This window comes from Sphingomonas sp. URJC2, assembly GCF_059803575.1.
This window is the reverse complement of the sequence record NZ_JAPFGX010000004.1, coordinates 1-110,891: the sequence shown is the minus strand read 5'-3', so window position 1 is coordinate 110,891 and position 110,891 is coordinate 1. Positions and strand designations below refer to the sequence as shown.

General features: G+C 68.6%; 109 protein-coding genes, 1 tRNA gene, 1 other RNA gene and 1 pseudogene (1 of these 112 running past the window's edge). 78 read left to right on the top strand and 34 right to left on the bottom strand.

Annotated features, from left to right (window positions below; all coding sequences use genetic code 11):
- The 6 genes from OPU66_RS03430 to OPU66_RS03405 all read left to right on the top strand — a co-directional run.
- Positions 1–504 carry the 3' portion of a dihydrolipoamide acetyltransferase family protein gene (locus OPU66_RS03430; protein ID WP_498552205.1) on the top strand. Its footprint begins 798 nt before the window's first position, so 504 of the gene's 1,302 nt are visible here — the last part of the coding sequence; its start codon lies beyond the left edge, outside the window; the stop codon is at positions 502–504.
- Between the two features lie 144 nt (positions 505–648).
- The gene (locus OPU66_RS03425) at positions 649–1,899 is read left to right on the top strand and encodes a putative DNA modification/repair radical SAM protein (RefSeq protein ID WP_498552204.1); all 1,251 of its coding nucleotides are present in this window, start codon (positions 649–651) and stop codon (positions 1,897–1,899) included.
- Between the two features lie 199 nt (positions 1,900–2,098).
- Positions 2,099–2,752, top strand: coding sequence for an OmpW/AlkL family protein (locus tag OPU66_RS03420; protein ID WP_160592511.1), 654 nt, complete (start codon positions 2,099–2,101; stop codon positions 2,750–2,752).
- Between the two features lie 139 nt (positions 2,753–2,891).
- The gene (locus OPU66_RS03415) at positions 2,892–4,361 is read left to right on the top strand and encodes a UdgX family uracil-DNA binding protein (RefSeq protein ID WP_498552203.1); all 1,470 of its coding nucleotides are present in this window, start codon (positions 2,892–2,894) and stop codon (positions 4,359–4,361) included.
- Positions 4,358–4,630 carry a DUF3297 family protein gene (locus tag OPU66_RS03410; RefSeq protein ID WP_498552202.1) on the top strand — a complete coding sequence of 91 codons (273 nt, stop codon included), beginning with the start codon at positions 4,358–4,360 and terminating at the stop codon, positions 4,628–4,630. The genes OPU66_RS03415 and OPU66_RS03410 overlap by 4 nt, the downstream gene beginning before the upstream one ends.
- Before the next feature lie 214 nt (positions 4,631–4,844).
- On the top strand, positions 4,845–5,801 hold the full coding sequence (locus tag OPU66_RS03405; RefSeq protein WP_498552201.1) for a DUF808 domain-containing protein: 957 nt from the start codon (positions 4,845–4,847) through the stop codon (positions 5,799–5,801).
- Between the two features lie 115 nt (positions 5,802–5,916).
- Here the strand turns inward: OPU66_RS03405 and OPU66_RS03400 are convergent, their stop codons facing one another.
- Positions 5,917–8,367: a zinc-dependent metalloprotease gene (locus OPU66_RS03400; protein ID WP_498552200.1), complete on the bottom strand. Its 2,451-nt coding sequence runs from the start codon at positions 8,365–8,367 to the stop codon at positions 5,917–5,919.
- Between the two features lie 196 nt (positions 8,368–8,563).
- On the opposite strand from OPU66_RS03400, the gene OPU66_RS03395 reads away from it, so the two are divergent.
- Positions 8,564–9,121 (top strand): hypothetical protein, encoded by a 558-nt coding sequence (locus tag OPU66_RS03395; protein WP_498552199.1) that lies wholly within the window; start codon positions 8,564–8,566, stop codon positions 9,119–9,121.
- A 73-nt stretch (positions 9,122–9,194) separates the two neighbouring features.
- Here the strand turns inward: OPU66_RS03395 and OPU66_RS03390 are convergent.
- Together OPU66_RS03390 and OPU66_RS03385 are read right to left on the bottom strand one after the other, a co-directional pair.
- Positions 9,195–9,281, bottom strand: a tRNA-Leu gene (locus OPU66_RS03390).
- Positions 9,282–9,422: 141 nt separating this feature from the next.
- A complete protein-coding gene (locus OPU66_RS03385) occupies positions 9,423–10,175 on the bottom strand; it encodes a zinc-ribbon domain-containing protein (RefSeq protein WP_498552198.1) in 753 nt (250 codons plus the stop codon).
- Between the two features lie 155 nt (positions 10,176–10,330).
- Between OPU66_RS03385 and ftsE the strand changes: the two genes are divergently transcribed.
- From ftsE to OPU66_RS03365, 4 genes are read left to right on the top strand one after another with little or no spacing between them, the layout of a single operon-like run.
- On the top strand, positions 10,331–11,035 hold the full coding sequence (gene ftsE, locus OPU66_RS03380) for a cell division ATP-binding protein FtsE (protein WP_498552197.1): 705 nt from the start codon (positions 10,331–10,333) through the stop codon (positions 11,033–11,035).
- The gene (locus tag OPU66_RS03375; RefSeq protein WP_498552196.1) at positions 11,032–11,928 is read left to right on the top strand and encodes a cell division protein FtsX; all 897 of its coding nucleotides are present in this window, start codon (positions 11,032–11,034) and stop codon (positions 11,926–11,928) included. Before ftsE ends, OPU66_RS03375 begins: the two co-directional genes overlap by 4 nt.
- 16 nt (positions 11,929–11,944) lie before the next feature.
- Positions 11,945–12,472: a YdcF family protein gene (locus tag OPU66_RS03370; RefSeq protein ID WP_498552195.1), complete on the top strand. Its 528-nt coding sequence runs from the start codon at positions 11,945–11,947 to the stop codon at positions 12,470–12,472.
- Between the two features lie 3 nt (positions 12,473–12,475).
- Positions 12,476–13,195, top strand: a complete 720-nt coding sequence (locus tag OPU66_RS03365; RefSeq protein ID WP_498552194.1) for a lysophospholipid acyltransferase family protein — start codon at positions 12,476–12,478, stop codon at positions 13,193–13,195.
- Here the strand turns inward: OPU66_RS03365 and OPU66_RS03360 are convergent.
- Positions 13,152–13,751 (bottom strand): TetR/AcrR family transcriptional regulator, encoded by a 600-nt coding sequence (locus OPU66_RS03360; RefSeq protein ID WP_498552193.1) that lies wholly within the window; start codon positions 13,749–13,751, stop codon positions 13,152–13,154. The genes OPU66_RS03365 and OPU66_RS03360 overlap by 44 nt on opposite strands.
- 104 nt (positions 13,752–13,855) lie before the next feature.
- On the opposite strand from OPU66_RS03360, the gene OPU66_RS03355 reads away from it, so the two are divergent.
- Entirely contained in the window at positions 13,856–14,278 is a 423-nt protein-coding gene (locus tag OPU66_RS03355; protein WP_498552192.1) for a hypothetical protein, read from the top strand.
- A gap of 109 nt (positions 14,279–14,387) precedes the next feature.
- Here the strand turns inward: OPU66_RS03355 and OPU66_RS03350 are convergent, their stop codons facing one another.
- The gene (locus OPU66_RS03350; RefSeq protein ID WP_498552191.1) at positions 14,388–15,296 is read right to left on the bottom strand and encodes a prephenate/arogenate dehydrogenase family protein; all 909 of its coding nucleotides are present in this window, start codon (positions 15,294–15,296) and stop codon (positions 14,388–14,390) included.
- Positions 15,296–16,408, bottom strand: coding sequence for a histidinol-phosphate transaminase (gene hisC, locus OPU66_RS03345; RefSeq protein WP_498552190.1), 1,113 nt, complete (start codon positions 16,406–16,408; stop codon positions 15,296–15,298). The genes OPU66_RS03350 and hisC overlap by 1 nt, the downstream gene beginning before the upstream one ends.
- A 115-nt stretch (positions 16,409–16,523) precedes the next feature.
- Here hisC and rpe point away from each other — a divergent pair, with 115 nt between their 5' ends.
- The 3 genes from rpe to katG all read left to right on the top strand — a co-directional run bounded on the left by rpe (position 16,524) and on the right by katG (position 21,284).
- Positions 16,524–17,186, top strand: coding sequence for a ribulose-phosphate 3-epimerase (gene rpe, locus OPU66_RS03340; protein WP_498552189.1), 663 nt, complete (start codon positions 16,524–16,526; stop codon positions 17,184–17,186).
- Positions 17,183–18,910: a heparinase II/III family protein gene (locus OPU66_RS03335; protein ID WP_498552188.1), complete on the top strand. Its 1,728-nt coding sequence runs from the start codon at positions 17,183–17,185 to the stop codon at positions 18,908–18,910. The genes rpe and OPU66_RS03335 overlap by 4 nt, the downstream gene beginning before the upstream one ends.
- A 136-nt stretch (positions 18,911–19,046) precedes the next feature.
- Positions 19,047–21,284 (top strand): catalase/peroxidase HPI, encoded by a 2,238-nt coding sequence (katG, locus tag OPU66_RS03330; RefSeq protein ID WP_498552187.1) that lies wholly within the window; start codon positions 19,047–19,049, stop codon positions 21,282–21,284.
- Between the two features lie 81 nt (positions 21,285–21,365).
- Here katG and OPU66_RS03325 read toward each other — a convergent pair whose 3' ends face one another.
- Positions 21,366–21,854, bottom strand: a complete 489-nt coding sequence (locus OPU66_RS03325) for a dihydrofolate reductase (protein WP_498552186.1) — start codon at positions 21,852–21,854, stop codon at positions 21,366–21,368.
- Positions 21,854–22,750 (bottom strand): thymidylate synthase, encoded by an 897-nt coding sequence (gene thyA, locus OPU66_RS03320; protein WP_498552185.1) that lies wholly within the window; start codon positions 22,748–22,750, stop codon positions 21,854–21,856. The genes OPU66_RS03325 and thyA overlap by 1 nt, the downstream gene beginning before the upstream one ends.
- Positions 22,751–22,953: 203 nt before the next feature.
- Between thyA and OPU66_RS03315 the strand changes: the two genes are divergently transcribed.
- The 7 genes from OPU66_RS03315 (at position 22,954) to OPU66_RS03285 (ending at position 29,145) form a co-directional block, all read left to right on the top strand.
- On the top strand, positions 22,954–23,610 hold the full coding sequence (locus tag OPU66_RS03315) for an energy transducer TonB (protein ID WP_498552184.1): 657 nt from the start codon (positions 22,954–22,956) through the stop codon (positions 23,608–23,610).
- Positions 23,611–23,708: 98 nt separating this feature from the next.
- Positions 23,709–24,059 (top strand): hypothetical protein, encoded by a 351-nt coding sequence (locus OPU66_RS03310; protein ID WP_498552183.1) that lies wholly within the window; start codon positions 23,709–23,711, stop codon positions 24,057–24,059.
- A 32-nt stretch (positions 24,060–24,091) separates the two neighbouring features.
- Positions 24,092–25,048, top strand: a complete 957-nt coding sequence (ribD, locus tag OPU66_RS03305) for a bifunctional diaminohydroxyphosphoribosylaminopyrimidine deaminase/5-amino-6-(5-phosphoribosylamino)uracil reductase RibD (RefSeq protein WP_498552182.1) — start codon at positions 24,092–24,094, stop codon at positions 25,046–25,048.
- A 1-nt stretch (position 25,049) separates the two neighbouring features.
- Positions 25,050–25,682, top strand: coding sequence for a riboflavin synthase (locus OPU66_RS03300; protein ID WP_498552181.1), 633 nt, complete (start codon positions 25,050–25,052; stop codon positions 25,680–25,682).
- Between the two features lie 192 nt (positions 25,683–25,874).
- Positions 25,875–27,176 (top strand): 3,4-dihydroxy-2-butanone-4-phosphate synthase, encoded by a 1,302-nt coding sequence (gene ribB / locus OPU66_RS03295; RefSeq protein WP_498552180.1) that lies wholly within the window; start codon positions 25,875–25,877, stop codon positions 27,174–27,176.
- A 43-nt stretch (positions 27,177–27,219) separates the two neighbouring features.
- Positions 27,220–27,639 (top strand): 6,7-dimethyl-8-ribityllumazine synthase, encoded by a 420-nt coding sequence (gene ribH / locus OPU66_RS03290; protein WP_498552179.1) that lies wholly within the window; start codon positions 27,220–27,222, stop codon positions 27,637–27,639.
- A gap of 132 nt (positions 27,640–27,771) precedes the next feature.
- On the top strand, positions 27,772–29,145 hold the full coding sequence (locus OPU66_RS03285) for a cytochrome P450 (protein ID WP_498552178.1): 1,374 nt from the start codon (positions 27,772–27,774) through the stop codon (positions 29,143–29,145).
- A gap of 48 nt (positions 29,146–29,193) precedes the next feature.
- Here the strand turns inward: OPU66_RS03285 and OPU66_RS03280 are convergent, their stop codons facing one another.
- Positions 29,194–30,282 (bottom strand): alkene reductase, encoded by a 1,089-nt coding sequence (locus tag OPU66_RS03280; RefSeq protein ID WP_498552177.1) that lies wholly within the window; start codon positions 30,280–30,282, stop codon positions 29,194–29,196.
- A 54-nt stretch (positions 30,283–30,336) separates the two neighbouring features.
- Here OPU66_RS03280 and OPU66_RS03275 point away from each other — a divergent pair, with 54 nt between their 5' ends.
- The 5 genes from OPU66_RS03275 (at position 30,337) to ssb (ending at position 34,840) form a co-directional block, all read left to right on the top strand.
- Positions 30,337–31,272, top strand: a complete 936-nt coding sequence (locus OPU66_RS03275; protein WP_498552176.1) for a DMT family transporter — start codon at positions 30,337–30,339, stop codon at positions 31,270–31,272.
- 38 nt (positions 31,273–31,310) lie between these two features.
- On the top strand, positions 31,311–32,003 hold the full coding sequence (locus OPU66_RS03270; protein WP_498552175.1) for a COQ9 family protein: 693 nt from the start codon (positions 31,311–31,313) through the stop codon (positions 32,001–32,003).
- A 65-nt stretch (positions 32,004–32,068) separates the two neighbouring features.
- Positions 32,069–32,311, top strand: coding sequence for a FeoA family protein (locus OPU66_RS03265; protein ID WP_498552174.1), 243 nt, complete (start codon positions 32,069–32,071; stop codon positions 32,309–32,311).
- Positions 32,308–34,164 (top strand): ferrous iron transporter B, encoded by a 1,857-nt coding sequence (feoB, locus tag OPU66_RS03260; RefSeq protein ID WP_498552173.1) that lies wholly within the window; start codon positions 32,308–32,310, stop codon positions 34,162–34,164. Before OPU66_RS03265 ends, feoB begins: the two co-directional genes overlap by 4 nt.
- A gap of 124 nt (positions 34,165–34,288) precedes the next feature.
- Positions 34,289–34,840 carry a single-stranded DNA-binding protein gene (gene ssb / locus OPU66_RS03255; protein ID WP_498552172.1) on the top strand — a complete coding sequence of 184 codons (552 nt, stop codon included), beginning with the start codon at positions 34,289–34,291 and terminating at the stop codon, positions 34,838–34,840.
- A gap of 49 nt (positions 34,841–34,889) precedes the next feature.
- Here ssb and OPU66_RS03250 read toward each other — a convergent pair whose 3' ends face one another.
- Together OPU66_RS03250 and OPU66_RS03245 are read right to left on the bottom strand one after the other, a co-directional pair.
- Positions 34,890–36,182: a sensor histidine kinase gene (locus OPU66_RS03250; RefSeq protein WP_498552171.1), complete on the bottom strand. Its 1,293-nt coding sequence runs from the start codon at positions 36,180–36,182 to the stop codon at positions 34,890–34,892.
- A 41-nt stretch (positions 36,183–36,223) separates the two neighbouring features.
- The gene (locus OPU66_RS03245; protein ID WP_498552170.1) at positions 36,224–36,880 is read right to left on the bottom strand and encodes a response regulator transcription factor; all 657 of its coding nucleotides are present in this window, start codon (positions 36,878–36,880) and stop codon (positions 36,224–36,226) included.
- 110 nt (positions 36,881–36,990) lie between these two features.
- Here OPU66_RS03245 and OPU66_RS03240 point away from each other — a divergent pair, with 110 nt between their 5' ends.
- The 3 genes from OPU66_RS03240 to OPU66_RS03230 are packed head-to-tail and all read left to right on the top strand — an operon-like array spanning position 36,991 to position 42,328.
- A complete protein-coding gene (locus tag OPU66_RS03240) occupies positions 36,991–38,022 on the top strand; it encodes an efflux RND transporter periplasmic adaptor subunit (protein ID WP_498552169.1) in 1,032 nt (343 codons plus the stop codon).
- Entirely contained in the window at positions 38,022–41,087 is a 3,066-nt protein-coding gene (locus tag OPU66_RS03235) for an efflux RND transporter permease subunit (protein ID WP_498552168.1), read from the top strand. The genes OPU66_RS03240 and OPU66_RS03235 overlap by 1 nt, the downstream gene beginning before the upstream one ends.
- 44 nt (positions 41,088–41,131) lie before the next feature.
- Positions 41,132–42,328, top strand: a complete 1,197-nt coding sequence (locus OPU66_RS03230; protein WP_498552167.1) for a TolC family protein — start codon at positions 41,132–41,134, stop codon at positions 42,326–42,328.
- Positions 42,329–42,466: 138 nt separating this feature from the next.
- Here OPU66_RS03230 and OPU66_RS03225 read toward each other — a convergent pair whose 3' ends face one another.
- Complete coding sequence (locus OPU66_RS03225) at positions 42,467–43,423, bottom strand: PEPxxWA-CTERM sorting domain-containing protein (protein WP_498552166.1); 957 nt, start codon at positions 43,421–43,423, stop codon at positions 42,467–42,469.
- A 363-nt stretch (positions 43,424–43,786) separates the two neighbouring features.
- Here OPU66_RS03225 and OPU66_RS03220 point away from each other — a divergent pair, with 363 nt between their 5' ends.
- Positions 43,787–47,098 (top strand): TonB-dependent receptor domain-containing protein, encoded by a 3,312-nt coding sequence (locus tag OPU66_RS03220; RefSeq protein WP_498552165.1) that lies wholly within the window; start codon positions 43,787–43,789, stop codon positions 47,096–47,098.
- Between the two features lie 120 nt (positions 47,099–47,218).
- Here OPU66_RS03220 and OPU66_RS03215 read toward each other — a convergent pair whose 3' ends face one another.
- Positions 47,219–47,386, bottom strand: a complete 168-nt coding sequence (locus tag OPU66_RS03215) for a hypothetical protein (protein ID WP_498552164.1) — start codon at positions 47,384–47,386, stop codon at positions 47,219–47,221.
- Between the two features lie 42 nt (positions 47,387–47,428).
- Positions 47,429–47,968 carry a PRC-barrel domain-containing protein gene (locus OPU66_RS03210; RefSeq protein ID WP_498552163.1) on the bottom strand — a complete coding sequence of 180 codons (540 nt, stop codon included), beginning with the start codon at positions 47,966–47,968 and terminating at the stop codon, positions 47,429–47,431.
- A gap of 257 nt (positions 47,969–48,225) precedes the next feature.
- On the opposite strand from OPU66_RS03210, the gene OPU66_RS03205 reads away from it, so the two are divergent.
- Both OPU66_RS03205 and folE read left to right on the top strand, forming a co-directional pair.
- Positions 48,226–50,850: a TonB-dependent receptor gene (locus tag OPU66_RS03205; protein WP_498552162.1), complete on the top strand. Its 2,625-nt coding sequence runs from the start codon at positions 48,226–48,228 to the stop codon at positions 50,848–50,850.
- A 113-nt stretch (positions 50,851–50,963) separates the two neighbouring features.
- Complete coding sequence (folE, locus tag OPU66_RS03200; RefSeq protein ID WP_498552161.1) at positions 50,964–51,575, top strand: GTP cyclohydrolase I FolE; 612 nt, start codon at positions 50,964–50,966, stop codon at positions 51,573–51,575.
- A 192-nt stretch (positions 51,576–51,767) separates the two neighbouring features.
- Here the strand turns inward: folE and rplI are convergent, their stop codons facing one another.
- From rplI to rpsF, 3 genes are read right to left on the bottom strand one after another with little or no spacing between them, the layout of a single operon-like run.
- Positions 51,768–52,364 (bottom strand): 50S ribosomal protein L9, encoded by a 597-nt coding sequence (rplI, locus tag OPU66_RS03195; RefSeq protein WP_498552160.1) that lies wholly within the window; start codon positions 52,362–52,364, stop codon positions 51,768–51,770.
- A gap of 12 nt (positions 52,365–52,376) precedes the next feature.
- Entirely contained in the window at positions 52,377–52,601 is a 225-nt protein-coding gene (gene rpsR / locus OPU66_RS03190) for a 30S ribosomal protein S18 (RefSeq protein WP_046347832.1), read from the bottom strand.
- 14 nt (positions 52,602–52,615) lie between these two features.
- Positions 52,616–52,981 (bottom strand): 30S ribosomal protein S6, encoded by a 366-nt coding sequence (gene rpsF, locus OPU66_RS03185; protein WP_160592538.1) that lies wholly within the window; start codon positions 52,979–52,981, stop codon positions 52,616–52,618.
- A 237-nt stretch (positions 52,982–53,218) separates the two neighbouring features.
- Here rpsF and fabD point away from each other — a divergent pair, with 237 nt between their 5' ends.
- Both fabD and OPU66_RS03175 read left to right on the top strand, forming a co-directional pair.
- Positions 53,219–54,151, top strand: a complete 933-nt coding sequence (gene fabD / locus OPU66_RS03180; protein WP_498552225.1) for an ACP S-malonyltransferase — start codon at positions 53,219–53,221, stop codon at positions 54,149–54,151.
- 76 nt (positions 54,152–54,227) lie between these two features.
- Positions 54,228–54,857: pseudogene (locus OPU66_RS03175) on the top strand (SDR family NAD(P)-dependent oxidoreductase); the annotation flags it as partial.
- 81 nt (positions 54,858–54,938) lie between these two features.
- Here OPU66_RS03175 and ssrS read toward each other — a convergent pair.
- The 3 genes from ssrS to OPU66_RS03160 all read right to left on the bottom strand — a co-directional run bounded on the left by ssrS (position 54,939) and on the right by OPU66_RS03160 (position 55,800).
- Positions 54,939–55,095: non-coding RNA, 6S RNA (gene ssrS, locus OPU66_RS03170), on the bottom strand.
- Between the two features lie 54 nt (positions 55,096–55,149).
- Positions 55,150–55,509 (bottom strand): cell division protein ZapA, encoded by a 360-nt coding sequence (locus OPU66_RS03165; protein WP_498552159.1) that lies wholly within the window; start codon positions 55,507–55,509, stop codon positions 55,150–55,152.
- A 33-nt stretch (positions 55,510–55,542) separates the two neighbouring features.
- Positions 55,543–55,800: a hypothetical protein gene (locus OPU66_RS03160; protein WP_498552158.1), complete on the bottom strand. Its 258-nt coding sequence runs from the start codon at positions 55,798–55,800 to the stop codon at positions 55,543–55,545.
- A 152-nt stretch (positions 55,801–55,952) separates the two neighbouring features.
- Between OPU66_RS03160 and tkt the strand changes: the two genes are divergently transcribed.
- The 5 genes from tkt to OPU66_RS03135 all read left to right on the top strand — a co-directional run bounded on the left by tkt (position 55,953) and on the right by OPU66_RS03135 (position 61,755).
- The gene (gene tkt, locus OPU66_RS03155) at positions 55,953–57,917 is read left to right on the top strand and encodes a transketolase (protein WP_498552157.1); all 1,965 of its coding nucleotides are present in this window, start codon (positions 55,953–55,955) and stop codon (positions 57,915–57,917) included.
- 13 nt (positions 57,918–57,930) lie between these two features.
- A complete protein-coding gene (gene gap / locus OPU66_RS03150; RefSeq protein ID WP_498552156.1) occupies positions 57,931–58,935 on the top strand; it encodes a type I glyceraldehyde-3-phosphate dehydrogenase in 1,005 nt (334 codons plus the stop codon).
- A gap of 24 nt (positions 58,936–58,959) precedes the next feature.
- The gene (locus tag OPU66_RS03145) at positions 58,960–59,469 is read left to right on the top strand and encodes an MOSC domain-containing protein (protein ID WP_498552155.1); all 510 of its coding nucleotides are present in this window, start codon (positions 58,960–58,962) and stop codon (positions 59,467–59,469) included.
- A gap of 2 nt (positions 59,470–59,471) precedes the next feature.
- Complete coding sequence (locus tag OPU66_RS03140) at positions 59,472–60,665, top strand: phosphoglycerate kinase (RefSeq protein ID WP_498552154.1); 1,194 nt, start codon at positions 59,472–59,474, stop codon at positions 60,663–60,665.
- 67 nt (positions 60,666–60,732) lie between these two features.
- Positions 60,733–61,755 carry a protochlorophyllide reductase gene (locus OPU66_RS03135; RefSeq protein ID WP_498552153.1) on the top strand — a complete coding sequence of 341 codons (1,023 nt, stop codon included), beginning with the start codon at positions 60,733–60,735 and terminating at the stop codon, positions 61,753–61,755.
- On the opposite strand, the gene OPU66_RS03130 is transcribed toward OPU66_RS03135, so the two are convergent.
- Positions 61,745–62,998, bottom strand: coding sequence for a Coenzyme F420 hydrogenase/dehydrogenase, beta subunit C-terminal domain (locus OPU66_RS03130; RefSeq protein WP_498552152.1), 1,254 nt, complete (start codon positions 62,996–62,998; stop codon positions 61,745–61,747). The two genes, OPU66_RS03135 and OPU66_RS03130, sit on opposite strands and share 11 nt — an antisense overlap.
- A gap of 191 nt (positions 62,999–63,189) precedes the next feature.
- Here OPU66_RS03130 and OPU66_RS03125 point away from each other — a divergent pair, with 191 nt between their 5' ends.
- The 4 genes from OPU66_RS03125 to OPU66_RS03110 all read left to right on the top strand — a co-directional run bounded on the left by OPU66_RS03125 (position 63,190) and on the right by OPU66_RS03110 (position 66,478).
- On the top strand, positions 63,190–64,098 hold the full coding sequence (locus OPU66_RS03125; RefSeq protein WP_498552224.1) for a class I fructose-bisphosphate aldolase: 909 nt from the start codon (positions 63,190–63,192) through the stop codon (positions 64,096–64,098).
- A 102-nt stretch (positions 64,099–64,200) separates the two neighbouring features.
- Positions 64,201–64,884 (top strand): thiamine phosphate synthase, encoded by a 684-nt coding sequence (thiE, locus tag OPU66_RS03120; RefSeq protein ID WP_498552151.1) that lies wholly within the window; start codon positions 64,201–64,203, stop codon positions 64,882–64,884.
- Between the two features lie 167 nt (positions 64,885–65,051).
- Positions 65,052–65,615 carry an elongation factor P gene (gene efp, locus OPU66_RS03115; protein WP_498552150.1) on the top strand — a complete coding sequence of 188 codons (564 nt, stop codon included), beginning with the start codon at positions 65,052–65,054 and terminating at the stop codon, positions 65,613–65,615.
- A gap of 62 nt (positions 65,616–65,677) precedes the next feature.
- On the top strand, positions 65,678–66,478 hold the full coding sequence (locus OPU66_RS03110) for an inositol monophosphatase family protein (RefSeq protein ID WP_498552149.1): 801 nt from the start codon (positions 65,678–65,680) through the stop codon (positions 66,476–66,478).
- 21 nt (positions 66,479–66,499) lie between these two features.
- Here the strand turns inward: OPU66_RS03110 and OPU66_RS03105 are convergent, their stop codons facing one another.
- Together OPU66_RS03105 and OPU66_RS03100 are read right to left on the bottom strand one after the other, a co-directional pair.
- A complete protein-coding gene (locus tag OPU66_RS03105; RefSeq protein ID WP_498552148.1) occupies positions 66,500–66,982 on the bottom strand; it encodes an META domain-containing protein in 483 nt (160 codons plus the stop codon).
- Between the two features lie 52 nt (positions 66,983–67,034).
- Complete coding sequence (locus OPU66_RS03100) at positions 67,035–67,526, bottom strand: YbjN domain-containing protein (RefSeq protein ID WP_498552147.1); 492 nt, start codon at positions 67,524–67,526, stop codon at positions 67,035–67,037.
- A gap of 203 nt (positions 67,527–67,729) precedes the next feature.
- Between OPU66_RS03100 and ndhC the strand changes: the two genes are divergently transcribed.
- The 20 genes from ndhC (at position 67,730) to OPU66_RS03000 (ending at position 86,661) form a co-directional block, all read left to right on the top strand.
- A complete protein-coding gene (ndhC, locus tag OPU66_RS03095) occupies positions 67,730–68,107 on the top strand; it encodes an NADH-quinone oxidoreductase subunit A (RefSeq protein WP_498552146.1) in 378 nt (125 codons plus the stop codon).
- Positions 68,098–68,649 carry a NuoB/complex I 20 kDa subunit family protein gene (locus tag OPU66_RS03090; protein ID WP_160592553.1) on the top strand — a complete coding sequence of 184 codons (552 nt, stop codon included), beginning with the start codon at positions 68,098–68,100 and terminating at the stop codon, positions 68,647–68,649. Before ndhC ends, OPU66_RS03090 begins: the two co-directional genes overlap by 10 nt.
- A 2-nt stretch (positions 68,650–68,651) precedes the next feature.
- The gene (locus tag OPU66_RS03085) at positions 68,652–69,407 is read left to right on the top strand and encodes an NADH-quinone oxidoreductase subunit C (RefSeq protein WP_498552223.1); all 756 of its coding nucleotides are present in this window, start codon (positions 68,652–68,654) and stop codon (positions 69,405–69,407) included.
- Positions 69,400–70,632: an NADH-quinone oxidoreductase subunit D gene (locus tag OPU66_RS03080; protein WP_498552145.1), complete on the top strand. Its 1,233-nt coding sequence runs from the start codon at positions 69,400–69,402 to the stop codon at positions 70,630–70,632. The genes OPU66_RS03085 and OPU66_RS03080 overlap by 8 nt, the downstream gene beginning before the upstream one ends.
- Positions 70,632–71,303 carry a complex I 24 kDa subunit family protein gene (locus OPU66_RS03075; protein WP_498552144.1) on the top strand — a complete coding sequence of 224 codons (672 nt, stop codon included), beginning with the start codon at positions 70,632–70,634 and terminating at the stop codon, positions 71,301–71,303. Before OPU66_RS03080 ends, OPU66_RS03075 begins: the two co-directional genes overlap by 1 nt.
- Complete coding sequence (locus tag OPU66_RS03070; protein ID WP_498552143.1) at positions 71,300–71,470, top strand: hypothetical protein; 171 nt, start codon at positions 71,300–71,302, stop codon at positions 71,468–71,470. Before OPU66_RS03075 ends, OPU66_RS03070 begins: the two co-directional genes overlap by 4 nt.
- On the top strand, positions 71,467–72,765 hold the full coding sequence (nuoF, locus tag OPU66_RS03065; RefSeq protein WP_498552142.1) for an NADH-quinone oxidoreductase subunit NuoF: 1,299 nt from the start codon (positions 71,467–71,469) through the stop codon (positions 72,763–72,765). The genes OPU66_RS03070 and nuoF overlap by 4 nt, the downstream gene beginning before the upstream one ends.
- Positions 72,766–72,773: 8 nt before the next feature.
- Positions 72,774–73,454, top strand: a complete 681-nt coding sequence (locus OPU66_RS03060) for a hypothetical protein (RefSeq protein WP_498552141.1) — start codon at positions 72,774–72,776, stop codon at positions 73,452–73,454.
- Positions 73,455–73,463: 9 nt separating this feature from the next.
- A complete protein-coding gene (nuoG, locus tag OPU66_RS03055) occupies positions 73,464–75,467 on the top strand; it encodes an NADH-quinone oxidoreductase subunit NuoG (RefSeq protein WP_498552140.1) in 2,004 nt (667 codons plus the stop codon).
- Positions 75,464–76,510: an NADH-quinone oxidoreductase subunit NuoH gene (nuoH, locus tag OPU66_RS03050; RefSeq protein ID WP_498552139.1), complete on the top strand. Its 1,047-nt coding sequence runs from the start codon at positions 75,464–75,466 to the stop codon at positions 76,508–76,510. The genes nuoG and nuoH overlap by 4 nt, the downstream gene beginning before the upstream one ends.
- Complete coding sequence (gene nuoI, locus OPU66_RS03045; protein ID WP_160592560.1) at positions 76,507–76,992, top strand: NADH-quinone oxidoreductase subunit NuoI; 486 nt, start codon at positions 76,507–76,509, stop codon at positions 76,990–76,992. The genes nuoH and nuoI overlap by 4 nt, the downstream gene beginning before the upstream one ends.
- A 123-nt stretch (positions 76,993–77,115) precedes the next feature.
- Positions 77,116–77,727, top strand: a complete 612-nt coding sequence (locus OPU66_RS03040) for an NADH-quinone oxidoreductase subunit J (RefSeq protein WP_498552138.1) — start codon at positions 77,116–77,118, stop codon at positions 77,725–77,727.
- Entirely contained in the window at positions 77,724–78,029 is a 306-nt protein-coding gene (gene nuoK, locus OPU66_RS03035) for an NADH-quinone oxidoreductase subunit NuoK (protein ID WP_160592562.1), read from the top strand. The genes OPU66_RS03040 and nuoK overlap by 4 nt, the downstream gene beginning before the upstream one ends.
- Complete coding sequence (nuoL, locus tag OPU66_RS03030) at positions 78,026–80,080, top strand: NADH-quinone oxidoreductase subunit L (protein WP_498552137.1); 2,055 nt, start codon at positions 78,026–78,028, stop codon at positions 80,078–80,080. The genes nuoK and nuoL overlap by 4 nt, the downstream gene beginning before the upstream one ends.
- 7 nt (positions 80,081–80,087) lie before the next feature.
- Positions 80,088–81,653 (top strand): NADH-quinone oxidoreductase subunit M, encoded by a 1,566-nt coding sequence (locus OPU66_RS03025; RefSeq protein WP_498552136.1) that lies wholly within the window; start codon positions 80,088–80,090, stop codon positions 81,651–81,653.
- Positions 81,653–83,092 (top strand): NADH-quinone oxidoreductase subunit NuoN, encoded by a 1,440-nt coding sequence (gene nuoN / locus OPU66_RS03020; RefSeq protein WP_498552135.1) that lies wholly within the window; start codon positions 81,653–81,655, stop codon positions 83,090–83,092. The genes OPU66_RS03025 and nuoN overlap by 1 nt, the downstream gene beginning before the upstream one ends.
- Complete coding sequence (locus OPU66_RS03015; protein WP_498552222.1) at positions 83,092–83,790, top strand: biotin--[acetyl-CoA-carboxylase] ligase; 699 nt, start codon at positions 83,092–83,094, stop codon at positions 83,788–83,790. The genes nuoN and OPU66_RS03015 overlap by 1 nt, the downstream gene beginning before the upstream one ends.
- Before the next feature lie 20 nt (positions 83,791–83,810).
- The gene (locus tag OPU66_RS03010; RefSeq protein ID WP_498552134.1) at positions 83,811–84,590 is read left to right on the top strand and encodes a type III pantothenate kinase; all 780 of its coding nucleotides are present in this window, start codon (positions 83,811–83,813) and stop codon (positions 84,588–84,590) included.
- 45 nt (positions 84,591–84,635) lie between these two features.
- Positions 84,636–86,276, top strand: coding sequence for a ribonuclease J (locus tag OPU66_RS03005; protein WP_498552133.1), 1,641 nt, complete (start codon positions 84,636–84,638; stop codon positions 86,274–86,276).
- A 112-nt stretch (positions 86,277–86,388) separates the two neighbouring features.
- Positions 86,389–86,661, top strand: coding sequence for a DUF1467 family protein (locus OPU66_RS03000; protein WP_498552132.1), 273 nt, complete (start codon positions 86,389–86,391; stop codon positions 86,659–86,661).
- Positions 86,662–86,678: 17 nt separating this feature from the next.
- Here the strand turns inward: OPU66_RS03000 and OPU66_RS02995 are convergent, their stop codons facing one another.
- Positions 86,679–88,982: a coiled-coil domain-containing protein gene (locus tag OPU66_RS02995; RefSeq protein ID WP_498552131.1), complete on the bottom strand. Its 2,304-nt coding sequence runs from the start codon at positions 88,980–88,982 to the stop codon at positions 86,679–86,681.
- A gap of 129 nt (positions 88,983–89,111) precedes the next feature.
- Between OPU66_RS02995 and OPU66_RS02990 the strand changes: the two genes are divergently transcribed.
- Both OPU66_RS02990 and OPU66_RS02985 read left to right on the top strand, forming a co-directional pair.
- Positions 89,112–89,414: an Hpt domain-containing protein gene (locus tag OPU66_RS02990; RefSeq protein ID WP_498552130.1), complete on the top strand. Its 303-nt coding sequence runs from the start codon at positions 89,112–89,114 to the stop codon at positions 89,412–89,414.
- A 70-nt stretch (positions 89,415–89,484) separates the two neighbouring features.
- Positions 89,485–90,705 carry a hypothetical protein gene (locus OPU66_RS02985; protein WP_498552129.1) on the top strand — a complete coding sequence of 407 codons (1,221 nt, stop codon included), beginning with the start codon at positions 89,485–89,487 and terminating at the stop codon, positions 90,703–90,705.
- Between the two features lie 50 nt (positions 90,706–90,755).
- On the opposite strand, the gene OPU66_RS02980 is transcribed toward OPU66_RS02985, so the two are convergent.
- Positions 90,756–91,958 (bottom strand): acetyl-CoA C-acyltransferase, encoded by a 1,203-nt coding sequence (locus OPU66_RS02980; RefSeq protein ID WP_498552128.1) that lies wholly within the window; start codon positions 91,956–91,958, stop codon positions 90,756–90,758.
- A 155-nt stretch (positions 91,959–92,113) separates the two neighbouring features.
- Between OPU66_RS02980 and OPU66_RS02975 the strand changes: the two genes are divergently transcribed.
- On the top strand, positions 92,114–92,866 hold the full coding sequence (locus OPU66_RS02975; RefSeq protein WP_498552127.1) for a prepilin peptidase: 753 nt from the start codon (positions 92,114–92,116) through the stop codon (positions 92,864–92,866).
- A 114-nt stretch (positions 92,867–92,980) separates the two neighbouring features.
- Here OPU66_RS02975 and eda read toward each other — a convergent pair whose 3' ends face one another.
- Positions 92,981–93,595, bottom strand: coding sequence for a bifunctional 4-hydroxy-2-oxoglutarate aldolase/2-dehydro-3-deoxy-phosphogluconate aldolase (gene eda / locus OPU66_RS02970; protein WP_498552126.1), 615 nt, complete (start codon positions 93,593–93,595; stop codon positions 92,981–92,983).
- Positions 93,596–93,707: 112 nt separating this feature from the next.
- On the opposite strand from eda, the gene trmD reads away from it, so the two are divergent.
- The 3 genes from trmD to OPU66_RS02955 all read left to right on the top strand — a co-directional run bounded on the left by trmD (position 93,708) and on the right by OPU66_RS02955 (position 96,402).
- Positions 93,708–94,445 carry a tRNA (guanosine(37)-N1)-methyltransferase TrmD gene (gene trmD, locus OPU66_RS02965; RefSeq protein ID WP_498552125.1) on the top strand — a complete coding sequence of 246 codons (738 nt, stop codon included), beginning with the start codon at positions 93,708–93,710 and terminating at the stop codon, positions 94,443–94,445.
- Positions 94,446–94,449: 4 nt separating this feature from the next.
- Entirely contained in the window at positions 94,450–94,839 is a 390-nt protein-coding gene (gene rplS / locus OPU66_RS02960; protein ID WP_498552124.1) for a 50S ribosomal protein L19, read from the top strand.
- 147 nt (positions 94,840–94,986) lie between these two features.
- On the top strand, positions 94,987–96,402 hold the full coding sequence (locus tag OPU66_RS02955; RefSeq protein WP_498552123.1) for an AMP-binding protein: 1,416 nt from the start codon (positions 94,987–94,989) through the stop codon (positions 96,400–96,402).
- Between the two features lie 5 nt (positions 96,403–96,407).
- Here OPU66_RS02955 and OPU66_RS02950 read toward each other — a convergent pair whose 3' ends face one another.
- The 3 genes from OPU66_RS02950 to ychF all read right to left on the bottom strand — a co-directional run bounded on the left by OPU66_RS02950 (position 96,408) and on the right by ychF (position 99,329).
- Positions 96,408–96,857: a MaoC family dehydratase gene (locus tag OPU66_RS02950; protein ID WP_498552122.1), complete on the bottom strand. Its 450-nt coding sequence runs from the start codon at positions 96,855–96,857 to the stop codon at positions 96,408–96,410.
- Positions 96,858–96,949: 92 nt separating this feature from the next.
- Positions 96,950–98,236, bottom strand: a complete 1,287-nt coding sequence (locus OPU66_RS02945) for an alkaline phosphatase family protein (RefSeq protein ID WP_498552121.1) — start codon at positions 98,234–98,236, stop codon at positions 96,950–96,952.
- Complete coding sequence (gene ychF / locus OPU66_RS02940; protein WP_498552120.1) at positions 98,229–99,329, bottom strand: redox-regulated ATPase YchF; 1,101 nt, start codon at positions 99,327–99,329, stop codon at positions 98,229–98,231. The genes OPU66_RS02945 and ychF overlap by 8 nt, the downstream gene beginning before the upstream one ends.
- A gap of 495 nt (positions 99,330–99,824) precedes the next feature.
- On the opposite strand from ychF, the gene OPU66_RS02935 reads away from it, so the two are divergent.
- Entirely contained in the window at positions 99,825–100,550 is a 726-nt protein-coding gene (locus OPU66_RS02935; RefSeq protein ID WP_498552119.1) for a hypothetical protein, read from the top strand.
- 104 nt (positions 100,551–100,654) lie between these two features.
- Here the strand turns inward: OPU66_RS02935 and OPU66_RS02930 are convergent, their stop codons facing one another.
- The 5 genes from OPU66_RS02930 to OPU66_RS02910 all read right to left on the bottom strand — a co-directional run bounded on the left by OPU66_RS02930 (position 100,655) and on the right by OPU66_RS02910 (position 104,300).
- Positions 100,655–101,257 (bottom strand): TIGR02466 family protein, encoded by a 603-nt coding sequence (locus OPU66_RS02930; RefSeq protein ID WP_498552118.1) that lies wholly within the window; start codon positions 101,255–101,257, stop codon positions 100,655–100,657.
- A gap of 5 nt (positions 101,258–101,262) precedes the next feature.
- Entirely contained in the window at positions 101,263–101,832 is a 570-nt protein-coding gene (pth, locus tag OPU66_RS02925) for an aminoacyl-tRNA hydrolase (RefSeq protein ID WP_498552117.1), read from the bottom strand.
- A 130-nt stretch (positions 101,833–101,962) separates the two neighbouring features.
- A complete protein-coding gene (locus OPU66_RS02920; RefSeq protein ID WP_498552116.1) occupies positions 101,963–102,568 on the bottom strand; it encodes a 50S ribosomal protein L25/general stress protein Ctc in 606 nt (201 codons plus the stop codon).
- 115 nt (positions 102,569–102,683) lie between these two features.
- Positions 102,684–103,553: a TraB/GumN family protein gene (locus OPU66_RS02915; protein WP_498552115.1), complete on the bottom strand. Its 870-nt coding sequence runs from the start codon at positions 103,551–103,553 to the stop codon at positions 102,684–102,686.
- A gap of 69 nt (positions 103,554–103,622) precedes the next feature.
- Positions 103,623–104,300: a peptidylprolyl isomerase gene (locus OPU66_RS02910; protein WP_498552114.1), complete on the bottom strand. Its 678-nt coding sequence runs from the start codon at positions 104,298–104,300 to the stop codon at positions 103,623–103,625.
- 305 nt (positions 104,301–104,605) lie between these two features.
- Between OPU66_RS02910 and OPU66_RS02905 the strand changes: the two genes are divergently transcribed.
- The 7 genes from OPU66_RS02905 to OPU66_RS02875 form a co-directional block, all read left to right on the top strand.
- Positions 104,606–105,754, top strand: a complete 1,149-nt coding sequence (locus OPU66_RS02905; RefSeq protein ID WP_498552113.1) for a phage portal protein — start codon at positions 104,606–104,608, stop codon at positions 105,752–105,754.
- 56 nt (positions 105,755–105,810) lie between these two features.
- On the top strand, positions 105,811–106,134 hold the full coding sequence (locus tag OPU66_RS02900) for a DUF6127 family protein (protein WP_498552112.1): 324 nt from the start codon (positions 105,811–105,813) through the stop codon (positions 106,132–106,134).
- Positions 106,116–106,478, top strand: coding sequence for an HK97 family phage prohead protease (locus OPU66_RS02895; protein ID WP_498552111.1), 363 nt, complete (start codon positions 106,116–106,118; stop codon positions 106,476–106,478). The genes OPU66_RS02900 and OPU66_RS02895 overlap by 19 nt, the downstream gene beginning before the upstream one ends.
- Before the next feature lie 59 nt (positions 106,479–106,537).
- Positions 106,538–107,575, top strand: a complete 1,038-nt coding sequence (locus tag OPU66_RS02890) for a phage major capsid protein (RefSeq protein ID WP_498552221.1) — start codon at positions 106,538–106,540, stop codon at positions 107,573–107,575.
- A gap of 89 nt (positions 107,576–107,664) precedes the next feature.
- On the top strand, positions 107,665–107,931 hold the full coding sequence (locus OPU66_RS02885) for a spike base protein, RCAP_Rcc01079 family (RefSeq protein WP_498552110.1): 267 nt from the start codon (positions 107,665–107,667) through the stop codon (positions 107,929–107,931).
- Positions 107,931–110,213 (top strand): hypothetical protein, encoded by a 2,283-nt coding sequence (locus OPU66_RS02880; RefSeq protein ID WP_498552109.1) that lies wholly within the window; start codon positions 107,931–107,933, stop codon positions 110,211–110,213. Before OPU66_RS02885 ends, OPU66_RS02880 begins: the two co-directional genes overlap by 1 nt.
- Before the next feature lie 68 nt (positions 110,214–110,281).
- The coding region (locus OPU66_RS02875) for a head-tail connector protein (protein WP_498552108.1) at positions 110,282–110,891 on the top strand (610 nt) is incomplete at its 3' end.

Below are 110,891 nucleotides of genomic sequence, written 5' to 3'. Positions count from 1 at the left end.
ACTCTGCCCGATTTCCCGATGCTCAACGCCCGTTATGACGATGAGGCGGGGATCGTCACCCGCTCCGGTGCCGTGCATCTGGGCATGGCGACGCAGACCGATGCCGGGCTGATGGTGCCGGTGATCCGCGACGCGCAGGACAGGAATGTCTGGCAGCTGGCGCGCGAGATCGCCCGGCTGGCCGATGCCGCGCGCACCGGCAAGGCGACCTCGGCCGAACTGTCGGGATCGACCATCACCATCACCTCGCTCGGCCCGCTGGGCGGGATCGCCACCACGCCGGTCATCAACCGGCCCGAAGTCGCGATCATCGGCCCGAACAAGATCGTCGAGCGGCCGGTGTTCCGCCCCAATGGCCGGGGCGGGGAAGACATTGTCCGCGCCAAGCTGATGAACCTGTCGATCAGCTGCGACCACCGCGTCGTCGATGGCTGGGACGCGGCCAGCTATGTCCAGGCGCTCAAGAAGCTGATCGAGACGCCGGTGCTGCTGTTCGCCGATTAAAGCATTTTCGAGCCGGGTGGGATCGCCCGGCTTTGAAAATGCGCGGCCTGCCAGTCTTCCTGTCCGCCGCCCGGCACCCCCAACGGGGCGGGCGGCGGGCGGGGTGCTTGCAGAGCTGGGCGCGTGAACATATAAAGAACATCGATGGCTCAGCTCGATGTTCGCCAAAAGCTCGAAATCCTCGCCGATGCGGCCAAATATGATGCGTCCTGCGCGTCATCGGGCAGCGCCAGGCGCAACAGCCTGAAGGCCGGGCCGCGCGGCACCAGGGGGCTGGGTTCGACCGAGGGGATGGGCATCTGCCATGCCTATGCGCCCGACGGACGCTGCATCTCGCTGCTCAAGATCCTGCTGACCAACAGCTGCATCTTCGACTGCCATTATTGCATCAACCGCAAAAGCTCGAACGTGCGGCGCGCGCGCTTCACCGCGCGCGAGGTGGTCGATCTCACCATCTCCTTCTATAAGCGCAATTATATCGAGGGGCTGTTCCTGTCCTCGGGCATCATCGCGTCGAGCGACTATACGATGGAACAGCTGGTCGAGGTCGCGCGCAGCCTGCGCGAGGACCATGATTTTCGCGGCTATATCCATCTGAAGACCATCCCCGACGCCGATCCCGAATTGGTCCGGCAGGCGGGGCTTTATGCCGACCGGCTGTCGATCAATGTCGAACTGCCGACCGAAGGCGGGCTGAAGCGGCTCGCGCCCGAAAAATCCGCCACCCGGATCGAAGGCGCGATGGCCGATGTCGCCGGCCATATCGCCGAGGCCCGCGACGCGCGCCGCTTCCGCCATGCGCCGCGCATGGCCCCGGGCGGCCAGTCGACCCAGATGATCATCGGCGCCGACAGCGCGACCGACGGCGATGTCATCCGCCGCGCCTCGGGCCTGTATCGCCGCCACGGGCTGCGCCGCGTCTATTATTCGGCGTTCAGCCCGATTCCCCATGCCAGCGCGGTGCTGCCGCTGCGCCGCCCGCCGCTGATGCGCGAGCACCGGCTCTACCAGTCCGACTGGCTGATGCGCTTTTACGGCTTTGCGCCCGACGAGATGGTCGACGCCGCCGACGCCGCCGGGATGCTGCCGCTCGACATCGATCCCAAGCTGGCCTGGGCGCTCAAGCACCGCGCCAGCTTTCCGGTCGATGTCAACCGCGCCCCGCGCGAGCTGCTGCTGCGCGTGCCGGGGCTGGGGTTGAAGGCGGTGGGGGCCATTCTCTCCGCGCGGCGCTGGCGGCGGCTGCGGCTCGACGACATTGCCCGACTGACCGTGTCGGTGGCGCGGGTGCGGCCCTTTCTGGTGACCGATGACTGGCGGCCGACAGCGCTCACTGACCGCACCGATCTGCGTCAGTTAATCACCAGCAAAAACAGTCAGTTGGAACTTTTTTAAGCTGGAGCGGCTTCCGATCCGATTGCACCGGATCGGAAGCCGCTCCAGCCCTTTGATTTGCGGCATTTTCCGGGTCGCCGGGTGGTTCAACCCGGCTTGAAAATGCCTTAGGGATATTCCCTAGGGTTTGACGCCCGTCAAAGAGGCGTCGCGGCCGCATCGCCATGTCCGCTTTCGTTCAAGACGAAGGGGCAAGACGATGATCCGCACTTTGACGTTCGCACTGCTCGCCGCCGCGGCCGCCCAGCCGGCCATGGCCGAGGCCGGGGATTTCCAGGTCCGGCTGCGCGGCATTCTGGTCGCGCCCAACGAGAAATCGGGCGATGTCCTGCCGGCGTTTCCGGGCGAGAAAGTGAGCGTCGACAACAGCTTCATGCCCGAAATCGATTTTACCTATTTCGTGTCCGACCATGTCTCGCTCGAACTGATCGCGGCGACGACCAAGCACACCGCATCGGGCCGCACCGGCACCACCGGGTCGATCGGCGCGCTCGCCTCGACCTGGGTGCTGCCGCCGACGCTGACCGTGCAATATCGCCCGATCGCCAAGGGCAAGGTGCGCCCCTATGTCGGCGCGGGCGTCAACTACACGCTGTTCTATTCCGAAGATGCGAGCGCGGGGCTCGAACGCGCGGTCGGCGCGACGCGGGTGAACCTGAAATCCAGCCTTGGCTGGGCGGCGCAGGCCGGGGTCGATATCGACCTCAACGACAAGATCTTCCTCAATCTCGACGTCAAATATATCGACATCGACACCACCGCGCGGCTGGCGACGACCGCCATCGGCACGCAGCGGGTGCGGCTGAACCTTGATCCGTTCGTGTTCGGCGCGGGGCTGGGCTTCCGCTTCTGAACGGCCGCATGCCGGCATGACCGGGCCACCCGGCCGCAACGCAGGCCGGGTGGCTTTTGCCGGCCGCGCGCAATGCCTATCTCCGCCCCCGACGCCCGCCGCACCGGCGGGAAGTGGGCCGGGAGGTTAGGCGGGCACGATGCGGCACATCAGGCTGGCACGCGCGGATGATGCGGACGGGTGGCGCGATGCCGCGCGGGCGCTGATCGCCGCATCGGTGCCGCCGGAGAGCGTCAGCTGGTCGGTGGGGGACGAGGGCGGCGACCTGTTCGCGGCGCTTGCCCCGGCGGCCGAGGCTGTGCCCGCCGATCCCCAGCCCGCCGATTCCCAGCCCGGCTTTACCGTGCCGCGCGCATTTCTGGAGCTGATGCGGCTCGCCATCGCGCACCGTGATCCTGCGCGGTTTGCGCTGCTTTACACCCTGCTCTGGCGGCTGCGCACCACCCCCCGGCTGATCGAGGACCGCGCCGATCCGCTGGTGCGGCGGCTGGACGAGATGGTCCGTGCCGTCCGGCGCGACATGCACAAGATGCGCGCCTTTGTCCGCTTCCGCGAGGTGGCGGACGGGGAGGGGAGCCGCTTTGTCGCCTGGTTCGAGCCGGATCACCATATCGTCCGGCTGAATGCCGGGTTTTTCGTGCGCCGGTTCGCGGCGATGCGCTGGTCGATTCTGACGCCCGAATGCGCGATCCACTGGGATGGCGACACGCTGACCGAGGGGCCGGGGGCCAGCCCCGCCGATGCGCCCGGCGGCGATCCGGTCGAGGCGATGTGGCACGGCTATTATGCCGCGATCTTCAACCCCGCGCGGGTCAAGATCGGCGCGATGCTCAAGGAAATGCCGCGCAAATACTGGAAAAACCTGCCCGAAACCGCGCTGATCCCGCAGCTGATCGCCGGCGCGCAGGCCCGCGAGGCGCAGATGATCGCAGCGGCCGGCCCGGCGGCCGCGCCCGACCGGGGCAAACCCGCTGACCGGAACCGGGCCTGGGCGCTGCTCAAGGCCGAAGCGGCGGGCTGCACGCGCTGCCCGCTTCATGCCGGGGCCGGCGGCACGGTGTTCGGCGAAGGGCCGGTCGATGCGCGGCTGATGCTGGTCGGCGAACAGCCGGGCGACCGCGAGGACATGGCCGGCCGGCCCTTTGTCGGCCCCGCCGGCCAGCTGCTCGACCGTGCGCTTGGCGATGCCGGGATCGACCGGGGGCGGCTCTACCTCACCAATGCGGTCAAGCATTTCAAGCATGTGCGGCGGGGGCCGCGCCGCATCCATGACACGCCCGGTGCCTCGGAAATCACCGCCTGCGCGTGGTGGATCGAACAGGAAAGGCTGCTGATCCGCCCGCCTGTGCTGCTCGCGCTCGGCGCGACGGCGGCGCGGGCGCTGCTCGGCCCCGGCGGCACCATCGCCGCCCTTCGCGGGCGCGCGCACCCGCTGGCGGACGGGGCCGAGGCGTGGGTGACCGTGCATCCCAGCTATTTGCTGCGCCTGCCCGATGCGGAGAAGGCGCAGGTCGAATATCGCCGCTTCGTCGACGATCTCGCCCAAGGCTGGGCGCGGGCCGAGGCTCTTGCCGGGGGCGGGGGCGGCGCGCTACAGGCGCGGCCATGACCGATACCCCTCCTGATCGCCTGTCCTCCGACCCGCGCAGCCCCTTTTACGCGCCCGATCTGCTCGCGCGCGGCATCGGCATCCGCTTCAAGGGTGTCGAGCGCACCGATGTCGAGGAATATTGCGTCTCCGAAGGCTGGGTGCGCGTCGGGCTGGGCAAGAAGATGGACCGGCATGGCCGGCCGCTGACCATCAAGCTGACCGGCCCGGTCGAGCCGTGGTTCCAGTCCCCCGCCGAAGGCGCGGACACGCCCGCCGATAACGGCTGAGATCCGCAGGGCTGAGGTCCGCGTCGTCTGGGCGCGCGGCGTTTTGTTGTGCGCCTCTCGGCGCGGTCGCGGCACCGGCCCTCACCCCCACCCGGCCTTCCCCCACGGCAGGTTACGCCATGGGAGGCCGGCTGGGGGAGCAGGCCGGTGCCGATCTTCCCAAGCCCAAATACCCGGCCTTCCGCCGCCGCGCGCCATGCGCTAAGCCGCGGCCATGGCTACGGGTCTTGTTGCACTTCTCGACGATATCGCCGGCATCACCAAGCTGGCGGCGGCATCCCTTGACGATGTGAGTGCGGCGGCCGGCAAGGCCGGGGCCAAGGCGGCGGGCGTCGTCGTCGACGATACGGCGGTCACGCCGCGCTATGTGACCGGCTTCACCCCCGACCGCGAACTGCCGATCATCGCCAAAATCGCGCGCGGGTCGCTGTTCAACAAGCTGGTTATCCTGCTGCCCGCGGCGATGGCGCTGAGCGCGCTTGCCCCGTTTGCGATCACCCCGCTGCTGATGCTGGGCGGCGCGTTTCTCTGCTTCGAAGGCGCAGAAAAGCTGATCGAGGTCATCCGCCCGCATGGCGCGGGCGAGGAGGAACTGCACCTCGCGCTCGAAAGCGCCGAGCTTGAGCGGCAGAAGGTCGCCGGCGCGGTGCGCACCGATTTCATCCTGTCGGCCGAGATCATGGCCATCGCCCTTGCCGAAGTGGCCGAGCAGAGCCTGGTGATGCAGGCCGTCACCCTGGCGCTGGTCGCGGTGGCGATCACGGTTGCCGTTTATGGCGCGGTCGGCCTGATCGTGAAGATGGACGATATCGGCCTGCATCTGGCGCGCCGGTCATCGGCGCTGGTGCGCGGCATCGGGCGCGGGCTGGTGCGCGGGATGCCGATCCTGATGCAGGCGCTGTCGGGCATCGGCATCGCCGCGATGATCTGGGTCGGCGGCGGCATCGTTGTCCACGGCCTGCACGAACTGCATCTGGTCGAGGCGATCCCGCATCTGGTCGATCAGGCGGGCGAACTGGGCGCGGGGCTGCTCGGCTTTGCGCCGGGCTTTGGCCGCTGGCTAGGCGGGGCCGTCGCCTCGGGCGTGTTCGGCGTCGCGCTGGGCGCGCTGATCGCCGGCGCGATCCATCTTCTGCCGCGTCGCAAGGGCAAGGACGCGCAGCCGGCCTAGAGCATTTTCAAGCCGGGTTGACCCACCCGGCGGCTCGGAAAATGCGGTAAATCAGAGGTCCAGACCAGCCGCCCGCCGCATTGCGACGGGCGGCTTGCTTGGTCTCCGCTTTCCGTCAGCCCTCGCCATCGCCGATCGGCATGCCGGGAGGCACGGCGGGGACCGCGGTTTCGCGGGCAATCGCCGCTGCCCGTGCCTCGCGGTCGCGCAGCAGCCGCGCCATCGCCAGCGCCCAGGCGCGGTCGTCGCGGTCGGCGATGCGGGCGCTTGCCTGCGCCGCCGCCCAGTCATCGAGCGCCTGATCGATCCGCAGCGCGGCCTCGCTGCCCGTCCCGGCATCCTGCGCGGCGCGGGCCAGCGCCATCAGGATGCGCGTGCCGACCGTGCGGCGCACGGCCGCCAGACGTGGCGCTGCGGGCGGACGCACGGCCAGCCCGATCAGCCGTTCGGCCAGCTCGCCAATGCCGGGAATGCTCGCATCGCGGCGATGCTGGTCGGCCAGCCGCGCCAGCCGGTCCGGGGCGAGCAATGCGCCAAGCGTCACCTGTGCTGCGACATCGGCGGCGACCAGCGGGTCGAACACCGTGCCGCCGGGCGTGCGCATCACCTCGATCTCGAACTGGCGGTCGCCATCGCCCGACCAGCCGGCCGACAGCGCCGGGATCAGCGCCTCGGGCACGTCGAGCGCCGCCGGGTCGAGCGTGGCGAGCAGCGCGGTGAGCGCCTTGTGCTGCGCCGCCCCGGCAACCGCGCGGCCCTGGCCGGCGGCGTCCGCGCCGACCGCATAGCTGCTCTCGACCCCGCCCAGCAGCTTGGCCGCCGCCTCGACCTGATAGCGGTGCAGCAGCCAGACGGGCACGAATTTGCGGCGCAGATTGGCGGCCGGCTCATCGGGCGCGAGCGCCGCCGGGCCGAAGCGCGCGACGCCGGCGGCGCGCACCGTCATCATCCGCTCAAGCTCGGCGACCGGATCGCTGCCATCGTCCCACAGGCTGCCCCAGGGCTGGGCCGCCCCGGCCGCGCGCGCATTTTCATCGGCGACGAAGCGCAGCCCGCGTGCCGTGGCGGCAGCGACCTTCTGCCGCGCGGCGGCCTCTGCGTCTCCCGACGGCGGATCGCCATACAGCCAGTCGATCGCATGCATGTCCCATGCGCCAAGGCCGGTGCCATAGGCATCCGACAGGTCGGGGGCGCCGTCCTTGAGCGTGATGCGCGGGGCCGGATAATCCATCACCGACGCCCGGTTCTGGGTGCTGCCGGCAAAATTGTGCAGCAGGCCGAGCGCATGGCCGACCTCGTGCGCGGCCAGCTGGCGGATGCGCGCCAGCGCGACCTGCGCCGGATCATTGGGCCCGCCGCGCCCGGTCGCCGCCGCGCCGACCAGCGCTTCATAGATCAGGATATCCTGCCGCACGCGCAGCGAGCCGAGCAGCACAGAGCCTTTCAGGATCTCGCCCGTCACCGGATCGGTGACCGCAAAGCCATAGGACCAGCCGCGCGTCGCCCGGTTGACCCAGTTGACGACGTTGTAACGGATGTCGAGCGGATCGACCCCCTCGGGCAGGATCTCGACCCGATAGGCATCGATCAGCCCGGCGGCCTCGAACGCGGCTTTCCACCATGACGCGCCTTCGCGCAGCGCGGTGCGGATCGGCTCCGGCGCGGCGCGGTCGATATAGAAGATGATCGGCTTTTTCACGCGCGAGCGCGGCGCATCCGGATCGACCCGCTCCAGCCGGAAGCGGTTGGCGAGGTTGCGGACGATCTGCCCGCCCAAAGGTGCGGCATAATCGAGATACTGGCTGGAAAAGCTGCCGCCGCGCGGATCGAAGCTGCGCGGGCGATAGCCGGGCTCGGGCAGCGCGATCAGGCTGTGGCGCACGGCAAGGCTGATCTGGCGCGGATCGGGCGCGATGTTGCGAACCTCGGCCCCCGGCGTGTCGGACACGAAGGTCTGCCGCGCCTCGAGTTCGATATTGCGCGGAAAGACGCGCACCGCGCCCGGATCGGCGGCGCTGAGTTCGGGGGCGAGCTTCCACCCTTTCTCGCCGGCCGCGCGCAGCTGATCGGCGATGCCCTTGCTGTCGCGCACGAGGAAGGGGGCGATGTCGACCAGCGTTTCGCCATTGCTGCCGGCCACCGCATCGCCCAGCCACAGCGTCGAGGTGGCGAAGGCATCGCGCGCCGCCGCCTGTTCGGCCGCCGGCGCACCTTCGGCACGGAAGCGGGGATTTTCCAGCTCGAACGCGATTTTGCGGCCGATGCGCCGGATGACGAGCAACTGCGCCGGGCCGGGCTGGGCGCGGTCAAGGCCCACCGGTGCCGACCCCAGCCCGGTGCGCAGTGCGGTGACATAAAGCAGCCGCGCCATCACCCCGTCTGCGCCCGGTGCGGGCAGCGCGAGCAGGATGCGCCCGCCCGCCCGGTCGACATGGACGGGGAGCAGCCCGTCCATCCGCTCGGTGCCCTGCAGCACCGCCGGCGCAGCAGGCGCGGCCCCGGCCGGCACGGCGGCGAGCAGCAGCGGCAGGGCGGTCAGCGCGGCACGCGCCGTCTTGCGGATCATCTGGTCAGTCCCCCCGATCTGGTTTGGGGGCGAGGCTAAAGGCCTGACCGGCGCGTGGAAAGGCGCAATCGGGGACCGGCGGGTTATCATTTTCCGTTGTCGGCGGACGATTGCCGATCCGCTGGTGTGTGACCTCGACGGGTTGACCGTGCGCCCATTACGACTTATAAGCCTTACAAGAATTAAGGAGGCTTTGATGGCAGCGATAGTTCAACTCAAGCGCTTGGCAAATGCGCTCGTCTCTGTGTCGACGCGGTTCGAGCACGCTTGGCTTGACGATGCAGAAGGGCTGGTCGTGGGAGTTTTTCCAACTCCAGAAATGCGGTTCGATTTTGCGATCGAGGCGCTTGTGCCCGTGCGGCCGGGCTCCGTGCCTGAAAAGCGCATCATCTCGCTGCTCGGCCAGGCGAAGCGAGTTGTAAGAAAGTATGAAATCGAAACTGGAGAGGCGATTTATACGGTTGGAAGTGCTACCCAAATGCTTATCGAGGGATTGAATATCATCGAGGAGAAATTCCCTGGTACCCTCGAAAAACTATCGGACGATAAGAAGCGGACCAAGCGGCCTGTCGCGCGCAATCGCGAAGATCTTTATGATGTTCCGCATCCGCATAATCACTCGGCCGAGCTGAAATCCGGGTACTTCGTCGCGACCAATAACAAGGATCACGAGGCCCGCGGATTCTTGCGCTCGGCCGCGGAAATCGCGGGCCTGGAGTGGGACAAGACCTTCATCGTCAGGCAGGTGAGCTGACGGCTCGCAGACGCCGGTGCAGCCCTGTGTGCACCGCGCCGCTCATTAAAGGCGTCAGCAGTTCCTTGGGTAATGGTGCGGTCGAGAAGACTCGAACTTCCACGGCCTTTCGGCCACAACGACCTCAACGTTGCGCGTCTACCAGTTCCGCCACGACCGCACACTTTACGTCAGCCGGGATGCCCCGGGTTACGTCCGCCGGGGAGGTCCCGGCGCTGGTAGGTGGCGGCCTCTAGCAGAGGGTTTTGCGCCGCGCAACACGCATATGGCGGCAAAATGCGGGGCGAGCGTTCGGGGCGGTTCAGCCCCGGCTGCCGGCAAAGCTGAGCTTCAGCTCGCGCACGCCGGCCGGCACATCATATTCGGCGGCGTCGAAGCGGATCACCGCCCCGGGCGCGAGCGTGCGGGCGGGCGGGGTGATGACCCAGCGATAGACGATCCGGCCCTGACCGTCCTGTAGCTCGGCCTTGATGTCGGGCACGGTCTGGGGCGCACGGGTCGGGTTGGTGATCCGCCCGGACAGAGCGAACAATTCATTGCCGCTGGCCAGCGTCCGCCGTTCCGGCCGGCCTTCCAGATCGATCAGCAGCGCGACCTCCCCGTCGCCCGCGCCCAGCCCCAGGCGCTGGCGCACCATGTCGAGCCCCAGATACTGGATCGCGGCAACGCCGAGCAGCAGGATCAGCCCGGCGGCAATCGCCGCGATCGTCCAGCGCCGGGCCGGGTTGCGGCGCGGGCGGGCAAGGACGGTGTCGTCGATCGGGCCATAATCCGGCTCGATCACCGGCCCCGGCGGCTGATCGGCCACGGCATCGTCAATGAAGCGCGGCGGCGCGGCCTGATCCGCCACTTCGGGTGCGACCGGGGCATCGGCGATGTCGGCGGGCGGTGCGGCCGGGGGCAGGGCATCGGCGGGTGCCGCCTCGTCCAACTCCGGCGGATCCTGGAACCAGCTGTGCCGGCAAGCGGCGCAGCGGACCGACCGGCCGGCCGGGCCGATCGCGCTTTCTGGCACGACATAGCGCGTCCGGCAGTTCGGGCATTGCAGGATCATCTTGGTTAACGGCCCCTTTCAGCCTTCCTTCTAGACCTGCTCTTCCGGCGCAGGCAAGCACGGCGCTTTACGCGCGCCGCCGGGCCATGCGATGGGGGCCGGATCGAACGGGCCGGCGGCGATGCCGGCCGGGGATTGCGACGGGGGAGCGCGCGGTGGCGAGCATCGTGCAGTTTGAAAATGTCGGCCTGCGCTATGGCACGGGCGCCGAAACCCTGTCGGACCTGAGCTTCAGCCTTGCCCCGGGCGCATTTTATTTCCTGACCGGGCCGTCGGGGGCGGGCAAGACCACGCTGTTGCGGCTGCTTTATCTGGCGCAGCGGCCGAGCCGGGGGCTGATCCGGCTGTTCGGCGAGGATATCGTGACGCTGCCGCGCGACGGGCTGCCGCCGCTGCGCCGCCGCATCGGCGTGGTGTTTCAGGATTTCCGGCTGGTCCCGCATCTGTCGGCGTTCGACAATATCGCGCTGCCGCTGCGCGTCGCCGGCGCGGCGGAGCGCGACATCATCGCCCCGGTCAGCGAAATGCTCGACTGGGTCGGGCTGGCCGACCGCGCCCGCGCCCGGCCCGCGACCCTGTCGGGGGGCGAGCAGCAGCGCGTGGCCATTGCCCGCGCGGTCATCGCCCGCCCGGACATGCTGGTCGCCGACGAACCGACCGGCAATGTCGATGCCGACATGGCCAACCGGCTGATGCATCTGTTCGAGGCGCTGAACCGGCTGGGCACGACGGTCGTGGTGGCAACGCATGACGTGCAATTGCTGTCGCGCGTGCCCGCCGCGCAGATCATGCGGCTCGAACGCGGGACGCTCAACGACCCGACCGGCGCACTGCGCTTTCCGCCGCGGGCCAGCGCATGATCGACCGGCTGAGCGCACGCATCGCCTCGCCCGACCGGCTGCTGCTGCCCGAGGGGCGGGCATCGGGGCCGATGCCCTGGGTGATCGCGATCATGGCGTTTCTGACCGTGCTGGCGGTCGCCGCCGGCATCGCGCTTGCCGCGGCCTCGGCGCGGCTGGCCGAACAGATGTCGGGGCGCGCGACCGTGCAGGTTGTCGAGGCCGATGGCAGCGCCCGCGCCGATCAGTCGGCCCGCGCGCTGGCGCTGCTGCGTCAGCGGCCCGAGGTGTTGCGCGCCGCCCCGGTGGGTGCTGAGGAGATGACCGCGCTGCTCGAACCCTGGCTGGGCAAGGCCGGGCTGGCCGCCGACCTGCCGGTGCCGGCGCTGATCGATATCGATCTGCGCCCGGGGGCGACCGACATCGCCGCGCTCGAACGCGCGGTCCGGGCGGTCGCCCCGGCGGCGCGGATCGACGGCCATGCCCGCTGGCTGGGGCCGGTGCTGCGGCTGACCGGCGCACTGGGCGGGCTGGTGGCGCTGGTCGTGATGCTGACCGGGATCGCGACCGCCGCCTGTGTCGTGCTGGCGGCGCGGGCGGCGCTCAACACCCACCGCGCGACCATCGATGTGCTGCATCTGCTGGGCGCGACCGATGCCCAGATCGCGCGCCTGTTCCAGCGCCGCATCGCGCTCGATGCGCTGTTCGGCGGCGGGCTGGGCCTTGGCTCGGGCCTTGTCGTGCTGGTGCTGATCGGCGGGCGGATCGGTGCGCTCGGCTCCGATCTGGTCGGCGGGGCGGGGATGCCCGGCTGGGGCTGGCTGGCGCTGCTTGCGGTGCCGCTGGCGGCGGCGCTGGTCGCCACGGTGGCCGCGCGGCTGACGGTGATGCGCGCGCTGGCGCGGATTTTGTGACACGATCGGCCGCGCCATGATCCGACGACTGCTCGCGACCCTGATGATCGTCTGGCTGACCGGCTTTGTCTGGTTCGTTGTCATGCTGCCGCGCCCGGCCGATGACAGCCGCACCGATGCGGTGATCGTGCTGACCGGCGGGGCCGGACGGATCGAACGCGGGCTGGCGGTGCTGACCGCCGGGCAGGCGCGGCGGATGCTGATTTCGGGCGTCGACCCGCTGGTCCGTCCGCGCGAACTGGCCGGGCGCTACGGCGTGCCGGCGCGGCTGTTCGCCTGCTGCATCGATCTGGGCGATGCGGTCGACACCCGCTCGAACGGGGAGGAGGCGGCCGACTGGATCCGCGCCCGGCGCTATCGCTCGGTGCGGCTGGTGACGACCGACTGGCACATGCGCCGCGCGGGGTTCGAACTGGAACGCCAGCTGCCCCCGGGCACGACGGTGCTGCGCGATGCGGTGCGCAGCGACCCCGATCTGGGGATGCTGTTGACCGAATATCACAAATATCTGCTGCGGCGCGGGGCCGCGCTGTTCGGGATCTGAACCATGGCCGTGCTGCGCACGATCCTTTTCATGCTCATTTTCTATCCGGCGAGCGCGTTCATCGTGCTGATGTCGCCCATTGCCTCGGCGCTGGGGCGGCCGGCGCAGATCCGCTGGACCTATGTGTGGATCCATATCCACAACTGGGCGACGCGCGTGGTGCTCGGCATCCGCTACCGGGTGGAAGGGCAGGTGCCGCCCGGCCCGGTGCTGGTCGCGATGAAGCATGAAGCGATGTACGAAACGCTCCAGGCCTTTCTGTTTCTCGACCGGCCCTGCCCGGTGTTCAAGCGCGAGCTGACGCGCATTCCGCTCTGGGGCCGAGTGACGCGCGTCTATGGCTCGGTGGTGGTCGACCGCGATGGCGGCGCCCGCGCGCTGCGGACGCTGCTGGCCGAGGCGCGCACGCTGATCGCCGAGGGGCGGCCGATCCTGATTTTCCCCGAAGGCACGCGCGTGCCGCATGGCAGCCGCCCGCCGGTCAAGCCCGGGATTTCGGGGCTTTACCGGATGCTCGGCCTGCCGGTCGTGCCGGTTGCGGTCGATAGCGGGCGGCTGTGGCCGCGCGGCCGCTTTGCCCGCCATGCCGGCCTCGTCACGTTCCGCGTCGGCGAGATGATCCCGCCCGGCCTGCCGCGCGAGGAGATGGAAGCGCGGCTGGTGGCGGCGATCAACGCGCTCAATCCGTCGCCCGGGGCGGGGGCGGGGGTGAGCGCGGGCTGATAGCGGCCCCCGGATCCGGTTCGGCGGCGCGCGCGATCGCCGCTTCGGCAAGTGCGGGGCGGCCGAGCGAATCGAGCAGCATCGCCCCTTCGATCACCGCCAGCAGGTGATGCGCGGCCGGCGTGCGTGCGCCCGCCGGCAGGTCGAGCCGGTCATCGATCCAGCCGGCAAACAGATCGGCGATTGCGCCGGCGATCCGCCGCTGCGGCTCGGTGCCGCGCGCGGCGCCCGCCGCCAGATCGAGCCACAAATGCATGAACGGCCTCAGCGCCGGGTCGGCCATCCCCGCCCACACCGCGCGCAGCAGCGCCGCCCAGCCGAGCCGCGTGCCCGGCGGCAGCGCGGCGGCAAGGATCGCGGTCAGCCGCCGCGCGATGCGGTCGAGCGTCAGCGCCAGCAGCTCGTCCTTGTCGGTGAAATAATAGAGCAGCATCCGGTCGCTCGTCCCCGCCGCGCGGGCAAGCGGCCTCAGGCTCGCCCCGGCCATGCCATAAGCGAGCAGATGATCGGCCATCGCCTCGATGGCGGCCTCGCGCCGCGCGTCCTTCACGTCCATCGCATCTTGTCCACCGCGCCGGCCATAGCGCAGAATTGCTGTAGCGGTCGCTACATATTCTGCTATGTAGCAGTCGCTACATATTGGCGCAGGGAGATTGTCCGATGACCGGGTTCTGGAAGAAATGGCTGGCGGTCTGGTGTGCGGCGGTGGTGATGTTCGGCGTCGTGCTCGCCTCGGGCGCGCATCCGGCGACCGATGCGCCCGTCGATCTGCTCTATGAGCTGCTCAATCCCGCCCAGCCGGCCGCGTTCACCCCGGCGCTGCGCTTTGCAACCGGGCTGATGGGCGCGCTCACCATCGGCTGGGGGCTGACCATGGCGGCGACCATCGGTGCGGCGCTGCGCGCCGGGCCGGACGGGGCGGGCACATGGCGGCGGCTGACCGGCGCGATCCTGATCTGGTTCGTCGTCGATTCGGGGCTGTCGATCCTGACCGGCTTTGGTCTCAACGCCGTGTCGAACGCGGTGTTGACGGCCGGCTATCTGCTGCCGGTCTGGCGGTCAGGGGTGCTGGCGGGGCGTTGATCGCCGTTGTCTTGGAAGAACGCGTTTTCAGGGCGGCTTCCGCCACACGGGCGGCACCAGGCTGTTTTGCGTGGTCGCGGCACCGGCCCTGCGGCGAAAGCCGCACAAGCTAATCGTGCGCGCGGCCGAAATCGGGGCGGGCGTCGTCCTGCCCCTGTTCGATGATGCCGCGCCGGATCGCGCGGGTGCGGGTGAACAGGTCGAACAGCATGTCGCCATCGCCCCAGCGGATCGCGCGCTGGAGCGCCGACAGATCCTCGCTGAACCGCTGGAGCATGTCGAGCACCGCCTCGCGGTTGGCGAGGAACACGTCGCGCCACATGGTCGGGTCGGACGCGGCGATGCGGGTGAAATCGCGAAAGCCGCCGGCCGAATATTTGATCACTTCGGACCGGGTGACGGTTTCAAGGTCGGATGCGGTGCCGACGATCGTATAGGCGATCAAATGCGGCAGATGCGACGTGACGGCGAGCACCAGATCATGATGTTCGGGCGTCATCTGATCGACCTCGGCACCCAGCCTTTCCCAGAATGCCTGCAGCCGGGCAGCGGCGACGGGATCGCCGCCTTCGACCGGGGTCAGGATGCACCAGCGGCCATGAAACAGGCTGGCAAAGCCCGCCTCCGGCCCGCTGTTCTCGGTGCCCGCGACGGGGTGGGCGGGGACGATCTGCCGAGCCGGGATCACCGCCCCCAGCGCCGCGGCGACGCTGGCCTTGGACGAGCCGACATCGGATACGATGGCATCGGCCGGCAGGTCGGGCGCGATCAGTTCGGCCACCGCGCCGATTGCGCCCACCGGCACGCACAGGATAACCAGATCGGCATCGGTGACGGCGGCCCCGGCATGATCGGCAATGTCGTCGCACAGGTTGAGCGCACGCGCCGTCTCGCGCACCGCCGGGTCGGCGTCATGCCCGGCCAGCTGCACGCCGGGCATGTGCTGGCGCACCGCCCGGGCGATGGACGAACCGATCAGGCCCAGCCCGATGATCGAGACGCGGCTGAACGGCAGCATCAGGCCCGTTCGGCCAGCGCCCTGAGCGCGGCGGCCACGCCCTGCATTTCATCGGCCGTGCCGATCGAGATGCGCAGGCCGTTGCCCAGCCCCTGGCCAGGCAGCCAGCGGGTGATGTAGCCGGCATCCATCAGCCCGCGATACGCCTGTTCGGCGGTGAGCGCGCCTTCGAACATCACCAGCACGAAGTTGGCGCGCGACGGAATGGCGCGCAGCCCCTTGTTGCCCAGCGCCGCGATCTCGCCTTCGAACCAGCTCCGCCATTTGGCATTGTGATCGCGGCTGGTGGCGACGAACGCATCGTCGGCCAGTGCCGCCACCGCCGCGCGCTGACCGCCGATGGTCATGTTGAACGGCAGGCGGATGCGGTGCATCGCCTCGATCAGCGGCGCCGCGCCATAGCCCCAGCCCAGCCGTTCCGCCGCCAGCCCGTGGATCTTGGAAAAGGTGCGCGTGATCAGCACGTTGGGCGCGGTCTGCGCCAGTTCCATGCCGCCATCGTCTTCGCCCGCGCCCAGATATTCGGCATAGGCATGGTCGAGCACCAGCAGCACGTGCGGCGGCAGCCCGGCATGCAGCCGTTCGATTTCGGCGCGCGGGGTGTAGGTGCCGGTCGGGTTGTTGGGGTTGGCGATATAGACGATGCGGGTGCGCGGGGTCACCGCCGCCAGGATCGCATCGACATCGGTCGCATAATCGCGGTCGGGCGCGATCACCGGCGTCGCGCCGACGCGCCGCGCTGCAATCTCGTACACCGCAAAGCCGTAGCGGACGAAAATCACCTCGTCTCCCGGCCCGGCAAATGCGCCGGCGGCCAGATGCAGCACCTCGTCCGAGCCATTGCCATAGATGACCCGCGCCGGATCAAGGCCGTATTTGGCGGCAATCGCCTCGCGCACCATCGCCGCGCCCGCATCGGGATAGCGTTCCAGGCTGTCGGCCGCCGACTGATAGGCCGTGCGTGCCGCCGCGCTGGTGCCGAGCGGGTTTTCGTTCGACGACAATTTGGCGACCTTGCGGCCGTCATCGGTGGTGGCGCGCCCGGGGACATAGGGCGCGATCTGCATGATCCAGTCCTTGGCGACCGGGGCCTGTGACGTTGCGTGATCCATGGCGCGGCCCCTTAGGCCGTTGGCGGCAGGCCCGCAATGGCGCGCGGCGCTATCCACAACTCTCTTCCGCACGGGCGTTGCACGCGCGCGAGGCACATCCTAGAGAAACCGCCCGATGACACATCCTGTCCGCATTGCGCCGTCGATCCTGTCCGCCGATTTCGCCCGTCTGGGCGAAGAGGTGCGGGCCATTGATTCGGCGGGCGCGGACTGGATCCATGTCGATGTGATGGACGGCCATTTCGTGCCCAACATCACCATCGGCCCGGCGGTGGTGAAGGCGCTCAGGCCGCACACGGCCAAGCCGTTCGACGTGCATCTGATGATTTCGCCGGTCGATCCCTATCTGGAGGCGTTTGCCGAGGCCGGGGCCGATATCATCACCGTCCATCCCGAGGCCGGGCCGCATCTGCACCGCACGATCCAGCGCATCAAGGCGCTGGGGCGCAAGGCGGGGGTATCGCTCAATCCCGCGACGCCCGCCAAGATGCTCGACTATGTGCTCGAAGAGGTCGATCTGGTGCTGGTGATGAGCGTCAATCCCGGCTTTGGCGGGCAGAGCTTCATCGACAGCCAGCTGCGCAAGATCGAGGCGATCCGCAAGCAGATCGACCGCATCGGCAAGCCCATCCATCTCGAGGTCGATGGCGGCATCGACCGCGACACCGCGCCGCGCGCCATCGCCGCCGGGGCCGATGTGCTGGTGGCGGGAACCGCGACCTTCCGCGGCGGGCCGGATGCCTATGCCGCCAATATCGAGGCGCTGCGCGGCGGATGACCGAGCATCCGCGCCTCGCCGCCGCCGACGGGATCGAGGAAGGCAAACGCCTTATCCGCCTCGACGATGATCGCGGCGCGTCGCTGGCGCAGCGTCTGGCCAACCGGCTGCACCTGCTCACCTGGCGCACCCCGCTGCACAAGATGCGGCTCAAGGGGCGTTTCCCGCTCAAGCTGCTGGCGGTGCCCGAAGATCCGATCTTCGGCGATGTCGTCGCCGGCCGGGCGCTGCTCGCCGGGCGGATCAGCTGGCGCGGCGAGACGCTGGCGCTCGCCGATCTGGATTTCGCCACCCTTTCGGTGTCGCCGGGGCTGTATGACTATCTGCACGGCTTTCAGTGGCTGCGCGACCTGTCGAGCGTCGCCACCCGTGCCGAGGGCGCGCCGGTGGCCGAAGCGATCATGCGCAAATGGCTGGCCGCGCATGGCGAGACGATCGGCGGGCCGGCCTGGGCCTGCCCGCTCTGGGGGCGGCGGATCCTGTTCTGGACCGCGCATGCGCCGCTCATCCTGTCGAGCAACGACCTGATCTACCGCTCGGCGGTGCTCAACGGGCTGGCGCGCGGCGCCCGCCATCTCGACCGCGCGGCCGACCGCGTGCCCGAGGGGGTGGAGCGGGTCGCGGCCTGGGCCGGGATCGTCGCCGCCGGCCTGTTGCTGCCGGGCGGCGAGCCGCGCCGCATCTTTGGTGAAGCCGGGCTGACACGCGCGCTGTCGACCGCCTTTTTCGAGGATGGCGGCACCATCTGCCGCTCGCCCGCCGGGCTGATGGACGGGATCGCGATCCTCAGCCTGTTGCGCGCCGTTTACGATGTGCGCCGCGAACCGGTGCTGCCGGCGGTGGAAACGGTGCTGGCGCGCGCGGTGCCGGCGCTGCTGGGCGTCATGCACGGCGATGGTGCGCTGGCCAGCTGGCAGGGCGGGCTGCCGCTGGGCGAGGACCGGATCGCGCCGCTGATCGCGGCCTCGGGCGTGCGCGCCCGGCCGCTGCGGCAGGCGCGCGACTGGGGCTATCAGCGGCTGGCCGGCGGGGCGACCGTCGTCACCATCGACGCCGCGCCGCCGCCGGTCACGCGGCTGGCGGCGGGCTGTGCGTCGACGCTGGCGTTCGAACTGTCCGACGGCGCGCACCGGATCATCGTCGGCTGCGGCGGCGCGCGCCATGCCGGGGCGACGCTGCCGCCCGCGCTGGCCGAGGCGCTGCGCACCAGTGCCGCGCATTCGACGCTGATCGTCAACGACGCCAACTCGACCGCCATCCATGCCGATGGCAGCCTGGGGCGCGGCGTCGGCGCGGTCGAGATCGACCGGCAGGAGCTGGAGGGCGGCAGCCGGATCGAGGCCAGCCATGACGGTTATGCCCGGCGCTATGGCTTTGTGCACCAGCGGGTGCTGGCGCTGAGCGTCGACGGGCGCGAGCTGCGCGGCGAGGACATGCTGGTTCCCGCGCCCCGCCGCCGCAGCCGCCCGGCGCCATTTGCGGCGCGGTTCCATCTTGCCCCGGGCATCGAGGTGACGCTGACCGCCGACGGGCAGGGCGCGCTGCTGCGCCCCGATGGCGGGCCGCTGTGGCAGTTCCGCGCCAAGGGCGGGCTGTTGTCGGTCGAGGACAGCCTGTGGGTCGATGCCGATGCCCGCCCGCGCGCCAGCCAGCAGCTGGTCGTGACCGGCGAGGCCCCGGCGGGCGGAGCGAGCATCAGCTGGCTGCTGCGCCGCGCCGGCTGATCTGCCGCCCGCCGCTTTCAGCTGCGGCGTTTTCGATCATCCTGACCGAGATTTTGATTTTCCCCGGCCGCCGCGCAGCCGTTACGGTTCCAGCCCATCGACAAGACCCAAAACAACCAAGGCTGGAGGATTATCCATGCGCACAACCAAGACCATGCTGATCGCCTTGCTGGCGACGGCGTTCACCCCGGTCGCGGCGATGGCCGAGACCGCCACCGCCCAGGCCGCCAAGCCCCAGACCGGGCAGCCTATGACCAACAAGGACTGGTGGCCCGAGCGGCTCGACCTGCGGCCGCTGCGCCAGCACGGCATTGAGTCCAACCCGCTGGGCGCGCAGTTCAGCTATGCCGAGGCGTTCCAGAAGCTCGATCTGAAGGCGGTCAAGGCCGACATCGAAGCGCTGATGACCAAGTCGCAGGATTGGTGGCCGGCCGATTACGGCCATTACGGTCCCTTCTTCATCCGCATGGCGTGGCACAGCGCCGGCACCTATCGCATCGCCGACGGGCGCGGCGGCGCGGCCGGCGGGCAGCAGCGGTTCGAGCCGCTCAACAGCTGGCCCGACAACGTCAATCTCGATCGTGCGCGCCGCCTGCTGTGGCCGATCAAGAAGAAATATGGCGCCAGCCTGTCCTGGGCCGATCTGATGGTGCTGACCGGCAATGTCGCGCTGGAATCGATGGGCTTCAAGACCTTCGGTTTCGCAGGCGGCCGGCAGGACGATTTCGAGGCCGATGAGGTGTTCTGGGGGCCGGAGCGCAAGTTCCTTGCGTCCGACCGCTATCATGGCGACCGGCAGCTCGCCAATCCGCTGGCGGCCGTCCAGATGGGCCTGATCTACGTCAATCCGGAAGGCCCGAACGGCAATCCGGACCCGCTCGCCGCCGCCCGCGACATCCGCGAGACGTTCGGCCGCATGGCGATGAACGACGAGGAAACGGTGGCGCTGATCGCCGGCGGCCACACGTTCGGCAAGGCGCATGGCGCGCACAAGCCCGAAGCGTGCGTGGGCGTCGATCCGGCGGGTGCGGGTGTCGAGCAGCAGGGTCTGGGCTGGGTCAACAAGTGCGGCACTGGCAAGGGCGCCGACACGGTGACCAGCGGCCTTGAAGGCGCGTGGTCGGTCAACCCGATTGCGTGGACGACCCAGTATCTGGACAATCTCTATGCGTTCAACTGGGTGCAGACGCGCAGCCCGGCGGGTGCGATCCAGTGGGTGCCGAGCGACAAGGACGCCGCCAATCTGGTGCCGGACGCCCATGATCCGAACAAGCGCCACGCGCCGATCATGTTCACGACCGACCTCGCGCTCAAGATGGACCCGGCCTATCGCAAGATCACCGAGCGGTTCCGCCGCAATCCGGATGCGTTCGCCGATGCCTTTGCGCGTGCGTGGTTCAAGCTGACCCACCGCGACATGGGCCCGCGCGCCCGCTATCTGGGGGCCGATGCGCCGAAGGAAGACCTGATCTGGCAGGATCCGGTGCCGGCGGTGAATCATCCGCTCGTCACCCCGGCCGATGTCACCGCGCTCAAGGGCCAGCTTCAGGCCTCGGGCCTGAGCACCGGCGAGCTGGTGCGCACCGCCTGGGCGGCGGCGGGCAGCTTCCGCGGCACCGATCTGCGCGGCGGCACCAATGGCGGCCGCGTGCGGCTGGCCCCGCAAAAGGACTGGGCGGTCAACAATCCGGCCGAACTGGCGCGGGTGCTGCCGGTCTATGAGCGGATCGCCACCGGCTTCAACACCGGCCGCAAGGACGGGCGCAAGATCTCGCTGGCCGATCTGATCGTGCTGGGCGGTGCCGTGGGCGTCGAACAGGCGGCGAAGGCGGCGGGCGTGACGGTCGAGGTGCCGTTCACCCCGGGCCGGATGGATGCGGCGCAGGCGCAGACCGACGTCAACTCCTTTGCCGTGCTCGAGCCCAAGGCCGACGGGTTCCGCAACTATTTCGGCGCAGGCAACCGCCTGTCCCCGGCCGAAATGCTGGTCGAGCGGGCCAATCTGCTGACCCTGACGGTGCCCGAAATGACGGTGCTTGTCGGCGGGATGCGGGTGCTGGGCGGCAACAGCGGCGGTGTGGCGCACGGCGTGTTCACCGACACGCCGGGCCGGCTCGACAATGCGTTCTTCGTCAACCTGCTCGACATGGGGACGAAGTGGGCGAAGTCGGCCACCGCCGAGGGGCTGTATGAAGGCACCGATCGCGCGACCGGCAAGGTCAAGTGGACGGCGACCCCGGTCGACCTGGTGTTCGGTTCCAACTCCGAACTGCGGGCGGTGTCCGAAATCTATGCCGCCGATGACGGGCGCGAAAAGTTCGTGCGCGATTTCGTCAAGGCATGGACGAAGGTGATGGATCTGGGCCGCATCTGACCGGCCCGGCCATAAGCCGAATGCGTGGCGGCGCTTCTCCGGGGAGAAGCGCCGCCATCTTTTTTTCGGGGCAATGCCGCGTCAGCGGATCAGGGTGACGAAGCTGTAGCCGTCATGATCGGTGCGCGCGGCCTCGCGCCAGCCGGCGAGCGCGGGCAGAAACGTGTCGCCATCGGGGCTGCCGCGCACCTCGGTCAGCTCGATCCGGTCCGCCCGGTCGAGGAACAGCCGGTAGATTTCCGCGCCGCCGATCACCGAGACGACGGGCACGTCGCCGGCCAGCGCGAGCGCGGCATCGACGCTCGTGGCCACTTCGGCGCCGCTCGCCGTCCATGCGCCGCGCGTCAGCACGATGTGCCGCCGCCCGGGCAGCAGGCCGGGCAGGCTTTCAAAGGTCCGCCGACCCATCACCATCGGCGTGCCCAGGGTCAGCGCCTTGAACCGCCTGAGATCGGCCGGGATGTGCCAGGGCAGGGTGCCGTCGCGGCCGATCACGCCATTGTCGGCGCGCGCGACGACCAGCACGATCTGCGGGGCGGCAGCGCCGGGGGTGGCGGGGGGCATGGTCATCAGACCGCGACCGGCGCAGCGATTGGCGGGTGGGGATCATAGCCGGTGACGACCACATCCTCGAACCGATAGTCGAAGATCGTCTCCGGCCGGCGCGCCAGATCGAGCCGGGGGAAGGGGCGCGGCGCGCGCGCCAGCTGTTCTTCGACCAGATGGCCGTGGTTCAGATAGACATGCACGTCGCCGCCCATCCACACGATCTCGCCGGGCGCAAGGTCGCAGATCTGCGCCAGCATCCGCAGCAGCAGCGCGGCTTCGAAGATGTTGAACGCAAAGCCCAGCCCCAGATCGCAGGAGCGCTGGTAGAGAATGCCCGACAGCCGCCCGTCCGCGACCTGATATTGATAGGTCATGTGGCAGGGCGGCAGCGCCATCCGGTCGAGATCGGCGACATTCCAGCCGGTGAAGATGTGCCGCCGCGACGCCGGATTGCGGCGCAGCCCGTCGACCAGCGCCGCGATCTGGTTGATCGTGCCGCCCTCGCCGTCCGGCCATGCGACCCATTGCCGGCCATAGACCGGGCCGAGATCGCCCCAGCGGGCGGCAAAATCGGCATCGGCAAGGATGCGCGCCTCGAACGCGTCGCGGTCGATCGCCTCGCCGGTCTCGCGCCGGTAACGGTCGAGCGGCCAGTCGGTCCAGATGCGCACGCCCTGCGCGACCAGCGGGCGGATATTGGTGTCGCCGGTCAGGAACCATAGCAGCTCGCGCACCGCGGTTTTCCAATAGACGCGCTTGGTGGTCAGGATCGGCACCGTCCCGTCCGACAGGTCGAAGCGCAACGTCGCGCCGAACAGCGCGCGTGTGCCCACGCCCGTGCGGTCGATCCGTTCATCCCCTTCGCGCCAGACGCGGCGCATCAGGTCGAGATAGGCAGTTTCGGCTTGGTTGGTCATTGCGCGTCAGCTTTGCGCGACCCGGCCGGTCAGCGCAACCGCGGCCCTGCCGTCCCGCCCGCCAGATCGCCGGCATGGCGCGCCGCCGGGTGCATCGCGTTGCAGATTCGGAACCGATATTGCCCTTGTGCCGTAACGGCAGGCATGATGGTATGTCATTACATCACCCAGTGATGGGGATGGACATGGAAGGAGACGGTGCCATGCCGGCTGAAGGTTTCCTGTCACGGCGCGAACGCCATCCCATTGCCCTGACGGTCGCGGTCGCGCTCAATCTGGGCGGCGCCACCGCGCTGATGCTGGCGCGGGGCGCGGTGCCGGTGCCCGGGATCGAGGCGATTCCGACGATCCTGATCCGGCCCGCGCCGCCGCCCGCGCCGCCACGCACCGAGCCGCCCCCGCTGCCGCGGCAGGTGGCGACACGCCCGGCCCCCCGCCCGACCACGACCGATCTGGTCACCCCACCGCCCGCCGGCGCGCAATCGGGGGCCGGCGAAACGCTGCCCGACACGGTCCAGCCGGGCGATGGCACGGGCGGCGATCCGCCCTCCCGGCCGGTGCCGGAGCCGGTGTTCAGCGAGGCGACCGTTGATCCCCGCTATGCCGCGCAGTTGCAGCCGCCCTATCCGCCGCAGCTCGAACGGCTGTCGGTCGAGGGGCGGGTGGTGATCGAGGTGCGGATCGGCACCGATGGCCGGGTGACGGCGGCGCGCATCCTGTTTGCCGATGACGATGATTTCGCCCGCGTGACCGAGCAGCAGGCGCTCGCCCGCTGGCGCTTCCGCCCGGCACTGCGCGACGGCGTGCCGGTCGATAGCGTGAAGCGGCTCACCGTCCGCTTCCAGTTGCGTCGCAGCTGACCGGCAGGGCCGGCGCGTCTCCCCGCGCGCCGGCCCGACCCGTCATCCGATCAGGCCCGGTCTGGTGAAGTGCCGGCAAAGGCCCTAGATTGCGGCCGATGTCGCGCCTCCGCCTCTTCAACGTCGTTCATGCGATCCGCGATCTGCGCGCCTTTCTGGCGACGCGCGGGCGGCATGAGCTGGTGTTCGCCTTTCTGGCGATCGTCACCACCGTGTCGATCATCGTCGTGTTCATGCTCGATTCGCGTTCGCTCGAAAAACCCTATGAGCGGCGCATCCAATATGTCGAAAGCTGGCCCGCCGACCGCAGCGATGCCGAGATCGTCGCCGCGCAAAAGGCCGATGCCGCCAACCGCGCCAAGCGCGAGGCGGCCGAACAGCGCGCCAAGGCGGAACGGCGCGCCGCGTTCAAGCGGCTGGACGACGCGCTCGAGCGGCTGGGCCTTTGACCATGGCCAATGGCGCGGCGGACGCGCGGTGGATGGACGCCGCGCTGGCGCTCGCCGCGCGGGGGCAGGGGCGGACCTGGCCCAACCCCAATGTCGGCTGCGTGATCGTCGGGCAGGGCCGCGTCGTCGGGCGCGGCTGGACGCGGCCCGGCGGCCGCCCCCATGCCGAGGCGGTGGCGCTGATGCAGGCGGGGGAGGCGGCGCGCGGCGCGACCGCCTATGTCACGCTGGAACCCTGCGCGCATGACAGCGCGCGCGGCCCGGCCTGTGCCGATCTGCTGATCGCCGCCGGGGTGGCGCGGGTGGTGAGCGCGCTCACCGATCCCGATCCGCGCACCGCCGGGCGCGGGCATGACCGGCTGCGCGCCGCGGGGATCGCGGTCGCTGTTGGGGCCGGCGCGGGCGGGGCCGAACGCGCGATTGCGGGCTGGCTGACCCGCCAGCGCCATGGCCGGCCGCGCGTGACGCTGAAGCTCGGGCTGTCGCTTGACGGGTGCATCGCGCTGGCAAGCGGGGAGAGCCGCTGGATCACCGGGCCGGCGGCGCGCGCCCATGCCCATGTCGAACGCAGCCGGCACGAGGCGATTCTGGTCGGGCGCGGCACCTGGGATGCGGACCGGCCGCGCCTTGATGTCCGGCTGCCGGGGCTGGAGGCATTTGCCCCGGCGCGGGTGGTGCTGTCGGCGCGCGGCGACATTGCCGGGCTGGGACCGGACGACCGGGTGATCGCCGCGCCCGGCGCGATTGCCGATCTGCCCTGCGACAATCTGCTGGTCGAAGGCGGGGCGGGGACGGCGGCGGCGTTTCTGGCCGCAGATCTGGTCGACCGGCTGGTCATCTACCGCGCGCCGCTGCTGATCGGCGGCGGGCGCGGCGCGGTCGGCGCGTTCGGGCTGGCCGATCTTGCCGCCGCGCATGGCCGCTGGGCCTTGCAAGACAGCCGGATGCTTGGCACCGACCGGCTCGACATTTACGAACGGCGGCGCTGACATGTTTACGGGCATCATCACCGATATCGGCACGATCATCGCGGCAGGGCGGGAGGGCGATCTGCGCCTGCGCATCGCCTGTGGCTATGACATGCACGGGGTCGATCTGGGCGCGTCCATCGCCTGTTCGGGCGTGTGCCTGACGGTGATCGACAAGGCCCCCGCGCAGGGCGACACGCCGGGCTGGTTCGCGGTCGACGTCTCGGCCGAAAGCGTCGCGCGCACCGCGCCCGGCATGTGGGCCGAAGGCGCGCGACTGAACCTGGAACGCGCGATGCGGCTGGGCGACGAGCTGGGCGGGCATATCGTCACCGGCCATGTCGACGGCATCGGCACGATCGCGGGCGTCGCGCCGAGCGGCGGATCGCATGTCGTGACCGTGGCCGCGCCGGCGGCGCTCGCCCCCTATATCGCGCCCAAAGGGTCGATCACGGTCGATGGCGTCTCGCTGACCGTGAACGGCGTTGCCGACCAGCCCGATGGCGATGTGCAGTTCACGCTCAACATCATCCCCCACACATGGGACGTGACGACGCTGGGCACGCTGACGCCGGGCAAGGCGGTCAATCTGGAGATCGACGTGCTCGCGCGCTATCTCAGCCGGATGGAAGCGGTGCTCGCCCGGCGGGGGTAAGGGCTTTTTCTGCCGCGGCACCGGGGGTTGTTTGTTTGGGTGCGGGCCGGTGCCTCCCCCGCGCCGAGAGGCGCGCAGCAAACAACTCCCGCGACCACGGCGTGACGCGCAACAGACACACCTCCCCCAATCACATCGCAATGTGACTCCCGCCATTGCCGTGTCACACTGCAATGTGATACCGCGCCCGACATGACCAACGCGACCATCGACAGGATTCGGACCGAAATCGCCGCGCGCGGCCTTTCGCGGGCGGCGCTTGCCCGGGCGGCGGGGCTGCACGCCAATACGCTGCGCGGGATGGACGAGCCGGACTGGAACCCGACCGCCGAGACGCTGCGCAAGCTCGACGCCTATCTGACCGCGAGCAATGCGCGCCCCGCGCTGGTGCCCATCGAGGAGATCATCGACGAGGCGCGCAACGGCCGTATGTTCATCCTGGTCGATGACGAGGACCGGGAGAATGAGGGCGATCTGATCATCCCCGCCCAGATGGCGACCCCGGATGCGATCAACTTCATGGCCAAGCATGGGCGCGGGCTGATCTGCCTCGCGCTTGCCAAGGCGCGGGTCGACCAGCTCGGCCTCGACCTGATGAGCCGCAACAACGGCACCCGCCACGAAACCGCCTTCACCGTGTCGATCGAGGCGCGCGACGGTGTGACCACCGGCATTTCGGCGGCGGACCGGGCGCGCACCATCGCGGTCGCCATCGATGCCTCCAAGGGTGCCGAGCACATCGTCACCCCCGGCCATGTGTTCCCGCTGGTCGCGCGCGAGGGCGGGGTGCTGGTGCGTGCCGGCCATACCGAGGCGGCGGTCGATGTCGCGCGGCTGGCCGGGCTCAACCCGTCGGGCGTGATCTGCGAGATCATGAAGGATGACGGCACGATGGCGCGGATGGACGATCTTGTCGCCTTCGCGCAGGAACATGGGCTGAAGATCGGCACGATCCGCGACCTGATCGCCTATCGCCGCCGCCACGACCATCTGGTCGAAAAGCGCGCGGAAATGCGCTTCCACAGCCGCTGGGGTGGCGACTGGAAGGCGATGACCTTTTTCAACAAGGCGACCGGCGACGAGCTGATCGCGCTGCAAAAGGGCCGCATCGATCCCGAGACGCCGACGCTGGTGCGGATGCACACAATGTCGATGTTCGTCGATGTGTTCGGCGAGGAGTCGGAACGCGCCGGCCTGCTCAGCGAATCGATGAAGCTGATCGGCGAGGCGGGCGCGGGGGTGATCGTCGTCATCAACAAGCCGATGAAGGATCTGGTCACCCGCTTCATGCGGCTGCGCGCCGAGGGCAAGGGCGCGGGCGACCGCGAGGTCGAGGAGCTGCGCGATTACGGGCTGGGCGCGCAGATCCTGGCCGAGCTGGGCGTGCACGACATGGTGCTGCTCACCAACACCCATCACACGCTGGTCGGGCTTGACGGCTATGGCCTGTCGATTGTCGGTGAAAAGCCGATCCCCGGCACCGGTGGCGAATGATCCGGCTGCCCCCACCGCCTGATTGCAGAAGGAAAAGATTTGAATGGCGAAGTTCCTGATCGTCGAGGCGCGTTTCTACGACCATCTGAACGACCTGCTGCTCGAGGGCGCGCGCGCCGCCATCGAGGCCGCCGGCCACGCCCATGAAACGGTGACGGTGCCCGGCGCGCTTGAAGTGCCGGGGGCGATCGCGCTTGCCGCCGAGAGCGGCCGGTATGACGGCTATGTCGCGCTGGGCGTCGTCATTCGCGGCGAAACCTATCATTTCGAAATCGTGTCCAACGAAAGCGCGCGCGGCATCATGGCGCTGACGCTCGACGGGCTGGCGATCGGCAACGGCATCCTGACCGTCGAGAACGAAGCGCAGGCGCTGACCCGCGCGCGGCGGACCGAGAAGGACAAGGGCGGCGAGGCGGCCAAGGCTGCGCTGGCGATGCTCGCGCTGCGCGACCGGCTGGGCTGAACGACCGGCTGGCCTGAACCGCCGACTGGGCTGAACGGCGGGGTTGCACGGCCGAACACCGGGGTGACGTAAACGGTTGCGATTCGCAACCGGACATCTCTATAACCGCGTGCAAAAGCACAGGAGAGAGAGATGGCGCTGGCCCATACGTTCAAGGCCAATCCGCACTGGTTGCCGCGCAACCCCCGGGAGGCGCTGCGCGCCATTCCCGGCGAGGATGGCTGGCCGCTGTTCGGCAACACGCTCAAGCTGCTGAAAGATCCGCGCGCGTTCGGCAACCGGATGGTCGCCACCTATGGCCGCGTCTATCGCAACAACGCCTTTGGCGGGCCGACGGTGACCTTGGTGGGGGCCGAGGCGAACGAGCTGGTGCTGTTCGACCGCGAACGCATCTTCTCGTCCGAACAGGGCTGGGGGCCGATGCTCAACCTGCTGTTCCCGCGCGGGCTGATGCTGATGGATTTCGACAAGCACCGCGCCGACCGGCGCACGCTGTCGGTGGCGTTCAAGCCCGAGCCGATGCGCCATTATGCCGAACAGCTCAATCGCGGCATCGCGCGCGAGGTCAGCGGCTGGGGCGGCCGTCCGGTGGTGTTCTACGATGCGATCAAGAAGCTGACGCTCGATCTGGCCGCCGACAGCTTTTTCGGCATGCCGCTGGGGCCGGAGGCGGACCGCATCAACAAGGCGTTTGTCGACGAGGTGCAGGCGTCGGTGTCGCCGATCCGCTCGCCAATGCCGTTCACCTCGATGCGCAAGGGCGTGAAGGCGCGCGACTATCTGATGGCGCTGTTCCTGCGCGAGATTCCGGCCCGCCGCGCCGGCGACGGACAGGACTTTTTCTCGCAATTCTGCCGCGCGACCGATGAGGCGGGGCAGCCGCTGAGCGACGATGCCATTGCCGATCACATGAACTTCCTGATGATGGCGGCGCACGACACCATCACCTCGTCGGCGACCAGCCTGATCATGCTGCTCGGCCAGAACCCCGTGTGGCAGGACCGGCTGCGCGAGGAGATTCTGGGCCTTGGCCTGAACGGTGAGGAAGGGGTCGCCTACGGCCAGCTCGACCGGCTGGTGCTGACCGAATATGCGTTCAAGGAAGCGCTGCGGATCATGCCGCCGGTGCCGTCGCTGCCGCGCCGCGCGCTGCGCGATTTCAGCTTTGGCGGCTATGACATTCCGGCGGGCAGCTTTGTCGGGCTGAACGTCGCCTATACCCATCACATGGCCGAATATTGGCCGGAGCCGGACCGGTTCGATCCGATGCGCTTCACGCCCGAGGCGTCGCGCGGGCGGCACAAATATGCGTGGGTGCCGTTCGGCGGCGGCGCGCATATGTGCCTAGGGCTGCATTTCGCGGTCATGCAGATCCGCATCCTGGTGACGCATCTGTTGCTGCGCTACCGGATCGAGCCGATGCCGGGCAGCGGGGCGGACTGGCAGTTCTTCCCGATCCCGCGCCCGCGCGACGGCCTGCCGGTGCGGTTCGTGCCGCTGGCCTGATCCAGACCCGCACCCCCGGGGCAGCGCCCGGGGGTGCGGCGATGCGGCTCAGGCGGCGGCTTCGGCCAGCGCCGGATAGTCGGTATAGCCTTCCGGTCCCTGGCTGTACCACTGCGCCATCACATCCGGGGCAATCGGCGCGCCGGTGCGCAGCCGTTCGACCAGATCTGGGTTGGAGATGAATTTGCGCCCGAAGCTGATCGCATCGGCAACGCCCGAGGCGAGATCGGCATCGGCCTTGGCGCGGTCATAATCCTGGTTGAGCACCAGCGGCCCGGCAAACTGGTCGCGGATCAGCGGCGACAGCTTGGGGGCATCGGACGCGCCGAACGTGCCGTCCGGGGCCTGTTCGCGCAGCTCGAGAAAGGCGATGCCGATTTCCGCCAGCGTGCGCGCGGCGAGCGGGAACACCGTCTCGGGCGCGCTGTCGTCGACGCCCTGGGTCGCGCCATTGGGCGACAGGCGGACGGCGGTGCGGTCGGCACCGATTTCGGCCGCCACTGCCTCGGTCACTTCGCGCAGCAGGCGGATGCGGTTTTCGGGCGTGCCGCCATATTGGTCGGTGCGCTGGTTGCTGCCGTCGCGCAGGAACTGGTCGATCAGATAGCCATTGGCGGCATGGATCTGCACGCCGTCAAAGCCCGCGGCGCGCGCGCGCCGCGCCGCCGCCACATAATCGGCGACGATGCCCGGAATCTCCGCCGCGTCGAGGGCGCGGGCGGCTTCATACGGCTTTTTGCCGTCATAGGTATGGGCCTTGTGCGGCGCGGTGGTCGCGCTTGCCGACACCGGGGCCGCGCCGTCCAGAAAATCGGGATGGACCAGCCGGCCCATATGCCAGAGCTGCATGAAGATGCGCCCGCCCGCGGCATGAACAGCCGCCGGCACCGCCGCCCAGGCCTCGGCCTGTTCGTCGGTCCAGATGCCCGGCGCGAACGGCCAGCCCAGCCCCTGCTGGCTGATCCCGGTGGCTTCGGACAGGATCAGGCCCGCGCCGGCGCGCTGCGCATAATAAAGCGGCATCAGCGGGCCGGGCACATGTGCGCGGCTCGACCGGCTGCGGGTCAGCGGGGCCATCAGCACGCGGTTGGGGGCGGCGATCGCACCCAGCTGGATCGGATCGAAGAGGCTCGGCAAGAACAGTCTCCTTTTGCTACGGGACTGGACGGAGATAGGAGACTAAGGGGGATTATGCACCCGTCTTCGACACCTGCGACCGATTTCGTTGCCCAGCCGCCGCCTGCCCCCGGCGCGGACCATAAACGCGGCCTGGCGATTGCCGCGCTGTTGACCGGCAATGTCGCGCTCGCCTTCGGGCCGGTGTTCGTGCGGGCGGCCGACACCATGGCCGGGGTCGGCCCGGTCGCCTCGGGCTTCTGGCGGCTGGCGCTGGCGGTGCCGCTGCTGTTCCTGTTTGTCGCGCTCGACCGTCGGCCGGCACGGCGCGGCGAAACCGGCGCGGCGCCGGGGCTGCTGGCGATGATCGCGCTGGGCGGGCTGTTCTTCGCCGCCGATCTGGCCGCCTGGCATCTGGGCATTCTGGGCACCAAGCTTGCCAATGCGACGCTGCTCGGCAACGCCGCCAGCCTGTTCTTTCCGGTTTACGGCTTTCTGGTCGCGCGCCGCTGGCCAGCCCCCGGACAGGCGGCCGCGCTGCTGCTGGCGATGGCGGGCGGGGCGCTGCTGATGGGGCGGTCCTATGAACTGTCGCCTGCCTATCTGGTCGGCGATCTGCTGTGCCTCGCCGCCGGGCTGCTCTACACTTTCTATCTGATCTCGATCGACCGGGCGCGGGCGCAGATGCGGCCCTGGCCGGTGCTGGCGCTGTCGACGCTGGCGGGCGTCGCGCCGCTGCTGGTCTTCGCCCATCTGGTCGGCGAGCCGATCTGGCCGGGCGACTGGCGGCCGGTGATCGGCCTGGCGCTTGCCAGCCAGGTGGTCGGGCAGGGCTGTCTTGTCTATGCAATGGGCCATGTCCGCCCGCTGGTCGTCGGGCTGGCGTTCCTGTCGCAGCCGGTGGTCGCGGCGCTGGCGGGGCTTGTGCTTTATGGCGAGCGGCTGGCGCTGGCCGACTGGCTGGGGGCGGCGGCCATCGGCATCGCGATGGTGCTGGTCAGGCGCGGTTGACCCTTGGCCCGGGCGCGGGGAATGCCTAAGTCTGCGGGATGACCCAGCCCCTGTCTGCCGCGCCTGCCGCCCCCGCCGATCCGGCATCCGATCCCACGCTGGACGAGGTGCGCGCGCTGATTGCGCCGCGCCTTGCCGCCCATGCCGCATTCGACGGCTGGGGCGAGGCGGCGCTGCTGCCGGCCGCGACGGAGGCGGGGATCGATCCCGATGTCGCGCGGCTCGCCTTTGCCGGCCCGGCCGACATGATCGACGCCTGGTTCGCCAGCATCGATGCGCGGATGACCGAGGCCTGCCCGGCCCCGGCGCTCGCCGCGATGAAGGTGCGTCAGCGCATCGCCACGCTCGTTTGGGCGCGGATCGAACTGGTCGCGCCGGAGCGGGAGGCGCTGCGCCGGGCGCTTGCCGTGCTCGCCCTGCCGGTCAACGCGCCGCGCGCCGCGCGGCTGTGCTGGCGCGCCGCCGACATCATGTGGCGGCTCGCCGGCGACACGGCGGTCGATTACAACCATTATACCAAGCGGTTGCTGCTGGGCGGGGTCTATAGCGCGACGCTGCTGGCGCTGCTTGGCGACGAGGATGCGGATCTGGCGACGACGCGGGCGTTTCTCGATCGCCGCATCGACAATGTCATGCAGATCGAAAAGGCCAAGGCCCAGCTGCTCGGTCAGGGGCGGCCCCGGCTCAGCCTCGCGCGCTTTATCGGCCGGCTGCGTTATCCGCCGGCATGATCGCGGTGCGGCAGCCGCGGGCAAAGCTATTTGATAATCGTTCGCAGCCTGCTTATTGAGGCGCGATGCAGCTTCACCAACTTCCCTTGCGGGCGCGGGCGATCATCCGCGCGATCGACTGGCAGGCGCTCGCCCCGGCAGAGGCGCGGCGGCTGCGCGAACTGGGGTTCGATCAGGGGGTCGAGGTGGAAGCGCTGCACCGCGCGGGCTGGTTCGGCGGCGATCCGATCGCCTTTCGCGTCGGCCGGATGACGGTGGCGATGCGGCGGGCGCTGGCCGGCGCGGTCGCGGTCGATCTCGTCGGATGAACGCCGCCCCGCTCGTCGCGCTGGTCGGCAATCCCAATGCCGGCAAAAGCTCGCTGTTCAACGCGCTGACCGGCGCGCGCCAGAAGGTCGGCAATTATCCCGGCGTCACCGTCGAGCGCCATTCGGGCCGCATGGCGCTGGCCGATGGCCGGTCGGTCGAGCTGGTCGATCTGCCCGGGGCCTATAGCCTCGATCCGGTCAGCCCCGACGAAGCGGTGACGCGCGACGTGGTGCTCGGCCGCCAGACCGGCGAGCGGCGGCCGACGGCGCTGATTATCGTCGTCGATGCCGGCAATCTCGACAATCATCTGCGCTTCGTGCTCCAGCTTTCAGCGCTTGGCCTGCCGATGGTCGTTGCGCTCAACATGGTCGATCTGGCCGAACGCGACGGGCTGCGGATCGATCCGGCGGTGCTTGCCGACGCGCTGGGCGTGCCGGTGATCCCGACGGTCGCGGTGCGGCGGCGCGGCCTCGATGCGCTCAAGGCCGCGCTGGCCGAGCGGCTGGGCGCGCCGGCGGCGGCTGAGCGGCAGGGTGCGGAGCCGGTAGTGCCGCCGCTTGCCGAGCTGCAGAAACAGGCGCGCGCGCTCGCCGCGCGGGCGGTGATCGACGAAGCCCCGGCGCGCCGCGTCAGCCGCGGGCTGGACAGTGTCGCGCTGCATCCGGTGGCCGGGCCGCTGCTGCTGGCCGCGATCCTGTTCGTGATGTTTCAGGCGGTGTTTTCCTGGTCGGAGGCACCGGTCGGCTGGATCGAGCAGGGCTTTGCGCTGCTGGCCGAGCGGGTGGGGGCGTTGCTGCCGCCGGGCTTTGTCCGCTCGCTATTGGTCGAGGGCGTGCTCGCCGGGGTCGGCGCGGTCGTGGTGTTCCTGCCGCAGATCCTGATCCTGTTCGCCTTCATTCTGGTGCTGGAGGCGAGCGGCTATATGGTCCGCGCCGCCTTTCTGATGGACCGGCTGATGGCGCGGGTCGGCCTGTCGGGCCGTGCGTTCATCCCGCTGCTGTCATCCTTTGCCTGTGCGGTGCCGGGGATCATGGCGACGCGCACCATCGACGATCCGCGCGACCGGCTGACGACGATCCTGATCGCGCCGCTGATGACCTGTTCGGCGCGCCTGCCCGTCTATACGCTGATCATCGCCGCCTTCATTCCCGCGCGCAGCATCGGGCCGGGGATCGGGTTGCAGGGGCTGGTGCTGTTCGGCCTGTATGTCGCCGGCATTTTGGGGGCGATGCTCGCCGCGCTGGTGCTGCGCCGCACGGTGACGCGCGGGCGCGGCAGCGGCTTTCTGATGGAAATGCCGCGCTATCAGATGCCGCGCCCGGCCGATATCGCCATCGGGCTGTGGCAGCGCACGATCATCTTCCTGAAGCGCGCGGGCACGATCATCCTCGCCTCGACCGTGCTGCTCTGGCTGCTCGCCTCCTATCCGCAGGCGCCCGAGGGCGTGCGGCAGAGCGAATATTCGGTCGCCGGGCGGCTGGCGCGCGGGGTCGAGGCGGTGGTCGCGCCGATCGGTTTCAACCACCAGATCTCGCTGGCGCTGATCCCGGCCATGGCGGCGCGCGAGGTGGCGGTGTCGGCCATCGCCACCGTCTATGCGATCGACGCGACCGACGAGGAACAGGCGGCACAGGCGCTGGAAGCGCGGCTGGGCGATGCCTGGCCGCTGCCGACCGCGCTCGCCTTTCTGGCGTGGTTCGTGTTCGCGCCCCAGTGCATCTCGACCATCGCGGTCACGCGGCGTGAGACCAACAGCTGGCGCTGGCCGGCGTTCATGGTCGCCTATCTGTTCGGCCTCGCCTATCTGGCGGCGGGGGCGACCTTCTGGACGGCGACCGCGCTCGGCCTTTAGCCTGTCGCGGCAGGCGGGATCACGCGGCGGTCCTGAGTTTTCCCCAGCTTCCCCGCCCCGGCCATATCGACTCGTCGGCCCGACGGGATAGAAGGGGGCAAATCCGAAGGCAGGAGCGATTTTCGTGGCAGGCAGCGTGAACAAGGTGATCCTCGTCGGCAATCTGGGCGCCGACCCGGAAGCGCGGACGATGGGCAATGGCGGCGAGGTGGTGCAGCTGTCGGTCGCCACGTCGGAAAGCTGGACCGACAAGATGTCGGGCGAGCGCCGCGACAAGACCGAATGGCACCGGGTGGTGATCTTCAACGAAAATCTCGGCCGCGTCGCCAAACAATATCTGCGCAAGGGATCGAGCGTCTATCTGGAAGGCCAGCTCCAGACCCGCAAATGGCAGGACCAGTCGGGCCAGGACCGGTACACGACCGAGGTGGTGCTGCAGCGTTTCCGGGGCGAACTCGTGCTGCTCGGCGGCCGTGACGGCGGCGGCAGTGGTGGCGGCGGTGCCCCGGGTGGCGGCGGCTGGGGCGACGAAGATCGCGGCTTTGGCGGCGGGCGCGGTTCGGGCGGCGGCGGCTTTGGCGGGGGTCAGGGCGGTGGCTTTGGCGGCGGCCAGGGCGGCGGGCGCGGCCCGGCGGGGCCGTTCGACGCCGATCTGGACGATGACGTGCCGTTTTGAACGGCTCGTTTCGACGCCGGGATCGCCCCGATAGGCGAGGGGCGGGGCGTCAGATGGCCTGAAGCGTCAGGACGGCCATGGTGCCGGCCTGACCATCGGGTCTTGATCCCAGCTGGAGCCGGCCTCCGGCGGCGATGGTCAGGTCGCGGGCAATGGCAAGGCCCAGGCCGTGCCCGGGCACCTGCTCGTCCAGCCTAACGCCGGGTTCCCATATCGCCTCGGCCGTGTCCGCCGGAATGCCGGGACCATCGTCGATGACGGTGATGTCCAGCTGCCCTCCGGCCCGCGTCCACCGCACATCGACCCGGCTGTTCGCCCATTTGCCGGCATTGTCGAGCAGGTTCGCCAGGATCTCGGCCAGGGCTTCTGGATCGATCGCGATGCGGGCCTCCGGTCCCTCGGCCGCGAAACGGATGCCGCGAGTCGCGTGCAGGCGCTCCATCGCCGCCAGCAGCGGAGCCAGCGCATCCGGGAGGTCGGTGTGGATGACGGCCCCCCTGCCGGCCGCAGTCCGTGCGCGGGCGAGGTGCCAGTCGAGTTTGCGGGTCATCGCCCGGCATTCGGACAACAGGGTCTGCCCCGCCCGGGTGCCGGCCAGGCTTTCGGCCTCGTCCGTCAGCACCGCAAGCGAGGTTCGCAGCCCATGGGCCAGATTGCCGGCCTCGATCCGGGCGCTGGCGACCATCGCTTCCCGGCTTTCGATCAGGCGATCGAGGTCGGCGGCAAGCGGGGCGATTTCGGCCGGCCAGTCCACCCCCATCCGGCCCTCCTCGCCGGCCCGGACCCTGGCGATGCGCGTGCTCAGCCCGTTGAACGGCCGGGTCGCAAATCCCAGCGCCAGCAGCGCACCGGCGATCAGCAGGACGCCGGATGCGGCGAGCCACGCGACAAGGTCGCGCTGAAAATCGCTGACGATCCGGTCGAGGTGGCGAACATCGGTGGCGATGATGAAATGGACCGTTTCCCGGCGCAGAGGATGGGGTTTGACCACGCCATAGACCATGGCCCGCCCGGTCGGGCCGGCCCCTTCGACATGGACGATCGCCCGGGTGTGGGCCAGCCTGTCATCGAACCGCCCGGCGACGAGCGACGGGGACGCGAGCGTTTCCCCATTGGCCCGGCTGATCTGCCAGTAAAAGCCTGACCCCGGCACGCCGTAGCGCGGGTCGGACAGCGGCCGCGACAGGGCCGGGTTCCCCGCCCGGTCATAGGTGGTGAGGCCGACCAGCTCCACCAGATGCTCCTGCAGTTCCAGATGATAGACGCCTTCCACATGCCGGCGGAACAGCAGCGTCGCGGATATGCCGAGGACAATCAGCCCCATCAGCACCCATGCCAGCATGGACACTGTGAAGCGGGTCCTGAGGCTGATCGGACCGCGCCTCATTTCTCGAGCCGGTAGCCCAGGCCGCGCACCGTGGTGATCGCGTTGCGGCCCAGCTTGCGGCGCAACCTGCTGACCTGCACCTCCAGCGTGTTCCAGTCGCGCTCGGCCGCAAGCGGGTAGAGCCGTTCCAGCAGATCGGCCTGGGACAGGATGTGGCCGGGGCGGCGCATAAAGACTTCGAGCAGGCGATATTCCTGCCGCGACAGCTCCAGTGCCTCGCCGTCGCGCATAACCAGTCGGGCCGTGGGGTTCAGCGTCAGCCCGGCTGCGGCCAGCACCGGCGCGCCCTGATCCTCGCTGCGCCGGATATGGGCGTGCAGCCGGGCGATCAGCTCTTCGGAATGGATCGGCTTGACGACGAAATCGTCCGCACCGGCGTTCAGCACCTCGACCTTTTCGCGCCAGTCGCCCCGTGCGGTCAGGACGATGACCGGCACCCGGCATCCCCGGCCGCGCCATGCGCGCAGCACGCCCAGCCCGCCCACGCCCGGCAGGCCGAGGTCGAGGATCACGGCGCTGTGGGTGTCGAGATCGGGCCAGTCGAGCGCGCTCTGGCTGTCGGCTGCGCGATCGACGGCAAAGCCGGCCCCGGCCAGCCGCCTGATCAGGCGGTCCGCCAGCCCGGCATCGTCTTCAACCAGCAAGAGCCGCATCAGCCTGTCCTTTGCCGACCGGGGAACCCGCCCGGCGGATAGCTGCACAACCTTGCACAAGGCTGACAGATTGTCAGCTTCGTGCAAGCTGGGGGTGGCAGGCATGCGCCATGCCGAAGCGTGTCGCCTGGATCGCCATCTGCGTTGCCCTTTCAAGCTGTGCCGACAAGGCGCCCGACCGGGACGCGGCGAGGCCGGTTCCCGTGTCGCCCCGCACCGCCGTTTCGGCGGCGGCCCGCGACGTGACGCTTGCCACGCTGCCGGCCACCGTCGTGCAGCCGCCCGGCGCGCGGGTCGCGGTGGTGACGCCGCTGCCGGGGCTGGTCCGCTCGGTGCACGTGCAGCCGGGGCAGATGGTGCGCAAGGGCCAGCTGCTGGCGGTGCTCGTTAGCCGGGACGCGATGGTGCTGGCGTCCGACCTTGCCCAGGCCGAAGCCCGGCAGGGGCTGGCGGCGGCAGAGGCGGCGCGAATGGCCCAACTGGCGCGTGCAGGTGTCGTGGCCGCCGCCCGGGCCGACGGCGCGCAGTCGGTCAGCCGGCAGGCGGCCATCGCCGTCGGCAGCGCGCGCGCCATCCTTGCGCAGACCGGTGCCGGCCGGGACGGCCATGTGCGCCTGACCGCGCCGATTTCCGGCCGGGTCGCCACAATGGCCATGGATGCCGGCGCTGCCGTCGACGGCATGGCCGCCCCGATCGTCATCGAAGCCGAAGGCAGCCGCTGGCTGGCAGTGCAGGTGCCGGAGCGGCTGGCGGGCAAGCTGCGGCCGGGCGTTGCCGTGGTGACGGCGGAGGGGCAGTCGGGCCGGCTTGAGACATTGGCGACGTCGCTCGACCCCGCGACCCGGGCGTTTGCAGCGCGGGCACGGATCTTCGACGACGGGCCACCGCTGGTCAGCGGCCGGCTGGTCCAGCTGTCGCTGCGTGCGCCCGCCCCGGCGGGAGCCGTCAGCGTGCCGGCGGCGGCGGTGATGAACGACGCGGGCCGCGACATCGTGTTCGTCAGGCAGGGCAATGGCTTCCGGCCGCGTGCGGTGACCCGCATGGGCGATGGGGACACCGTCGTGATCACGGCAGGGCTCAAGCCCGGTGAAACGGTCGCGACCAGCAATCTGCCCGAGCTGCGCGCAGTGGTGCTGCGCTGATGCTGCAGAATCTCGTGAACGGCGCACTGGCGCGGCGCTGGCTGGCCGCGGCCGCCGCGCTGTGCGTGATCGTGGCCGGTATCTGGTCGTTCATCACTCTGCCGATCGATGCCTTTCCCGAAATCGCACCGACCCAGGTGAAGCTGATCCTCAAGGCACCCGGAATGACGCCGGAGGAGGTCGAGGCGCGTGTGATCACGCCCATCGAACAGCAGATGCTGGGGATGCCGGACCAGCAGATGCTGCGCTCCGTCGCCAAATACGCGATTGCCGACATCACGATCAGCTTTTCCGATGCGGCTGACATCTACTGGGCCCGCGCCCAGGTGGCGGAACGGTTCGCGTCGGTCGCGGGGGATTTGCCGCCTGGCGTGACCGGCGGGCTCGCGCCGATCTCGACGCCGCTGTCGGACATTTTCATGTTCACGCTGGAAGGGCCGCAGGACCTCGCCGAGCGCCGCCGCGTCCTCGACTATATCGTCCGCCCGGCGCTGCGGACCGTGCCCGGGGTTGCCGATGTCAATGTGCTGGGCGGGCGGGTGGAAACCTTCGAGATCGTCCCCGACATGGCGGCGCTCGCAGCGGCCGGGATCGGGCTGGAGAGCCTGCATGCGGCCGTCCAGGCCGGCAACCGCAATGATGGAGCGGGCCGGGCGGCCGCCGGCGAATCGACGCTGATCGTGCGCAGCGTGGGCGCGGTCGCCTCGCTTGAGGACCTTGGTGCCATCGTCGTCCGCAACGCTCCGACGGGGCCGGTCCGGGTGCGCGATGTGGCGACCCTGCGCACCGGCAGCCTCGCCCGCTATGGCGCGGTGACGGCCGGTGGCCGGGGCGAGACGGTGCAGGCGGTGGTGATCGGCCTCAGGGGGGCCAATGCGGCGCAGGTGGTGACCGCGATCAAGGCGCGGCTGGCCGAGCTTGGTCCCAGCCTGCCGGCGGGCATGAAGGTTCATGTCTTCTACGACCGGTCCGAACTGATCGACCATGCGGTGGGCACGGTGGAAAAGGCGCTGATCGAGGCTGCCATACTGGTCGTCGTGTTGCTGCTGCTGTTCCTTGGCGACTGGCGCGCCGCGCTGGTCGTCACCGCCGCGCTGCCGATGGCGGCGCTGATGACGTTCATCCTGATGCGCGGCTTCGGCCTGTCGGCCAATCTGATGAGCCTTGGCGGGCTTGCGATTGCGATCGGCCTGCTCGTCGACGGTGCGGTCGTGGTGGTGGAAAATGTCGTCGAGCAGCTGTCGCGGACCGACGACCGGTCGCGCGCGGTGAGGGTGGCGCTTGCCACCGGCGAAGTCATTCAGCCGGTCGCCTCGGGCATTCTGATCATCATTCTCGTCTTCCTGCCACTGCTGTCGCTCGAGGGGCTTGAGGGCAAGCTGTTTGCGCCGGTCGCGGTGACCATCGTGCTGGCGCTCGCCGCATCGCTGCTGCTTGCCCTGACGCTGGTCCCGGTGCTGTCGGATCTTGTCCTCAAGGGGCATGGTGCGGGGGAGGAACCATGGCTGATGCGGCGGCTCAATCCCGCCTACGCGCGCGTGCTCGATCGCGCGCGCACCCATCAGCGCATGGTGGCGGGCATTGCGGTGGCCGCGCTGCTGCTGGCGGGGGTCGCCTATACGCGCGTGGGCAAGATCTTCCTCCCCACCCTTGATGAAGGGGCGGTGCTGGTGCAGCTGGCAAAGCAGCCGTCGATCGGGCTTGACCATAGCATCGCGGGCGACCTTGCGGTGCAGCGATCGGTGATCGCGCAGGTGCCCGAGGTGCGGGATGCCATCGCCCGGCTCGGCACGGACGAGCTGGGGCTTGATCCGATGGGGCTGAACGAAACCGACATGTTCCTGTCGCTGAAACCGCGGGAGGAATGGACGGTGGCCGACAAGGCGGCGCTGACGGCGAGGATCAGGGACGCCCTTTCGGCCCATCCGGGGATCGAGCCCAGCTATACCCAGCCGATCGAGATGCGCGTGGCGGAAATGCTGACCGGCAGCCGCGGCGATCTGGCGGTCAAGATCTTCGGGCCCGACCTGAATGAACTGGGTCGGCTGGCAGGGGCGGTTGCCGCGCGGCTGCGCGCGACGCCCGGCGCGACCGAGGTGATCACGGCGGCGGATGACACGGTCGATTATCTGCAACTGACGGTCGACCGCGAAGGCAGCGGCCGCGCCGGCCTGACCGTCAATGCCGTGCAGGACGGCCTGCGCGCGCAGCTGGAGGGGCTGCCCGCCGGCAGCGTCACCCAGGGGCTGCGGCGGGTGCCGATCATGATCAACACCGGCGGCGGCCAGTCGGACGCGGCGATCGCCGCGCTTGCCGATACGCCGCTGGTCGGCACTGCCGGCCAGACGGTGCGGGCGGGTGACGTCGCCGCCCCCAGGCGCGTGGCGGGACCGGTCAAGCTCGAGCATGAGAATGGCTCGCGTTTCGCGCTCGTCCAGGCCTTTGTCGCAGGCCGCGATATTGTCGGCTATGTCGCCGATGCGCAGGCGCGCATCGCGGCCGAGGTGCCGCTGCCGCCGGGCTACCGGATCGTCTGGGGGGGACAGTTCGAGAACCAGCAGCGGGCCGCCCGGCGCCTGTCGATCGTGCTGCCGATCGCGCTTGCGATGATCTTTGCATTGCTTGTGCTGACCTTCCGCGCGCTCAGGCCGGCGATCCTCATTCTGCTGATGATCCCCTTTGCCATGGTCGGCGGCGTGCTCGCGCTGTGGGTGACGGGGGAATATCTTTCGGTGCCGGCATCGGTCGGCTTCATCGCCCTGCTCGGGATCGCGGTGCTGAACGGGCTGGTGATGGTCAGCTATATCCGCCAGCTGCGCGCTGCCGGCCTGCCGCTCGCACAGGCGGTGGAACAGGGCGCGCGCCGTCGCCTGCGGCCGGTGCTGATGACGGCGAGCATCGCGGCCTTCGGGCTGGTGCCGCTGCTGTTCGCGACCGGTCCCGGTTCTGAAATCCAGAAGCCGCTCGCCATCGTGGTCATTGGCGGGCTGGTGAGCGCCACGGCGCTGACACTGGTGCTGCTGCCGCTGCTTTACATGCGCTTCGGGGAGGCGAGGGTCGGATGATGCCGGTTGCGATTGCGCTCCTCCTGTCGGCGGCGGTTCCGCCCATGCCGATTGGTGGCGGAGAGGGCCTGCCCCCCGAGGCGGCGGTCGCACGCGCGCTCGATGGTCATCCGCTGGTGGCGGCGGCCGAAGCGCGGGTCGGGGAAGCGCGGGCCGATGCCCAGGCGCTGTCCGCCGGGCCGCACGAGGTGGTCGTGCAGGGTATCGTTCAGCGCCGGGACGTGCGGGGCACGGGCATGGTTCCGGAATATGATCTGCAGTTCACCCGGCCGATCCGTCTGCCCGGCAAGGCGGCGCTCGACCGGCGGGCCGGGCAATCCGGCGTCCGGGCAGCCGAAAACCGGGCCGAGGATGCCCGCCATCAGGCCGCATTGCTGCTGTCGCGGCAATGGTGGGCCTGGCTTGGTGCCGCGGCCGAGGCGCGCACGCTGACGGATGTGGCGGCGATCATGGCCGATGCGGTCGCGGCCACGCGCATGCGGCTGGCGCTCAGGGATGCCAGCGCGCTGGAACTTGACCAGGCGCTGGCCGCCGAAGCCGCTGCGCGCGCGGGCGCAGCGCAGGCGGCGGCCCGGGCGACAGCGGCGCGTGCGGCTCTTGCGGCGAGCTTTCCCGATTTGCCGTTGCCCGCCTCTGCGCCGTCATTGCCGGAACCTGTCATGCCGGCTGAGGGCAGCGAGGTGCTGGCCGCGCTGGTGGTCGCGCGTAGTCATGAGATCGGCGCGACGGCGGCGGACCTTGATCGCGCCGAGGCGTTGAAGGCGCGCGCGGTGCGCGACCGCATCGCCGATCCCAGCATCGGCGTGCGGGCATTTTCCGAACAGGGCGGGAATGAGAAGGGGATCGGGCTGATCTTCTCGGTCCCTCTGGGTGGCCGGTCGCGTGCGGCCGCCGTCGACAAGGCGCGGGCGGCGAGCGTTGCCGCAGCGGCCGACCTTGCCGCCATGCGCGCGTCGATCGGCGCGATGGCGGCCGAAGAGGCGGCGCTTGCCACGGGCTATCTGGATGCCTGGCAGGACGCGCGCAGGGCGGTCGAGGCGTCGAACGCGGCGGCCGAACGGCAGCGGACCGGATACCGGCTTGGCGGCGTCGACCTGGCGGACCGGCTGCTGACCGAACGTCTCGCGCGCGACGCGGCGCTGGAGGAGGTTCGCGCCCGCACGGCCGCGCTCGAGACGATCACGAGGTTGCGGATCGACGCGCATACGCTGTGGCTGTCGGCGGACTCGCATCCGCCCTGACCGGCCCATTGTGCGCCCGGACAAAGAGCGTGTGAACCGGTGGACGGGGGGTCGGGGCGGTCGATGCCGGTGTGGGCCACATACGACAAAGCCCGGACCGCGAGGCCCGGGCTTTGCATCGATCCGGCCGGTGCCCGATCAGCCAAAAGCGACCTTCACCCGTGCACGGCGGCGCATGGCCGCGCCAGCGATGCCGAAGCCGCCGATCATCATTGCCCAGGTCGAGGGTTCGGGAACCGCGTTGCCGACAAGAAACTCCACCCGGTTCAGCTCGGTCGAGGTCCCGAAAGCGCCGGCGAGGTTGAGCGATCCGGTCAGCGTGAAGCTCTGCCGGAAATCGCCGCCGATGCGCCAATAATTGATCTGGCTTTCAGGGGCGGAGACGGTGTTCGGGGTGAGCTGAACGCCGTTCAGCATCAGGTCCGACAGGCTGATGTCGCCCGCACCGATCGCGCCGTCGCGGATCTGGATCTGCAGCAGATCGAGCGCGACACCGCTGAACGCCGACGACAGCCCGCCGGTGAAATTGGCGAACTGGAGCGCCGGTGCGCCGTTGATGGCGCTGCTCAACGTGTCGGTCGCGGCATCGTAGCTGAAGCTGAAATCGTTGCGCGTGCCCCAGGTCAGGTTCTGCGCGACGCGGTTGGCGCCGACGCCCAGATCGCTCCGCCCGAGATAGACTTCTTCCTGCGCGGCGCTGGTGGCGAAGGCGCGGTAACGCACGCCGCCCGCGCTCAGCGCCAGCGCCGAGGTGGACGACGCGCCGTCCAGGGTCGCGGCCGACGCCGGTGCGGCGGTCAGGGCAGCGGCGGCGACGGCAGCGGAGATAACGGCTTGGCGGATCATATCACATCCCTTGCTGGCAGACACGGCATGACAGCGCTGCCGTCCCTTGGTGAGCGGTGCGGACGTTACTCTGTAACATGGCCAGCCGAAAGGGTCGTTAACGATCCGTTTGCCATCTGTGCCGATTTGGGACGGCGCAGCGTCAGGCCGGTCGCGTGATCCGGCTCGCTTTCCGTCGCGGCTAGTGGCGCACCGCAGCAATGCACCTGCAAATTTCGGGATGAATCGCGCCAAAGGCAGGTCTTTCACCCAAATATTCAAATATGTTGAAATATTACATTCAAGGGAGATTGAAAACATTTCCGGTGTAAAATCGTCAAAAACGAGATACAGGTTTCAAACAGTCGAAAAAAAACAAATATGATAATGAAATACTAAATACTAGAGGAAAATGCCGCCATAACAAAAATCCGACATGAGGTCGGGCGGCGTATTTTGTTCGCCGGGGTGGCGCCGAGGCGTCGCCGGTGCTGGCTCCCTGACTGTCGCAAAACTGCCACAGTGGTCGATTTTTCGGCATGTTTTCGCGGATGCAGCATGTTAATGCATTGCCATCGCCAATCAGTGCAATAGCCTCGCCCCCTGCAACACCATTCTGCCGGGGGGCTCAAAATGACGATTTCACTCAGGCTGCGGCTGCTGGCCGGCGCGTCGATGATCGGCGCGCTCGCGGGGGCTGCGCAGGCACAGGCCGTGCCGCCGGCACCGGCGCAGAGCGCTGATACCGTTGCCAGCGATGAGCGCGAGGTGATCACCGTCACCGGCAGCCGCATCCAGCGCGATCCCAATGCCACCGCGCCGCTGCCGATCAGTTCCCTGTCGGCAGACGCGCTGCGTGCGGCGGGCAACAACGATGTCACCGCAACGCTGCGCCAGATCCCGGCGCTGCTCGCTTCGACGACCGTCGCCGATTCAATCGAACGGGGCGGAGCTGGCGTTGGCGTCGGTCAGGCGACGCTCAACCTGCGCCAGCTCGGTGCCAACCGCACGCTCGTCGTCGTTGACGGCTATCGCCATGTTTCGGGCGTCGCCGGCGCGCAGACCGTCGATGTGTCGACCATCCCCAATGCGCTGATCGAGCGGATCGACGTGCTGACCGGCGGCGCTTCGGCCGTCTATGGCGCGGACGCTGTGACCGGCGTCGTCAACTACATCCTCAAAAAGGATTTCCAGGGCATCGCGCTCGACGCCCAGGCGGGCATCTCGTCGCGCGGCGACGGCGAATCCTACCGGATCGAGGGCACTTACGGGCGCAACTTCGCCGATGGGCGCGGCAACATCACCCTGTCGCTCGGCTATACCGACGAGCGGGAAATCCTGTTCGGCGACCGCAGCTTCACCCGCGACAACGGCCGGGGCAACAACTCGACCGTCTATTCAAACCCGCTCAAGCGGTTCCAGAAGGGCGATATCGACGCAGCGTCGATGCCTAATTTCGCGTCTTATTTCCGCGTCGGCGGGCCGGGGCCGCGCGCGTCGCGGATCGCCTTCGGCCCGTCGATCCCGACCACGGCCCAGTTTGCAACGCTGTTCCCCGGCCGCACGCCCACTGCGGCGGAGGCTGCGCTGATGGCGCGCGCCGCAGAGTCGCCCAGCTTCGTCATCGGCCGCGCGCCGGTGTTTGCGATCAGCTCCAATGCCGGGCTGCTGTTCCGCGCCGATTTCGCGCGCTTCCAGACCGATCTCAACAATAACGGCATTGCCGATTGTAACGAAAGCTATGTCGGCTGGACGGGCTTTGGCGGCGGCGGCTGCTATGTCACCACGCCCAATGGCGGGGTGAAGATCTTCGAAGACGGCGTCATCTCGACCAGCCAGAACCAGTTTGGCGGCGACGGTGCGGTCGAACGCACCAATGAAAGCTCGCTGATCCCCGGATCGCAGCGTTTCTATGCCAATCTGCGGACCAACTACGAGTTCTCGGACGCGGCCGAGCTGTTCATCGACGCCAAATTCTCGCGCAACGTGGCCGTGTCGCGCAACAGCTACAACACCTTCTACGACTCGCTGCTGATCTTCCCGGACAATCCGTTCGTGCCGGCCGCGCTGCAGGGCGAGGCGGATGATGCAGGCGGCCTGCGCGTCAGCCGCGATTTCACCGATCTGGGACCGAACACCCAGCGGGCGGTGCGCCAGACCTACCGGCTGGTTGGCGGGCTGCGCGGCGAGATGACCGATCATCTGCGCTATGAGTTCGTCGCCAATTACGGCCGCACCGACAACAGCGTCACCCAGAGCAACTCGGTGCGTTATGACCGGCTGTTCGCGGCGATCGATGTGGTGCGCGGCCCCAATGGCCAGCCGATCTGCCGGTCGGACATCAGTTCGGTCCCGCATCCGGGGTCGGAAACCTTCCCGTTCATCGCGCCCGGCTTCTTCACTTTCCGGCCCGGCGACGGCCAGTGCCGCCCGGCCAACATCCTGCGCGGTGCCCAGTCGATCAGCCAGGAGGCGGTCGATTTCATCACCACGCCGACGACCGACCGGTTCCGCATCGAACAGACGGTGATTACCGCCAGCCTGACCGGCGACACCGGCGCGTTCCTGAACCTGCCGGGCGGTGCGGTGCAGTTTGCCGCCGGGGCCGAGTTCCGCCGCGAAAAGTCGCGCTCGCGCTTCTCCGATCTCGAACTGGGGCTGCTGCCGGCGGATTCGCCCGCCGGGCCGGCCGGCACCTTTATCGGTGACATCAGCCCGAACCAGCAGCTGATCTTCGATCCGTCGACCCGCACCCAGAATGCCGGCGGGGCGTTCGACGTGTTCGAACTGTTCGGCGAAATCTCGCTGCCGATCGTCAACGACAAGCCGTTCCTGCACGAACTGTCGCTGGGCGCGGCGGGCCGCTATGCCGATTATTCCACGGTCGGCGGCGCGTTCACCTGGAACGTCAACGGCACCTGGGCGCCGCTGCCCGATATCCGGTTCCGCGGCACCTATGCGGTTGCGATCCGGGCGCCCAACATCGCCGAGTTGTTCAACCCGGCCCAGGGGGCGACCTTCCGCCCCGCCGATCCGTGCGATCTGGTCAATCAGGGGGCGACGCCCAACCGGCTGCAGAACTGCATCACGGCGGCCACCGCACTCGGCATTCCCAATGCCGCGCAGTTCCTGTCGACCTATACCGATCCGTTGAGCGCCCGCTTTTCGGGCACCAGCGGCGGCAATCCCGACCTGACCGAGGAAGAGGCGACGACCTGGACGGTCGGTGCGGTCGTCCAGCCGCGCTTCGTGCCGGGGCTGACGCTGTCGGGCGACTATTATTCGATCCGCATCGACAATGCGATCGCGGCGGTGACCGCGCAGGACATCGTCAACACCTGCTATGACAATGCGACCTTCCCCAACCAGTTCTGCTCGCTGTTCGACCGCAACGGGCCGTCCGCCGGCCCGGCCACGTTCGGCTTCCGCTTCCTGCGCCAGACCCAGCTGAACTTTGGCCGCATCGAGACATCGGGTGTCGATTTCTCGATCAACTATGCGTTCAGCATCGCCAATGACTGGAAGTTCAACCTTGGCCTGAACGGCAACTGGACGGAGAAGGTCAATCGCTTCTTCGACCCGCTCGACCGGACGCTGGTCAACCCGGCGCTGGGCGAACTGAGCGTGCCGGAATGGTCGGGCGTCGGCACGATCAACCTGAACTACAAGCGACTGACGCTCGGCTATAATCTCCAGTTCATCCAGAGCACGGCGGTGGCGAGCGAAATCAACATCGAACGGCTCGACACCGAATTCGGCCCGGCCGGTCTGGCGCCCGATTACTGGATCCATGGCCTGTCGGTGAATTACGAGCTGACCGACAGGATCAACCTGTATGGCGGCGTCAACAACCTGACCGACAAGGAACCTTATCTGGCCAGCTCGGCCTATCCGGTCTCCGGCATCGGCCGCTTCTTCTTCGTGGGGGCGCGCGCCCGGTTCTGACCGGTCGCCGCGCCAGCACGCCGGGACGGCCGGTCCGATTGCATCGGATCGGCCGTTCTCGACTTTCGATTTGCCGCATTGTCCGAGCCGCCGGGCGACTTAACCCGGCTTGAAAATGCGTTAGTTCCGGAAAATCGGCAGGATAAGGGGCGTGGCGTTGGCCGCGCCCTTTTGCCTTTGGACGCCGCGTATCCGGTCCGCGCGGGCGGCGAGCCGCTGTCCTTCGGCAAGCGATACTGTCGCTGCGCGTTCGTCGAGCCTGTCCGCCTGTCGGTCCTGTTCGGTCATCGGTCCTGAACGTGTGATCGCGGCTTTGGGTCCGATCGATGGTCAGGCCCGGGACGCGTCGGGACCGGCGGCGCGGGCGGGCCAGCTTTCGGTGGGGATGACCGGCAGATCGTCGATCCGGCCGACGCCGGGTGCCAGATGCAGCCTGCCGCCATCGACGCGGATATGGCGCCAGTCCACAGCGTGCAGCGTCTCTCCGGTTCCGCTGACTCCGCTGCAACTGAGCACCGCATAGCGGATCCGCCCGCTGCCGCATTCGATCACTGCGTCGATGCACTGGCCGACGGGCTCGCCAGCACGGTCGCGCACCGGGGTTTCGATCAGCCAGGATGCCGGCATCAGGTCCTCGCCGGGGTCGATGCGGCTGGCCGCCCAGGCGCTGCGGCCGCCGCGTTCGAGCCGCGTGCGCCGCCCCAGCCAGCGCCAGACCCCGAACAGATTGACCGCGGTCAGGAACAGATTCTGCCAGACGAGGTTCATCTGCCCGGTCAGCAGGCCATAGCCGGTCCAGCCGACCGAGCCGATGGCAAAGACGGCAAAGCCCCAGCCCGTCACTCTCGGGCCCAGGCTGGCCGCCGTCATCACGGCGGCGATGGTTGTTGCAATGGGGGCGGCCCAGCCCAGACTGTCCTGCATCACGCAGGAACGCGGTCGTCGCAGGCGCGTTCCGGGGGCGGGCATGTTCACCCGCCGTGCCATTGTGTGACATTTTTAACGCAGGATGCTGCGACACATTATTCCAGCGCAGCGTGCGTTGACAGCAAGGTTATGACCTGATCCAAATGCAATAAATCACAGCGCCCGCCAAAAGGGCGCGTCCAGTCTGGGGAGGATGAAGAATGAAATCTGCGCGTTTTCTTGTGTCGTCTGCGGTTGCTGCTCTGTTTGCGACATCGCCCGTGCTTGCTCAGTCGGCCGCCGCGCCGCAGGATAACGCTACGGAAACGCAGGAACAGGAGAATGTTGCCGATATCATCGTGACGGCTGCCGGCCGCGCCCAGGTGGTGCAGGACGTGCCGATCGCCGTCAGCGTGCTGGGCGGTGAGCTGATCACCCGCGGCAACATCGTCGATGTGCGCGGCATCCAGCAGATCGCGCCGTCGCTGCAGACCACCACCGGCCAGTCGGCGGCGACCGGTACCGTGCTGCGCATCCGCGGCGTCGGCACGGCGGGCGACAATCCGGGTTTCGAGCCGGCGGTCGGCGTGTTCATCGACGGCGTGTTCCGCGCGCGTTCGGGCATCGCGCTTGCCGAACTGCCGCAGCTCGACCGCGTCGAGGTGCTGCGCGGGCCGCAGGGCACGCTGTTCGGCCGCAACACCTCGGCCGGCGCGCTCAACATCGTCACCGCCGGGCCGGCGTTCAACCTGGGCGGCTATGCCGAGGTCAGCTACGGCAATTATGACGAGCTGGAGCTGCGCGGCGGCATCACCGGCCCGGTGTCGGACACGCTCGCGCTGCGCCTCGACGGCGTCTATCACGTCCGCGACGGCACGATCCGCGACGTGAACAGCGACCGGTGGATCAACAATCTCGACCGCTATCTGCTGCGCGGCCAGGCGCTGTTCGAAAATGACGATGTCCGTTTCCGCCTGATCGCCGATTATGCGAAGACCGACGAACAATGCTGCGGCGCGGTCAACACCAACTCGTTCCTGCAAGGTCAGCCGGTGGCGCTGGGCGGGCCGGGCAACCCGGCGTTCGGCGCGGCCTTCGCCGCTGCCACCGCGATCCAGCAGGTCGCAGCCGCCGGTGGCCGCACCGGCATCGTCACCCCCTATCGCCCGAGCGAGCGGCGGATGGCGATCTCGCCCAACCGCGACTATCTGGAAGCGGTCAAGGAATGGGGCGTGTCGGGGCAGCTGGATTACACGCTGTCGGATTCGCTCAACCTGACCTCGATCACCGCCTATCGCGACTGGCAGGTGCGCCGGAACCAGGACGTCGATTTCTCGGGCGTCGACCGCGCCTATCGCGAGGGCTATCGCAACCGGTTCAAGAACTTCACCCAGGAACTGCGCCTGCAGGGCCAGGCGTTTGACGACAAGCTCGACTGGCTGGTCGGCGGCTTCTACCTCAATGAAACGCTGACGCTGCGCGACACGGTCCGCTTCGGCACCGAATCGAGCCAGTATGTCGATGGCTTCATCAGCAACCTCACCCGCTCGGCCACGCTGCCCACTGGCTTCCAGGTGTTCGGCACCCGCGCGGGCACGCCGCTCGTCGGTCAGGTGCTGCTGGCGTCGAACCCGGCGCTGGCCGGGGCTGCGGCGGCCGCCGGCCCGGCGGTGCTCGGCACCTTCCTGTCGCCTTTCCCCGGCACGCCCAATGGCGGCGGCCAGCAGGCCGATAACTACCGGGTCAAGACCAACGCGATCGCGCTGTTCACCCACAACATCCTCAGCATCACCGACGATCTGAAGCTGACCCTCGGCCTGCGCTACAATCGCGAGACGAAGAAGATCCGCGCCGATCTGAACTCGACGGTGCCGGCGTGCGGCTTCCTGCAGAACCCCAATGCCACGCTGCTGCGCGCCGGGCTTGCCGGCCTGCCGAGCGGGCTGGGCAGCGCGATCATCAACCTTGCCTGCAACCCGACGGTGAACTCGGAGTTCAACGGCATCTACAACGGCCGCCGCACCGATGAGGAGTTCACCGGCACGGCCAAGCTGTCCTATGAGATCAGCGACGCGGTGACGCTCTATGGCGGCTATGACCGCGGCTTCAAATCGGGCGGGTTCAACCTTGACCGCGGCACGTTCGACACCCGGCTGCTCGGCGGCAATGGCGCGCAGATCGAGGATCTGTCGTTCCGGCCGGAGACGGTCGACTCCTATGAAATCGGCCTCAAGACCAATTTCTCGAGCGCCTTCACCTTCAACGCGACGGTGTTCACGGCCGATTTCAAGAACTTCCAGGATCTGACCTTCATCGGCAACAACTTCCGCGTCACCTCGGTCGCCAAGCTGCGGTCGCGCGGGGTGGAGCTGGAATCGATCATCCGGCCGTATCGCGACCTGACGTTCAACCTCGGCTATTCCTACACCGACTCCCAATATATCGACGACCGCCTGAACGCGATCCCGGAACTGGCGGCGGGCAACCGCGCCCAGACCACCAACACCCCGCGCGACGTGGTGACGGTGGCGATGAACTGGACGCCGCAGCTGTCGGATTCGGTGGGGCTGAGCGTCTATACCGACATGCGCTATTCGGGCGAGACGCGCACGATCAACGTGCTCGGTTCGGAGCCGTTCACCGGCAATCCGGGCGTCGCCATCGTCAACGCCCGTGTCGGCCTGACCTTCCTGGAGCGCAAGCTGCTGGTCGAAGCCTATGTCGAGAATCTGTTCGACACCTATTTCAACGTGACCGCCTTCCCGATCCCGGAGCAGAGCAGCAACTTCGCCGTCTATCCGAACCTGCCGCGCTTCTACGGTGTGCGGGCGCGTTACACCTTCTGATTGCCGTGCGGCCGGGCCATTATGTCCCGGCCCGCAGATTTCGTTTCGGCCCCGCCCGGTATTTGCCGGCGGGGCCATTGTTTTTGCGGCGCGCACCCCCAACATGACAACCTATGATAGACGAGCTGCTGATGGACGACCTGATCGAAACCCCGGGCAAGCTGCCGGTGCCGCGCAAGGTCGCCGAGGCGATCCGCACCCTCATCGAATGGGCCGGCGACGACCCCGAGCGCGAGGGGCTGCGCGACACGCCGCTGCGCGTGGCGCGCGCGTGGAAGGAATATTGCCAGGGCTATGACGAGGATCCCGCCGTCCACCTGACCCGCACCTTCGAGGAGGTGGGCGGGTATGACGAGCTGGTGCTGCTCAAGGACATTCCGTTCCAGTCGCACTGCGAACATCATATGGCGCCGATCATCGGCAAGGCGCATATCGCCTATCTGCCGCGCCACCGCGTGGTGGGCATCTCCAAGCTCGCCCGCGTGCTGCACGGCTTTGCCCGGCGGCTGCAGGTGCAGGAACGCCTGACCGCCGAAGTCGCCGACTGCATCTGGACGCATCTCCAGCCGCTCGGCGTCGCCGTGGTGATCGAGGCAAGCCACAGCTGCATGACCGCGCGCGGCGTGCGCACCCCCGGCGTGGCGATGACCACCAGCCGGGTGATGGGCGTGTTCCGCGACGACGAACGCAGCCGCAAGGAAGTGCTGGCGCTGATGGGCTGCTAGGGCATTTTCAAGCTGGGTCGCCTCACCCGGCGACCCGGAAAATGCGCGAAACCAAACGTCCCGCGCGCGGGGCAGGGAGGCGTCATCAGCGCTCTCCGCTCCCCGAACAGATGCTTCCGCCCAAAAAAAACCGCCGCCCGGACGCTCCGGGCGGCGGTTTTTTTGTGTGCCGGTCGACGGCCCCGGGCGGGATCAGCCCTGGGCGTCGTCCTCGGCCGCCGGCGCGTCCGCGGCAATGGTGCCCGGCTCGGCATTCGGGTCGAACGCTTCGGTGAAGCCCGATTCGTCCTTTTCGAACATCTCGGCCATCACATCGACGCCCTTGGCCTGCAGCTCGGCTTCTTCCGGCGAGCGGGCGACGTTCACGGTGATCGTGACCGCCACTTCCGGGTGCAGCGCAACCTTGACCGTGTTGATGCCGATCGCCTTGATCGGCTTGTCGAGCACGATCTGGTTCTTCGCGATCTTGACGTCGGCGGCGGCCAGCGCCTCGACGATGTCGCGCACCGAAACCGAACCATAAAGCTGGCCGGTGTTCGACGCCTGACGGATCAGCGTGACCGACTTGCCGTCGACGGTGCCAGCGTCCTTCTCGGCGGTGGCGCGGCGGGCCGCGTTGTCAGCCTCGATCTGGGCGCGGTTGGCTTCGAAGACCTTGCGGTTGGCTTCGTTGGCGCGCAGCGCCTTCTTGCGCGGCAGCAGATAGTTGCGCGCAAAGCCCGGCTTCACCGACACGACATCGCCGATGCCGCCCAGCTTCTCGACGCGTTCGAGCAGAATAACGTCCATGGGGGCGGCTCCTTACTTCACGATATAGGGCAGGAGGCCGAGATGGCGGGCGCGCTTGATCGCCTGGGCGAGTTCGCGCTGCTTCTTGGCCGACACCGCGGTGATGCGGCTGGGAACGATCTTGCCGCGCTCAGAGACGAAGCCCTGGAGCAGACGGACATCCTTATAGTCGATGCGCGGCGCGTCCTTCGCGGAGAAGGGGCAGCTCTTGCGGCGACGGAAAAACGGGCGTGCCATGATTCTTGTCTCCCTCAGGCGTCTTCGCGCTCATCGCGGCGGCGACGGCTGTCGCGCTCGCTCTTGCGCATCATCACCGACGGGCCATTCTCATGGGCGTCGACGCGGACCGTCATGTAACGGATGACGTCTTCGTTGATCGCCGTCTGGCGCTCCAGCTCGGCAACCGCGCCGGCCGGCGCTTCGATGTCGAGCAGCACATAATGCGCCTTGCGGTTCTTCTGGATGCGATAGGCGAGGTTGCGCAGGCCCCAGGTCTCGGTCTTCACGACCTTGCCCTGCTGCTCCTCGATGATCTTGGTGGCGGCTTCCGCCAGCGCATCGACCTGGGCCTGGGCCAGATCCTGACGCGCGAGAAACACATGCTCGTAAAGCGGCATGGTCCGATGTCCTCACTGTTGGCCGATCGCTGACGCCGCCCCATGCGGACGCCCCTCCGGCTGTCGTCTGTCACAAATCAATGCTTTCGCAGCGGCGGGCGGATCGCCCGGTGCCGCGAAGCCGTCGCCCATGGCCGAAACCGCGCCAAAAGGCAAGGCGCATCGCAGCCCGGTCGGGCGGTTGCGGCCGCGCCGCCCTTGTGCAAAGCGCACCGGCCTGCGGAGGAACAGATCATGATGCGAGCTTTCATTTTTCCCGGCCAGGGGAGCCAGGCCGTCGGCATGGGCCGCGACCTGGCGGCGGCAAGTGCGGTCGCGCGCGAGGTGTTTCAGGAGGTCGACGACGCGCTCGGCCAGCATCTTTTCCGGCTGATGTGCGACGGCCCGGCCGATGCGCTGACGCTTACCGAAAATGCCCAGCCGGCGATCATGGCCAATGCGGTGGCGACGTTCCGCGTGCTTGAGCGCGAGGGCGGGATCAGCCTTGCAGACAAGGCGGCGTTCGTCGCCGGCCATTCGCTGGGCGAATATAGCGCGCTGTGCGCGGCGGGGGCGATCGATCTGGCGACCACCGCCCGGCTGCTCAAGCTGCGCGGTCAGGCGATGCAGGCGGCTGTGCCGGTGGGCGAGGGCGCGATGGCGGCGATCGTGAAGCTCGATTACGACGCTGTCGCCGAAATCGCCGCCGCCGCCGCCGAGGGTGAGGTGTGCGCGGTCGCCAATGACAATGCCCCCGGCCAGGTCGTCGTCTCCGGCCACAAGGCGGCGGTCGCGCGGGCGGGCGAGGGCGCCAAGGCGCGCGGCGGCCGGGCGCTGCCGCTGCCGGTGTCGGCCCCGTTCCACTGCCCGCTGATGCAGCCGGCCGCCGATGCGATGGCCGAGGCGCTGGCGGCGGTGGCGCTGCGTGCGCCGCTGGTGCCGGTCTATGCCAATGTCACCGCCGCGCCGGTCGCCGACCCGGCGGAAATCCGCACGCTGCTGGTGCAGCAGGTGACGGGCGCGGTGCGCTGGCGCGAAAGCGTGCTTGCCATGGCGGATGCCGGGGTGGCGCAGTTTGTCGAGTTTGGCGGGCAGGTGCTCGGCCCGATGGTCAAGCGCATCGCCCCCGATGCCGGGGCGACGAGCATCGTCACCATGGCCGATATCGAGGCGCTGGTCCGCGATCTGTGATGAAAACCGGTCCCGCCGCGCCGGTGCGCGACGGGACCATGCGGCCGGCGGCATTTCGCCGGTCAGGGAGGTTCAAATGTTCGATCTTTCGGGAATGACCGCGCTGGTGACCGGCGCATCGGGCGGGATCGGTTCGGCGATTGCCGCCGCGCTCGCCGGGCAGGGCGCGCGGGTGGCGCTGTCGGGCACCCGCGCCGAGGCGCTGGAGCAGGTGGCGGCGGGGCTGGCGCATGATCCGGTCGTGCTGCCCTGCAATCTCGGCGATGCGGCGGCGGTCGACGCACTCGTCCCGCGCGCTGTCGAGGCACTGGGCGGGCGGCTCGACATTCTGGTCAACAATGCCGGGGTGACGCGCGACAATCTGCTGATGCGGATGAAGGACGAGGAATGGGATCAGGTGATCCGCATCAACCTCGAAGCCGCGTTCCGCCTGTGCCGCGCCGCCGCCAAGCCGATGATGAAGGCGCGGTTCGGGCGCATCGTGTCGATCACCTCGGTCGTCGGCGCGACCGGCAATCCTGGCCAGGCAAATTATGCGGCGTCCAAGGGCGGGCTGACCGCGATGACCAAGGCGATGGCGCAGGAACTGGCCAGCCGGGGCGTGACCGTCAACTGCGTCGCGCCGGGCTTCATCACCTCGCCGATGACCGATGTGCTGCCCGATGCGCAGAAAGAGGCGCTGACCGGCCGCATCCCGGCGGGCCGGTGCCGCCCCTGCGCCGGGAGGCGCAGAAAAAAAACCGCGCCGTCAGGCGCGCAACAAACCACCAAGCATCGGAAAAAGGGTGACGGGACCACCATGGGCCGTTTGCCGGATTATCCTCTGACGCCCAAACGTCAGGTGGGGACCGTGTAGGTCGGACCTGGATCCGCCCAGGGACAGCCCCCGAGGATGTCTAATCGGCTCAGGGATAGTCTCAAAGGCGCGCACCGGGCAGTACCCGTCACCCTCAATCTAGGGCGTGGCGGCGCGATCCTCAAGATGCGCCGGCGCGGCTTTAGCCCCGCTCGCCGCCGTCGATCTGGTCGGCGATCTTTTCCATCCGCGCAGCGAGCTGCTCGATGGCCGCAGCAATTCCGGGATCAGGCGCCGTGTCGGGATGGTGCGCGATGGGTGACGCTCCGCCCCCGTCCCGCATCGCCTTGTCGCGCGCCGTGCGCAGATCGACCAGTTCGTCGGCGAGCAGCAGCGCGGCGAGCAGCAGCTGGCGCACCTCGTTGACGCCGCCGACCGCCGCGCGGGCCTGTGCCGCCTTGTCGTCGACCAGCCGTGCCAGCCGGCGCAGCTGGTCCTCCTCGCCGTCGCGGCAGGTGACGTCGTAGCGCCGCCCGCCAATCTCGATCGTTACGTCGGCCATATTTCCCCCTGGCGCACGTCCCTTAACGGCAGGTCAGCCCCGCCCGATCAGCCGGTCGAGCGCGGCGACCGCATCCTCGGTGCGCGCGCGCAGCTGCTGATGGGCTGCGCGCAGCGCCGTCAGTTCGGCATCATGCTGGTTCGGGCGATCGTCTGGCCGTTCCTGCCGCTCGGCATCCGCCGCTTCGGCGGCCAGGGCGCGCGCGGCCGCGGCCTCGAGCCGGGCGAGCGCCCGGTCCAGCCGTCCGATTGCAATGAAGGTCCGTTCGTCCGTCACAGGCCTGTCCGTCACAAAAGCGTCACTAGCATGTCGGGCGGGCCGCGCAAGCGACCGGCCCGCGCGCGGCGCGTCGACGTCAGCCGAGTTGACTTCGCCCAAGGCGAGGCCGCAAAGGGCGCGCAAATCCAGCGCGACTCGCGCGTCCCATAGTTCCGGAACCCGACATGACCGTAACGCACGACCAGCTCGCCAATGCCATCCGTGCTCTGGCGATGGACGCGGTGGAGGCGGCGAACAGCGGCCATCCGGGGATGCCGATGGGCATGGCCGATGTCGCGACCGTGCTGTTCACCCGCTATCTGCGCTTCGATCCCAAGGCACCGGACTGGGCCGATCGCGACCGCTTCGTGCTGTCGGCCGGCCATGGCTCGATGCTCATCTATGCGCTGCTGCACCTGACCGGTTATCAGCGGCCGACGATGGACGATATCCGCCGGTTCCGTCAGCTGCACAGCCCGTGCGCCGGCCATCCGGAGAATTTCGAGCTGCCGGGCGTCGAGACGACCACCGGTCCGCTTGGTCAGGGGCTGGCGACCGCGGTCGGCATGGCGATGGCCGAGCGCCATCTGAACGCGGTCTATGGCGACCGGCTGGTCGATCACCGCACCTGGGTGATCGCCGGCGATGGCTGCCTGATGGAAGGGATCAACCATGAGGCGGTGGGGCTGGCCGGGCATCTGGGCCTTGGCCGGCTGATCGTGCTGTGGGACGACAACCGCATCACCATCGACGGCGCGACCGACCTGTCGACCAGCGAGGATGTCGCGGCCCGCTACACCGCTTCCGGCTGGCATGTCGCGGCGTGTGACGGCCATGATCCGGCCGACATTGCCCGCGCGGTCGAAGAGGCGATGGCCGATCCCCGGCCGTCGCTCGTCGCCTGCCGCACGGTGATCGGCAAGGGCGCGCCCAGCAAGCAGGGCACCTCCGCCACCCATGGCAGCCCGCTTGGTGCCAATGAGGTCGCCGGGGCGAAGGCGGCGCTGGGCTGGACCGCCGCGCCGTTCGAGATCCCCGCCGACATTGCCGCCGCCTGGGCCGAGGCGGGCATGCGCGGTGCCGCGGCCCGTGCCGACTGGGAAGCGCGGCTGGCCGAAAGCGGCGATGCTGCCGGTTTCTATGCCCGCATGGCCGGGCAGGTGAGCGACGATTGGCTGAAGCCGCATGTCGCCGGGCTGCTCGCCAGCCCGCAGAAGATCGCCACCCGCAAGGCGTCCGAAATCGCGCTTGAGGCGATCAACGCCGCCCTGCCGCAGACCATCGGCGGTTCGGCCGACCTGACGGGGTCGAACAATACCCGCACCAAGGCGCTCAAGCCCTTCACCCGTGACGATTATGCTGGCCGCTATGTCTATTACGGCATCCGCGAGTTCGGCATGGCGGCGGCGATGAACGGCATGGCGCTGCATGGCGGCGTCATCCCCTATGGCGGCACCTTCCTGGTGTTTTCCGATTATTGCCGCCCGGCGATCCGCCTGTCGGCGCTGCAGCGCACCCGTGTCGTCTATGTGATGACGCACGATTCGATCGGGCTGGGCGAAGACGGGCCGACCCACCAGCCGATCGAACATCTGATGAGCCTGAGGCTGATCCCGGGGCTGGACGTCTATCGCCCGTGCGATGCGGTCGAGACCGCCGAATGCTGGGCGCTGGCGCTGGCGCGCGCCGACCGGCCGGCGCTGATCGCGCTCAGCCGCCAGAATCTGTCGCAGCTGCGCAGCGATGGCGACGACAATCGCTGTGCGCGCGGCGCCTATCGGCTGCGCGCCGCTACCGCGCCGCGCCGCGTCGTGCTGGTCGCGACCGGATCGGAGGTGGAGATCGCCGCCGCCGTTGCCGACCGGCTGGAGGCCGAAGGGATTGGCGCGGATGTGGTGTCGATGCCGTGCTGGGAGCTGTTTGCCGAGCAGCCGGCGGCATACCGCGCCGACATTCTGCCCGCCGATGCGCTCAAAGTGTCGATCGAGGCTGGCAGCACGCTCGGCTGGCAGATCCACACCGGGCAGAACGGTCTCAATATCGGCATCGACAGTTTCGGCGCATCGGCGCCGGCGGGCGACCTGTTCACCCATTTCGGGCTGACGCCCGACCATATCGTGCCGCGGGTGCGCGCGGCGCTCGGCCAGTAAGGGAGCAAGGGACATGGCTGTTAAGGTTGCGATCAACGGTTTCGGGCGCATCGGGCGTCTGGTTGCGCGGGCGATGCTGGAGCGTGGCGACAGCGCGCTCGAACTGGTGGCGATCAACGATCTGGCCGATGCCAAGTCCAATGCCTGGCTGTTCAAGCGCGATTCGGTGCACGGCAAATATCCGGGCGAGGTCGCGGCCGATGGTCAGGATCTGGTGATCGACGGCCGCCGCATCCGCGTGACGGCGGAGCGCGATCCCGCCGCGCTGCCGCACAAGGAACTGGGCATCGATCTGGTGCTTGAATGCACGGGCTTCTTCACCGACCGCGCGGCGTGCGAAAAGCATCTGGCGGCGGGCGCGGGCAAGGTGCTGATCTCCGCCCCCGGCAAGAATGTCGACCTGACCGTCGTCTACGGCGTCAATCATGACCGGCTGACCGCCGATCACCGCATCGTCTCCAACGCCTCGTGCACGACCAACTGCCTCGCGCCGGTCGCCAAGGTGCTCAACGACGCGCTGGGCATCGAACGCGGGCTGATGACCACGGTTCACGCCTATACCAACGACCAGAAGATCCTCGACCAGATCCACCCCGATCTGCGCCGTGCGCGCGCGGCGGCGATGTCGATGATCCCCACGACCACGGGCGCGGCGCGCGCGGTGGGCGAGGTGCTGCCCGAGCTGAAGGGCAAGCTCGACGGGTCGGCGATCCGCGTGCCGACGCCGGACGTGTCGCTCATCGACCTGACCTTCACCCCCGGCCGCGACACCTCGGTCGATGAAGTCAATGCGCTGCTCAAGGCGGCGGCCGACGGCGCGATGAAGGGCGTGCTCGACTATTCGGACGAGCCGCTGGTGTCGATCGACCTGCTGCACAGCCCGGCCTCGTCGACCGTCGACAGCCTGGAGACGGCGGTGATCGACGGCAAGCTGGTCCGCGTTGTCAGCTGGTATGACAATGAATGGGGCTTTTCCAACCGCATGGTCGACACCGCGACCGCGATGGCCCGCTTCTAACGGCCGGCGGGGGCGGGGCCGGACATGGGAACTGCCATGGGCGCGACGGGGGTGCTGGCCGGCATCGCGTCGCGCACCGGCCCCCGTGCTCCGATGGTCCCGGCCGAAAGCGGGCGGCTGAGCCTTGATCTGGGGCTGGTCGGCGACTGGCGCGGCGTGGTCCGCGCCGGCAAGACCCGGCGGCAGATCTCGCTGATCGAGGCCGCGGACTGGCAGGCGGCGGTGGCCGAGCTTGCCGCCCGGCCCGATGCCGATCCGGCGGCGCTCGCCGCGCTGGCCGGGGCATGGCAGCTGCGCCGCGCCAATCTGCTGGTCGAGGGGCTGGACCTGCCCCAGCGCCCCGGCGCGGTGATCCGCATCGGCCGCACCGCGCGCGTTCAGATCACCGTCGAATGCGATCCCTGCACGCGCATGGATGAAATCGCCCCCGGCCTGCAGGCCGCGCTCCGCCCCGACTGGCGCGGCGGCGCACTCGCCCGGGTGGTGGATGAAGGCGATATCCGGGTCGGCGACCCGATCATCATCGAGGAATGAACATGGCATATAAGACGCTCGACGATCTGGGCGATGTCCGCGGCCGCCGCATTCTGGTGCGCGAGGACCTGAACGCGCCGATGGCCGAGGGCCGGGTGAGCGACGATACCCGGCTGCGCGCCGCCGTGCCGACGCTGGCCGAACTGGCCGACAAGGGCGCGATCGTGCTCGTCCTCGCGCATTTCGGCCGCCCCAAGGGGCAGCCGCGCGCCGACATGTCGCTGCAGCCGATTGCGGCGCCGCTGTCCGACCTGCTTGGCCGGCAGGTGCATTTCATCCCCGATTGCGAGGGACCGATTGCCGAGGCCGGGGTGGGCATGCTGCGCGCGGGCGAGATTGCGCTTCTCGAAAACACCCGCTTCCACAAGGGCGAGGAAAGCAACGATCCCGCGTTGGTCGCGGCGATGGCGCGGCTGGGCGAGTTTTACGTGAACGACGCCTTTTCCGCCGCCCACCGCGCCCATGCCTCGACCGAGGGGCTGGCGCGCGCGCTGCCCGCCTTTGCCGGGCGGCAGATGGAGGCGGAGCTGGCGGCGCTGCAAAAGGCGCTGGGCGCGCCCGAACATCCGGTCGCGGCCGTCGTTGGCGGGGCCAAGGTGTCGACCAAGCTCGACGTGCTCAACCATCTGGTCGCCCGTGTCGATCATCTGATCATCGGCGGCGGCATGGCCAACACCTTCCTTGCCGCGCGTGGGGTGAATGTCGGCAAGTCTTTGTGCGAACATGATCTGACCGGCACGGCCGAGGCGATCCTGGCCGCTGCCGACCGGGCGGGCTGCACCGTCCACCTGCCCTATGACGTGGTGGTGGCGACCGAGTTTCGCCCCAATCCGCCGACCCGCACCGTCAATGTGCATGAGGTGGCGGCCGATGAGATGATCCTCGATATCGGCCCGGCGGCGACCGAGGCGCTGGCCGATGTGCTCAAGACCTGCCGCACGCTCGTGTGGAACGGCCCGTTGGGCGCGTTTGAAACCGCGCCGTTCGATGTCGCGACCGTGTCGCTGGCGCGCACCGCGGCGGCGCTGACCGCCGAAGGGTCGCTGGTGTCGGTCGCGGGCGGCGGCGACACCGTGGCCGCGCTCAACCAGGCGGGGGTGGCCGATCAGTTCACCTTCGTGTCGACCGCGGGCGGCGCGTTCCTTGAATGGATGGAGGGCAAGGAACTGCCGGGGGTGCGCGCGCTCGCCGGGTAACGGCCCGCCGCCTCTTGCCCGCCGCCTCTTGCCCGGCGGCCGGGCTTGCGTCAGACTTTCTGGACGGGTGCCGGTGTCGGTGCCGATGGACGTTCAGGGGGCGTGCATGGCGGACGGGCATGTTGCGATCATCACCGGGGCGTCGTCCGGGGTCGGCCTGTGGGCGGCGCGGGCGCTGGCCGAGCGGGGCTGGCAGGTCGTGATGGCCTGCCGCGATCTCGACCGCGCGGCGCGGGCGGCGGACGCGACCGGCATCGATCCGGACCGGCGGCGGCTGATGGCGCTCGATCTTGCCGATCTCGACGATGTGCGCCGCTTTGCCGCTGCGTTCGATGGGCCGGGGGCGCGGCTCGATGCACTGGTGCTCAATGCTGCCGTCTATATGCCTCGCCTCGCCGCGCCGCTGCGCTCCGCCCAGGGGTTCGAACTGAGCGTTGCGACCAATTATCTCGGCCATTTCCTGCTCGCCCGGCTGTTGCTGCCGCTGCTCGCCCGCGCGCCGGCACCGCGCCTCGTCACGCTCGGCACGGTGACGGCGAACAGTGCCGAGTTTGGGGGGCGCATCCCGATTCCCGCCCCGGCCGATCTGGGCGACCTGTCGGGGCTGGAGGCCGGGTTCCGCGATCCGGTGGCGATGATCGACGGCAAGCCGTTCCGGCCGGGCAAGGCGTATAAGGATTCCAAGCTCGCCTGCATGATCATGAACCGCGAGTTTCACCGCCGCCATCATGCCGAGACCGGGATCGTGTTTTCGACCCTCTATCCCGGCTGCGTCGCCGATACGCCGCTGTTCCGCCACGCGCCGGCGGCGTTTCGCAGCATCTTTCCCTGGTTCCAGAAGAATGTGACCGGCGGCTATGTGTCGCAGCCGCTGGCCGGGGAGCGGGTGGCCGAGGTGGTCGCCGATCCGGGCTTTGCCACTTCGGGCGTGCACTGGAGCTGGGGCAACCGCCAGGTCCCCGGCCGCGCCCCGTTCAGCCAGCCGCTGAGCGCGCGCGGGACCGACGAGGCGCGCAACCGGCGGCTGTGGGACCTGACCGAAAATCTGGTCGGGCTGGGCGCGCCGCGGCGGATCGAGATTACGGCCTGATCGGCGGCTCGGCTCCGGCCGGCGCTTCGCCCGCTGCCGGGGACAGGCCATAGGGCGCGACCAGCGCCCAGATATGGGCCGGGATCATGTGCTTCATCCGCCTCGGTTTTTCGCGGCGCAGGTGCAGCACCGTCTCGATCGCCTTCATCTCCACCCGGGCGCGGGCAAACTCCAGCCCGCGCGGGCCGATGCGCGGCATCAGCCGGGCGACGATGGGCCGCACCCAGCCCGGCATCCGCCTGAGCGGCAGGCCGCCCGCCGCGCGCGCGACATTGGCCAGGAAACCGCGCACCGCCCCGGCGCGCCGCCCGGCGCTGACCAGCGGGGACAGGGTCAGCTCGTCACCGAGCAGATCGAGAAGCGCCAGCCCGCGATCGTTGCGCGCGATCAGCCATTGTTCGCCGGTGCCGCCCATATAGCCGACGGTCAGATCGGCGAGCGCATTGGTATAGTCGACACAGGTGCGGCAGGTGAGCGGGAAGAAATCGGGCGGCAGATCGGCCAGCGGCAGCATCAGGAACGGGATTTCGCGTCGCGTGCCATCGGCAAAGCGCAGCTCGACATGATAATCGGCGCGGAACTCCAGATAGGTGATCGTCTCCGGCCGGTCGGTCAGCAGCGCCAGAAAAGCGTGGAAGCGCTCGGTGGTCGTATTGTCCGAACAGGGCGTGCCGATCACGTCGATCCGTTCAAAGCCGAGCTTGTCCTCGATCGCGCGCAGCGCATGGACCTGGCAGGGAATGCCGATCACCGCGATCCGCTTGTGCCCGGCCGCTGCCGCCGGTTCGAGCAGCGCAAGCAGCGGGGCATAGCCCATGCGCATGCCGCGCACGCGCGCCATCCCCTCGGCGCGGGTGACGATCACCGGCTGCGGCCGCCAGCTGTCGTCGGGGTCGGGGGCCATGGTCAGCACCGCATCGACCGCGCCTGTCGCCAGCAGCCTCTCGCCGATGCGCGTCGTGATCCCCGTCCATTGCGCGCCGGGCAGCGGGGCCGTCAGCCGTGCGCGCGCCATGCGGACGAACGGGCCGAAAAACAGCTCATCGGGCCGTTCGGGATCGCGCGCCCGGCCATGGACGCGGCGTTCCATCGCCGCATAATCGGGGCGGATGAACTGGCAGGCGGTGCCGCACTGGCCGGCATCGCGCAGCCGCGACACGCCGCAATCGGTGCACAGGCCGCGCGGTGCGGCCGGGCCGATGGGCGGTGCCCAGACCGGATCTGCTGGCCCCGTTGCCGTCATTCTGCGTCCCCCCGGCCCGTTATCGGGCTGTGGCCAAGGCTGCCCGATCGGCGCGGGGGCGGCAAGCCCGTGTGCCATGTGGCGCGCGGGCGTCCCGGGATGAACCGCCGGGGCTTGCGGCCGGCGTTGCCGGGGCGCGGATCGCCCGCTAACAGGCCGCCACGAAGACCATTGCCAGAAGGGGTGCGATGATGACGCCGACCGTCAAAGCGATTCTCGACAAATATGAATCCGACAATCCGGGGGTGAAGGCCAATCTGGCGCGCATCCTGATGCAGGGCCGGCTGGGCGGCACCGGCAAGCTCATCATCCTGCCGGTCGATCAGGGCTTCGAACATGGCCCGGCGCGCAGCTTTGCGGTCAACGAGCCGGCCTATGACCCCCATTATCATTTCCAGCTGGCGGTCGATGCCGGCCTGTCGGCCTATGCCGCGCCGCTCGGCATGATCGAGGCGGGGGCGGACAGCTTTGCCGGCCAGATCCCGACCATCCTCAAGGTCAACTCGGCCAATAGCTGGGCCAATGCCAAGGACCAGGCGGTGACCGCGAGCGTCGACGACGCGCTGCGCCTCGGCTGTTCGGCGATTGGCTTCACCGTCTATCCGGGTTCGGACCATTTCTTTGAACTGGCTGAGGAAATCCGCGAAATGTCGCTGGAGGCCAAGTCGGTCGGCATCGCGACCGTGATCTGGTCCTACCCGCGCGGCGGCGACATTTCCAAGGATGGCGAGCTGGCGCTCGACGTCGGGGCCTATGCCGCGCACATGGCGGCCCTGCTTGGCGCGCACATCATCAAGGTCAAGCTGCCGAGCGACCATATCGAGCAGAAGGACGCCAAAAAGGCCTATGAGGGCGGCGACTGGTCGACCCAGGCCAAGCGCGTCGCCCATGTCGTCAAGTCGTGCTTCAACGGCCGCCGCATCGTCGTCTTCTCGGGCGGCGCGGCCAAGGGGGCCGATGCCGTCTATCAGGACGCGCGCGACATTCGCGACGGCGGCGGCAATGGCTCGATCATCGGCCGCAACACCTTCCAGCGCCCGCGCGACGAAGCGCTGGCGATGCTCGACCGGCTGGTCCGCATCTATAAGGGTGAGGAATAAGCGGCGGCTAATAAGCCGGCCGGCGGGGTGGGGCGGGGACCGTCCTGCCGCATCCCGCCCCGCCAGCTTGACGCCCGGCCGGGCGGGGGCCAAGCAGCCGCGATGTCTGACGATCTGCTGCCCGCAACGCCCAATCCGGCCTTTGCCGAAATGTTCGCCCGCGACGATGCGCGCGGGCCGTGCCAGCTTTACCTGATCTCGCCGCTGGAAACCGGCGGCGATTTTCCCGACCGGCTGGCGCGCGCGCTCGCCGCGGCGCCGGTCGCGGCGTTCCAGTTCCGCGTGAAGGGAATCGACCAGCACAAGGCGGCGGCGCTCGCCGCGCCGCTGCTCGACATCTGCCGCGCGCATGACACCGCGTTCATCGTCAATGATTCGGTCGCGCTCGCCAAAAGGCTGGGCGCGGACGGCGTCCATCTGGGGCAGGGCGATGGCGATGTGCGCGAGGCGCGGGCGGCGCTCGGCCCGGCGGCGCAGATCGGCGTGACCTGCCACAACAGCCGCCATCTGGCGATGGAGGCGGGCGAGGCCGGGGCCGATTATGTCGCGTTCGGCAGCTTTTACCCGACCACGACCAAGCCGGTGTCGCACCAGGCCGATCCCGCTTTGCTCGGCTGGTGGGCGGCATTGTTCGAGCTGCCGTCGGTGGCAATCGGCGGCATCACCGCCGACAATGCCGGGCCGCTGATCGCCGCCGGGGCCGATTTCATCGCCGTGTCGGCAGGCGTCTGGGCCGCGCCGGAGGGCGAGGCCGAGGCGGTGCGGCGCCTGACCGCGCTGTTCTGACCGCGCCCGTCCGCCTGAACCGGTCCGCCTCAATCGGTCTCCCTGAATCGCTCTGGCCGTCCTGTTTCGGGCCGGGGGACCGGAGCCATGGCGCGGCGCGCGCTTGCCCGCGCGGGCGATGGCGGCTAGAGGGCGCGCCGGCTCTTTTCTCATCAGCGAGACGGTTCATGAAGATCAGCGGCGTCGACATTCGCCCCGGCAACATCATCGAGTTCGAAGGCGGCCTGTGGCGGGCGGTGAAGATCCAGCACACCCAGCCCGGCAAGGGCGGCGCCTATATGCAGGTCGAGATGAAGAACCTGATCGACGGGCGCAAGACCAACAACCGGTTCCGCTCCGACGAGCGCGTCGAGCGCGTGCGGCTCGACACCAAGGATTTCCAGTTCCTCTTCCGTGACGGCGACCAGCTGACCTTCATGGACAAGGAAACTTACGACCAGATCACCCTGTCGACCGACATGCTGGGCGACGAGGTGGCGTTCCTGCAGGACGGGATGGACGTGATCCTGGAACTGCACGAGGAAAAGCCGATTTCGGTGCAGCTGCCCGACACGATCGAGGCGACCATCGTCGAGGCCGATGCCGTGGTGAAGGGGCAGACCGCCTCGTCCAGCTACAAGCCGGCAGTGCTCGACAATGGCGTGCGCGTGATGGTGCCGCCGCATATCGCCAGCGGCACGCGCATCGTCGTCGACGTCTATGCGCGCGAATATGTGAAGCGGGCGGACTGATCCGCCCCGTTTCCCTGTGACCCGATGGCCCGGCGCGCGTGCGCCGGGCGGAGATTGATGCAATGCCTTCCCATTCCGGCCTGCTGACTGTCATGGAACGCGCCGCCCGCAAGGCGGGGCCGCGCCTGCGCCGCGACTTCAACGAGGTCCAGCACCTTCAGGTGTCGCGCAAAGGCCCGGCCGATTTTGTGTCGATGGCCGACAAGCGCGCCGAGCAGACCCTGGTCGAGGAACTGCGCAAGGCGCGGCCCGACTGGGGCTTTCTGCTTGAGGAAGGCGGCATCATCGAGGGCGATCCGGCGAAGCCGCGCTGGATCATCGATCCGCTCGACGGCACGTCCAACTTTCTGCACGGCATTCCGCATTTCGCGATTTCCATCGCGGTCGAGGAGCCGTCGGGCGAGGTGACGACCGGCCTGATCTATCAGCCGCTGACCGATGAAAGCTTCTGGGCCGAAAAGGGGCGGGGGGCGTGGCTGCAGGATCAGCGGCTGCGCGTGTCGTCGCGCCGCAACCTCGATGAGGCGCTGGTCGCCACCGGCATCCCGTTCAAGGGCCATGGCGACATGGCGCAATGGGCGCGGATCTTCGGGCTGGTCGCGCCCGAAGTGGCGGGCATTCGCCGCCTCGGCTCGGCGGCGCTCGACCTCGCCTGGGTCGCGGCGGGCCGGTATGACGGCTTCTGGGAATCGGGGCTGAATGACTGGGACGTCGCCGCCGGCATCTTGCTGGTGCGTGAAGCCGGCGGGTTCGTGACCGATTTTCGCGGCGGGGACCGGCCGCGCGAGCGGCGCGAGGTGCTGGCCGCGAATGACGCGCTTCAGTCCAAGCTGCACAAGCTGGTTGCCACCGCGCTGCGCTGAGCGCCGCCGGCCGCGCCGGGTTCAGTCGCCCGGCGTCCACACATAATCGCCGCCGCCTGCCGTGCCGCCTTCGGTCGCACGCGCATCGGGCGCGATGGTCAGGTGCAGCCGCCCGGCCTTGATCGCATAGGCGCGCACCCGGTCGAGATCGGCGGCCAGCCGGTCGAGATTGCCCGGCAGGCAGCCGCGCATCGTTGCCGCGATGGGACCGATGGTGATCGACCCTTTCGCCGCCCGGCCGTTCTTTGCCGCCCAGCGCCCGGTGCCGCGATTGCATGACAGCCGCGCGGTCAGCCGTCCGCCCTCCTGAAAGCCGAGCTGGTAGACTTCGCTCTCGGCCGGACGGATCGGCGCGCCGCCGCCGGCGGGCCGATATTCGGTGAGCGTCCAGACCGGCCCGACCAGCGATGGCTGGCGGGCAGAGGCCGGGGGGCGGGGGCTGCCCCACGCCCCCGTCGCGCCACAGGCGGACAGCAGCAAGGCAATCAGAACCGGTCGGCGCATCCTCATCCTCCCTCAAGCCGCATGCGCCCGGCGATGGCCGGGCGGGCGGCGCTCAATCGTCCTTGCCCGCCACGAACGCCTGAAACCGCGCCATCAGCCGCGTCCACAGATCCAGATCGTTGCGGAACAGCGCGCCGCCGATCGATGCCTGTTCGAGGTTGATGTCATATTCGATGTTCACCTCGCCCTTGTCGTCCAGATAGGCGCGGCCGAACCGGTGGGTGCGGTTCCACTGGTTGATCCGCTCAAGGCTGATCTTGTCGGTCCAGCCGGCATAGAATTGGATCTCGCCGCAGCCGGTGCCGTTCTCGCAGCCATAGAAGAAGATCGAGAAGCGCGCGCCGCCCGAGGCGCTGTGGATCAGCGGATCGCCGGCCGAATCCTTGGTCAGTTCGGCCTTGTAGCCCGCATCCTGCAGCGCCTTGGCGACCGATTGCGGCGTGGCCGAGACCGGGGCCGTCGCCTGCGCGCCCGCGCGGCTGTTGACCGGCCCGGGAACCGTGATGGCCAGAGCGAGCGCCAGGCCGGCTATAATGGGTTGCATGAGGCTGTTCTCCCTGTTTGCGCCGGGCCTGATCCTAAGCGCCGATCATCGTTTCCAACAGCCTTTTCAATCGATGCCGTCGCCTGTGCGGCCGGGTTTTTTCCGGAGCCGGGAAATGGTTGCGTCGGCCGCGCGAGCGGCCTAGATGGCCGCCCAAGTCCGCCGGGTGTGCCGGTTCGGGTGGCTTGTGATTGGAGTTGAACATGGCGTCCGTCGCCGCCGGCTATCTGCCGATCCTGCTGTTCCTCGCCGTGGCGCTGATCCTGTCCTGCGCCTTTGTGTTCCTGCCGATGGCCGTGTCGCGGCTGACCGGCGCGCACAAGCCCTATCCCGAAAAGCTCAGCGAATATGAATGCGGCTTTCCCGCGTTCGAGGACAGCCGCAGCCAGTTCGACGTGCGTTTCTATCTGGTCGCGATCCTGTTCATCATCTTCGACCTCGAAGCTGCGTTCCTGTTTCCCTGGGCGGTGTCGCTGATGGGCACCGGCTGGGCGGCATGGGCCGCGATGATGATTTTCCTGGGCGAGCTGGTGCTCGGCTATGTCTATGCCTGGAAGAAGGGAGCCCTAGAATGGGAGTGACGCTCAGCCCCGCCGGACAGGCGGTGCCGCCCGCAGGGACGGCCCCCGATCAGGCGTTCTTCAATGATCTGAACAGCGAGCTGACCGACAAGGGCTTTCTCGTCACCTCGACCGAGGAGCTGTTCCAGTGGGCGCGCACCGGCTCATTGTGGTGGATGACGTTCGGCCTGGCGTGCTGCGCGGTCGAGATGATCCACGTCAACATGCCGCGCTATGACCTTGAGCGGTTCGGCGTCGCCCCGCGCGCCAGCCCGCGCCAGTCGGACGTGATGATCGTCGCCGGCACGCTGTGCAACAAGATGGCCCCGGCGCTGCGCCGCGTTTACGACCAGATGTCGGAGCCGCGCTACGTCATCTCGATGGGCAGCTGCGCCAATGGCGGCGGCTATTATCATTACAGCTATTCGGTGGTGCGTGGCTGCGACCGCATCGTGCCGGTCGACATCTATGTCCCCGGCTGCCCGCCGACCGCCGAAGCGCTGCTTTACGGGATCATGCAGCTGCAGCGGAAGATCCGCCGCGAAGGGACGATCGAGCGGTGACGATGCTTTCCCCCGCCCCGCGACAGGCGAGCAATGACGGCGTGATCGCGGCGATCGCGCCGGTGCTGGGCGACCGGCTGGTGGACGCTGTCGAGCATGTGTTCGAAGTGACGCTGACCGTGCGCTGCGATGCCGTGGTCGAGGTGCTGCGCACGCTGCGCGACGATTTCGGCTATCAGCAGCTGATGGAGATTGCGGGTGTCGACTATCCCGACCGGGCCGAGCGGTTCGAGGTCGTCTATCATCTGCTCTCGCTGACCAAAAACCACCGCATCCGGGTGAAGCTGTCGACCGACGAGGCGACGCCGGTGCCGTCGGTGACCGATCTGTGGCCGGTCGCCGGCTGGCTGGAGCGCGAGGTTTACGACATGTACGGGGTGCTGTTCGACGGCAATCCCGATCTGCGGCGCATCCTGACCGATTATGGCTTTCGCGGCCATCCGCTGCGCAAGGATTTCCCGCTGACCGGCTATGTCGAGATGCGCTATTCCGAAGAGCATAAGCGCGTGATCTACGAACCGGTGCGGCTGACGCAGGATTTCCGCGCGTTCGATTTCACCAGCCCCTGGGAAGGGGCCGATTATGTGCTGCCGGGCGATGAAAAGGCCGGCGGCCATCAGCCGGCGGCGCAGGGTGCGCCGACGCCGCTGACCGCCGATCAGATTGCCCGTGCCGGCACGATCAATGTGTCGGGCGGCGCGGCGGCGGACCGGCCGCAGGGCAAGAATGGCGATCAGCCGGAGGGCAAGAATGGCTGAGGCGATCAGCGATCTCCAGACGTCGGACGCGGCCGCTGCGCCCGCCGGCGATGTCGAGATCCAGAATTACACGATCAATTTCGGGCCGCAGCATCCGGCCGCGCACGGCGTGCTCCGTCTGGTGCTCGAACTGGACGGCGAGATTGTCGAGCGGGTCGATCCGCATGTCGGGCTGCTGCACCGGGGCACCGAAAAGCTGATCGAGACGCGCACCTATTTGCAGTCGGTGCCCTATTTCGACCGGCTCGATTACGCATCGCCGATGGCGCAGGAATATTCCTATGTGCTGGCGATCGAAAAGCTGCTCAACGTCGAAGTGCCGCTGCGCGCGCAATATCTGCGCGTGTTCTGGGCTGAGCTGACGCGCATCAAGAACCATCTGCTCAACCTGGGCAGCCATGTCATGGACGTGGGCGCGATGACGCCCAATCTGTGGCTGTTCGAGCTGCGCGAAGACTGCATGAACTTTTACGAGCGGGTGTCGGGCGCGCGGATGCACGCCGCCTATTTCCGCCCCGGCGGCGTCCATCAGGACGCGCCGGTCAAGCTGCTCGCCGACATTGCCGACTGGCTCGACACGCGGCTGCCGCGCCTGTTCGAGGACGCGATGAGTCTGGTGGTCGACAACCGCATCTTCAAGCAGCGCAATGTCGACATCGCGACCGTCAGCAAGGACGATGCGGTGCGCTGGGGCTTTTCGGGGCCGATGATCCGCGGGTCGGGCATCCCTTGGGATCTGCGCAAGTCGCAGCCCTATGACGTGTATGACCGGATGCAGTTCGACGTGCCGGTCGGCACGCGCGGCGACTGTTACGACCGGTTCATGGTGCGCGTCGAGGAAGTGCGCCAGTCGGCGCGGATCATGAAGCAGTGCCTGTCGGAAATGCCCGAGGGGCCGGTGCTCAGCCTCGACCGCAAGGTCGCGCCGCCCAAGCGCGGCGAGATGAAGCGGTCGATGGAAGCGCTGATCCATCACTTCAAGCTCTACACCGAAGGCTTTCACGTCCCGGCCGGCGAGGTCTATGTCGCGACCGAAAGCCCCAAGGGCGAGCTGGGCGTCTATCTGGTGTCCGATGGCACCAACAAGCCGTGGCGGTGCAAGATCCGGCCGACCGCGTTCAGCCATCTTCAGGCGATGGACATGATGTGCAAGGGCCACATGCTGGCCGACGTCACCGCCATTCTGGGGGCCATCGATATCGTGTTCGGGGAGTGTGATCGGTAATGGCGGGTGCAGTGCAGATCCCCGACGAGGCCGAAGTCCGCGCGCGCTGGGGCGCGTTCGCCTGGACGGCCGATAATGAAGTAAAGGCGCGCGAGATCATCGCCCGCTATCCGGCCGGGCGGCAGCATTCGGCGGTGATGCCGCTGCTCGATCTTGCCCAGCGTCAGGTGGGCGCGGAAACGCAGACCCAGGGCTGGCTGCCGGTGCCGGTGATCGAATATGTCGCCGCGCAGATCGAGATGCCGTTCATCCGCGCCTATGAGGTCGCGACCTTCTACACCATGTACAATCTGGCCCCGGTCGGCCGCTATCATGTGCAGGTGTGCGGGACGACGCCGTGCATGCTGCGCGGCTCCGACGATGTGATGGCGGCGTGCAAGTCCAAGGGGCTGGCCAAGGGGCAGACGACGCCCGACGGGCTGTTCACCCTGACCGAGGTCGAGTGCATGGGCAATTGCGCGTCCGCGCCGATGGTCCAGATCAACGACGACAATTACGAGGATCTGGATTTCGACCGCACGGTCGCCATCCTCGATGCATTGGCGCGCGGCGAAACGCCCAAGACCGGCACGCAGGAGCCGGGGCGGCACACGGTCGAGCCGCTGGGCGGGCCGACGACGCTGACCGCGATGGTCGGCGCCAATCATGATTATCGCGGAGAGTGGCAGTGACCCGCGCGGCCACGGCCGGCGCACCGGTCATCGGCATCATCTTTCTGGCGCTGGCGATCCTCAAGTTCCTGAACGGGGACGGCTGGGTGGTCTGGGCGCTGCTGGCGTTTTTGTTCGGCGGTTTCGGGGTGTTCGGCCTCGGCCGGTCGGGAGGGGACAAGTCGTGAGCCTTGCTGACAAGGACCGGATCTTCACCAATCTCTACGGCTATCAGTCGTGGCGGATCGACGCCGCGATGCAGCGCGGCGACTGGGACAATACCAAGGCGCTGATGGCGCGCGGGCAAGACCAGATCATCGAGGATGTGAAGGCCTCTGGCCTGCGCGGGCGCGGCGGCGCGGGCTTCCCCACCGGCATGAAGTGGAGCTTCATGCCCAAGGAGCCGAAACCCGGCAAACCGAGCTTTCTGGTCATCAACGCCGATGAGTCGGAGCCGGGCAGCTGCAAGGACCGTGAGATCATCCGCCACGACCCGCACAAGCTGGTCGAAGGGGCGCTGATCGCCGGCTATGCGATGCGCGCGCGCGCGGCCTATATCTACATTCGCGGCGAATATATCCGCGAGGCGGAGACGCTGTTCGCCGCCGTGGCCGAGGCCTATGACAAGGGCTTTCTGGGCAAGAATGCCTGCGGCTCGGGCTATGATTTCGACGTGTTCGTCCATCGCGGTGCGGGCGCGTATATCTGCGGCGAAGAAACCGCGATGATCGAAAGCCTGGAAGGCAAGAAGGGCCAGCCGCGCCTGAAGCCGCCCTTCCCGGCTGGGGCGGGCCTGTATGGCTGCCCGACCACCGTCAACAATGTCGAATCGATCGCGGTGGTGCCGACGATCCTGCGGCGTGGCCCGTCCTGGTTCGCCAGCATTGGCCGGCCCAAGAACGAAGGCACCAAGCTGTTCCAGATCTCCGGCCATGTGAACAAGCCGTGCGTGGTCGAGGAAGCGATGTCGATCCCGTTCCGCGAGCTGATCGAGCGGCATTGCGGCGGCATCCGGGGCGGCTGGGACAATCTGCTGGCGGTGATTCCGGGCGGGTCGTCGGTGCCGGTCGTGCCGGCCGCGCAGATCATGGACTGCCCGATGGATTTCGATGCGCTCAAGGAGCTGAAATCGGGTCTCGGCACTGCCGCGATCATCGTCATGGACAAGTCCACCGACATTGTCCGCGCGATCAGCCGGCTCAGCTATTTCTACAAGCATGAAAGCTGCGGCCAGTGCACGCCGTGCCGCGAAGGCACCGGCTGGATGTGGCGGATGATGGAGCGGCTGCGCACCGGCGATGCCGAGATCGGCGAGATCGACATGCTCGAAGAGGTGACGCGCCAGGTCGAAGGGCACACCATCTGCGCTCTGGGCGATGCCGCTGCCTGGCCGATCCAGGGCCTGATCCGGCATTTCCGGCCGGAGATCGAACGCCGCATCACCGAGCGCCGTGCCGGCGCGCTGCCGATTGCGGCGGAATGAGGACCGGCGTGATGCGTGCTGCCCTTGCCCGCCATGCGCTGCTGCCGCTCTCGCTCGCGGCTGCCTGTGCGCCGGGTGCCGCGTCTGCCGCGACCCCGGCGGCGGTGGCGGCGGCCAATGAGCTGGGCCTCTGCGTGGCCAAGGCTGATCGCGCCGCCGCGCTCGATCTGCTGCGCGTGCTGCCGCTGGGCGACGAGCCGGTTGATCCGGCGTCGCTGGCTTTGGGCCAGGCCGGGGCGTGTGCGTCCGGGGTTGCCGGGCCGGTGTCGGCGATCCTGGTGCGTGGCGGCGTGGCCTCCGACATGTTCGCGCGCGATTTCGTCGAGTTCGGCGTGCAGCCGCGCCGCGTGATCGCGGGGCTGGCGCGCATCGACCTGCCGACCGCGCTCGGGCCGGGCGGCGAGGGGGCGTCCGCTGATGTGCGCAACCTGTATCTGGTTGCCGAATGCGTCGCGCGCTCCAGCCCGACGCGCGCCGAGCAGCTGATGAAGACCGCGCTCGCCAGCAAGGCGGAAGCCCGGGTGATGGACGGTCTGGCGCCGCTGATGCAGGCGTGCCACCGCGCCGCGACGCCCGCTGCCTTCGGGCGCGCGGCGATGCGCGCGGCGATCACCCAGGCTGCCTATCATGTGTCGGCCCGTTACTGGGCCGGGGAAATGACCTTGGCGGGTCAGGCGCAAGGACGCTGAGGACGAGAAATGCCCAAAGTCACTGTTGACGGTATCGAGGTCGAGGTCCCGCAGGGGGCGACCGTGCTGCAGGCCTGCGAGGCCGCCGGCAAGGAGATCCCGCGTTTCTGCTATCATGAGCGGCTGGCGATTGCCGGCAATTGCCGGATGTGCCTTGTCGAGGTGAAGCCGGGGCCGCCCAAGCCGCAGGCGAGCTGTGCGCTGCCGGCGTCCGACGGGCAGGAGATCCGCACCGACAGCGCGATGGTGAAGAAGGCGCGCGAGGGGGTGATGGAGTTTCTGCTCATCAACCACCCGCTCGATTGCCCGATCTGCGATCAGGGCGGCGAGTGCGACCTGCAGGATCAGTCCATGGCCTATGGCCGGGGCGCGAGCCGCTTTGCCGAGAACAAGCGCGCCGTGACCGACAAATATATGGGCCCGATCATCAAGACCTCGATGAACCGGTGCATCCAGTGCACGCGCTGCGTGCGCTTTGCCGAGCAGGTGGCCGGGGTCGAGGAAATCGGCGCGATCGGTCGCGGCGAGAACATGCAGATCACCACCTATCTGGAAAAGACGCTGACCAGCGAACTGGCCGGCAACGTCGCCGATCTGTGCCCGGTGGGCGCGCTGCTGCAGCGCCCCTACAGCTTCGAGGCGCGGCCGTGGGAGCTGAAAAAGACCCCGTCCATCGACGTGCATGACGCGGTCGGTTCGGCGATCCGGCTCGACAGCCGCGGCCGTCAGGTGATGCGCGTGCTGCCGCGCATCAACGAGGATGTGAACGAGGAGTGGCTGTCCGACAAATCGCGCCACGCGATTGACGGCATGGTGCGCCGCCGGCTCGACCGGCCGTTCGTGCGCGTCGATGGCAAGCTGGTCGCGGCCAGCTGGCAACAGGCCTTTGCCACGATTGCGGCGCGCGCGGGCGGGCGGATGGCGGCGATTGCCGGCGATCTGGTCGATTGCGAGACCATGTATGCGGCCAAGGCGCTGCTGGCCGCGTTCGGCTCCGACCTGCTCGAGGGTCGGCAGACCGGCATGGATTATGACGTGTCGAACCTGGCGGCGGTCAATTTCAACTCGACCATCGCCGGCATCGAAGAGGCCGATGTCATCCTGCTCGTCGGTACCGATGTCCGGCGCGAGGCGCCGCTGGTCAACACCCGCATCCGCAAGGCGGTGCGGCGCGGCGCGCGGGTGTTCGCGGTCGGCCCGGAAACCGATCTGACCTACCGGGTCGACTGGCTGGGCAATGATCTGGCCGTGCTCGGCGCGCTGCCGGCGCATGTCGCCGACGCTTTTGCGGCCGCCGCGCGGCCGGCGCTGATCCTGGGCGGCGGCGCGCTCAAGGCCGGGGCGCTTGGTGCCGGGCTGGCGCTTGCCGGGCCGCTCGGGCTGGTCCGCGACGGCTGGAACGGGTTCAACGTGCTGCACATGGCGGCGGCGCGCATGGGCTCGCTGATGCTCGGCTTCGCGCAGAAGGGCGGCATTGCCGATATCGCGGCGGCCAATCCCGACATCGTGTTCCTGCTGGGTGCCGACGAGGTGGATTTCACCCGCTTTGCCGCCAGCCTGAAGGTCTATGTCGGGCATCATGGCGATCGTGGCGCGCATCATGCCGATGTGATCCTGCCCGCGGCCTCCTATGTCGAGAAGAGCGGCACCTATGTGAACCTGGAAGGGCGGGTGCAGCGCGGCGAGCAGGCGGTGTTCGCCCCCGGCGAGGCGCGCGAGGACTGGAAGATTTTCCGCGCCCTGTCCGACGTGCTCGGCAAGCCGCTGCCGTTCGACACGCTCGATGCGCTGCGCGCGGCGATGGTCGCCGAGGTGCCGGCGCTGGGCCGTGAGGGCGAACTGGCCGCGTTCGACTGGGCACCGCCGGCGCTTCCCGCCACGGCGTCCGGCCCGGTCGCCTATCCGATTTCCGATTTCTACCTGACCAACGCGATCTGCCGCGCCAGCCCGACCATGCAGCGCTGCTCGGCCGAGATCGTGAAGGGCGAGGTTCTTGCCGAGGCCGCCGAATGACCGCCTATTTCTCGACCCTGCTCGGCCCCGAAGCCGGCTGGTTCGTCGCCACGCTGATCGCGATCCTGCTCATCGCCTTTCCGGTGATGCTGGCGGTGGCGATCGTCATCTATTTCGACCGCAAGATCTGGGCGGCGATGGCGCTGCGGCGCGGGCCGAACGTCGTCGGCCCGTTCGGGATCCTCCAGAGCTTTGCCGACGGGATCAAGGTGTTCCTGCAGGAAACCATCATCCCGTCTTCGGCGAACAAGGGCCTATTCCTGCTCGCGCCGATCATCACCTTCACCGTTGCGCTCATTGCCTGGGCGGTGATCCCGTTCGGGCCGGAAATGGTGCTCGCCGACATCAATGTCGGGCTGCTCTACATCCTCGCCGCATCGTCGCTTGGCGTCTACGGGGTGATCATTGCCGGCTGGTCGTCCAACTCCAAATACCCCTTCTATTCGGCGCTGCGCGCGGCCGCGCAGATGGTGTCGTATGAAGTGTCGATCGGCTTTGTGCTGATCTCGGTCGTGCTGTGGGCGGGCAGCTTCCATCTGGGCACGATCATCGACGCGCAGAAGGGGCTTTACGGGTTCCTCAACGGCTTCGGCTTCAACCCGCTGCTGTTCCCGATGTGGGTGGTGTTCCTGATTTCGGCGATGGCCGAGACGGCACGCGCGCCGTTCGACCTGACCGAGGCCGAGTCCGAGCTGGTCGCCGGCTACCAGACCGAATATTCGTCGATGGCGTTCGCGCTCTTCTGGCTTGGCGAATATGCCAATGTGCTGCTGATGTGCGCGCTCAACGCCGTGCTGTTCTGGGGCGGCTGGCTGCCCCCGGTCGACTGGGCGCCGCTCTATGCGGTGCCGGGGCTCGTGTGGCTGATCCTCAAGATCCTCGTCTTCTTCTTCATCTTCAGCTGGGTGAAGGCGACGGTCCCCCGCTACCGGTATGACCAGCTGATGCGGCTGGGCTGGAAGATCTTCCTGCCGCTGTCGCTGCTGTGGGTGTTCCTGGTGTCCGGTTTCCTGATGCTGACGCGGTACGGAGTTCAAGCATGAGCGTCGCACATTTCATCAAGTCCTTCACCCTGTGGGAATTTGTGAAGGCGCATGCCCTGACCTTGAAGTATTTCTTCAAGCCCAAGGCGACGATCAATTACCCCTATGAGCGCAATCCGCTCAGCCCGCGGTTCCGCGGCGAGCATGCGCTGCGCCGCTATCCCAATGGCGAGGAACGCTGCATCGCGTGCAAGCTGTGCGAGGCGGTGTGCCCGGCCTATGCGATCACCATCGAGTCCGAACCGCGCGAGGACGGCAGCCGCCGCACCACGCGCTACGACATCGACATGACCAAGTGCATCTATTGCGGCCTGTGCCAGGAAGCGTGCCCGGTCGATGCGATCGTCGAGGGCCCGAACCTGGAGTTCGCGACCGAGACGCGCGAGGAGCTGATCTATTCCAAGCAGAAGCTGCTGGAAAATGGCGACCGCTGGGAAAGCGCCATCGCCGTCAACCTTGCCGCCGATGCGCCCTATCGCTAAGCGGCCGCCACGCATTCCGCCCGCCCGGCCGGTGCCGGGCAGGCATTTGAGCCAATCGACCGGACCCCGGCGCGTTGCCGGAACGCCCGCCACAGCAAACGCCAAAGCAAACAGGGTTTCGTCTTGATCCAGACCATCGCCTTTTACCTGTTCGCCAGCCTGGTGGTCGCGGCGGCGACGCTCACCATCACGGCGCGCAACCCGGTCCACAGCGTGCTGTGGCTGATCCTCGCCTTTTTCAACGCGGCGGGGCTGATGCTGCTGCTGGGGGCGGAGTTCATCGCGATGCTGCTCGTCATCGTCTATGTCGGTGCGGTCGCGGTGCTGTTCCTGTTCGTCGTGATGATGCTCGACATCGATTTTGCCGAGCTGCGCGCGGGCTTCACCCGTTATCTGGGCGTGGGGCTGCTGCTGTCGGTGGTGCTGGCGGCGGAGATCATCTTTGCCGTCGCGGCATGGAATGCCGGCGCAGTCGATCTGGCCAGGCGCGCCGCGCCGACGCCGGCGGACATGCCCAACATCCAGGCGGTGGGGCAGCTGCTCTACACCCGCTATCTCTATATTTTCGAGGCCGCCGGCCTTGTCCTGCTGGTCGCCATGATCGGCGCGATCGTGCTCACCCACCGCGCGCGCAAGGATTTCCGCGCCCAGCGGCCGGACCAGCAGATCCGCCGCCGGCCCGAGGATGCGGTGCGGATGGTCGATCAGCCGGTCGGGGAGGGCGTGACGCTGTGATCGGGCTTCAGCATTATCTGGTCGTCTCGGCGATCCTGTTCGTGCTCGGCGTGCTGGGGATTTTCCTCAACCGCAAGAACGTGATCGTCATCCTGATGGCGATCGAACTGATCCTGCTGGGCGTGAACATCAACCTTGTCGCCTTCAGCGCCTATCTGGGCGATCTGGTCGGGCAGGTGTTCGCCATGTTCGTGCTCACCGTCGCTGCCGGCGAGGCGGCGATCGGGCTTGCCATTCTCGTCATCTATTTCCGCAACCGCGGCACGATCGCGGTCGATGACGCCAACAGGATGAAGGGATGATCCAGCTCATCGTTTTCCTGCCGCTGCTGGCGGCGCTGGTTGCCGGCCTCGGCAACCGGATGATCGGCAACACCGTCGCCAAGGCGGTGACGACCGGCGCGCTGTTCGTGTCGTGCGGCCTGTCCTGGCCGGTGTTCCTCGGCTTTCTCGGCGGCGACGCCGAAGCGATGGTCGTGCCGGTGCTCAGCTGGATCCGTTCCGACGGCTTCGATGTCATGTGGTCGCTCCGGGTCGACACGCTGACGGCGGTGATGCTGGTCGTCATCACCTCGGTGTCGGCGCTCGTCCATCTGTATAGCTGGGGCTATATGGCCGAGGACGACAGCCAGCCGCGCTTCTTCGCCTATCTGTCGCTGTTCACCTTCGCGATGCTGATGCTCGTGACCGCCGACAATCTGGTGCAGATGTTCTTTGGCTGGGAAGGGGTCGGTCTCGCCTCCTACCTGCTGATCGGCTTCTGGTATTACAAGCCGTCGGCCAATGCCGCCGCGATCAAGGCGTTCGTCGTCAACCGCGTCGGCGATTTCGGCTTCATGCTCGGAATTTTCGGCACCTTCCTGGTGTTCGGCACGGTGTCGATCCCCGAAATCCTCGAAATGGCCCCGGCCATGGCCGGATCGACGGTCGGCTTTCTGGGCGACAGCGTCGATACGATGACGCTGATCTGCCTGCTCCTGTTCCTCGGCGCGATGGGCAAATCGGCGCAGCTTGGCCTCCACACCTGGCTGCCCGACGCGATGGAAGGGCCGACCCCGGTGTCGGCGCTGATCCATGCCGCGACGATGGTGACCGCGGGCGTGTTCATGGTCTGCCGCCTGTCGCCGCTGTTCGAACAGAGCGATGTCGCGATGACCGTGGTGACCGTGGTCGGCGCGGCGACGGCGCTGTTTGCCGCGACCGTCGGCACCACGCAGACCGATATCAAGCGCGTGATCGCCTATTCGACCTGTTCGCAGCTTGGTTACATGTTCTTTGCAGCGGGCGTCGGGGCTTATGGCGCGGCGATGTTCCACCTGTTCACCCATGCCTTTTTCAAGGCGCTGCTGTTCCTGGGCGCAGGCTCGGTCATCCATGCGATGCACCATGAACAGGATATGCGCTTTTATGGCGGGCTGCGCCGGCATATTCCGCTGACCTTCTGGGCGATGATGCTCGGCACGCTGGCGATCACCGGCGTGGGCGTGATGGGCGTGTTCGGTTTTGCCGGCTTCTATTCGAAGGATGCGATCCTCGAGGCTGCCTTTGCCAGCGGCACCGAGGCCGGGCGCGTCGCCTTTGCGATCGGCGTGTTCGCGGCGCTGCTGACCAGCTTCTATTCGTGGCGGCTGGTGTTCCTGACCTTTTTCGGCACCCCCCGCTGGGCGGCGTCGGAGCATATCCAGCATGCGGTGCATGGCGATCACGGGCACGGCGATCACGGGCATGACGCGCACGCGCATGGCGATCACGCGCACGACGCGCATCACGGCGATGCGGCGACCGGCACGGCGGGCTATCACCCGCATGAAAGCCCGCTGGTCATGCTGATCCCGCTCGTCATCCTGTCGCTGGGCGCGGTGTTTGCGGGCTTTGTGTTCCACCACAGCTTCCTGGAAGCGGAGCCGGGTGCGGCGTTCTGGCGCGGCAGCCTGGTGTTTGACACCCATCTGATGCACGCGATGCATGAGGTGCCGCTGTGGGTGAAGCTGTCGGCGACGGCGGCGATGTTCGCCGGGCTGGTGTTCGCGCTCTGGGCCTATGTCTGGGATACCAGCGTGCCGGCGCGCTTCACGGCGACGTTCCGTGGCATGTATGCCTTCTTCCTCAACAAATGGTATTTCGACGAACTCTATAACCTGCTGTTCGTCCGGTCGTCGCAGCTCCTTGGCCGCTTCTTCTGGAAGCGTGGGGACGAAGGGACGATCGACCGTTTCGGGCCGAACGGCCTGGCAGCGCTCGTGGCCGGTGTCGGCCGGGTCAGCCAGCGGGTCCAGTCCGGCTATGTCTATACCTATGCGTTCGTGATGCTGATCGGCCTCGCCGGCGCTGCGACCTGGGCGATCGCGGGGTGATTGAGAAGTGAACCAGTTCGATTTTCCGATCCTGTCGCTGATGCTCGCGGTTCCGGCCGCGGCGGCGATTGCATGCCTTTATCTCGGCGCGGCGGGAGCACGCTGGCTGGCGCTTGCCGCCACGCTCGTCGATTTCGCGCTGGGCGTCGCGCTCTGGGTCGGCTTCGACCAGGGGCAGGGTGCGCCGCAATGGCAGTATCAGGAGCATCTGCCGCTGTTCGGCCGGTTCGCCTGGTCGCTGGGCATCGACGGCATCGCGCTGATGCTGATCATGCTGTCGGTGTTCCTGATGCCGATCTGCATCCTCGCCAGCTGGGAATCGGTCACGCGCCGGGTCAGCGAATATATGGCGGCGTTCCTGTTCGTCGAAGTGCTGATGATCGGCACCTTCGCCGCGCAGGACATGTTCCTGTTCTACATCTTCTTCGAGGCCGGCCTTATCCCGATGTATCTGATCATCGGCATCTGGGGCGGCGCGCGGCGCATCTACGCCAGCTACAAATTCTTCCTCTACACGCTGCTCGGCTCGGTGCTGATGCTGATCGCAATGCTGTGGATGTCGCAGCAGGCGGGCACGTCGGACATTCCGACCCTGCTCAACCATGATTTCCCGGTCGAGGCGCAGACCTGGCTGTGGTTCGCCTTCTTCGCGTCGTTCGCGGTCAAGGTGCCGATGTGGCCCGTGCACACCTGGCTCCCCGACGCCCATGTCGAGGCGCCGACCGCCGGCTCGGTGATCCTGGCGGGCGTGCTGCTCAAGCTCGGCGGTTATGGCTTTATCCGCTTCTCGCTGCCGATGTTCCCGGAAGCCTCTGGGGCGCTGGTCGGGCTGGTGCTGGCGCTGTCGGGCGTCGCGGTCGTCTACACCTCGCTCGTCGCGCTCGTGCAGGCCGATATGAAGAAGCTGATCGCCTATTCCTCGGTTGCGCACATGGCGATCGTGACCATCGGCCTGTTCGCGTTCAACCGCCAGGGGCTGGAAGGCGCGATGATCGTGATGCTCAGCCACGGGCTGGTGTCGGGCGCATTGTTCCTTTGCGTCGGCGTGATCTATGACCGGCTGCACACCCGCGAGATCGCGCGCTATGGCGGGCTGGCGAACAACATGCCGCGCTATGCGCTGTTCTTCCTGCTGTTCACCATGGCTTCGATCGGCCTGCCGGGGACCAGCGGCTTTGTCGGCGAGTTCCTGTCGCTGATGGGCGCGTGGCAGGTGAGCACGGTGGCGACGGCGGTCTGCACCACGGGCATCATCCTTGGTGCCGCCTATGCGCTCTATTTGTATCGCCGCGTCGTGTTCGGCGTCGCGCCGAGCGAGGAGGTGGCGTCGCTGCCCGATCTCAACGCCCGCGAACTGGGCAGCCTTGCCGCCATCGGTGCGGTCGTGCTGTGGATGGGCGTCTATCCCGAAAGCTTCCTCGCGCCGATGCGGGCGGATATCGGCGCGCTCGTCGCCCGGGTCGACCGCGCGCGCCCGACCTATGAACCGCGCTGGGTCGCGGGCAAGCCGGCGGCAGCCGCGCATGGCGACAGCCATGGCGGCGGCGCTGCCGCGCACGGAGTTGGCCATTAATGACTGAAAGCCTGTTCATCACCCTGCCGGAGATCATTCTGTCTCTCGGCGCGCTCACGCTGCTGATGATCGCGGCCTTTGGCGGCGATGCCCGCACGCGGCTGATCGGCTGGCTGGCGGTGGCGCTGCTGGTCGCGGCGCTGGTCGCCGCGCTCAATCCGGGCGGCGACGCGTTTGACGGGCTGTATCGCGCCGATGCGTTTTCGGCCTTCGCCAAGGCGCTGATCTTTGGCGGCGCAGCGATTTCGGTCATCCTTGCACCCGATTTCTTCGCCCGGCGCGGTGGCGAGCTGCGCGCCGAATATCCGATCCTGATCGTGCTGTCGGCAATCGGCATGGGCATGATGGTGTCGGCGGCCGATCTGCTGACGCTGTATGTCGGGCTCGAGCTGCAAAGCCTTGCCGCCTATGTGCTCGCCAGCTTCATGCGCCGCGATGCGCGCTCGGCCGAGGCTGGGCTCAAGTATTTCGTGCTTGGCGCGCTCGCCTCGGGCATCCTGCTTTACGGCATTGCGCTGCTTTACGGCTTTTCGGGGACGACCCAGTTTGACGGGCTGGCCCGCGCCTTCGGGGCGGAGACGCTGTCGGTCGGCCTGACCTTCGGGCTGGTGTTCGCGCTGGCCGGGCTGGCGTTCAAGATCAGCGCCGTGCCGTTCCACATGTGGACGCCCGACGTCTATGAAGGCGCGCCGACCCCGGTCACCGCCTTTTTCGCCTCGGCCCCCAAGGTCGCGGCGATGGGCCTCTTGGTGCGGCTGTCGGTCGAGGCGATGGGCCCTGCCTATGAGGCGTGGCGGCAGATCATCATCTTCTCGGCGCTCGCCTCGATCGTGCTGGGCGGGGTCGCGGCGATCGGCCAGACCAACATCAAGCGGCTGCTCGCTTATTCGTCGATCAACAATATCGGCTTTGCGCTGATCGGGCTGGCGGCGGTCCAGCCGGGCCGGCCGGAAGGCGTCGCGGCGGTGATGACCTATATGGCGATCTACATCGTCATGACCATCGGCGCGTTCCTTGTCGTGCTGCAGATGCGCGATGCCGAGGGCAATCAGCTGGAGACGATTGCCAGCCTGTCGGGCCTGTCGCGCACCAGCCCGGCGCTCGCCGCCGCGATGATGCTGTTCATGTTCTCGCTCGCGGGCATTCCGCCGCTGCTTGGTTTCTGGTCGAAGTTCGTCGTGTTCGACGCGGCGGTCGCCGCCGGGCTGTGGCCGCTGGCCGCCATCGGCATCGCCTTTTCGGTGATCGGGGCCTATTATTATCTGAAGATCGTCAAGACGATGTATTTCGACGAACCGGCCCCGGCCTTTGCGCCGATGACCAACCGGGTCGAAGGGGCGCTGATCCTGGCCGGGGCGGTGGCGATTTCGCCCATCGGCTATCTGCTGATCCCGGCGGTGGGTCTTGCCAGCATGACGGCGGCAAGGGCGCTGTTCTGATCGCGCTGCGCACGGTCGAGGTCACGGCCTCGACCAATGCCGACATGATCCTGCGCGCCGCCGCCGGCGCGCCCGAGGGCGAATGGCTGCGCGCGATCAGCCAGACGGCGGGGCGCGGACGGTTGGGCCGCGACTGGGTGTCGCCGCCGGGCAATCTTTATGCGAGCACGCTGGTGCGGCTGCGTGCCGGCGATCCGCTGCCTGCGACGCTGGCGCTGGTCGCCGCCGTGGCGCTTGACGAGGTGCTGCGCGGCTGGGGGGCGCAGCCGGTGATCAAATGGCCCAACGATCTGCTGCTGGACGGGGCCAAGCTGTCGGGCATTCTGCTCGAACGCAGTGGCGAGGCGGTGATCATCGGCATCGGCGTCAACCTTGCCCATCATCCCGACGGTCTTGGCCGCGCGGTGACCAGCCTGGCTGCGGCCGGGCTGGGCGCGCCCGATCCGGCGCTGTTCCTGGCCGATCTGGCCGAGGCATTTGCCCGCTGGCTGGCGCGCTGGCGCGACGATCCGGGCGCGGTCGTGCGCCGCTGGGGCGAGGCCGCGCATCCGCCGGGCACCGCGCTCAGCGTCCGGCTGCCCGGTGCGCCGGCGCTCGACGGGCTGTTCGACGGGCTGGAAAGCGATGGCGCGTTGCGCCTGCGTCTGGCATCGGGCGATATCAGGATCGTCCATGCGGGCGACGTGTTCATGATCTGACGGCCGGGGAGAGGGTGCCGATGCTGCTCGCAATCGATGCGGGGAACACCAATGTCGTTGTCGCCCTGGTCGATCAGGGCGAGATCCGCGCCCGCTGGCGGATCGCCACCGACCCGCGCCGCACCGCCGATGAATATGCGGTGTGGCTGACGCAGCTGCTCACGCTCGAAGGGCTGGTGCGCAGCGATATCGACGCGGTGATCGTGGCCACGGTGGTGCCGCGCGCGCTCCACAATCTGCAGGTGCTGGCGAGCAAATATTTCGGCGTCGAGGCGCTGATCGCCGGGCGCGCGCCGGTCGATTGGGGGATCGAGCTGGACGTGGTCGAACCGGCGAGCGTCGGTGCCGACCGGGTGGTCAATGCCATCGCCGCCCATGCCCGCTATCCCGGCGATCTGATCGTGATCGATTTCGGCACCGCGACGACGTTCGACATCGTCGATTATACCGGGGCCTATAAGGGCGGGATCATCGCGCCGGGGCTTAACCTGTCGCTCGACGCGCTGGTCGGGGCGACCGCCAAGCTGCCGCGCATCGCGATCCGCGCGCCCGAGGATGGCAGCGTGATCGGCCGGACGACCGAGGCGCAGATGCTGATCGGCATCTACACCGGCTATCTGGCGATGATCGAAGGGCTGATCGCGCGGCTCAAAAAGCAGGTCGGCCGCCCGGTCCGGGTGATCGCGACCGGCGGGCTGGCGGCGCTGTTCCAGGATCATGATCATCTGTTCGACGCGGTCGAGCCCGATCTGACGATTCAGGGGCTGGCGATGCTGCACGCCCGCGCCCATAATGGCTGACCGCAGGCCGACCCCCGGCCGCGCGCTCCCGCACACTGGATTTGCATGACCCCCGGCAACGAACTTCTTTTCCTCGCGCTCGGCGGCTCGGGCGAAATCGGCATGAACGTCAATCTCTATGGCACCCAGGGCAAATGGGTGATGGTGGATTGCGGCGTCACCTTTGCCGATGCCGGCTATCCGGGCATCGATGTCATCCTGCCCGACCTGAGCTTCATCGAGGAGCGGCTGGACGATCTGCTCGGCATCGTGCTCACCCATGGGCATGAGGATCATATCGGCGCGCTGCCCTATCTGGCCGCCGATCTGGGCGTGCCGCTTTATGCGACGCCGTTCACCGCCGGGCTCATTCGCGGCAAGCTCGAGGAAGAGGGGGTGGCCGATCAGGTCCGCCTGCACGTCATCGACCGCGAGCATGGCCGGTTCGAACTGGGGCCGTTCGCGTTCGATTATGTGCCGCTCGCCCATTCGATCCCCGAGGGCAATGCGCTGCTGATCGAAACGCCTTATGGGCGCATCTTCCATACCGGCGACTGGAAGCTCGATGACGCGCCGATGCTCGGCACGCCGTCGACCGCCGAGGAACTGACCGCGATCGGCGACAAGGGCGTGCTCGCGCTCGTCTGCGATTCGACCAATGTGTTCAACGAGGAAGCGTCCGGGTCCGAAGGCGCGGTGCGCGCCGGGCTGGATCAGGCGATCCGCGGGGCCGAGGGGCGGGTGCTCGTCACCACCTTTGCCTCCAACGCGGCGCGGCTGGCGACGCTTGCCGATGTCGCGCGCGACACCGGGCGGCGCATCTGCGTCGCGGGGCGCTCGCTCGACCGTATCCTGAAGGTCGCCCGTTCGGTCGGCTATCTGCGTGATTTCCCCGAAACGGTCGATTTCGACGCGGCGATGAAGCTGCCCCCGCGCGAGGTGATGATCATCGCCACCGGCGGGCAGGGCGAGGCGCGGGCGGCGCTGGGCCGCATCGCGTTCGACCAGCATCCGATCAAGCTCGATGCCGGCGATCTGGTGGTGTTTTCGTCCAAGCAGATCCCGGGCAATGAAATCGCCATCGGCCGCATCCAGAATGCGCTCGCCGCGCGCGATATCCGGATGATCACCGACCGGCAGGCGCATGTCCATGTCTCGGGCCATCCCGGCCGGCCAGAGCTGAAGGCGATGTATGACTGGATCAGGCCGGAGATCATCCTGCCCGTCCATGGCGAGCGTCGCCACATGGCCGAACAGGCGCGGTTCGCACTCGATCAGGGCGTGCCGCGTGCCATTGTGCAGGAAAATGGCCAGATGGTGCGGCTCGCCCCCAATGGCCCGGCGATCATCGGCCATCACCGCGCCGGACGGCTGATGCTTGACGGCGATGTCATCCTGCCCGCCGATGGCGCGACGATGCAGGAACGGCGGCGGATCGCCGCTTATGGCCAGATTTCGGTCGCCATCGCGCTCAATGCCAGCGGCCGGCCGGTCGGCGAGGCGCAGGTGCGCGTGCAGGGCGTGCCGGTTGAGGAAGACAAGGATGATTTCCTGATCGAGGCCGCCGAGGCCGCGAGCGAGGCCGCACGCGGCGCGCCGCGCGAGCTGGACAAGCTGCGCGAGGCGGTGCGGCTGGCGGTGCGGCGCAAGGCGGTCGAATGGACCGGCAAGAAGCCGATCGTCGATGTGCTGATAATCACCCTCTAGAGCGACCGATCCGATTTCATCGGATCAGTCACTCTCGGCCTTTAATTTACGCATTTTCCGAGTCGCCGGGTGATTCAACCCGGCTCGAAAATGCTCTAGAGCGACCTTTGCGATGCGCTGGACTTCGATACTTGCGATCTATCTGCTGTTCTGGGCGATGAGCGTGTTTCTCGTCCTGCCATTTGGCGTGCGCACGCATGACGAGGCCGGGGTGGAGAAAATCCCCGGTCAGGCGGACAGCGCCCCGGCCAATTTCCGTGTCGGCCGGTTCGTGCTGCGCACCACCATCCTGTCGGCGGTGCTGTTCGGCCTCTATTACGCCAATTACGTCAATGGCTGGATCGGGCCGGAGGATGTCGATTTCATCCGGCCGCCGGCGGACTGAACCCGCCGGCGCAGCGTTCAGGTCCGCAGCCGCTCAATGGCTTGGGCGAGCGCGACATAGAGCTTGCCCATATCGGCGCTGAGCAGCGTCACGCCGATCTGGGCGCCCTCGCGCGTTGCCAGCACATGGCGCAGCATCGCCTCGAAATCATGGATGTAGCGATTGACCTGATCGCGGAATTCGCCGTCGGCCTCGTAGTGACGCAGGATCTCGCGCGTCTCCCCGGCTTCGAGCAGCCGCACCGCGCGGCGGGTGAACACGCCGCGATCCCCCTTCAGATAGGCGGCCCAGGCGCTGTCGGTGACTTCGCTCGACATGATCTTGGCGACGTCGATGGCAGTCGAGTTCAGCGCCTCGATCAGCAGCGAGGCGCGGCGGGCAAAGCTTTCGCGGTGGCTGTCCTCGGCCGCATCGCGCGCCTTGTCGAGCCGCGCTTCGAGCAGCTGGGTGCTGTCGGTGACGGCGGCGATCTGGCGGCTCAGTCGGTCTGACGCATAATTTGCCGCCTCGACCGCATGTTCGGCGGCCTTGGCGAGTGCGGCGATCTGCACTTCGACGCGGTGGCCGAGCGCCTGGCGCACCGCATCCGATCCGGCCTCGGCCATTGCCGCAGCGGCTTCGGGCACGACCCGGTCGAGCGTTTCGCGCGCCCGCTCGGCCGCCTGAGCAGCGGCATCGCGGACGCGGAGCATCACGCCGACCAGCTGCTGGCCCGCGCCATCGGCAAGATCGGCGATGCGGTCGCGCGCCGCGCCCACCGTTTCGTCCAGCTCGCCGGCCGATTTGCGGCTGGCGGCCAGCTGCCGTTCGGCGCTGAGGCCGAGCAGTTCGATCGCCTCGCGCTGCTGTTCGAGCAGCTTTTCGGTCTGGGCGAGCCGGTCGAGCGCCTGCGTCGCCCCGGCCTCGATGGCTTCGATGCCCGGCGACATGGCGGCGATCCGGTCGCGGCTGGCGCTGCTATACTGGTCGAGACGGCCAAGCGCGGCCGGCAGCGTCTCGTCAATCTCGCGCGCGCTCGCGTCGAGCGCGGTCAGCAGCGTCTCGGCCCGCGCGACAAAGCTGTCGGCAGCCGCGTCGGCATCGGCAAGCCGCGTCGCCAGCGTCTCGGCATGGCCGCTCAGCCCGGCCAGCGCCTCCGCCAGCCTTTCGGTTTGGGCGGTGCCGTCGGTCGCGATCCGGCCAAGGCGGGCCTCGATTTCGGCAAGACCCGATTCGAGCCGTTCGACCAGCGCGCGGCCGGTGCCGTCATGCGCGGCGAGGCCGGTGCCGAGCGAGTCAATGCCGGCGGCCAGTTCCGCCAGCCGCCGGGCCAGATCCTGCGCGGTTTCGGCGCCGGTGCGGTCGAGCGCGCCGCGCGCCTGTTCGATCATCGCGAGCATTGCCGCGCCCTGCGTCTCCATGCTGCGCCGCGCTTCGTCGAGCGCGTCGGCGGCACGGGCAAGCGCGGCATCGACCGCACCGCCCATGCGCCCGGCGGCGCTGTCCAGCCGTTCGCCGGCATCCTTGCTCGCCGCGTCCATGCGTTCCAGATGCGTCGCCAGCCGCTGCGCCGCGCCCGATGCCACCTGATCGGCCTCGCGCCCGCGTGCGAGCAGGGCGGAGAGCTGTGCTTCCAGCGCGCCGGCCTGTTCGAGCGCGCCGACGCCCGCTTCCTGCAGCGCCGCGCTCAGCTGGCGGGTCTGGGTCTGGGCGCGGGGCAGGCTGTGCATCAGCGCGGTCAGATCGCTGCGCGCGGCATCGGCGGCGGCCTTCAGCCCTTCGGCCTGGCGGGCCATTTCCTGCGCCTCGCCGCGCATCCCGGCGGTCAGCGCCGCCAGCCGCCCGGTCGCATCATCGCCCAGCCGCAGCATATGTTCGGCCTGGATGGCGAGTGCCTCGCGATTGGCCTCCAGTCGCGCGGTCAGCTCCGACACGCGATAGTCGAGCGCCGCCGCCTCGGCCCGCATGCGCCGTGCGGTGTCGGCAAAGCGCAGCGATTCGGCGCGGCTGGTGCGCAGCAGCGCGAGGAACAGCACGCCGAGCAGCGCCAGCGGCGCGCTCCACAGGGCGATCAGCCCGGCCAGATCGGCGGGCGTCAGGCCCCCGGCGGACAGGCGCGGGGCCGCGCTCCACCCGGCAAAGCCCAGCCAGCCCAGCGCGAGCGCCCCGGTCAGCATGGCAGCCCCCCGGCCCGGCGGCGGCGCATCGGCCGCCATGGCATCGGCATCGTGCCCCGGTCCGGCATCGTGCGCGGCGCTGTCCGCCACCTCGATCACCCGATCATCCTGTTGTTCTTCATGCTGCTGGTCCGGCCGGAGGCCGACGATGTTCGCCCCGCTCATCGCGCCTGTTTACCAGCTTTTCACGGCTTGAGAACAAGCCAGTCGCCCCGTGCCTGCATGGCGGCCGACGGACGGCCCCGGGCGGCTTCTTAAACGAAGTGTTAACGCCCGGCGCGTTAGTCTTGGACCATGTCCTACGAACCCTCCGCCCTCGAACTCGCCCTTGCCGCCGCCGTCGGCGACGATCCCGGGCTGGTGGCCGAGCTTCGGTCGGCGTTCATCGACAGCGCGGCGCGCCATGCCGAGGCGATGGCGCGCGCGCGCAGCGATGCCGAATGGCAGGAAGCGACGCTGCGCCTGAAAGGGCTGGCGGCAAGCTTCGGCGCCGGGCGGTTGATCGAGCTGGCCGACGAGGCTGCCGCCGCGCCGCGCGGCGATGCCGAGGCGCTGGCCGCGATCGAGCGCGCGCTGGTCGTGATGGGCGTGCAATAACCGGGGCAGCGAAGGGGCAAGACGCTGCGCGCCCTTTGCGCGGCGTGCCAGAAATGCCTAACGCGGGGCCATGCACGGGCCGACTGCCGGACTGATCATCGCCAATGAAGACGCCGACGACGCGCCCGGGCTGCGCGCCGAACTGTCGGTGACGGGGCAAAGCGTTGCCGAACATCAGGCGCGGCTGCTGGCGCGTGCCGGGCTGCGCCACATCGTCATCCATGCCGAACGGCTGACCGCCGGGCTGGCGGCGGCGGTCGACCGGCTGCGCCGCGACGGGCTGGCCATCGACATCGCCCGCTCCGCCGCCGATCTGGCCGACCGGATCGGGCCGGATGCGCGCGTGCTGCTGATCGCCGACGGGCTGGTGACCGAGCCGGCGGCGGCGGCGGCGCTGCTGCGGCTGCCCGGCCCCGCCATCCTGACCCTGCCCAACCGGCCCGAACATCAGCAGCATGAGCTGATCGATCCCGGCGCGCGCTGGGCCGGGCTGATGCTCACCGATCAGGGCGCGATCCGCCAGACCGTGCAGATGCTGGGTGACTGGGATTTCTGTTCGACGCTGCTGCGCCGGGCGGTGCAGGCCCATGCCACGCAGGTCGATCTTGCCGCAATCGCGCCGATGCCCCTGCTGGTGACCGCGACCGATCCCGAAACCGCGCTCGCGGCCGAAGCCGGGCTGGCGGCGCGCGCCGTGCAGCACCCGGCCGGGCTGGTCGACCGGCATCTGTTCGCGCCTTTGGTCGGCCGGCTGGCCGCGCCGGCGATGGCGGCGCGGATCGATCCCGTCTGGCTGCGGCTGGGCATGGTGACGGCGTGGTGCGCCGCGGCGCTGCTTGCCCTTGGCGGCTGGCCGGGGGCGGGGCTGGTGCTGATGATGGCTGCCGGGCCGTGCTGGTCGCTGGCCCGGCATCTGGCGGCGCTGGGCCAGCGCGCCGGGCGGGCCGATGGGGAATGGGCGATGGCGCGCGCCGGGGCGGCGGCGCTGGCGCTGCTCGCGCTTGGCTGGGCGCGGTCGGGCGGGGTGGACGGGCTGGCGGCGGGCTGGACGCCGCTGACGCTCGCGCTGACCACGCTTGCGCTTGTTGCCGCGCTGCTCGGCCATCTCCACTGGCTGGGCCCGCCGCCGCGCCGGCCGCTCTGGCTCGCTGAGCCGGACAATATGATCTGGCTGATGGCCCCCTTTGCCATGGCCGGCTGGTGGGAGGCAGGGCTTGCCGCTATGGCCGCCCATGCGCTGGCGAGCCTGCTGGCCGTGCAGCGACTGGCCGCGCCCGGCGGCTCTGGCTGACGCGCCTGTGGCGGGCCGGGATGCGCCGGACGCGCGCCCCGGCCTGCCGGTCAGGCCATCAGTTCCACGGCCATGGCGGTCGCTTCGCCCCCGCCAATGCACAGCGAGGCAAGGCCGCGCTTCTGGCCATGGCGGCGCAGCGCGGCGAGCAAGGTCGCCAGGATGCGCGCGCCGCTGGCCCCGATCGGATGGCCGAGCGCGCAGGCCCCGCCATGGATGTTGACCACATCATGGGCAAGACCAAGGTCGCGCATCGCGATCATCGCCACGACCGCGAATGCCTCGTTCACCTCGAACAGGTCGACATCGCCGGCGCGCCACCCGGCCTTGTCGAGCGCCTTTTGCATCGCCGCCACCGGGGCGGTGGTGAAGCGTGCCGGCTGATGGGCATGGGCGGCATGGGCGACGATGCGGGCAATCGGCGTCACGCCCAGCCGGTCGGCCACGCTGGCGCGGGTCAGGACCAGAGCCGCCGCGCCGTCCGAGATTGACGAGGCATTGGCCGCGGTGATCGTGCCATCGGCGGCAAAGGCGGGGCGCAGCGTCGGGATCTTCGCCGCATCGCCCTTTTGCGGCTGTTCATCGAGACTGACCGTCACCTTGCCCTTGCGCCCGGCAATCTCGACCGGGACGATCTCGTCATCGAACGCGCCGCTCGTCTGGGCGGTCTGGGCGCGGGTGAGCGAGGCGATGGCATAATCATCCTGCGCGGCGCGGCTGAACTGATATTCGCCCGCCACCTCCTCGGCGAACGCGCCCATCAGCTTGCCCGGCTCATAGGCGTCTTCCAGCCCGTCCAGATACATATGGTCGAACATCCGGTCATGGCCGATGCGCGCGCCGCCGCGATGCTTGGTCATCAGATAGGGGGCGTTGGTCATGCTCTCCATGCCGCCGGCGACGATCAGGTCGACCGAACGGGCGGCCAGCGCTTCGGCGGCCATGATCGCGGCCTGCATGCCCGAACCGCACATCTTGTTGACGGTCGTCGCCTCGACCGACTGGGGCAGGCCGGCATGGAGCGCCGCCTGCCGCGCCGGGGCCTGGCCCAGCCCTGCGGGCAGCACGCAGCCCATATAGATGCGCTCGACCGCATCGCCCGGCACGCCCGCACGGGCGACCGCCGCGCCGACCGCCGTCGCCCCCAGAATGGGGGCCGCCACGCCGCTCAGCGCGCCCTGAAACCCGCCCATCGGCGTGCGCGCATAGGACAGGATGACGATCGGATCGGTGGCATTGGGATCGGCGGACATGGTGCGGACCTCGTGGCTGGAACGGTGGATTTTGCGTTCCCTTGCGGGCGATCCGGGGCGATTTCAAGCATCGCCGATACGGCGGCGCTGGCGGCGCGGCCATCACCGTCAATCGACCTTTGCCGGCAAAGCGGGTAGCAGCCCCGGCCATGGACGTGAGCGGCGCAGCGGTGGGAGCGGGGGCGGGGGCCGTGCTGGGGGCGATTGCGGGATCGTTCCTCGCCACCGCCGCGCTGCGCTGGCCGGCCGGGCGTTCGGTCGCCGCTGGCCGGTCGGCGTGCGATGCCTGCGGGGCGGTGCTTGCCGCGCGCGATCTGGTGCCGCTGGTCAGCTTTGCCGTGCAGCGCGGGCGCTGCCGGGCCTGTGGGGCGCGCATCGATCCGCGCCATCCGGCGATGGAGGCGCTGTGCGCGCTGATCGGGGCGGTGGCGCTGGGCGTCGCGCCCGGCCTGGACGGGCTGGGCGGGGCGCTGTTTGGCTGGCTGCTGGCGCTGCTCGCGCTGACCGATCTCGATCATTTCTGGCTGCCCGACCGGGTTACGGCGACGCTGGCGCTGACCGGCCTTGCCTGGGGGGCGCTGGGCGCGCCGCCCTGGCCCATCGACCGGGTGATCGGGCTGACGGTGGGCTATCTGGGGCTGGCGGCGATCGGCCTTGGCTATCGGCTGGTGCGCGGGCGCGACGGGCTGGGCGGCGGCGATCCCAAGCTGCTGGGCGCGATCGGGGCCTGGCTGGGCTGGGCGTTGTTGCCGCAGCTGCTTGTGCTCGCAGCTCTTGCCGGGCTGGCCGCCGCCTTCATCCTGTGGCGGCGCGGGATCGCGGTCGGCGCGCAGACAAGGCTGCCGTTCGGGACGCTGATGGCGCTTGCCGCATGGCCGCTCTGGGTGTTCGCCACCGCGCTCAACTGAGCGCGGCGGTGATCAGGGGAGGAAAGGCACCGGCCCGCACCCGCGCCGTGAGGCGCGCAACAGACCAAACCGGCGCAAGCTGCACCACAAATAGGGCCTGCGCCAAACTCCCCCTCAGCGCCGCAACTGCGCCGCGCGCTGGGCATTTTTGGTGATGCCGTCCATGTCCATGCCGTCCTTGACCAGCCAGGATCCGCCGACGCACAGCACGGCCTCTTCATCCAGCCATTCGCCCGCCGTTGCCGGGGTGATGCCGCCGGTCGGGCAGAAGCGCACATGGCCGAACGGCCCGGCAAGCGCCCGGAGCGCGCGGATGCCGCCCGAGGATTCGGCGGGGAAGAATTTGAACCGGTCCAGCCCCAGATCGAGCCCGCGCATGATGTCCGAGGCGTTGGCGATGCCGGGCAGGAAGGCCGCCTGACGGTCGATGGCGGCACGGGCGAGCGGTTCGGTCAACCCCGGGCTGACGATGAAGCGCGCGCCCGCGTCCAGCGCCTGATCGAGCTGGGCAGGGTTGAGCACCGTGCCCGCGCCGACGATCGCGCCGTCGACGCGCGCCATTTCGCGGATCACGTCGAGCGCCGCCGGGGTGCGCAGCGTGACTTCGAGCACCGGCAGCCCGCCCGCGACCAGCGCGGCCGCAATCGGCGCGGCGCTTGCCACATCGTCGATGACGAGCACCGGAATGACGGGGGCGGTGCGCATGACGGTTTCGATCGGGCTGGTCATCTGGTCCTCATTCAGTCCTGAGCGGCGCAAACGCATCGCCGCGACCGCGCCCGGGCGCAAGGGCTTTGTCATCGGGGTTTCCGGCGGCGCGCGCTTCTGTCAGGGGAGGGGCATGAGTTTTGTCGCCACCATCCTGACGCTTTATCCCGACATGTTCCCCGGGCCGCTCGGCCACAGCCTTGCGGGCCGGGCGCTTGGCAGCGGGGCCTGGACGCTCGACACGCTCCAGATTCGCGATTTCGCCGAGGACCGGCACCGGTCGGTCGACGACACGCCGGCCGGGGGCGGGGCGGGGATGGTGATGAAGGCCGATGTGCTGGCGCGCGCGGTCGATGCGGCGCTGGCGGCGCGGCCCGACTGCCCGGTGCTGGCGATGACGCCGCGTGGCGCGCCGCTCACTCAGGAGCGGGTGCGGGCGCTGGCGGCCGGGCCGGGGGTGACATTGCTGTGCGGCCGGTTCGAGGGGATGGACGAACGGCTGTTCGAGGCGCGGCCCATCGAGCCGGTGTCGATCGGCGATTATGTGCTGTCGGGCGGCGAGATGGCGGCGCTCACCCTGCTTGATGCTTGCATTCGGCTGCTTCCCGGCGTAATGGGCGCGGCTTCGAGCGGGGTCGAGGAAAGCTTTGAAAGCGGGCTCCTCGAATATCCGCAATATACCCGACCTGTCACATGGGAAGGGCGCACGATCCCCGAAGTGCTGCGATCGGGGGATCATGCGAAAATCGCCGCCTGGCGGGCACAAAGGGCGGCGGATGACACACGGCTAAGGCGGCCGGACCTTTGGGAGCGCTACAGGAGCGCTCGGGACCAGTCGCCCTCTGGCGCGCAGCGACGAGACAGGGACTAGAACCATGAATCTGATCCAGCAGCTCGAAGCCGAGCAGATCGCCAAGTTCAAGGAAACGAAGAGCATCCCCGATTTCCGCCCGGGCGACACGCTGCGCGTCGGCGTGAAGGTCGTCGAAGGCGACCGCACCCGCGTTCAGGCCTATGAAGGCGTGTGCATCGCGCGTTCGAACAAGGGCATGGGGTCGAGCTTCACCGTCCGCAAGATTTCGTTCGGCGAAGGCGTTGAGCGCGTGTTCCCGCTCTATTCGCCGAACATCGATTCGATCGACGTCGTCCGCAAGGGCGTGGTGCGCCGCGCCAAGCTCTATTATCTGCGCGGCCGCCGCGGCAAGTCGGCGCGTATCGCCGAGCGTCGCGACACCCGCACGACCGAGGCGACTGCCGCCGAATAAGCGTCGGCCGGTCATCGACCGCGACACACAGGGGCCGGCCATCCATGCGGGGTGGCCGGCCCCTTTCGCATCTGCCCGGCCCCCGTTTCGTACCCCCGCCCGGCGACATGGTCTTGCCGCGCCGCGCCCGACGGGCGAGAACGCGCCATGTTGTTTAAAACATTGCAGGCCGGGTTTCCGGCCGATCCCGCCACCACCGCGATTGACGGGCCGGGATTGGCGCCGCTCAGCTATGGCGAACTGGACGCGCGCACCGCGCGCCTTGCAGCAGTGCTTGCCGCGCGCGGCGTCCGGCCGGGCGACCGCATCCTCGCCACCGCGCCCAAATCGGTTGCCGCGCTGCTCGTCTATCTGGCGGCGGTGCGGGCGGGGATCGTCTATGTGCCGGTCAATCCCGGTGCCACCGCGCATGAGCTGGATTATTTCCGCGCCGATGCCGAACCGGCTTTGGTCGTCGACGCGGCGATGCTGGACCAGCTTGCCGGCGCGGCTGAAACCGCCGCTCCGCTGCCGCTTCCGGCACCGTCTGGCGACGCGCTCGCCGCGATCCTCTACACATCGGGCACGACCGGGCGGCCCAAGGGCGCGATGCTCAGCCATGGCAATCTTGCCGCCAATGCGACGACGCTGATCCGCGCCTGGGGCTTCAGCGCCGCTGACCGGCTGATCCATGCGCTGCCGATCTTTCATGTCCATGGCCTGTTCGTCGCCAGCCATTGCGCGCTCGGCTCCGGCGCGCGGATGCTCTGGCATCAGGGGTTCGATGCCGGCCGGGTGCTCGACGATCTGGCGCAGGCGACGGTGCTGATGGGGGTGCCGACCTTTTACAGCCGGCTGCTCGACCGGGCGGAGCTGACGCCGGAACGGGCGGCGGGGATGCGGCTGTTCATCTCCGGCTCCGCGCCGCTGTCGGCCGAGGTGCACCGTGCTTTTGCGGCGCGCACCGGCCATGCGATCCTTGAACGCTATGGCATGACCGAAACCGGGATGCTGGCATCGAACCCGCTGGCCGGCGCGCGGGTGCCGGGCAGTGTCGGGCCGCCGCTGCCGGGGGTCGAGATCCGCATCGACGATCCGGATGCTGGCGGCGTTGGCGGGGTCGAGGTGCGCGGCCCCAATGTCTTTGCGGGCTATTGGCGGCAGCCGGAGCGCACCGCCGAGGCCTTTGCCGCCAAGGGCTGGTTCAGGACCGGCGATCTGGGGCGGTTCGATAGTGCCGGCTATCTGCACATTGTCGGCCGGGCCAAGGATCTGGTCATCACCGGCGGGCTGAACGTCTATCCGGCCGAGGTCGAGGCGGAGATCGACCGGCTGCCGGGCGTGGCCGAGGCGGCGGTGATCGGCGTGCCGCATCCCGATTTCGGCGAAGCGGTCGTCGCCATCATCGCCCCGGCGGCGGGCGTCACGCTCGATCCCGCATCCATCCCCGCGGCGCTGCGGGACCGGCTGGCATCCTACAAGCTGCCCAAGGCGGTGGAACTGCTCGACGCGCTGCCGCGCAACACCATGGGCAAGATCGAGAAGGCGGCGTTGCGCGCGCGCTATGCGTCAACCTTTTCCTGACGGGGTCATTCGGCCGGGCGGCGGCGGATCAGGCCGATCGAGCGCAGCGTCATCACCGGCTCGTCATGCTGGTTGAACACCGTCGTCGCGGTCTTGTAGCTGCCCATATCCGGGCGGCTGCGCGAGGCGGTCTTTTCCAGAATCTCGCTTTCCATGCGCAGCGTGTCGCCGGGATAAACGGGCTTGAGCCAGCGCAGCTCGTCAATGCCGGGCGAGCCGAGGCCCGCCTGCTTGGTCTCGGTCATGTGATCGACGAGCATCCGCATCATCATCGCGCAGCTGTGCCAGCCCGAGGCGGCGATGCGGCCGAAATGGGTCTTGGCGGCCGCCTCGTCGGACAGATGAAAGGGCTGGGGATCATAGCGGCGGGCAAAGTCGATCACCTCGTCGCGCGTGACGTGATAGGCCCCGAACCGCGTCGTCGACCCGACCTCGATATCCTCAAAATAGATCATGCGCCGTCATCCCGCTCCGCTCCCCGGTCCGGCTGTGGTGCCGGATCGGGGGCGAGCCTGAACCGGCCGGGGGCGGGCGATCAAGACCCCGGTCAGGGCCGGCGGAGCGCGCCCGAGAATGCCGTAGCGTCGGCGTCGAGATCTTTTTTTGCGTCCAGCCCGAGCAGCCGGCCAAGCAGCGGATAAACCGCCACATTGTCGAATCCCGGCAGGGTGACGCCGCGCCGGAAGGCCGGGCCATGGCCGATGAACAGCGCCGCCATGTCGGGCGTATCGGGCGCATAGCCGTGCGCGCCGCCGGTCCAGCCTGTCGCCGGGGGCTTGCGCACGATGGTCCAGCCGCTGTCGGCAAGGCACAGATAGGGCGGCACGCGCGGATGCCGGCCATAGCCGAACCGCACCGGCATTTCGCCCTTGCGCCAGCACTGCATGTGCGGGCGCGGGGCGAACAGCGCGGCTTCCAGCGCAGCCTCGCGGCCGGGGGCGGGGACGAAACTGGCATAGGGACCAGCCTCGACCAGCCGGTAAAGCGCCGGATCGACGATATCGTCGAGCACGATCAGCCGGTCGCTCGACGTCGCGGCCATGCCGTGATCGGCAACGATCACCAGATTGGCGCGCACCCTGAGGCGGGCCAGCCCGTCGACCAGCAGGCCGATGTCGCGGTCGAGCGCGGCGATGGCGGCATCGGTGCGCGGATCGACCGGGCCGAATTCATGCCCCGCCGTGTCGACCGTGTCGAAATAAAGGGTGATGAAGCCGGGCCGGATCGCCGCCGGGCGGCGCAGCCAGTCGAGCACGGCGTTGACCCGCTGGGTGCCGGTCACCGCCTGGTTGAACTGCACCCAGTCGGCCGGGCGGGTGCCGCCTTCGACCGGGGCATAGCGTGCGGCCGGCTTGGTGCCGCCCCAGCCGACATTGGACCCCGGCCAGAACATCGTCGCGGTGCGCACGCCTGCGCGTTCGGCCGCGACCCAGATCGGCTCCGCCTCGTTCCACCAGAACGGGTCGTCGCTCGCCATGGTGAATTGCTCGTCCGGGCGGCGGGCGTCTTCCATCACATTGGCGACGATGCCGTGCCGGTCGGGGCGCAGCCCGGTGACCAGCGTCCAGTGATTGGGAAAGGTCTTGGACGGAAAGGAGGGCCGCATCGGCCCGGTCGCACCGTCGCGCGCCAGCCGCGACAGCACCGGGGTGATGCCGCGATCCAGATAATCGGGCCGGAAGCCATCGACCGAGATCAGGATCGTCGGCACCCGCGCCGCCGCCGTCCGCGCCAGCGCCGGCCCGCCGGGCAGCAGCAGCGAGGTCAGCAGCAGCAATGCTGTCAGCAGCAGCAGGGCGGCGGGCGCCCGGTGCAGCGCGCCCCGGTCAGACATTGAAGCGGAACAGCATCACATCGCCGTCCTGGACCAGATAGTCCTTGCCCTCCTGGCGCAGCTTGCCGGCCTCGCGCGCGCCGGCTTCGCCGCCGGTGGCGACATAATCGTCATAGGCAATCGTCTCGGCACGGATGAAGCCGCGCTCGAAATCCGAATGGATGACGCCGGCCGCCTGCGGCGCGCGGGCGCCCTTGTGCACCGTCCAGGCGCGCGCTTCCTTGGGACCGCAGGTGAAGAAGGTGATGAGGTCAAGCAGCGCATAGCCGGCGCGGATCACCCGCGCGAGGCCGGTTTCCTCAAGCCCAAGATCGGCGAGGAACGAGGCGCGGTCGGCGGCGTCCAGCGTCGCGATCTCGGCCTCGATCGCCGCCGATACGACGACCGCCTGCGCGCCCTCGGCCGCCGCCTTGGCGAACACCCGTGCCGACAGTTCATTGCCGTCGGCGGCATTGGCCTCGTCGACATTGCAGACGTAAAGGACGGGCTTGCTGGTCAGCAGCTGGGCCATGTCGAAATGGCGGCGTTCCTCCTCGTCCTGGCAGTCGACCAGCCGCGCGGGCTTGCCGTCGCGCAGCAGGTCGAGCACGCGCGACAGGATGGCGGCGGCGGCCTTGGCATCCTTGTCGCCCTGCTGGCCGCGCTTGACCAGATTGGGGACGCGCTTTTCCAGGCTCTCAAGGTCGGCGAGCATCAGCTCGGTCTCGACCGTCTCGGCATCGGCGATGGGATCGACCCGGCCTTCGACATGGGTGATGTCGCCGTCCTCAAAGCAGCGCAGCACATGGACGATGGCGTCGACCTCGCGGATATTGGCGAGAAACTGGTTGCCCAGCCCTTCGCCGCGCGAGGCGCCGCGCACCAGCCCGGCAATGTCGACAAAGGCGAGCTGCGTTTCGATCTTCTTCGCCGAACCCGCCAGCTCGGCCAGCCGGTCAAGTCGCGGATCGGGAACCGCGACCTGCCCGACATTCGGCTCGATCGTGCAGAACGGATAATTCGCCGCCTGCGCCGCCGCCGTTTCGGTGAGCGCGTTGAACAGCGTCGACTTGCCGACATTGGGCAGCCCGACAATGCCGCATTTGAAACCCATGCGTGTGATCCTGAAATGAGATTTGCCGGGCCTTTAGGGGCTCGGCGCACGAAGGGCAAATGTGGCGCGTCCGCATATTCATCGGCACGCGTTCCTGCGTCCGGGAGAGACGAGGAGCGGTGCGCAACCTGCTCAGGCTGTTCGCGGTTCCGCTGGCCAGGCTGACCACCTCGGTGGACTGAAAATAGAACCGAAACGCAAGCGATTGCGCTTGCTGCCATGCCCGCAAAAATGTCAGTCGCCGCGCAGGGTTCGACATTGTGTTGGGGTTCGTGCGTGAAAAAAGCGTTGTGGAGCGGGGTGTCCGCTCTCTGTTTCCTCCTGTCTGGCTGTGGCGGCGGGGGAGGGAGTGAGGGTTCCCAATCGACATCGCCTCCACCCGTCCAGGTTGTGCCGGGTCCGACGCCCGCACCGCCACCACCCCCCGCACCGGCACCATCTCCCGCTCCTGCGCCGTCTCCGCCGCCCGGGCCCTCAGGGTTTGTTTACGGCCGCGTGCGCGATGTTGACCTTGGGTTCAACGTTCCTGCGAGTGGACTCCGCTTGTTTTCGCCCGCGCAAGGCGGGGGAACACGTCTCGATGCCGATGTGCCGATTACGGTTTCCCGCAGCGGTGCCGCCAACAATTTCGTGATCGACTATCGGGGCTTGACGGTCGAATATACCGCTGCAGATTTTCGTGGCCGTATTGGGAACGATCAGATTTCGTTTTCTAAATCAGCTTCAGACCAAGTAACTATCAATTTTGATTTCCCACTTTCAAATCAATATGTTGCGGCTGCAAATTGGTTTGGCGGGGGAAGTGAAGATGCGAGCATTACGTTTCTGCTGTATGGAGATCCGACGCGCGATGCTGACGTGGTTCGATCTGGTCGAAGGCTTGGGTCTGTCGCGTGGGTGGCTGCCACCAACGACCAGTCTCCCAGACAAAGTTTCAATGGATCGCCTCGACAGTATGAAGTTTTCATGTCGAACGGGTCCATCAGTGGTGTCTTGGGTTCGATGGACGGGGTAACTTTTACATTTTCTGGTCAGGTCGAAAACTTTTCATCACGTGCTAATTTGACTGTGCTGGATGGGAGTGGCCAGCAGGTCGGAACGTTCAATGTGCGATTTTATGGCCCAGATGCTACAGATTTCGGAGGTTTTTTGCGAATAGACTATAACGGGCGTCGATACTGGGGATTTGCTATCGGAAGCTCGCGGCGAGTCAGCAGCTAGAATGGTCGCTGCAACTGCTGCGAAACGACACCCGTGTGGACCATCCCGGATGGTTGTAGCTTTGCCGACTGGCAAGAGGCTTTGCAGGGGCGAATGATCTAGCCTCAGCGATAGTTGAAGCTGATGCTGATCCGGTCGGCGCGGGCGGTGCTGGGCAGGACTTCGTGGCGCAGCCAGCTTTCCCACATCAGCAGCCGGCCGGGGGCGGGGGCGACATGGACGAAGTTCTGCGCCTCTGCCGGTGCGTCGGCGCGGCGCAGCGGCGCGGCCATCAGCAGCGGCAGGCGCGGATCTTCGAACCGGATCGCGCCCGCGCCCGGCGGGGTTTCGATGTAGAGCGTGCCCGACACCACGCTGTGCGGGTGGATATGGCCACTATGCGCGCCGCCCGGGCGCAGGATGTTGACCCACAGGCTGTCGAGTTTCAGCCGTCGCCCGGCCAGATCGAGGCCCGCCTGATCGGCAAAGGCCGCGGCATGGCGGTCGAGCAGCTTTTTGAGGTCGGCAAAGCGCGGATCGCGCAGCGGCAGATCGTCGAGCGAGGCATAGGAGGTGTAGCCGCGATAGCCATGCGCGCGTGACCAGCGCTGCCCAGCCCGGTCTTCGGCGGCGAGCGCGCGCGCCGCGTCGGCCAGTTCGGCGATCAGCGCCGGCTGGCCCAGATCGGCTTCGTAAAGCGGGGTGGCGAAAAGGTTGCGCACCGTCATGCCGTTCAGTCCTGCATCCTGAGCGCGACATCGTTCATGAACCGCGTGGCATCGCCAGCGGCCAGCCACCCGGCCTCGGCGGCGATTGCGCCCAGCATGTCGGTCAGCGGGTCGATTTCGGCCTTGGCGAAATTGCCCAGCACATGGCCGGTCACCCGGTCCTTGTGCCCCGGATGGCCGATCCCCAGCCGCACGCGGCGGAAATCGGCGCCGATATGCGCCTCGGTCGAGCGCAGGCCGTTATGCCCGGCAGTGCCGCCGCCCTGTTTCACCTTGACCTTGAACGGCGCGAGATCGAGTTCGTCGTGAAACACCGTCACATCGGCGGGGGCGAGCTTGTAGAAGCGCATCGCCTCGCCAATGGCGCGGCCGCTTTCGTTCATGAAGGTGGCGGGCTTGAGCAGCAGCAGCTTGTGCGCGCCGATCCGCCCGTCCTGCGCCCAGCCCTGAAAGGCGCGGCGCGGCGCGGGAAAGCCATGGACTTCGGCAATCGCGTCGATCGCCATGAAGCCGATATTGTGGCGGTGAAGCGCATATTGCGCGCCCGGATTGCCCAGGCCGACCCAGATCTGCATCGCTGCCTGTCCTGGCGGGGGTGGGGAGGTGTCGGGCGCGGCGGCTGTTCCGGCCACCGCCCCGGCGCATGTGGCGCGGGGCGGTGGCCAGTCACAGACCGGTCAGTCACAAACCGGTCAAAGGCCGGGATCAGCCTTCGGCGGCGGCTTCGCCTTCGGCCGACTTCAGACCCGACGGCGCGACGATGGTCGCGATCGTGAAGTCGCGGTCTTCGATCGCGGGACGCGCGCCAGCCGGCAGCTTGACCTGGCTGACATGGATCGAATCGCCGACTTCATAGCCGGCCAGATCGACGGTCACTTCGTCCGGGATCTCGGCGGCATCGACCACCAGCTCGATCTCGTGGCGGACGATGTTGAGCACGCCGCCACGCTTCAGGCCCGGCGAGGCCGCTTCGTTGGTGAAATGCACCGGCACTTCGACCGTCACGGTCGTGTGTTCGCCGATGCGCAGGAAATCGACATGCAGCGGCCGGTCGGTCACCGGGTGGAACTGGACGTCCTTGGGCAGGGTGCGGATCGCGCCGTTCGGCGTTTCGATCATCACCACCGCGTTCATGAAGTGACCGGTGTTCAGCAGCTTGTTGAGCGCACGTTCTTCAACGTGGATGCCCAGCGGCTCTTCCTTGTTGCCGTAAATGACGGCGGGCACGCGGCCTTCGCGGCGAATGGCGCGGGAGGCTCCCTTGCCTGCCCGCTCGCGCACCTCGGCCGACAGCGTCAGCGTCTCGCTCATCGCATGTCTCCAAATCTTGTCGGTTGCACAGTTTCTCCGCCACGCCTCCAGGGATGACCATGGCGGAAGCGCGGGCGCATAGCCGAGAAGCCGCGCGCCCGCAAGGCTGGCGGGATTACTGGACCCGCTCGACCCGCAGCCCGGCGGCTTCCAGCCGCTCGATCACCGAGCCTTTGCCCGCCAGATGGCCGGCCCCGACCGCGACCATCACGGTTCCCGGCTGCGCCATGCGCTGGGTAAGCCAGCCGACCCAATTGGCGTTGCGGCGGTCAAGCAGCACATCGGCCAGTTCGGGGGAACGGCGCAGCTCGCTGTCGAACGTCTCGGCAATCGCCTTGACGTCGCCGCGCGACCAGGCGGCGATCATCTGTTCGAAATCGGCAGCCGCCTTGTCCGAATCATCGACGATGCTGGTGAGCAGCGCGCGCTGCGTCGCTTCATCGAGCGTGTCGAAATAGCCGAGCTGCTGGGCGGTCGTCTCCAGCCCGGCAACGTCCTTGCCCTTTTTCTCGAACGCCGCCGCCAGCTGGCGCTCGACGCCGTTTTCGACGGTCATGCCCATCCCGGCATAGACGGCCGAGCCGAGCGTCACCGCCGCCGCCCAGGTTTCGAGCATGTCGAGCTGCCCCGGCTTCAGCCCCGCCTTGGCGAGCAGCGCGTCGAGCTTGGCGCGCCGGTCTTCGGGCAGGCGCTGGGCAAGCGGCGGCAGGCCGGGCGAAATCGCCAGCCGGGCGAAGGTTGCGGCCATTTGCTGCTTGTCGTCCTGATCGGCGATTTCCAGCACCAGCTCGTCGGCGCGGGCCAGCGTGTCGTCAAGCTTGGGCGTCCGCCAGTTGATCTTCGGCGGCAGGACATGGACGGTGCCGAACAGATAGATGGTGGTATCCGGATCGGCGACCTTCCAGATCGCCGGTTCGGCCGGGGCGGGGGTCGCCGAACAGGCGGCGAGGGTGGCGGCCAACAGGCCCGATATCAGTCTGCGCATGGCCGGCATCCTATCGTCCAACAGGTGAATGGATCGCAACCGCGTTGCGGGGGGATCCGGGCAACAGGATCAGGGCTGGCGGCGCGCGCTCGTGATCCGCACCGGTGCGGCGAGCATCTGGCCGCGAAAGCTGCCCGAGCCGAGCGTCGGCGAAATCGGCGCGGCCAGCACCGCGCGGACCACGTCCATCCCCTCGACCACCCGGCCGAACGCGGCATAGCCCTGATTGTCGCCGCTGGCCTTGGGATCGGCGTCGAGCGAGGGCATATCGCCGACCACGATGAAGAAATCGCCCTGGCCGGTGCCGGGCGCGCCGCGCGCCAGCGAGATGGTGCCGCTCAGATGCGTGAGGCCGGTGCGCGTCGTCGGTTCGTGCGCGATCGGCGGCAACAGCCGTTGCGGCAGCGGATTGAGGCCGAACTGGACAAGGCCATATTCGGTCGATCCGGGAGAGGCGGCGGCACGATAGAAGCTCGCCCCGTCGAGCCGTTTCTGATCGACATAGCGCAGGAAGTTGGCTGCCGTGACCGGCGCGCGGGCGCGGTCGACCTCGATCACGATCGGGCCGAGCGCGGTGGCAATCGTCACCCGGACCGGCGCGGGCGCGGGGTTTGCCGTCGGGGGCGGTGCGGGCTGGGCAGGCTGGGCGGCGGCGGACGCGCCCGAGGCGGCGAGGAGCAGGGCGAGCAGCGCGGCCCCGCGCGGCGTGCGGCCGAGGGTGGTGTGGCGGCGGATCTGGTTCGTCATCTGCGTTTCCCCATGGCCTGGCGGTTCGGATCGGCTTTTGCCCGGTTGCGCGGCGGCGCTCAATGGCCGGAACCGGGGTGTCGGCGATGATCCCGCGGTGACGGTCGGGGTGAAACGAACCCGCCGCATGATCAAAAATAACCAGAACGGTAAAAAGTGATTGACATTGTCACGCTCATATGGCACAAGCAGCGCATCGTGAGAAAAGCCGGCCGGGCCGGGGGGCATGCCTCCCCGGCCCGTTTTCATGCCGGCGCCATGCCGGTTCCGGGTGGCGGGGTCGGCCAGTCCTGGTGGGAGCGAGCATGTTCAGGTTCGGACGCAAATCGGCGCGCCCTGCGGCGCGGCCGGCGCTGGCGCGTGGCTTCGTGCAGGGCATGGCCGGCCGCGAATGGGGGCAGGCCGGCACCGGCGCGGCATTCGCGGCGGCCAGCTATGAAACCCAGGTGCGCGAGGCCTATGCCGCCAATCCGGTGGCGCAGCGTGCCGTCCGGCTGGTCGCCGAAAGCGTCGGCCAGGCCCCGATGGCCTGCAACGATTCCGATGCCGCCGCGCTGATCGCCGCCAAATCGGACGGGCAGGATCTGGTCGAAACGGTCGCCGCGCATCTGCTGCTCCATGGTAATGCCTATGTGCAGATCATCGCGGGCGACAGCGGTGCGCCGGTCGAGCTGTTCGCGCTCCGGCCCGAACGCGTCACCATCGAGGCCGATGCGCGTGGCTGGCCCGCCGCCTATGTCTATCGCGCGGGGGACAATGTGCTGCGGCTCGATCCTGGCGGGCCGCAGCCCGAAATCGTGCATTTAAAGGCGTTTCATCCGCTCGACGATCATCGTGGGCTGGGCTGTCTGGGCGCGGCGGCGGGGGCGGTTGCCATCCACAATGCGGCGACGCGGTGGAACAAGGCGCTGCTCGACAATGCCGCCCGGCCGTCGGGCGCGCTGATCCATGATCCGGGCGAGGGGATGCCGCTGTCGGCCGACCAGATCGCCCGGCTGCGCGACGAGCTGGACCAGCTGTTTCAGGGCGCGGGCAATGCCGGGCGGCCGCTGCTGCTCGAAGGCGGGCTGAAATGGCAGGCGCTGAGCCTGACCCCCGCCGACATGGATTTTGTCGAGCTGAAGGCGGTGGCCGCGCGCGAGATCGCGCTGGCATTCGGCGTGCCGCCGATGCTGCTCGGCCTGCCGGGCGACGCCACCTATGCCAATTATCGCGAGGCCAATCGCGCGCTGTGGCGGCTGACCATCCTGCCGCTTGCCGCCAAGATCCTGACCGGCCTTGCTCAGGCGCTGCGGCCTTGGCGGCCGGAACTGGCGCTGGCGGTTGATGTCGACCGGGTGCCCGAGCTGGCCGAGGAGCGCGAGCGGCTGTGGGCGATGCTCGGCAGCGCCGATTTCCTGACCGCGTCCGAAAAGCGGGCGATGATCGGGCTGGCGCCGCGCGGGCGGGGCTGAACACCAGCGCGGGGGCGCGTCGGCACCGCGCGCGGTGCCCTGTTCGGAGACGGACGATGGCCAATGAGATGTTGCTGGCCGCGCTTGTGCAGCAGGCGCGGGACGAGGGTGCGGCGATGACGACGCTGCGCGGGCTGGTCGAGGAGGCGAGTGCGCTTGGCGCGCACCGGGCGCTTGAGGCGCTGGGGCTGGCCGATGAACATGCCGACCGCGACGTGCGCGAGCTGCGCGGGCTGTTGAAGGCCTGGCGCGACGTGCGCAGTTCGGCGCTGAAGGCGCTGGCGGGGTGGCTGGCGCGGATGCTGCTCGCCCTGCTGGTGCTGGGGCTGACGGTCCGGCTGGGGGCGTGGGGGCTGGGGCCATGGGGGCGCGGCGCGTGACCCGGTTTGCGGGCTATGCCGCGATCTTCAACCGGCCCGACCGGGGTGGCGACATCATCCGCCCCCATGCCTTTGCCGCCGCCAGCGCGCCGCTGCCGCTGCTGTGGGAACATGGCGCGCCCGCCGGCACGGTCGAATGGCTGGGCGCGGACGGGCAGGGGCTGGCGGTCGTCTGCCGGACCGACCGGCCGGTGCGGCCGGGCATGGGATTGTCGATCGGCTACCGCGTGCGCGCGGCGCGCCGGTCGGCAGCGGCGCGCGAGCTGATCGATCTCGCGCTGATGGAAGTCAGCCTGGTGCGTCTGCCGATGCAGGCCTGGGCGCGGGTGATTGCGGTCGAGTAACAGCCAAGGAGACAGTGATGGAACAGGCAACGGGCCCGCTTGGTGCGGGTTTCGGAACGATGGCGGGTGTCCTGGGGGCAGCCGCCGCGACGGGGGGCGGCCAGCGTCCGCCGCTGGCGGGGGCGAGCGACATTGGCGCGCGGAGCGCCTTTGTCGACGGCTATCTGCGGCGCGGGGCCGAGCATGAGGTCAAGAGCCTTGCCGGCACCAGCGGCATCGAGGGCGGCTTTGCCGTGCCGCGCGAAATCGATGCGCGCATCGATGCGACGCTCGCCAGCCTGTCGCCGATCCGGTCGATCGCCGGGGTCGTGCGCGTCGGATCGGCGGGCTATCGCAAGCTGGTGACGACGGGCGGCACGCCCTCGGGCTGGGTGAGCGAGACGGCGGCGCGGCCGGGAACCGACACCCCCGATTTCCGCGAAATCGCCCCGCCGATGGGCGAGCTTTACGCCAATCCCGCCGCCAGCCAGACGATGCTCGACGATGCCGCGTTCGATGTCGAGGCGTGGCTGGCCGGCGAAATCGCCACCGAGTTCGCCCGTGCCGAGGGGGCGGCATTTGTCGCGGGCGACGGCGTCAACAAGCCGCGCGGCTTTCTGGCCGGGCCGGTCAGCAGTGCCGCCGACGCGGCGCGGCCGTTCGGGACGCTGCAATATCTGCCCGCAGGGGCGGCGGGCGGATTTCCGGCCAGCAATCCGCAGGACCGGCTGGTCGACCTGATCCAGGCGCTGCGCGCACCCTATCGCCAGGGGGCGGCGTTCGTGATGAATGCGGCGACGCTGGCGCGCATCCGCAAGTTCAAGACCGCCGATGGCGCGTTTCTGTGGCAACCCGGCCTGACCGGCGGCCAGCCGGACACGCTGCTCGGCTATCCGGTCGTCGAGGCCGAGGACATGCCCGACATTGCGCCGGACAGCCTGTCGATCGCGTTCGGCAACTTCCGCGTCGGCTATCTGATCGCCGAGCGGGGCGAGACGAGCATCCTGCGCGATCCGTTCTCGAACAAGCCGTTCGTCCATTTCTATGCCGTCAAGCGGCTGGGCGGCGCGGTTGCCAACAGCGAGGCGATCAAGCTGCTGCGGTTCTCCGCCAGCTGATCCGCGCCTGCTGCCTTCCGCCCCCGCCCGGTCCGGCGCGGGGGCGGAAGGCGATGGCTGATCCCCGTCATCATGGAAGGTTTCCCCCTATGTCCGACCCCTTTGCCGGGCTGGTCGACGGCGTCAGCGCGCCGGCGACCCGCGCGCTGGCCGTCACGCCCAGCGATACCGCCCCGCTGCCCAATCTGCCCAAGGCGCTGTTCATCGGCGGTGGCGGCGATCTGGTCGCCCGCGGCATGAATGACGACCGCGACACCGTGTTCCGTGGGCTGGCCGCCGGGGCGATCCTGCCGTTCCGCGCCAGTTTCGTCCGCGCGACCGGCACCAGCGCGACCCATATCGTGGCGCTCTGCTGATGACCGCGATCGGCTTTGGGGTCGGTCTGGGGCTGAGGCCGTGCCGCACGGCAGCGGGGGCCGCGCCCACACCCAGCCCGACCCCCACACCCAGCCCGGCTCCAGCCAGCACCATCACCGGCCTTGTTGTGCTGGGCACCGGGCCGCTGCCCGATGGCAGCGACGCGGCGGACGGCAATGGCTGGGTGGCGCGGGTGATGCTGCCCGAGATTGCCGGGGCGACGTTCGATCCCACGCGCATCGTGCTTACGGTTCGCGATCCGGGGTTCGAGGATGGCGCGGCCGTCACCCGCACCCGCACGGTGCGCGGCGGCGCGGTGATCCGGCGGCAGGCCCCCAATCAGGCGCAGCGGCTGGCCGGGGCGGCGGCGGGGGTGATGACCGTCCATTTCTCGCTGGCCGAGGATGTCTATGCCGGCTCGACCCTGCTGTCGGCGACGGCCGAGGCCGGCTATTACGGCGCGGCCCCGGCGGGCAGCGTCGCCGGCCTCGCCAACCAGTCGAGCCTTGCCTATCCCAAGCCGCTGGCGGGCGCGCTCAACCGGCAGGAAGAGCGGGCGACGGGCAGCGCCTTTGCGTTCGAGCTGGTCGCCGTTCACTGCCATGCGATGCGCGGCCGGCAGGTTGATTGCATCAAGGCGATCGCGCGCGACGAGAGCGGCAACACGACGCCCGAGATCGTCGTCACCCAGCCGGCGCTGTCCGATTTCCAGACCGCTGGCAACCGGCCCGAGGCCTATAAGGGATCGATCCCGCTCGCCCCGCTCAATCAGGGGCAAACCTGCCGGGTGGAGTGGGAGGTCTATCCCCATATCGGCGATGCCTCGGCGGTGCTGCGCGTGGCGACCGATGGCTTTGCCTGGCCGACGCCGCGCCCGCACACGCCGCTGCGCTTCCTGTGCGACAAGACCGGCGGCTATGGCGGCGCGCATGCCGCCGTGCGGATCGGGGCGAGCGGCGGCGCGGTGGCGGCAAGCCGGGCCAGCGCCGAGGCAACGCCCTATCCGACCATCGCCGCTGCGCTGGCCGCCGTGCGGGCATGGAACGCGGCCAACAAGGGCCATGACGATCACAGCGGCGCGACCATCTGGCTGATGGAGGCATCGGCCGGGGCGGGGGCCGACCATGTCGTCGGATCGACCTCGGCCATTGCCGCCGGCAAATGCTGGACCGAAATCCGCGTCAGCCCCGGCGCGACCGGGCTGGTGCGCGCGGTGGTCAACGAGATCGTCGGGGTGGCCGACAAGCTGTGCTTTGCCTGCCCGGTCCATAACAGCGGCTTCACCGCTCTGGACGGTGGCGGCGGCACCAGCCGGATGCTGGCGTTCGAGGGCGCGACGCTGAGCCAGGGCGGCAGCCTGCAGATCAACTATCAGGTGCCGCTGGTCTATTGGCGCAACGTGACGGTGACGAGCGGGCCGAACCCGCTGTTCACCTTCTCCAATGTGCGCAGCAGCGCGGCGCTGGCGCTGGGCGTGACGCTGCAATCGGGCGTGTCGGGGCTGGTCGCGCCCTATATCGTCGCCGGGTGCCGCTTTGATGGCCAGTCGCTGGGCGAGTTTCCGACCAGCCATCCCGATGCGGTCACGCATGACGGGGCGATCATCGTCAGCAGCATGTTCATGCGCCTGTCGGTGCCGTGCCAGCTGGGCTTCCAGCGGCCGGTGGCGGTTGGCATCGGCATGCTCAATGTCGTGATCGAGCGCGCGGCCACGGCCCCGTCCGAACCGGCCCTGCAGATCGGGGCCGACAGCGCGGTCCAGCCGCTCGCCAATGTCGTGCTGCACCATCTGACGGTGCCGGGGGTCGATATCTCCGGGCGGTCCAATCTTGCCTATGCCGATGTTGCCGGCGCGGCGGGGGTGATGAAACGCGTCAGCCGGCGCGGGTGCATCTTCAGCCAGTTCAACATCAAGAGCGACACCTTCGGCACCGGATCGGGCCGCACCGGCAACTGGCATCCGCGCTATGGCGTGGGGTCGAGCTGGAATGTGGTTGCGCGCGGCGACACCGACGGCGCGACCGCACCCGATGCGAGCGGCGGCAACTGGATCGGTGAATATGCCGATCCCGGCACGGCGCTGCAGGCGAGCATGGCCTTCATGTCCGACCAGAGCGGGCAGGCCCGGCTCGGGGGCGGCGATTACCGGCTGACCGGTGCGTCGTCGCCTGCTTATGGCCGCATCCCGGGTGGCCGGGGGCTGGCCGCGTTCGATCTGGTGGGCACCGTGCGTCGCCAGGACGGCAGCGGCGCGGCCGGGGCGTTTGAACGGACCGTCTGACCGGTCCGGTCACCGACAATCCATAGCTGACCCGGGCGGCGGCAGCCGTGCCGAGGGCGGAGGCGCATGTGCTGATATTGGCGGAAATGGCCGCTGCGGACCTTGCCGCGGCGCGATCGGCCGCGCGCGACCATGCGCGCATCACCCAGACAAGCGAGGATGCGCTGCTCGATGCGCAGATCCGCGCCGCGCTTGGCCTGTGCGAGGCGTTTTGCGGCTGTCTGGTGCTGGCGCGCGAGGCCGCGCAGATCCTGCCGGCGCGGCCCGACTGGCAGCGGCTTGCCGCCCGGCCGGTCGGCGCGATCCTGGGTGTCGAGGGCCTTCCGGCCGAGGGGGCGGCGTTCATGCTGCCGGTCGATGCCTATGCGATCGACATCGATGCGGCGGGCGACGGCATGGTGCGGGTGATCGCGCCGGGCGCGGCGGGGCGGGTGCGGGTGCAATATCGGGCCGGGCTGGCCCCGGAATGGGCGGCGCTGCCCGCGCCCATCGCCCAGGGCATTGTCCGGCTGGCCGTGCATCTGTTTTCCAGCCGCGAAATGCCGGACGCGACGCCGGTGGCGCTGCCCCCGGCCGCAGTCGCCGCGCTGTGGCGGCCGTGGCGGCGATGCCCCAGCCGGAGGAACTGGTCGATTCCGGCCCGGCCGAGCAGGAACGCGGTCCGCGCCCCGACCGGCA

What these genes read in the sequence shown, in the direction of transcription:
- OPU66_RS03425 (WP_498552204.1), top strand. Translation starts at nt 649, where the DNA reads ATGGCTCAGCTCGATGTTCGCCAAAAGCTCGAAATCCTCGCCGATGCG.
- OPU66_RS03420 (WP_160592511.1), top strand. Translation starts at nt 2,099, where the DNA reads ATGATCCGCACTTTGACGTTCGCACTGCTCGCCGCCGCGGCCGCCCAG.
- OPU66_RS03415 (WP_498552203.1), top strand. Translation starts at nt 2,892, where the DNA reads ATGCGGCACATCAGGCTGGCACGCGCGGATGATGCGGACGGGTGGCGC.
- OPU66_RS03410 (WP_498552202.1), top strand. Translation starts at nt 4,358, where the DNA reads ATGACCGATACCCCTCCTGATCGCCTGTCCTCCGACCCGCGCAGCCCC.
- OPU66_RS03405 (WP_498552201.1), top strand. Translation starts at nt 4,845, where the DNA reads ATGGCTACGGGTCTTGTTGCACTTCTCGACGATATCGCCGGCATCACC.
- OPU66_RS03400 (WP_498552200.1), bottom strand. Translation starts at nt 8,367, where the DNA reads ATGATCCGCAAGACGGCGCGTGCCGCGCTGACCGCCCTGCCGCTGCTG.
- OPU66_RS03395 (WP_498552199.1), top strand. Translation starts at nt 8,564, where the DNA reads ATGGCAGCGATAGTTCAACTCAAGCGCTTGGCAAATGCGCTCGTCTCT.
- OPU66_RS03385 (WP_498552198.1), bottom strand. Translation starts at nt 10,175, where the DNA reads ATGATCCTGCAATGCCCGAACTGCCGGACGCGCTATGTCGTGCCAGAA.
- OPU66_RS03375 (WP_498552196.1), top strand. Translation starts at nt 11,032, where the DNA reads ATGATCGACCGGCTGAGCGCACGCATCGCCTCGCCCGACCGGCTGCTG.
- OPU66_RS03370 (WP_498552195.1), top strand. Translation starts at nt 11,945, where the DNA reads ATGATCCGACGACTGCTCGCGACCCTGATGATCGTCTGGCTGACCGGC.
- OPU66_RS03365 (WP_498552194.1), top strand. Translation starts at nt 12,476, where the DNA reads ATGGCCGTGCTGCGCACGATCCTTTTCATGCTCATTTTCTATCCGGCG.
- OPU66_RS03360 (WP_498552193.1), bottom strand. Translation starts at nt 13,751, where the DNA reads ATGGACGTGAAGGACGCGCGGCGCGAGGCCGCCATCGAGGCGATGGCC.
- OPU66_RS03355 (WP_498552192.1), top strand. Translation starts at nt 13,856, where the DNA reads ATGACCGGGTTCTGGAAGAAATGGCTGGCGGTCTGGTGTGCGGCGGTG.
- OPU66_RS03350 (WP_498552191.1), bottom strand. Translation starts at nt 15,296, where the DNA reads ATGCTGCCGTTCAGCCGCGTCTCGATCATCGGGCTGGGCCTGATCGGT.
- hisC (WP_498552190.1), bottom strand. Translation starts at nt 16,408, where the DNA reads ATGGATCACGCAACGTCACAGGCCCCGGTCGCCAAGGACTGGATCATG.
- rpe (WP_498552189.1), top strand. Translation starts at nt 16,524, where the DNA reads ATGACACATCCTGTCCGCATTGCGCCGTCGATCCTGTCCGCCGATTTC.
- OPU66_RS03335 (WP_498552188.1), top strand. Translation starts at nt 17,183, where the DNA reads ATGACCGAGCATCCGCGCCTCGCCGCCGCCGACGGGATCGAGGAAGGC.
- katG (WP_498552187.1), top strand. Translation starts at nt 19,047, where the DNA reads ATGCGCACAACCAAGACCATGCTGATCGCCTTGCTGGCGACGGCGTTC.
- OPU66_RS03325 (WP_498552186.1), bottom strand. Translation starts at nt 21,854, where the DNA reads ATGACCATGCCCCCCGCCACCCCCGGCGCTGCCGCCCCGCAGATCGTG.
- thyA (WP_498552185.1), bottom strand. Translation starts at nt 22,750, where the DNA reads ATGACCAACCAAGCCGAAACTGCCTATCTCGACCTGATGCGCCGCGTC.
- OPU66_RS03315 (WP_498552184.1), top strand. Translation starts at nt 22,954, where the DNA reads ATGCCGGCTGAAGGTTTCCTGTCACGGCGCGAACGCCATCCCATTGCC.
- OPU66_RS03310 (WP_498552183.1), top strand. Translation starts at nt 23,709, where the DNA reads ATGTCGCGCCTCCGCCTCTTCAACGTCGTTCATGCGATCCGCGATCTG.
- ribD (WP_498552182.1), top strand. Translation starts at nt 24,092, where the DNA reads ATGGACGCCGCGCTGGCGCTCGCCGCGCGGGGGCAGGGGCGGACCTGG.
- OPU66_RS03300 (WP_498552181.1), top strand. Translation starts at nt 25,050, where the DNA reads ATGTTTACGGGCATCATCACCGATATCGGCACGATCATCGCGGCAGGG.
- ribB (WP_498552180.1), top strand. Translation starts at nt 25,875, where the DNA reads ATGACCAACGCGACCATCGACAGGATTCGGACCGAAATCGCCGCGCGC.
- ribH (WP_498552179.1), top strand. Translation starts at nt 27,220, where the DNA reads ATGGCGAAGTTCCTGATCGTCGAGGCGCGTTTCTACGACCATCTGAAC.
- OPU66_RS03285 (WP_498552178.1), top strand. Translation starts at nt 27,772, where the DNA reads ATGGCGCTGGCCCATACGTTCAAGGCCAATCCGCACTGGTTGCCGCGC.
- OPU66_RS03275 (WP_498552176.1), top strand. Translation starts at nt 30,337, where the DNA reads ATGCACCCGTCTTCGACACCTGCGACCGATTTCGTTGCCCAGCCGCCG.
- OPU66_RS03270 (WP_498552175.1), top strand. Translation starts at nt 31,311, where the DNA reads ATGACCCAGCCCCTGTCTGCCGCGCCTGCCGCCCCCGCCGATCCGGCA.
- OPU66_RS03265 (WP_498552174.1), top strand. Translation starts at nt 32,069, where the DNA reads ATGCAGCTTCACCAACTTCCCTTGCGGGCGCGGGCGATCATCCGCGCG.
- feoB (WP_498552173.1), top strand. Translation starts at nt 32,308, where the DNA reads ATGAACGCCGCCCCGCTCGTCGCGCTGGTCGGCAATCCCAATGCCGGC.
- OPU66_RS03250 (WP_498552171.1), bottom strand. Translation starts at nt 36,182, where the DNA reads ATGCTGGCATGGGTGCTGATGGGGCTGATTGTCCTCGGCATATCCGCG.
- OPU66_RS03245 (WP_498552170.1), bottom strand. Translation starts at nt 36,880, where the DNA reads ATGCGGCTCTTGCTGGTTGAAGACGATGCCGGGCTGGCGGACCGCCTG.
- OPU66_RS03240 (WP_498552169.1), top strand. Translation starts at nt 36,991, where the DNA reads ATGCCGAAGCGTGTCGCCTGGATCGCCATCTGCGTTGCCCTTTCAAGC.
- OPU66_RS03235 (WP_498552168.1), top strand. Translation starts at nt 38,022, where the DNA reads ATGCTGCAGAATCTCGTGAACGGCGCACTGGCGCGGCGCTGGCTGGCC.
- OPU66_RS03230 (WP_498552167.1), top strand. Translation starts at nt 41,132, where the DNA reads ATGCCGATTGGTGGCGGAGAGGGCCTGCCCCCCGAGGCGGCGGTCGCA.
- OPU66_RS03220 (WP_498552165.1), top strand. Translation starts at nt 43,787, where the DNA reads ATGACGATTTCACTCAGGCTGCGGCTGCTGGCCGGCGCGTCGATGATC.
- OPU66_RS03215 (WP_498552164.1), bottom strand. Translation starts at nt 47,386, where the DNA reads ATGACCGAACAGGACCGACAGGCGGACAGGCTCGACGAACGCGCAGCG.
- OPU66_RS03210 (WP_498552163.1), bottom strand. Translation starts at nt 47,968, where the DNA reads ATGACGGCGGCCAGCCTGGGCCCGAGAGTGACGGGCTGGGGCTTTGCC.
- OPU66_RS03205 (WP_498552162.1), top strand. Translation starts at nt 48,226, where the DNA reads ATGAAATCTGCGCGTTTTCTTGTGTCGTCTGCGGTTGCTGCTCTGTTT.
- folE (WP_498552161.1), top strand. Translation starts at nt 50,964, where the DNA reads ATGATAGACGAGCTGCTGATGGACGACCTGATCGAAACCCCGGGCAAG.
- rplI (WP_498552160.1), bottom strand. Translation starts at nt 52,364, where the DNA reads ATGGACGTTATTCTGCTCGAACGCGTCGAGAAGCTGGGCGGCATCGGC.
- rpsR (WP_046347832.1), bottom strand. Translation starts at nt 52,601, where the DNA reads ATGGCACGCCCGTTTTTCCGTCGCCGCAAGAGCTGCCCCTTCTCCGCG.
- rpsF (WP_160592538.1), bottom strand. Translation starts at nt 52,981, where the DNA reads ATGCCGCTTTACGAGCATGTGTTTCTCGCGCGTCAGGATCTGGCCCAG.
- fabD (WP_498552225.1), top strand. Translation starts at nt 53,219, where the DNA reads ATGCGAGCTTTCATTTTTCCCGGCCAGGGGAGCCAGGCCGTCGGCATG.
- OPU66_RS03165 (WP_498552159.1), bottom strand. Translation starts at nt 55,509, where the DNA reads ATGGCCGACGTAACGATCGAGATTGGCGGGCGGCGCTACGACGTCACC.
- tkt (WP_498552157.1), top strand. Translation starts at nt 55,953, where the DNA reads ATGACCGTAACGCACGACCAGCTCGCCAATGCCATCCGTGCTCTGGCG.
- gap (WP_498552156.1), top strand. Translation starts at nt 57,931, where the DNA reads ATGGCTGTTAAGGTTGCGATCAACGGTTTCGGGCGCATCGGGCGTCTG.
- OPU66_RS03145 (WP_498552155.1), top strand. Translation starts at nt 58,960, where the DNA reads ATGGGAACTGCCATGGGCGCGACGGGGGTGCTGGCCGGCATCGCGTCG.
- OPU66_RS03140 (WP_498552154.1), top strand. Translation starts at nt 59,472, where the DNA reads ATGGCATATAAGACGCTCGACGATCTGGGCGATGTCCGCGGCCGCCGC.
- OPU66_RS03130 (WP_498552152.1), bottom strand. Translation starts at nt 62,998, where the DNA reads ATGACGGCAACGGGGCCAGCAGATCCGGTCTGGGCACCGCCCATCGGC.
- OPU66_RS03125 (WP_498552224.1), top strand. Translation starts at nt 63,190, where the DNA reads ATGACGCCGACCGTCAAAGCGATTCTCGACAAATATGAATCCGACAAT.
- thiE (WP_498552151.1), top strand. Translation starts at nt 64,201, where the DNA reads ATGTCTGACGATCTGCTGCCCGCAACGCCCAATCCGGCCTTTGCCGAA.
- efp (WP_498552150.1), top strand. Translation starts at nt 65,052, where the DNA reads ATGAAGATCAGCGGCGTCGACATTCGCCCCGGCAACATCATCGAGTTC.
- OPU66_RS03110 (WP_498552149.1), top strand. Translation starts at nt 65,678, where the DNA reads ATGCCTTCCCATTCCGGCCTGCTGACTGTCATGGAACGCGCCGCCCGC.
- OPU66_RS03105 (WP_498552148.1), bottom strand. Translation starts at nt 66,982, where the DNA reads ATGCGCCGACCGGTTCTGATTGCCTTGCTGCTGTCCGCCTGTGGCGCG.
- OPU66_RS03100 (WP_498552147.1), bottom strand. Translation starts at nt 67,526, where the DNA reads ATGCAACCCATTATAGCCGGCCTGGCGCTCGCTCTGGCCATCACGGTT.
- ndhC (WP_498552146.1), top strand. Translation starts at nt 67,730, where the DNA reads ATGGCGTCCGTCGCCGCCGGCTATCTGCCGATCCTGCTGTTCCTCGCC.
- OPU66_RS03090 (WP_160592553.1), top strand. Translation starts at nt 68,098, where the DNA reads ATGGGAGTGACGCTCAGCCCCGCCGGACAGGCGGTGCCGCCCGCAGGG.
- OPU66_RS03085 (WP_498552223.1), top strand. Translation starts at nt 68,652, where the DNA reads ATGCTTTCCCCCGCCCCGCGACAGGCGAGCAATGACGGCGTGATCGCG.
- OPU66_RS03080 (WP_498552145.1), top strand. Translation starts at nt 69,400, where the DNA reads ATGGCTGAGGCGATCAGCGATCTCCAGACGTCGGACGCGGCCGCTGCG.
- OPU66_RS03075 (WP_498552144.1), top strand. Translation starts at nt 70,632, where the DNA reads ATGGCGGGTGCAGTGCAGATCCCCGACGAGGCCGAAGTCCGCGCGCGC.
- nuoG (WP_498552140.1), top strand. Translation starts at nt 73,464, where the DNA reads ATGCCCAAAGTCACTGTTGACGGTATCGAGGTCGAGGTCCCGCAGGGG.
- nuoH (WP_498552139.1), top strand. Translation starts at nt 75,464, where the DNA reads ATGACCGCCTATTTCTCGACCCTGCTCGGCCCCGAAGCCGGCTGGTTC.
- nuoI (WP_160592560.1), top strand. Translation starts at nt 76,507, where the DNA reads ATGAGCGTCGCACATTTCATCAAGTCCTTCACCCTGTGGGAATTTGTG.
- nuoL (WP_498552137.1), top strand. Translation starts at nt 78,026, where the DNA reads ATGATCCAGCTCATCGTTTTCCTGCCGCTGCTGGCGGCGCTGGTTGCC.
- nuoN (WP_498552135.1), top strand. Translation starts at nt 81,653, where the DNA reads ATGACTGAAAGCCTGTTCATCACCCTGCCGGAGATCATTCTGTCTCTC.
- OPU66_RS03010 (WP_498552134.1), top strand. Translation starts at nt 83,811, where the DNA reads ATGCTGCTCGCAATCGATGCGGGGAACACCAATGTCGTTGTCGCCCTG.
- OPU66_RS03005 (WP_498552133.1), top strand. Translation starts at nt 84,636, where the DNA reads ATGACCCCCGGCAACGAACTTCTTTTCCTCGCGCTCGGCGGCTCGGGC.
- OPU66_RS03000 (WP_498552132.1), top strand. Translation starts at nt 86,389, where the DNA reads ATGCGCTGGACTTCGATACTTGCGATCTATCTGCTGTTCTGGGCGATG.
- OPU66_RS02995 (WP_498552131.1), bottom strand. Translation starts at nt 88,982, where the DNA reads ATGAGCGGGGCGAACATCGTCGGCCTCCGGCCGGACCAGCAGCATGAA.
- OPU66_RS02990 (WP_498552130.1), top strand. Translation starts at nt 89,112, where the DNA reads ATGTCCTACGAACCCTCCGCCCTCGAACTCGCCCTTGCCGCCGCCGTC.
- OPU66_RS02985 (WP_498552129.1), top strand. Translation starts at nt 89,485, where the DNA reads ATGCACGGGCCGACTGCCGGACTGATCATCGCCAATGAAGACGCCGAC.
- OPU66_RS02980 (WP_498552128.1), bottom strand. Translation starts at nt 91,958, where the DNA reads ATGTCCGCCGATCCCAATGCCACCGATCCGATCGTCATCCTGTCCTAT.
- eda (WP_498552126.1), bottom strand. Translation starts at nt 93,595, where the DNA reads ATGACCAGCCCGATCGAAACCGTCATGCGCACCGCCCCCGTCATTCCG.
- trmD (WP_498552125.1), top strand. Translation starts at nt 93,708, where the DNA reads ATGAGTTTTGTCGCCACCATCCTGACGCTTTATCCCGACATGTTCCCC.
- rplS (WP_498552124.1), top strand. Translation starts at nt 94,450, where the DNA reads ATGAATCTGATCCAGCAGCTCGAAGCCGAGCAGATCGCCAAGTTCAAG.
- OPU66_RS02955 (WP_498552123.1), top strand. Translation starts at nt 94,987, where the DNA reads ATGTTGTTTAAAACATTGCAGGCCGGGTTTCCGGCCGATCCCGCCACC.
- OPU66_RS02950 (WP_498552122.1), bottom strand. Translation starts at nt 96,857, where the DNA reads ATGATCTATTTTGAGGATATCGAGGTCGGGTCGACGACGCGGTTCGGG.
- OPU66_RS02945 (WP_498552121.1), bottom strand. Translation starts at nt 98,236, where the DNA reads ATGTCTGACCGGGGCGCGCTGCACCGGGCGCCCGCCGCCCTGCTGCTG.
- ychF (WP_498552120.1), bottom strand. Translation starts at nt 99,329, where the DNA reads ATGGGTTTCAAATGCGGCATTGTCGGGCTGCCCAATGTCGGCAAGTCG.
- OPU66_RS02930 (WP_498552118.1), bottom strand. Translation starts at nt 101,257, where the DNA reads ATGACGGTGCGCAACCTTTTCGCCACCCCGCTTTACGAAGCCGATCTG.
- pth (WP_498552117.1), bottom strand. Translation starts at nt 101,832, where the DNA reads ATGCAGATCTGGGTCGGCCTGGGCAATCCGGGCGCGCAATATGCGCTT.
- OPU66_RS02920 (WP_498552116.1), bottom strand. Translation starts at nt 102,568, where the DNA reads ATGAGCGAGACGCTGACGCTGTCGGCCGAGGTGCGCGAGCGGGCAGGC.
- OPU66_RS02915 (WP_498552115.1), bottom strand. Translation starts at nt 103,553, where the DNA reads ATGCGCAGACTGATATCGGGCCTGTTGGCCGCCACCCTCGCCGCCTGT.
- OPU66_RS02910 (WP_498552114.1), bottom strand. Translation starts at nt 104,300, where the DNA reads ATGACGAACCAGATCCGCCGCCACACCACCCTCGGCCGCACGCCGCGC.
- OPU66_RS02905 (WP_498552113.1), top strand. Translation starts at nt 104,606, where the DNA reads ATGTTCAGGTTCGGACGCAAATCGGCGCGCCCTGCGGCGCGGCCGGCG.
- OPU66_RS02900 (WP_498552112.1), top strand. Translation starts at nt 105,811, where the DNA reads ATGGCCAATGAGATGTTGCTGGCCGCGCTTGTGCAGCAGGCGCGGGAC.
- OPU66_RS02895 (WP_498552111.1), top strand. Translation starts at nt 106,116, where the DNA reads ATGGGGGCGCGGCGCGTGACCCGGTTTGCGGGCTATGCCGCGATCTTC.
- OPU66_RS02890 (WP_498552221.1), top strand. Translation starts at nt 106,538, where the DNA reads ATGGCGGGTGTCCTGGGGGCAGCCGCCGCGACGGGGGGCGGCCAGCGT.
- OPU66_RS02885 (WP_498552110.1), top strand. Translation starts at nt 107,665, where the DNA reads ATGTCCGACCCCTTTGCCGGGCTGGTCGACGGCGTCAGCGCGCCGGCG.
- OPU66_RS02880 (WP_498552109.1), top strand. Translation starts at nt 107,931, where the DNA reads ATGACCGCGATCGGCTTTGGGGTCGGTCTGGGGCTGAGGCCGTGCCGC.